Origin of the sequence: Paenibacillus prosopidis, assembly GCF_003337375.1 — a bacterium.
GTDB classification, from domain to species: domain Bacteria; phylum Bacillota; class Bacilli; order Paenibacillales; family Paenibacillaceae; genus Pristimantibacillus; species Pristimantibacillus prosopidis.
The window spans coordinates 57672-159433 of record NZ_QPJD01000017.1 but is presented as its reverse complement, the minus strand read 5'-3'; the positions used below and the strand labels follow the sequence as shown (position 1 = coordinate 159433).

Annotated in this window: 98 protein-coding genes and 3 pseudogenes (1 of these 101 only partly in view); 20 read left to right on the top strand and 81 right to left on the bottom strand. The window is 45.4% G+C overall.

Translation table 11 applies throughout. The annotated features are described in order from the left end of the window. Positions 1–207 (top strand): annotated as a pseudogene (locus tag DFP97_RS31225) (IS110 family transposase); the annotation flags it as partial. Between the two features lie 529 nt (positions 208–736). On the opposite strand, the gene DFP97_RS23955 reads toward DFP97_RS31225, so the two are convergent. From DFP97_RS23955 to DFP97_RS23945, 3 genes are all read right to left on the bottom strand, one after another. Beyond that, positions 737–931 (bottom strand): hypothetical protein, encoded by a 195-nt coding sequence (locus DFP97_RS23955; RefSeq protein ID WP_114383054.1) that lies wholly within the window; start codon positions 929–931, stop codon positions 737–739. A 101-nt stretch (positions 932–1032) separates the two neighbouring features. Then, positions 1033–1404, bottom strand: a complete 372-nt coding sequence (locus DFP97_RS23950; RefSeq protein WP_114383052.1) for a hypothetical protein — start codon at positions 1402–1404, stop codon at positions 1033–1035. Positions 1405–1708: 304 nt separating this feature from the next. Then, positions 1709–2488, bottom strand: coding sequence for a phosphotransferase (locus tag DFP97_RS23945; protein ID WP_114383050.1), 780 nt, complete (start codon positions 2486–2488; stop codon positions 1709–1711). A gap of 556 nt (positions 2489–3044) precedes the next feature. On the opposite strand from DFP97_RS23945, the gene DFP97_RS23940 reads away from it, so the two are divergent. Continuing rightward, positions 3045–4211, top strand: a complete 1167-nt coding sequence (locus DFP97_RS23940) for an L-dopachrome tautomerase-related protein (protein WP_181873654.1) — start codon at positions 3045–3047, stop codon at positions 4209–4211. A gap of 137 nt (positions 4212–4348) precedes the next feature. Here the strand turns inward: DFP97_RS23940 and DFP97_RS32355 are convergent, their stop codons facing one another. The 15 genes and pseudogenes from DFP97_RS32355 to DFP97_RS23855 all read right to left on the bottom strand — a co-directional run bounded on the left by DFP97_RS32355 (position 4349) and on the right by DFP97_RS23855 (position 19474). Continuing rightward, entirely contained in the window at positions 4349–4546 is a 198-nt protein-coding gene (locus tag DFP97_RS32355) for a M23 family metallopeptidase (RefSeq protein ID WP_114383090.1), read from the bottom strand. A gap of 846 nt (positions 4547–5392) precedes the next feature. Further along, positions 5393–5986 (bottom strand): annotated as a pseudogene (locus DFP97_RS23930) (IS110 family transposase); the annotation flags it as partial. 493 nt (positions 5987–6479) lie between these two features. After that, the gene (locus tag DFP97_RS23925) at positions 6480–7070 is read right to left on the bottom strand and encodes a TetR/AcrR family transcriptional regulator (RefSeq protein WP_114383046.1); all 591 of its coding nucleotides are present in this window, start codon (positions 7068–7070) and stop codon (positions 6480–6482) included. Between the two features lie 122 nt (positions 7071–7192). After that, positions 7193–8014 (bottom strand): SDR family oxidoreductase, encoded by an 822-nt coding sequence (locus tag DFP97_RS23920; protein WP_114383044.1) that lies wholly within the window; start codon positions 8012–8014, stop codon positions 7193–7195. Positions 8015–8384: 370 nt separating this feature from the next. After that, complete coding sequence (abc-f, locus tag DFP97_RS23915; protein ID WP_114383042.1) at positions 8385–9872, bottom strand: ribosomal protection-like ABC-F family protein; 1488 nt, start codon at positions 9870–9872, stop codon at positions 8385–8387. 614 nt (positions 9873–10486) lie between these two features. After that, positions 10487–11251: a hydroxypyruvate isomerase family protein gene (locus tag DFP97_RS23910; protein ID WP_114383040.1), complete on the bottom strand. Its 765-nt coding sequence runs from the start codon at positions 11249–11251 to the stop codon at positions 10487–10489. 970 nt (positions 11252–12221) lie between these two features. Continuing rightward, positions 12222–12641, bottom strand: a complete 420-nt coding sequence (locus DFP97_RS23900; protein WP_114383036.1) for a hypothetical protein — start codon at positions 12639–12641, stop codon at positions 12222–12224. Positions 12642–12881: 240 nt separating this feature from the next. Then, entirely contained in the window at positions 12882–13250 is a 369-nt protein-coding gene (locus tag DFP97_RS23895) for a DUF2185 domain-containing protein (protein ID WP_114383034.1), read from the bottom strand. Positions 13251–13555: 305 nt separating this feature from the next. Then, the gene (locus tag DFP97_RS23890) at positions 13556–13813 is read right to left on the bottom strand and encodes a GNAT family N-acetyltransferase (protein WP_245976569.1); all 258 of its coding nucleotides are present in this window, start codon (positions 13811–13813) and stop codon (positions 13556–13558) included. Then, entirely contained in the window at positions 13810–14019 is a 210-nt protein-coding gene (locus tag DFP97_RS23885; protein WP_114383030.1) for a hypothetical protein, read from the bottom strand. The genes DFP97_RS23890 and DFP97_RS23885 overlap by 4 nt, the downstream gene beginning before the upstream one ends. A gap of 86 nt (positions 14020–14105) precedes the next feature. Next, on the bottom strand, positions 14106–14303 hold the full coding sequence (locus DFP97_RS23880; RefSeq protein ID WP_114383028.1) for a hypothetical protein: 198 nt from the start codon (positions 14301–14303) through the stop codon (positions 14106–14108). A gap of 944 nt (positions 14304–15247) precedes the next feature. Continuing rightward, positions 15248–16888 (bottom strand): GMC oxidoreductase, encoded by a 1641-nt coding sequence (locus DFP97_RS23865; protein ID WP_245976568.1) that lies wholly within the window; start codon positions 16886–16888, stop codon positions 15248–15250. A gap of 149 nt (positions 16889–17037) precedes the next feature. Further along, positions 17038–17211: a hypothetical protein gene (locus DFP97_RS30935; RefSeq protein WP_181873652.1), complete on the bottom strand. Its 174-nt coding sequence runs from the start codon at positions 17209–17211 to the stop codon at positions 17038–17040. A gap of 153 nt (positions 17212–17364) precedes the next feature. Beyond that, positions 17365–19047 carry a GMC family oxidoreductase gene (locus DFP97_RS23860; protein ID WP_181873651.1) on the bottom strand — a complete coding sequence of 561 codons (1683 nt, stop codon included), beginning with the start codon at positions 19045–19047 and terminating at the stop codon, positions 17365–17367. Beyond that, positions 19031–19474, bottom strand: a complete 444-nt coding sequence (locus DFP97_RS23855) for a gluconate 2-dehydrogenase subunit 3 family protein (protein WP_114383019.1) — start codon at positions 19472–19474, stop codon at positions 19031–19033. The genes DFP97_RS23860 and DFP97_RS23855 overlap by 17 nt, the downstream gene beginning before the upstream one ends. An 83-nt stretch (positions 19475–19557) precedes the next feature. Between DFP97_RS23855 and DFP97_RS23850 the strand changes: the two genes are divergently transcribed. Beyond that, entirely contained in the window at positions 19558–19866 is a 309-nt protein-coding gene (locus DFP97_RS23850) for a hypothetical protein (RefSeq protein WP_114383018.1), read from the top strand. A gap of 127 nt (positions 19867–19993) precedes the next feature. Here the strand turns inward: DFP97_RS23850 and DFP97_RS23845 are convergent, their stop codons facing one another. The 3 genes from DFP97_RS23845 to DFP97_RS23835 form a co-directional block, all read right to left on the bottom strand. Next, a complete protein-coding gene (locus tag DFP97_RS23845; RefSeq protein ID WP_114383016.1) occupies positions 19994–20293 on the bottom strand; it encodes a hypothetical protein in 300 nt (99 codons plus the stop codon). 280 nt (positions 20294–20573) lie between these two features. Then, entirely contained in the window at positions 20574–21542 is a 969-nt protein-coding gene (locus DFP97_RS23840; protein ID WP_114383014.1) for a hypothetical protein, read from the bottom strand. A 522-nt stretch (positions 21543–22064) separates the two neighbouring features. Then, positions 22065–22337: a hypothetical protein gene (locus tag DFP97_RS23835; protein ID WP_114383012.1), complete on the bottom strand. Its 273-nt coding sequence runs from the start codon at positions 22335–22337 to the stop codon at positions 22065–22067. Positions 22338–22686: 349 nt separating this feature from the next. Here DFP97_RS23835 and DFP97_RS23830 point away from each other — a divergent pair, with 349 nt between their 5' ends. Further along, positions 22687–22914 carry a DUF1657 domain-containing protein gene (locus DFP97_RS23830; RefSeq protein ID WP_114383010.1) on the top strand — a complete coding sequence of 76 codons (228 nt, stop codon included), beginning with the start codon at positions 22687–22689 and terminating at the stop codon, positions 22912–22914. Positions 22915–23024: 110 nt separating this feature from the next. Next, positions 23025–23177, top strand: coding sequence for a hypothetical protein (locus DFP97_RS30930; RefSeq protein ID WP_181873649.1), 153 nt, complete (start codon positions 23025–23027; stop codon positions 23175–23177). A 408-nt stretch (positions 23178–23585) separates the two neighbouring features. Here DFP97_RS30930 and DFP97_RS23825 read toward each other — a convergent pair whose 3' ends face one another. The 13 genes from DFP97_RS23825 to DFP97_RS23765 form a co-directional block, all read right to left on the bottom strand. Further along, positions 23586–24047: a DUF2269 family protein gene (locus DFP97_RS23825; RefSeq protein ID WP_114383008.1), complete on the bottom strand. Its 462-nt coding sequence runs from the start codon at positions 24045–24047 to the stop codon at positions 23586–23588. A gap of 15 nt (positions 24048–24062) precedes the next feature. Next, positions 24063–24791: an NAD(P)-dependent oxidoreductase gene (locus tag DFP97_RS23820; protein ID WP_114383006.1), complete on the bottom strand. Its 729-nt coding sequence runs from the start codon at positions 24789–24791 to the stop codon at positions 24063–24065. A gap of 269 nt (positions 24792–25060) precedes the next feature. Next, positions 25061–25393 carry a winged helix-turn-helix transcriptional regulator gene (locus tag DFP97_RS23815; protein ID WP_114383004.1) on the bottom strand — a complete coding sequence of 111 codons (333 nt, stop codon included), beginning with the start codon at positions 25391–25393 and terminating at the stop codon, positions 25061–25063. 371 nt (positions 25394–25764) lie between these two features. Continuing rightward, positions 25765–26922 (bottom strand): sulfite reductase subunit alpha, encoded by a 1158-nt coding sequence (locus tag DFP97_RS23810; RefSeq protein ID WP_114383002.1) that lies wholly within the window; start codon positions 26920–26922, stop codon positions 25765–25767. A 49-nt stretch (positions 26923–26971) separates the two neighbouring features. Beyond that, entirely contained in the window at positions 26972–27217 is a 246-nt protein-coding gene (locus DFP97_RS23805; RefSeq protein ID WP_114383000.1) for a ferredoxin, read from the bottom strand. Positions 27218–27284: 67 nt separating this feature from the next. Further along, on the bottom strand, positions 27285–28067 hold the full coding sequence (locus DFP97_RS23800) for an SDR family oxidoreductase (protein WP_114382998.1): 783 nt from the start codon (positions 28065–28067) through the stop codon (positions 27285–27287). Between the two features lie 69 nt (positions 28068–28136). After that, the gene (locus DFP97_RS23795; RefSeq protein WP_114383088.1) at positions 28137–29465 is read right to left on the bottom strand and encodes an SCP2 sterol-binding domain-containing protein; all 1329 of its coding nucleotides are present in this window, start codon (positions 29463–29465) and stop codon (positions 28137–28139) included. Between the two features lie 61 nt (positions 29466–29526). Then, the gene (locus DFP97_RS23790; RefSeq protein ID WP_245976566.1) at positions 29527–30027 is read right to left on the bottom strand and encodes a MarR family winged helix-turn-helix transcriptional regulator; all 501 of its coding nucleotides are present in this window, start codon (positions 30025–30027) and stop codon (positions 29527–29529) included. Positions 30028–30632: 605 nt separating this feature from the next. Continuing rightward, a complete protein-coding gene (locus DFP97_RS23785) occupies positions 30633–31403 on the bottom strand; it encodes an ABC transporter permease (protein ID WP_114382996.1) in 771 nt (256 codons plus the stop codon). Continuing rightward, positions 31404–32165, bottom strand: a complete 762-nt coding sequence (locus DFP97_RS23780; protein WP_114382994.1) for an ABC transporter ATP-binding protein — start codon at positions 32163–32165, stop codon at positions 31404–31406. Continuing rightward, positions 32162–32515, bottom strand: a complete 354-nt coding sequence (locus tag DFP97_RS23775; RefSeq protein ID WP_114382992.1) for a DUF1048 domain-containing protein — start codon at positions 32513–32515, stop codon at positions 32162–32164. Before DFP97_RS23775 ends, DFP97_RS23780 begins: the two co-directional genes overlap by 4 nt. Before the next feature lie 2 nt (positions 32516–32517). Further along, a complete protein-coding gene (locus DFP97_RS23770; protein WP_114382990.1) occupies positions 32518–32889 on the bottom strand; it encodes a DUF1048 domain-containing protein in 372 nt (123 codons plus the stop codon). A 2-nt stretch (positions 32890–32891) separates the two neighbouring features. Further along, entirely contained in the window at positions 32892–33197 is a 306-nt protein-coding gene (locus DFP97_RS23765) for a PadR family transcriptional regulator (protein ID WP_281271010.1), read from the bottom strand. Positions 33198–33636: 439 nt separating this feature from the next. Here DFP97_RS23765 and DFP97_RS23760 point away from each other — a divergent pair, with 439 nt between their 5' ends. After that, positions 33637–34224, top strand: a complete 588-nt coding sequence (locus DFP97_RS23760) for a TetR/AcrR family transcriptional regulator (RefSeq protein ID WP_114382988.1) — start codon at positions 33637–33639, stop codon at positions 34222–34224. Between the two features lie 691 nt (positions 34225–34915). Further along, positions 34916–35827: an RCC1 domain-containing protein gene (locus tag DFP97_RS23755; protein ID WP_114382986.1), complete on the top strand. Its 912-nt coding sequence runs from the start codon at positions 34916–34918 to the stop codon at positions 35825–35827. A 201-nt stretch (positions 35828–36028) separates the two neighbouring features. On the opposite strand, the gene DFP97_RS23750 is transcribed toward DFP97_RS23755, so the two are convergent. Genes DFP97_RS23750 through DFP97_RS23740 form a run of 3 tightly spaced genes read right to left on the bottom strand, consistent with a single transcriptional unit; the run spans position 36029 to position 38495 of the window. Then, the gene (locus DFP97_RS23750; RefSeq protein WP_114382984.1) at positions 36029–36304 is read right to left on the bottom strand and encodes a hypothetical protein; all 276 of its coding nucleotides are present in this window, start codon (positions 36302–36304) and stop codon (positions 36029–36031) included. 51 nt (positions 36305–36355) lie between these two features. Beyond that, entirely contained in the window at positions 36356–36994 is a 639-nt protein-coding gene (locus tag DFP97_RS23745; RefSeq protein WP_114382982.1) for a copper amine oxidase N-terminal domain-containing protein, read from the bottom strand. Positions 36995–37028: 34 nt separating this feature from the next. Further along, on the bottom strand, positions 37029–38495 hold the full coding sequence (locus DFP97_RS23740; RefSeq protein ID WP_114382980.1) for a stalk domain-containing protein: 1467 nt from the start codon (positions 38493–38495) through the stop codon (positions 37029–37031). Positions 38496–38568: 73 nt separating this feature from the next. Between DFP97_RS23740 and DFP97_RS23735 the strand changes: the two genes are divergently transcribed. Next, on the top strand, positions 38569–38844 hold the full coding sequence (locus DFP97_RS23735; RefSeq protein ID WP_114382978.1) for a hypothetical protein: 276 nt from the start codon (positions 38569–38571) through the stop codon (positions 38842–38844). A gap of 193 nt (positions 38845–39037) precedes the next feature. Here the strand turns inward: DFP97_RS23735 and DFP97_RS23730 are convergent, their stop codons facing one another. The 7 genes from DFP97_RS23730 to DFP97_RS23685 form a co-directional block, all read right to left on the bottom strand. After that, positions 39038–41026 carry a YjhG/YagF family D-xylonate dehydratase gene (locus DFP97_RS23730; RefSeq protein WP_114383082.1) on the bottom strand — a complete coding sequence of 663 codons (1989 nt, stop codon included), beginning with the start codon at positions 41024–41026 and terminating at the stop codon, positions 39038–39040. Positions 41027–41058: 32 nt separating this feature from the next. Next, positions 41059–42516 (bottom strand): alpha-ketoglutaric semialdehyde dehydrogenase GucD, encoded by a 1458-nt coding sequence (gene gucD / locus DFP97_RS23725; protein ID WP_114382976.1) that lies wholly within the window; start codon positions 42514–42516, stop codon positions 41059–41061. A gap of 18 nt (positions 42517–42534) precedes the next feature. Then, positions 42535–43413 (bottom strand): fumarylacetoacetate hydrolase family protein, encoded by an 879-nt coding sequence (locus DFP97_RS23720; RefSeq protein ID WP_114382975.1) that lies wholly within the window; start codon positions 43411–43413, stop codon positions 42535–42537. A gap of 106 nt (positions 43414–43519) precedes the next feature. After that, positions 43520–44278 carry an IclR family transcriptional regulator gene (locus DFP97_RS23715; protein ID WP_114382973.1) on the bottom strand — a complete coding sequence of 253 codons (759 nt, stop codon included), beginning with the start codon at positions 44276–44278 and terminating at the stop codon, positions 43520–43522. 800 nt (positions 44279–45078) lie between these two features. Then, the gene (locus DFP97_RS23705) at positions 45079–46248 is read right to left on the bottom strand and encodes a rhamnogalacturonan acetylesterase (RefSeq protein ID WP_114382969.1); all 1170 of its coding nucleotides are present in this window, start codon (positions 46246–46248) and stop codon (positions 45079–45081) included. A 789-nt stretch (positions 46249–47037) separates the two neighbouring features. Next, complete coding sequence (locus DFP97_RS23695) at positions 47038–47484, bottom strand: hypothetical protein (protein ID WP_114382966.1); 447 nt, start codon at positions 47482–47484, stop codon at positions 47038–47040. A gap of 568 nt (positions 47485–48052) precedes the next feature. After that, positions 48053–50308 carry an ATP-binding cassette domain-containing protein gene (locus DFP97_RS23685; protein WP_114382964.1) on the bottom strand — a complete coding sequence of 752 codons (2256 nt, stop codon included), beginning with the start codon at positions 50306–50308 and terminating at the stop codon, positions 48053–48055. An 892-nt stretch (positions 50309–51200) separates the two neighbouring features. On the opposite strand from DFP97_RS23685, the gene DFP97_RS23680 reads away from it, so the two are divergent. Next, positions 51201–51518 carry a hypothetical protein gene (locus DFP97_RS23680; protein ID WP_220271189.1) on the top strand — a complete coding sequence of 106 codons (318 nt, stop codon included), beginning with the start codon at positions 51201–51203 and terminating at the stop codon, positions 51516–51518. Between the two features lie 273 nt (positions 51519–51791). Here the strand turns inward: DFP97_RS23680 and DFP97_RS23675 are convergent, their stop codons facing one another. The 9 genes from DFP97_RS23675 to DFP97_RS23630 form a co-directional block, all read right to left on the bottom strand. Then, positions 51792–52193, bottom strand: a complete 402-nt coding sequence (locus DFP97_RS23675) for a hypothetical protein (protein WP_114382962.1) — start codon at positions 52191–52193, stop codon at positions 51792–51794. Between the two features lie 389 nt (positions 52194–52582). After that, a complete protein-coding gene (locus DFP97_RS23670) occupies positions 52583–53113 on the bottom strand; it encodes a DinB family protein (RefSeq protein WP_114382960.1) in 531 nt (176 codons plus the stop codon). Positions 53114–53177: 64 nt separating this feature from the next. Beyond that, positions 53178–53960, bottom strand: coding sequence for a DUF817 domain-containing protein (locus DFP97_RS23665; protein ID WP_114382958.1), 783 nt, complete (start codon positions 53958–53960; stop codon positions 53178–53180). Between the two features lie 144 nt (positions 53961–54104). Further along, positions 54105–55100: a glycoside hydrolase family 43 protein gene (locus tag DFP97_RS23660; RefSeq protein WP_114382956.1), complete on the bottom strand. Its 996-nt coding sequence runs from the start codon at positions 55098–55100 to the stop codon at positions 54105–54107. After that, positions 55087–55458, bottom strand: coding sequence for an ABC transporter permease (locus DFP97_RS32350; RefSeq protein ID WP_425453556.1), 372 nt, complete (start codon positions 55456–55458; stop codon positions 55087–55089). Before DFP97_RS32350 ends, DFP97_RS23660 begins: the two co-directional genes overlap by 14 nt. Before the next feature lie 24 nt (positions 55459–55482). Then, positions 55483–57159, bottom strand: a complete 1677-nt coding sequence (locus tag DFP97_RS23650) for an ABC transporter ATP-binding protein (RefSeq protein ID WP_114382954.1) — start codon at positions 57157–57159, stop codon at positions 55483–55485. Positions 57160–57207: 48 nt separating this feature from the next. Then, a complete protein-coding gene (locus DFP97_RS23645; protein ID WP_147275087.1) occupies positions 57208–58902 on the bottom strand; it encodes an ABC transporter ATP-binding protein in 1695 nt (564 codons plus the stop codon). A gap of 539 nt (positions 58903–59441) precedes the next feature. Beyond that, complete coding sequence (locus tag DFP97_RS23635; protein ID WP_114382948.1) at positions 59442–59819, bottom strand: hypothetical protein; 378 nt, start codon at positions 59817–59819, stop codon at positions 59442–59444. A gap of 290 nt (positions 59820–60109) precedes the next feature. After that, entirely contained in the window at positions 60110–60892 is a 783-nt protein-coding gene (locus tag DFP97_RS23630) for a hypothetical protein (RefSeq protein ID WP_114382947.1), read from the bottom strand. A 451-nt stretch (positions 60893–61343) separates the two neighbouring features. On the opposite strand from DFP97_RS23630, the gene DFP97_RS31730 reads away from it, so the two are divergent. Together DFP97_RS31730 and DFP97_RS23620 are read left to right on the top strand one after the other, a co-directional pair. Further along, entirely contained in the window at positions 61344–61625 is a 282-nt protein-coding gene (locus tag DFP97_RS31730) for a hypothetical protein (RefSeq protein WP_245976565.1), read from the top strand. A 436-nt stretch (positions 61626–62061) separates the two neighbouring features. Beyond that, positions 62062–63357 carry an MFS transporter gene (locus tag DFP97_RS23620; protein ID WP_114382945.1) on the top strand — a complete coding sequence of 432 codons (1296 nt, stop codon included), beginning with the start codon at positions 62062–62064 and terminating at the stop codon, positions 63355–63357. Positions 63358–63634: 277 nt separating this feature from the next. Here the strand turns inward: DFP97_RS23620 and DFP97_RS23615 are convergent, their stop codons facing one another. The 4 genes from DFP97_RS23615 to DFP97_RS23600 form a co-directional block, all read right to left on the bottom strand. Continuing rightward, positions 63635–63877, bottom strand: a complete 243-nt coding sequence (locus tag DFP97_RS23615) for a hypothetical protein (RefSeq protein WP_114382943.1) — start codon at positions 63875–63877, stop codon at positions 63635–63637. 49 nt (positions 63878–63926) lie between these two features. Continuing rightward, positions 63927–64103, bottom strand: coding sequence for a YozQ family protein (locus DFP97_RS23610; RefSeq protein WP_114382941.1), 177 nt, complete (start codon positions 64101–64103; stop codon positions 63927–63929). 269 nt (positions 64104–64372) lie between these two features. Beyond that, on the bottom strand, positions 64373–64606 hold the full coding sequence (locus DFP97_RS23605) for a hypothetical protein (RefSeq protein ID WP_114382939.1): 234 nt from the start codon (positions 64604–64606) through the stop codon (positions 64373–64375). Beyond that, positions 64603–64905 carry a hypothetical protein gene (locus DFP97_RS23600; protein WP_114382937.1) on the bottom strand — a complete coding sequence of 101 codons (303 nt, stop codon included), beginning with the start codon at positions 64903–64905 and terminating at the stop codon, positions 64603–64605. The genes DFP97_RS23605 and DFP97_RS23600 overlap by 4 nt, the downstream gene beginning before the upstream one ends. Before the next feature lie 169 nt (positions 64906–65074). Here DFP97_RS23600 and DFP97_RS23595 point away from each other — a divergent pair, with 169 nt between their 5' ends. Further along, on the top strand, positions 65075–65272 hold the full coding sequence (locus tag DFP97_RS23595; RefSeq protein WP_114382935.1) for a hypothetical protein: 198 nt from the start codon (positions 65075–65077) through the stop codon (positions 65270–65272). Positions 65273–65661: 389 nt separating this feature from the next. Here DFP97_RS23595 and DFP97_RS23590 read toward each other — a convergent pair whose 3' ends face one another. The 4 genes from DFP97_RS23590 to DFP97_RS23575 all read right to left on the bottom strand — a co-directional run bounded on the left by DFP97_RS23590 (position 65662) and on the right by DFP97_RS23575 (position 71829). Beyond that, a complete protein-coding gene (locus tag DFP97_RS23590; RefSeq protein WP_114382933.1) occupies positions 65662–65844 on the bottom strand; it encodes a hypothetical protein in 183 nt (60 codons plus the stop codon). 118 nt (positions 65845–65962) lie between these two features. After that, the gene (locus DFP97_RS23585; protein ID WP_114382931.1) at positions 65963–66931 is read right to left on the bottom strand and encodes an NAD(P)-dependent alcohol dehydrogenase; all 969 of its coding nucleotides are present in this window, start codon (positions 66929–66931) and stop codon (positions 65963–65965) included. Further along, a complete protein-coding gene (locus tag DFP97_RS23580) occupies positions 66912–67661 on the bottom strand; it encodes a hypothetical protein (protein WP_220271188.1) in 750 nt (249 codons plus the stop codon). Before DFP97_RS23580 ends, DFP97_RS23585 begins: the two co-directional genes overlap by 20 nt. Before the next feature lie 382 nt (positions 67662–68043). After that, complete coding sequence (locus tag DFP97_RS23575) at positions 68044–71829, bottom strand: cohesin domain-containing protein (RefSeq protein WP_114382930.1); 3786 nt, start codon at positions 71827–71829, stop codon at positions 68044–68046. 267 nt (positions 71830–72096) lie between these two features. On the opposite strand from DFP97_RS23575, the gene DFP97_RS23570 reads away from it, so the two are divergent. Continuing rightward, complete coding sequence (locus DFP97_RS23570; protein WP_114382928.1) at positions 72097–72543, top strand: hypothetical protein; 447 nt, start codon at positions 72097–72099, stop codon at positions 72541–72543. Between the two features lie 51 nt (positions 72544–72594). Then, positions 72595–72726, top strand: a complete 132-nt coding sequence (locus DFP97_RS31980; protein ID WP_281271006.1) for a hypothetical protein — start codon at positions 72595–72597, stop codon at positions 72724–72726. A 112-nt stretch (positions 72727–72838) separates the two neighbouring features. Here DFP97_RS31980 and DFP97_RS23565 read toward each other — a convergent pair whose 3' ends face one another. Both DFP97_RS23565 and DFP97_RS23560 read right to left on the bottom strand, forming a co-directional pair. After that, entirely contained in the window at positions 72839–74338 is a 1500-nt protein-coding gene (locus DFP97_RS23565) for a malate:quinone oxidoreductase (RefSeq protein WP_114382926.1), read from the bottom strand. A 320-nt stretch (positions 74339–74658) separates the two neighbouring features. Continuing rightward, positions 74659–75489 (bottom strand): helix-turn-helix transcriptional regulator, encoded by an 831-nt coding sequence (locus DFP97_RS23560; RefSeq protein WP_114382924.1) that lies wholly within the window; start codon positions 75487–75489, stop codon positions 74659–74661. Positions 75490–75633: 144 nt separating this feature from the next. On the opposite strand from DFP97_RS23560, the gene DFP97_RS23555 reads away from it, so the two are divergent. Next, complete coding sequence (locus DFP97_RS23555; protein ID WP_245976564.1) at positions 75634–77703, top strand: beta-galactosidase; 2070 nt, start codon at positions 75634–75636, stop codon at positions 77701–77703. A gap of 152 nt (positions 77704–77855) precedes the next feature. Here the strand turns inward: DFP97_RS23555 and DFP97_RS23550 are convergent, their stop codons facing one another. From DFP97_RS23550 to DFP97_RS23540, 3 genes are read right to left on the bottom strand one after another with little or no spacing between them, the layout of a single operon-like run. Then, positions 77856–78728 (bottom strand): CocE/NonD family hydrolase, encoded by an 873-nt coding sequence (locus tag DFP97_RS23550; RefSeq protein WP_114382920.1) that lies wholly within the window; start codon positions 78726–78728, stop codon positions 77856–77858. Between the two features lie 23 nt (positions 78729–78751). Next, positions 78752–79648, bottom strand: coding sequence for a hydroxymethylglutaryl-CoA lyase (locus DFP97_RS23545; protein ID WP_114382919.1), 897 nt, complete (start codon positions 79646–79648; stop codon positions 78752–78754). Next, positions 79645–80889 carry a CaiB/BaiF CoA transferase family protein gene (locus tag DFP97_RS23540; RefSeq protein WP_114382917.1) on the bottom strand — a complete coding sequence of 415 codons (1245 nt, stop codon included), beginning with the start codon at positions 80887–80889 and terminating at the stop codon, positions 79645–79647. Before DFP97_RS23540 ends, DFP97_RS23545 begins: the two co-directional genes overlap by 4 nt. Positions 80890–81094: 205 nt before the next feature. Here DFP97_RS23540 and DFP97_RS23535 point away from each other — a divergent pair, with 205 nt between their 5' ends. Together DFP97_RS23535 and DFP97_RS23530 are read left to right on the top strand one after the other, a co-directional pair. Further along, a complete protein-coding gene (locus tag DFP97_RS23535; protein ID WP_114382915.1) occupies positions 81095–81994 on the top strand; it encodes a LysR family transcriptional regulator in 900 nt (299 codons plus the stop codon). Positions 81995–82575: 581 nt separating this feature from the next. After that, positions 82576–83049 carry a ribonuclease H-like YkuK family protein gene (locus tag DFP97_RS23530; RefSeq protein ID WP_114382913.1) on the top strand — a complete coding sequence of 158 codons (474 nt, stop codon included), beginning with the start codon at positions 82576–82578 and terminating at the stop codon, positions 83047–83049. 255 nt (positions 83050–83304) lie between these two features. On the opposite strand, the gene udk is transcribed toward DFP97_RS23530, so the two are convergent. Further along, complete coding sequence (udk, locus tag DFP97_RS23525; protein ID WP_114382911.1) at positions 83305–83937, bottom strand: uridine kinase; 633 nt, start codon at positions 83935–83937, stop codon at positions 83305–83307. 178 nt (positions 83938–84115) lie between these two features. Next, positions 84116–85672 (bottom strand): ABC-F family ATP-binding cassette domain-containing protein, encoded by a 1557-nt coding sequence (locus DFP97_RS23520; protein WP_114382909.1) that lies wholly within the window; start codon positions 85670–85672, stop codon positions 84116–84118. 467 nt (positions 85673–86139) lie between these two features. Between DFP97_RS23520 and DFP97_RS23515 the strand changes: the two genes are divergently transcribed. Together DFP97_RS23515 and ku are read left to right on the top strand one after the other, a co-directional pair. After that, entirely contained in the window at positions 86140–86775 is a 636-nt protein-coding gene (locus tag DFP97_RS23515; protein ID WP_114382907.1) for an FMN-dependent NADH-azoreductase, read from the top strand. A gap of 158 nt (positions 86776–86933) precedes the next feature. Next, complete coding sequence (ku, locus tag DFP97_RS23510; protein ID WP_114382905.1) at positions 86934–87773, top strand: non-homologous end joining protein Ku; 840 nt, start codon at positions 86934–86936, stop codon at positions 87771–87773. Between the two features lie 48 nt (positions 87774–87821). On the opposite strand, the gene DFP97_RS23505 is transcribed toward ku, so the two are convergent. The 3 genes from DFP97_RS23505 to DFP97_RS23495 all read right to left on the bottom strand — a co-directional run bounded on the left by DFP97_RS23505 (position 87822) and on the right by DFP97_RS23495 (position 91594). After that, the gene (locus DFP97_RS23505) at positions 87822–89444 is read right to left on the bottom strand and encodes a GMC oxidoreductase (RefSeq protein WP_245976563.1); all 1623 of its coding nucleotides are present in this window, start codon (positions 89442–89444) and stop codon (positions 87822–87824) included. A 302-nt stretch (positions 89445–89746) separates the two neighbouring features. After that, entirely contained in the window at positions 89747–90808 is a 1062-nt protein-coding gene (locus tag DFP97_RS23500; protein WP_114382903.1) for a glycoside hydrolase family 88/105 protein, read from the bottom strand. Between the two features lie 225 nt (positions 90809–91033). Then, complete coding sequence (locus DFP97_RS23495) at positions 91034–91594, bottom strand: YhcN/YlaJ family sporulation lipoprotein (protein WP_114382901.1); 561 nt, start codon at positions 91592–91594, stop codon at positions 91034–91036. Between the two features lie 192 nt (positions 91595–91786). On the opposite strand from DFP97_RS23495, the gene yjcZ reads away from it, so the two are divergent. Next, the gene (yjcZ, locus tag DFP97_RS31725) at positions 91787–91894 is read left to right on the top strand and encodes a sporulation protein YjcZ (protein ID WP_114382899.1); all 108 of its coding nucleotides are present in this window, start codon (positions 91787–91789) and stop codon (positions 91892–91894) included. 717 nt (positions 91895–92611) lie between these two features. On the opposite strand, the gene DFP97_RS23480 is transcribed toward yjcZ, so the two are convergent. From DFP97_RS23480 to DFP97_RS23440, 10 genes and pseudogenes are all read right to left on the bottom strand, one after another. Further along, on the bottom strand, positions 92612–93022 hold the full coding sequence (locus tag DFP97_RS23480; protein ID WP_114382894.1) for a tellurite resistance TerB family protein: 411 nt from the start codon (positions 93020–93022) through the stop codon (positions 92612–92614). Between the two features lie 93 nt (positions 93023–93115). Beyond that, complete coding sequence (locus DFP97_RS23475) at positions 93116–93625, bottom strand: hypothetical protein (protein WP_114382893.1); 510 nt, start codon at positions 93623–93625, stop codon at positions 93116–93118. A gap of 167 nt (positions 93626–93792) precedes the next feature. After that, on the bottom strand, positions 93793–94470 hold the full coding sequence (locus DFP97_RS31720; RefSeq protein ID WP_281271009.1) for a 2-oxo acid dehydrogenase subunit E2: 678 nt from the start codon (positions 94468–94470) through the stop codon (positions 93793–93795). A gap of 93 nt (positions 94471–94563) precedes the next feature. Then, positions 94564–95580: pseudogene (locus DFP97_RS31715) on the bottom strand (thiamine pyrophosphate-dependent dehydrogenase E1 component subunit alpha); the annotation flags it as partial. Positions 95581–95593: 13 nt separating this feature from the next. Continuing rightward, on the bottom strand, positions 95594–97036 hold the full coding sequence (locus DFP97_RS23465; protein WP_114382891.1) for a bifunctional 2-methylcitrate dehydratase/aconitate hydratase: 1443 nt from the start codon (positions 97034–97036) through the stop codon (positions 95594–95596). A 21-nt stretch (positions 97037–97057) separates the two neighbouring features. After that, the gene (gene prpC / locus DFP97_RS23460; protein WP_114382889.1) at positions 97058–98179 is read right to left on the bottom strand and encodes a bifunctional 2-methylcitrate synthase/citrate synthase; all 1122 of its coding nucleotides are present in this window, start codon (positions 98177–98179) and stop codon (positions 97058–97060) included. Then, positions 98180–99067, bottom strand: coding sequence for a methylisocitrate lyase (gene prpB / locus DFP97_RS23455; RefSeq protein ID WP_114382887.1), 888 nt, complete (start codon positions 99065–99067; stop codon positions 98180–98182). A 29-nt stretch (positions 99068–99096) separates the two neighbouring features. After that, positions 99097–100239, bottom strand: coding sequence for an acyl-CoA dehydrogenase family protein (locus tag DFP97_RS23450; protein WP_114382885.1), 1143 nt, complete (start codon positions 100237–100239; stop codon positions 99097–99099). A gap of 24 nt (positions 100240–100263) precedes the next feature. Continuing rightward, positions 100264–101124 carry a 3-hydroxybutyryl-CoA dehydrogenase gene (locus DFP97_RS23445; protein ID WP_114383074.1) on the bottom strand — a complete coding sequence of 287 codons (861 nt, stop codon included), beginning with the start codon at positions 101122–101124 and terminating at the stop codon, positions 100264–100266. A 16-nt stretch (positions 101125–101140) separates the two neighbouring features. After that, positions 101141–101762 carry the 3' portion of an acetyl-CoA C-acetyltransferase gene (locus DFP97_RS23440; RefSeq protein WP_114382883.1) on the bottom strand. It continues 548 nt past the right edge of the window, so the window shows 622 of its 1170 coding nt (coding positions 549–1170); its start codon lies off the right edge, out of view; it ends in the stop codon at positions 101141–101143.

Sequence of the window (101762 nt, the reverse complement as noted above, 5' to 3'; positions counted from 1 at the left end):
AAGCATTTGTACTTCTCGGTGTTTCACCTCTTATCTCACAATCGTGCATTCCAAGCCCTTCATGCACACAATATTAAAGTAAAACGAATGACGAAAATGCAATCCATGATGAAGTTGATTGGAAAATTGGCTCGAATGCTTGTAGCTATGGCCAGAGAAGGACAAACTTTCTCCGCGGATAAGGCTCAACCGCCACTAGCAGCTTAACAACTACATTCGCAACCCAGACACGTAGATTAGCTCGTTTCGCAGGATTTCACAAAGAAAGCACGGAGTACCGAGATTTTTAGGCTTTAGGGCATAGACCCGTTCCGTTAACGTTGATCGGACTCCACACCTTGGATAGATAGGACGAAGGAATGTGAGGGCATAGACCCGTTGAGATTTGGGAGAGTGAATCCCAAGGACCTTGTGGAGAGAGACGTGCAGTAAATCTTTCTGTGGAAGATGTTGTAAATAGACCAACACCTTCTATTCCCGCATGCCCTCAAACGGAACTGCCTAACCCATGTTATGTAATCCTTTAAACTCCTATTTAAACACGCATGTGAAATCCTGCGAATGAGCGAGCATTCGTGAGAAAAACCTTATTCTCTGAGGGAGCTTAATGATCATTTGTGGTCGTTAATACTCATCAACAATATACCTAAACAGACAACTATTATAAAAGTCAAAGAATGTGGGGTTTCCAGGGTGGCTTTGTATAATATAGCCTTGAACCAAAATCACAAACAAGCTATTTATCTTGTTCTAATTTTTTCAATCTTTTCTCTAGTTCTTTTATTCTTTGACTGGATTCTTTGACATCAAGAAACAATCCAATGATGAAAAAAGGAATTATTATTCGTATGTCAAATTGCCCTGTTATCCACTGCATTACGCCAAGAAAGGCTAGTAATCCAATAAAGCTCATTATTGCAGTCCATACCATCTATGATCACTTCCCTCATGTACTCGTTAATGTGGCGCGACTGCCAGTTAGCAAAAAAATGGCTGCCGAAGCAACTTCAACTCCCGCAACTTTACAAACCTTTATTTAACCTTTTCAATCTTTGTTAAATTACTCCACTTAATTTCTCCATCTTTAACTTGTTCAGTTTTAATCGTATAACTAATTTTGACTTTATCATCTTTAGTTAAGGTTTTGAAATCAGTATCCTTCATTTCATCTAATCTAAAAGTATTAAGTTTTCCATCAACAATTATTTCAACTGAGTTATTATCATTTTGTACTACATAGATTGCCTCAACATTTTCGATTGTTGTTGTAACAACTTTTGGGTCTACAACTCTTTGTACCTGCTGAGTTTCATTAATATTTTTCCGAGTAGTTTTCATATCATTTCCACAAGCAGTCAGCATAGCTACTAATAGAAATAAAACAATCATTTGGGTTTTTACCAATTTTCATAACCTCCATTAAACTGACACAAGAATTCATCCTCAAATGGTAACATAAATGTCTGATTAATGTTTCAGAATTATTTTCCAGTATACTACCCGTTATTTCAATGAAAAAAGAGGAGCTGCATCGCGGCATGCCCCTCCCACTATCCCGTTAGCCATCCATGCATCTCTTATGTTGCACCACAGAGCATGAAAGTTAATCCGTTCTTTCATGGTAGTTGAGCAAGGCCTTAGGCTGCCTTGTCATGGACTTCATTGGAAGCGTGAATGGTGTTATCTGATGGTTGGCACCTTCAGATACTTAAAAGAACTTATATATACCTTCTTGGAAATACCTATATTCTTCATCTGTTATCCTTAATCTACCATAGGATTCAAAGAATAATTCTTTATTCCCCTTTTCATCAAATACATCCTGCTTAGGTCTGATAGCCAACGCGATATCAAATCGTGGATCACCAAACGCAGCTCTCGGCCAATCGATAATACCAATTACATTATTGTAGTTAACCAATACATTATTAGTGTGAAAATCACCATGAATCAGAGTATTCTCAATCGGTTTAGGTCTATCATTTTTTAGTCGTATAAGTACTTCTTCAGTGCCTTCCACATTATAATTAGCAAAATTGTGACTTGCCCTCATGAGCATCGTATCTAACCAAGATTGATCATTCTTGCGCAATCCAACAGGGCATTGGCATTCATGGATTTGCTTTAAACATAAACCATAGTGAGATATAACTTTTTCTCTATCCCTAAGATTAGGTTTACCACTCAGGAAATGTCTCAAGCTAATTCCATCTATATAATCCATGAGTAGCCATCTTGATTTGTCCTGAATATGGAAAGCATATGCCTTTGGAACTGGTATTCCAGTAGTCGAAAGATATTGTAATGCTTTATATTCCTCTAATAACCATTCATTAAATAAACCATGTTCAGTCTTTTTAATAATGAACTGATGATCACGAGTTTCAATTCTAACAACTATAGAAGTATGCCCTTGTCGAGGGAATGAGATGTTTTGAATCGCACCTATTTGATCTACAAATTCAACAGGAATATCATGTATGTTCATTGTTCTCTCCTCTTCCGCCCTTCGTAGTTTTTCAATTCCACTGACATCGCTCTGACTTGTAATGTTTTAAGTTCTGGGTAGTTCTCTCCATACTAATTATACGATGATCTAATTTAATATACATCTAACTTAATGCCAGTGTAAAATATTGTCAAGATTTTTAGTATGGGCTGATCAGTCATCATGATTTAAACTATCCTGCCCATTACGAAAAGGCAGCCGATCGTCCGGCTGCCGTCGTTACTTTATTCAGCTATCGTTCCGTTAGTTCAATGACTTTCGGTACGGTCCCCGTGTTGTCTGTAGCGGCAAGTTCCAATATAAAGACATACATGAATGCTGTGCATGCTTGAACTTGAACCCGCACCATCTTCCGCTATAGGCATATATCTATAAGATCAGGTGATGATCATGATTGTTAACCTACACTGGGAGGCTATATATGATACAGAACCATAATGGGCAGATTCTTCGTCAGCAGTCCTCTTATCGACAACCGTTTCACAAGCTGCAGAATCCCGTTTCAAAAGAAGTCAATCCAATAGGACGCTATCAAATGATCTTCCATTGGAACCGATTGGATTGGAACTTTCCTGACTTAAGGATGAAGCAAGAATTTGAAGCCAATCAATATTGGAAAAAGGCGATGCCTGCCGGAGTAAAAGTCGATCAGCAAGGCCATTATTATGTTTCAGTGCCCCGCTGGGCCTATGGCATCCCTTCCACTATGAATCGGATCATTATCAAAGACGGAAAACCGCTCTTGGAGGCCTTCCCGAGTTGGGAATGGAATCAAGCGGGGAATGTTAATGTCCTTCAATCCGTTCTTGGTTATGAGATCGATGAATTTAACCGGATGTGGCTGTTGGATCAAGGGAAGATAGCCTACGCACCTTCTCCCGTAGGGTCACAGAAGCTGGTCGTCTGGGATTTGAATACCAACCGGATGATCGACTCTATAATCATCCCAAATGAGATTGCGCCGTACGGGACATCTTTTTTAAATGATTTGGTCGTGGACAATAAGAACGGTTTTGTCTATATTACCGATTCCGGTAGCGGTTGGCCGGATCACCCGCTTGACGGCGGAATCATTGTGTACAACATGAGGACGAGAACGCTCAGACGGGTGCTCGATCGCCATTACAGTACACAGGATCTTCCCGATTTTCATTTTCAAATTGACTATAAGCCGGTATTCAAGGATAAACCTCTTCGAATCGGAGCTGACGGCATCGCCTTATCCGCGGATCGTTCCACTTTGTATTACTGTCAGGTCACAGGGCGAAATCTATATGCACTTGATACTTCACTGTTACGAAACTTTAATACGCCATTAGAAGAAATCCGCAAGGCAGTAAGGGCTATTGGCAGCAAGCGCACGACCACCGATGGGATGCACGCGGATAATAAAGGAAATGTCTTCTACACCATGCTGGAAGGAAAGGGAATAGGCATCTATACACCTTCCTTCCATACATTCCATGATTTTGTTTCTGACGATCGAATGCTATGGGTCGACGGGGTCACTTTTGATCAAAAGGGCTCCATCCTTTTTAACAGCAACCGACTACACGAGATGTTTGGGGGCTACGAGATCGATTGGAGCTATCCCTATAACCTCATCATTTGGAAAGCATTTGTTGGTCATGATGTAAAGTCGTATTTGTATGCGATTGATAAAAATGAGCCCGACTTTTATCCTGCACAGACAACCGTATGAGTTTCCATTATTTGTATACGGTTCACCGCGTTGTCTGTAACGGCAAGTTTTGAAGAAAGACCATCCTGTGCAAAGGATGGTCTTTTCTTTGAAGCAAAAGTAAATACCTCTAAACTATCGTACCCGTTAGAAAATGCCTATAAATAATACATTTCTTCCCCCAAATTCTTTAATTGGCTTCCCATAGACTTTAAATCAAATCGTATTTGAAGGGGAATATTTCCCTTCCATGCTCCAACATGAATATGAGGATGTCTAGAATAACCGTTGTTTCCTACTTTTGCGACTATATCACCTGCTTTAACGTTATCGCCTTCCTTTACGCTCAAATCCATTACATGACCGAAAAACAAACCCTTACATCGTCATGTCCTAAAAATCGAATGCTCCTTGCTCTAGAGTGCTGAAAATTTCCTGGTGTATTAGTAACTGGGTTAATATAAATAGATTCTACAATTCCGTCAAAAGGAGCAAGAACGTCAGCACCCATCCGTACCAATCCTCATTATTGCGTCCATCATTCCTATACTTTCCCATCCATCCATCTACATATTTTTCAATTACACAATCACAACCTAATGCATCTCCTATATGAGTTAATTGACCATCTGGATGTTATGACACAGTAAATGCATGATTATAAATTGGATGAATAGTAACCAATTCGATTGAGGTCAAATTCATAAAGCCTCCTCCTCCTTATTCCTCGATTGCATAAACTTTTCTACAAACACTTGGTAATTTGGTATTAAGCGAATCTTCCAGTTATATTATAAAAGGGCTGCCAGGAGCCCTTCGGTGCTCAACTCCCTCAGTACGATACGTTTTTCTCACGAATGCTTGCTTATTCGCAGGATTTCGCCCGGTTGGTTAAGGATGAAAGACAATAAGGGGGACACCGTGTTAGACTTCGGCAACATGAAGGCGCACAGGAATAGAGGGGAATATATACTGCCCCATATAATTCCATTTACTGCACGCTTTCTCCACGCCGCCCTTTAGGTTCTCACTCCCATGTCTCAACGGGTCTACGCCCTCTCATTCCTTCGTTACGCCTGTCCAAGGGGTGGAGGCCGGTCTTGCTATCGTTACGGGTCGGTGACCTTTGGTTCAATGTATCCGGTACTCCGTGCTTTCTTTGAAATCCTGCGAATAAGCCAAAACTCGTACACGAAACGGTAAGTAATCCCTTTGACAGCAAGCATGGATTTCGCAAATGCAATGCGTTCCAAAACGGCAACAATCTCCGTTTCTACCGTTTTCAGTTGAAGGCAAGCAAGATCGTACTCATCGAGCAGCTGCTTCAGGTGGAGCTTATAGGCATGTGTGGCTTTCTTAGAGCCAACAGATCTGCAAGCCAATAAGATAAGAGCTCGAGCTTTTCGATCACCCGAATGTCGTTTCATCAGCGATTTCCAGCCTCGTAAGATATCTTAAGGCTGTAATTTACACAATTCTTCGGGCGTTGGGAAAAGCCGAAGTGTGGCCAATGAACCGATACACATGATGTTTTTGAAAACTTGTCGCAGCTCAGGAAATATAATGTCGACCCAGCGATGGATTTGGTTCTTCGCACTAACGAGTCTCGTTACGACAGAGTCGCGGTTTGAGAGAAAGACACGTAGTTCTTCAAATGCTTCTAGTGTGTTGCGTATGAACGAGTAGTAGCCGTTTTTGACCATGTCTGCGATAACGAGAGCATCCTTTTGGTCACTCTTGGAAGGCGTATTGTCGCGGTTTTCCTTGTTCTTTTTCACGAGATGTGGATTGACTAGAAAGGAAATTTAACGCTCTTCAGGAATGATATCGTACCCGTTTGTTCAATCCACTTTTATTTTCAAATGACTCTTAAGAACATCCTAGTTTTATAAATAAAGTCCTTACCAGTCCTCGTCAAATATGCTTCCTGGGCAAAGTCCACTGCACATGGCGCTGCTGCGTAAATCTTCCATCAGCTTAACCCCCTTGGCAGGTGTGACTTCGATTTCGTTATATCTTCTTCAATGAGCCTCGTCGGGAATGAGATAATGTTCTTGTCATTTGGTTTTGACAAGAACATTATCCCATTAAACAAAAAACCGCGATTTACGCGGCAATTAATGACATCATGTTCTTGTCACCCGACAAATAATGCTGAATTGTTCTTGACTCGCTTGAAGTTGACGAGAATAAGCCGTCCAATGGCGACTATGCCCCACCCATAAAAACAGAAGCCGCCCTCAAAGGTTGTTATCGAACTTCCTTTGAGGGCGGCTTTTAGCCATTTACCTACGTTATATCTCTAAGAGTAACAGCATTCCAACACGAACGGATTGCACCACTGACGCTCTCACTGCTTAACTCGAAGATTCCGTGAAGATGGGCCTTCAACATATAAACAAATGTGCCGTAATGCATCTGAACCATCATTTTCGGATTCATCGGGATAAACAGCTTCTCCCGAATGGCTTCTTGATATAACTCGTTCATTGGCCCACACCATCCGCCGGTATAGACTTCTAGCTTTACCTCTTCGTAAATGTACGGCGAGAACGAATACTGCTCAATAAATTGAAAGCCCTGAGGATATTGTTTCCCCAATTCGATAACCCGATTCCAACCTAATTCAAACTTTTCACGAATCGTTGTGCCCTTCAGCAAGCCTCCTCGCACTTGCTCTCCGTTAAACGTAACAATGGCTTTGTACAATTCGTTAACGATATCTTCTTTACTTTTGAAATAATGATAAATATTCCCGGTCGATACACCAGACTCCTTAGCGATAAGCGCCATTGAGGTTGCCTGTAATTCCTTTCGGATGATGATGTTAAGTGTTGTTTCAAGGACAGCCTGCTGCACCTTGTTATAGTTCTCAAACATTAGGTTATCCCGCTCCCACCATAAGATCGAATGATCATTCTAATCTAACATACACCTCATACAATCCGTAGTCAACATTGTCAGTTCGACCTGGCGTTATGACGAAGCCTTTCATAATTGGCTTACATATAATTCTTTGCGATCGTCTCCAAATATTCTTCAATGGACACAGAATTTCTAAGCGCCATCAGATCATTGCCTGCTGTTCCGATGACAGTGCGAAATTTATTGCTCTCTCCAGTCGCCAAAGCGGCTATGGCATCCACGATAATCTGAGGATCATCCAATGTAGAGCTGGATTCCGCATGATTCATTAAATTCAGCACTTTCGTCATCAAATTATCGTAATCATGTATGTTATCATCTTGGTTCCAAGTGATACTGTTCTTGAAATTATTTCCTGTAGAACCTCCCTGCTCAATCAATCTAAGCTCGATATTCAACGGCTTCAGTTCGTAATAAAGACCTTCCGTCAGTCCTTCCAAAGCAAATTTCGACATATTATAGAGAGATCCGAGCGGCACCGCTGTCGTGATTCCCATGAAAGAGCTAATATTGATGAACATGCCTCCGCCATTGGCTCTGAAATGTGGTATAAATTTACGAATGACATTGATCGGTCCTCGCGTATTAACGGCGAATTGCCAGTCGATCGCCTCCTCTTGGGCTAATTCCAACGGACCGTAAGTCCCCATACCTGCATTATTGATGACGACGTCGATCTTACCGAACGCGGCAATGGCTTGATCTACCGATGTTTGAACTTCATGTACATTGGTGACGTCCTGTTTGAAAATTTTGATATTATCGTAACCGGTAAGCTCCGTTTCTTTGTTGGATGTACGCATGGTTGCAGCTACATTCCAGCCCATTTCAGCAAACCGAATCGCCGTAAGTTTTCCCAAGCCTGAACTAGTTCCTGTAATAAAAACTGTTTTACTCATATTAATACCTCCAAATTATAAATTGAACGTTCATTCTAAACGATGTAAATGGTTTGGATCGAACGTTCATTCTATTATGATGCAGGATTCGTTTTCTGTCAAATACTTCAGTCGCAAGCCTTTTTCTCTGATAGCTTGGATAAATTCTTTTTATTAACAACCAGCTCCCGATGCAAATTTATGCTCATTAATGGTACCACATATTGGAACTACTCTGCCCGATAGTTGAGCAAGCTGCCGATGGTGACGGCAGCCTGTTGTCATGGAGCTATTGTACCCGTTAGTTAAATCTCCCCCTTTCATAAAAAAAGTTGTTTGTAAAGCTTTCTGCCGTTGAAATCATGTTTAACTCCTAGACACTTTACAAAATCTAACCCCCACCGAGTTCAATCGTTTTCGTGGCGACACGGTCATGAAATTCCCGATCATGCTCCACGAACACAATGGTCGGCGCGTACTCAAGCAGCAGCTCTTCAATCTGCATCCGGGAAATCACATCGACAAAGTTGAGCGGTTCGTCCCAAATATGCAGATGAGCCTCTTCGCATAGGCTTCTCGCGATCAGAACCTTCTTCTTCTGCCCGCCGCTAAACGCCGACATATCCTTCTCAAACTGGATGCGGGCGAAATCAAGCTTACGCAACAGAGCCTTAAATAAGCTTTCATCGATTCCGTGCTCTGCTGCATAATCGGAAAGTGATCCTCGCAGATGAGAGGTACTCTGGGATACATAGGAAACGCGAAGCTGCGGCTCCAGCCGAAACGTGCCTGTATAGTGAAGCGCCTCGCCGTTGAGCAGGCGGAGCAAGCTGGACTTGCCCGAACCGTTTGGACCTGAAATTGCGATCCGATCCCCTTGTTCGATCGTCAAACGAACGTTCTCGCAAACCGGTCTTTCCCCGTAGTAAATCGTGACGTCATCCAGCACGGCCAGTTCGGATTTGGGATATGCGAGCTGAGAGATCACAAGGCTTTCTGACTGTTCGATATTTCGGAGCAGTTTCGACTTCTCCTCTACAGCGGCGTTTTGCCGCTGCTCGATGGATTTCGCGCGTTTCATCATTTTTGCTGCTTTGTGACCTACGTATCCCTTGTCCAACTTGGAGCCGGAGTTTCGTGTGCCGTTTTTCGATTTTTCGATCTCGTGAGACCAGCCGCTCGTGCGTTTGACAGAAGTCGATAAACGCTGTATGTCTTTGTACAACTTTTCGTTTTGTGCCAATTCGAACGTATCCTGGCGATTTTTGTTCGTCCACCAGCTGGAGAAGCTGCCTTTTTGAATTTCGATATTCGATTTGTTGATCGATAGAATATGATCGACGCAGCGGTCGAGAAATGCCCGATCGTGTGAAACAAGAATAAAACCGCGTTTCGTATTCAGATAGTCGCCAACAAGCTTTCGTGCGTGAAAGTCGAGATGATTGGTCGGCTCATCGATGAGCAGAAATCGATTGTCCTGGATGAACAACACGGCCAGCAGTACCTTCGTCTGCTCGCCTTGGGACAGCGATTCGAATGGCCGGTACAACACGTCTTCCGAAACCTTAAGCAGGTTCAACTCGCGCATCAACTTCCAGCGCTCATAGCCTTGCACGATCTCTTCGATGACGTCGACGGTCAAATATTCCGGATGTTCGACGGGAAACGGAAAATAATCAAAAGAGACCGGTGCGGAGATCGTGCCGCTATATTCGTATTTCCCCTGCAGCAGGTTAAAGAACGTCGTTTTCCCCCGACCGTTTCGCCCTGTAAACCCCAGCTTCCAGTCTGTATCGATTTGAAAATGAACATTTTCGAATATAAGGTCATAGCTACCTGGATAGGCAAAAGTAAGATTGGATACCTGTATCGCGGGCATGGCCATCATCCTTTCGTATGGAAATAAAAAGAGCCGCAAGAAAGGTGCTTTCTTGCGGCTCTGATTCATACGAGGAAATCCGGCCCCATTCCAAGGGGCCGGATGACTGTCCGGATAGAGAGCGCAAACGAAATGCAGACCTTTCTTGCAGAGACGAAATAAACCAGCCACAGCCGATAGCTGAGTCCGTTCTTTTCGTGATCTCGCAGCAAGAAAGTTCTACATGTATTCGTTCAACTCCCGTCATCAAAATTATGTTCAGTTTATCACAATCGTAATTTAACTACAACCTGCGCCGTCCCGTTTAGGCTGAACCCTTGCGCAGCTCCGCCATACTCCTTCATTTGATTCCTGTTATTTCACTATCCTGCCCTTCAATAAACCAAAAGAAGAGCTACCACGAAGCAGTTCCCCCACTATCGTAACCGTTAGCGTAACAAAGTGTATCGAAATGTGAACCTTCACAAAGCTAGAGAGTTATTGATAAACAATAAAGGATATTCAAAAACTATGCTGTCCGTTTGCGGATGCATCGTTAGTCTAATACATTATTCTTCCGCAGATTTTCCTTTTCGCGACATAAAAAAGCCCGCCGCCACGGCAGGCCCACAGGCTTATAGCCATTCACTATACTCAGCAGCCATTCGCTGCAAACTTTCCACCGGATCTTCTGCCGTAAAATACTCCAGGCCTACATACCCTTGATACCCGGCTTCTGTCAACCGCTTAAAAATGTACGGGTAATGAAGCTCACCCTCACCGAGCTCACCTCGGCCCGGATTGCCCGCAGAATGAATATGCCCGACCCGCTCCAGCATACGGAGCAGATTTGTCGTCACATGCCCTTCGGTAATCTGTTGATGGTAAATATCGAAGAGCATTTGCACTTGCGGATGACGGACTTCCTGCAGAATATCCCAAGCCTCCTGGGAGTAGGACAAAAAATAGCCGGGATGATCGATAAGGGTATTCAGCGGTTCTACGGCCAGCGTCACACCGGTCCCCTCCAGCAGAGAAAGGCTCGCACGGAGTCCTTCTACTAAGCTCCGGCGCTGCTCCTCCCGGGGTACACCGGCTCGCTCATTGCCCACTGTCAAGATGAGCGTTCGGCACTGCAGTCGCTTCGCCACCTCCAGCGTTTCTTTCAATCCATCCAGATAAGCCGAACGGGCGGAGGGCTCTGTCAGATTCGCTTGCTTCACACAGAAGGCACTGAGCGATAAATCCAGTTCCTCTACCAGCTTCGTCATCAGACCTAAGTCCTTCTTCTCCCAGCCCCAGAACTCGAAGGCCCGGAAGCCCTCTGCCTTCACCTTACGAAGACTGTCTTCCAATCCTAGCCCGCGAAACACGGAATCGATACATACCGATAGCTTCACACGTTACAACCTCCCATACAGCACGGCTCCAGACTACTTTGTAAACCGGAACCAGCATAATCGAATTTGAGCCCGGCAGGAAGAGAAAGGTCACCTTTTAGCATCCCCGTGGGTCCAATGCAAAGGCTTGCTCCTCATATCCCTCGGTCCTTACGAGTTCGACCAATTGCTGTCGTTTTCCTTCCGGACTCGTGAAGCGAAGTTGAATCGTGTTCTTCTCAATCGGTGCTCTGCCGTAACGACAAGCTTCGAGGCACCTTCGCCCAACAGAATAGCTCCAAAAAAAACAGATGTTGCAAATATGAGTAGCTCACATTTATCTTTGTTTAAAATCGCCCGAATTGTAATTAAGAAAAACAACATAAATAAAAAGGATAATACGGCAAAGGCAATATCCAACTTGGTCCGCTCCGTTCTAATAATATGATTCTTAAATATCTTAGATTATTTTACTCAAATAAGCACTTGGATATATAAGTAATCTGCCAGTTAGCTTAATCAAGCATAGTCAATCTAAAACTTTATTTTGGAGAGTAATACCCTTATTGATTCAAAACATTAGGAATAGGGTAAACGTAGGATAAGTGGGAAGTGGTATTGAAAAACAGCGAAAACCGGAATTCAATTTTAGTTTCCGAAAGGTTGTTGATTCACCATGAAAAAAAGACGAAGAAGGATAAAAAGACCGAGATTTCTGCTTCGATACTTTTTGAGTAAGACTTAGCATTAGAAGTGCATTTTTGAAATAAACCGCTTCCCACTATAAGAGGACTCTGCGATATAATTCGCGGGGTCCTCGCTTTTATGATGCTGTCAATCAATTTCTCCTTTGTTATTACGCTGTCCTGCCCTTTAGCATAATAAAGACAAGAGCAGATGCCGCGGCAGCTGCTCCTTGTCTTGTTATTGCTATTGTTTCCCGTAAGCTCAACAGGGTACTTTGTAATTCAGGAGTACTCTCTTATTCCATCTATTTTCTTAATGCCTGTATCGCTTCATTAAGTTTGCCTTCAGGACCTTCAATACCATGAAGATGCATATAAATTAGTAATACATTTTTAGCTTCATAAAAGCTGGGTGAGAACACTGTATTAACCATCGCTGTTTGCTCTTTAACTTCTTTTAGACCTTGAATCCTGTCTCCTTCGTTCTCAAAAACATAAAAATAGATTTCCTCGCCATTCCCCAACCGTATCCCCTTTGAGAATTCGCTTGAATTCAGTAAATAATCTTTCATAATTTCTGAATCTTGAAAATTAATTTTTTGTTTTTTAAGTGCATCTTGAATATTGTTAATCGTAAGGAGGTTTTTACTGACCTCCTCAGTCCGCGAACATCCATTTGAAAAAACAATGATTAGTACTAAACAATAAATTAAAAATGCCTTCAAGTTACTCAACCACCTATATTTAATTAATATCATGCCACAGCTTAGCTACGTTTACATATTGTTCTTTACATTACCATACCTCATAGAATCTTGCATATTTTGACTGCTCTCGACCGTTTGATACTATTTAACTTTTAGATTTATATTTTGCAAAATAAGGGAAGCTAAGTATGATGGAAAAGAAGAAAATTAAACAAGCGATGGATCGGTTCCATCGCCGCGTTATCGGTTAGCTCAACATTAATCTTCGGGATTTTCCCATTCCTTATCTAGTACCAACTTGCCTGTTTCATCTCTAATAAAAGCAGTTCCTGGCGGTGCATCAAGCAATGGAATAATGTCCGAATCATAATTGCAAATAGTATTAACTTGGTAAATGGCATGATTATCAGGATTATTCATGTAGTCATCGTCCTCATCACCAGCCATAAAGCACCATCCGCTATCGGGATTATCGTTTTGATACGGCTCTTCTCTGTACATAAAACCAACTTTACAACCATCTACAGTTATCCTATCAGTTGCAATACAACCCTCATTAGAAGCAATCAGCTTTTGTATTCTATTAGCAGGTATTTTATATTTTTTCTCTTTTTTAAACCCAAACATGTATCTTCCTCCTCTTTCGTTAATCTGCCAGTTAGAGTTAATGCCATCGATAGTCTAAAACTTTATCACTCGCAGGCAAAACAAGAATTATCAAGACCTAAATTTATAAATTTCAGAAAGTACGTTTATAACTAAACTATACTGCCCGTTAATGTAATGGAGGCTGCCGGTCATCCCGCGGCAGCCTCGTGGTGGAATTGTTACGCTCTCGTGTCCCGTATATCTCAATGACATCCTTTATCTTTTTAATATAAATCTTGGTGGAACACCATAATCTTGTTCACTGAAGAAAACTGTCAGTTACTTCAATGAGCATTCGGCAACAGAAGAAAATGGCTTTCATTTTCTGAATTAAAATTGACCGAAAAACCAATAGAGCGATAAAATGTATCTGCAACAGGGTTATCAGTCTTGAGTACAAGCATTTTATAGTTTTTACTAGCTTCTGCAATAACCGAATCCATTAACATTCGCCCTATCCCAAATCGACGTACCCTTTGGGAAACATAAAGCCGCCGAACACGACCGACTTCTTTGCTATTCACATAGGGGTCTTGATTCAAACCACAGACTCCGACAACATCGCTGCTCTGATAAGCGATAAAGAGTGCTTCCCCATCTTTATCGTATCGAATTTATTAGCCCCTGTTTCAAAATCGTTTACTAATCGTTTAATGTGACGAAATCCTTCAACAGCGCTTTCTTCAACCAACAATTTTAATTTATAGGTGTCTAGTGGGTTAACTTTTAGAATAATATTTTCATTCACTTAACCCATCTCCCCCAAAATCTTCTCAAACCAAAATTCTTCAACTAGACTGGACTATCCTACCCAAAAGCTTAAACTTCAAGGAACTATTTCAACTGACGTTTAAGAATATATGCACTTTGGCTTTCTTTGACTACCAGTTCCCATCCTTGTTCTCCAAGAATATTTAAAACTCTTATGAGGGAGATATCGTTGTACTTTGGAAGGTGATCCCTCTCATCCAAAAAGTATTTAACACCATATATATCATCCTGCTTTCTCAAGACAGTATATTCAAACTTCATAACAACCACCTCTTATTCTTATTATTCTGATATATATTACCATAAGTTGATGATTGTAAGTTCGAATTACCCTGCCTGTTAGCATAATGAAATGAACAGACTACCGTAGCACCTGCTCATCAATGTGTAATCATTCAACTATTTTACCGTTTGCCATCCATGACGCACAAAGCGCGGCACCAAAAAGAATGAAAGTTAATCCGTTCTTTCATAGTAGTTCAATCATTTGGAGTCTCATGGCATAGGAGTTAGTAAGTTCTTCAACGTGCTCATCATCCAAAGATACATAATAACAAATACAATCGCACCTGAAAGGATCCCATTATATAGTTTGCGGAGTTTCATTATTCTTTCAATCAATTTATAAATGATCATAAAGAACATCACTGTGACCATGATAAAACCAATTAGAAATATGATGAGCATATTAGAGCACGTCCTAATCTCATTTAACTGATTAATTCAATACGTATTTATCTATACAAAGTTGCACTAACTGCCCTTTAGCTTAATGACGCTTCGTTAGTCTAATTCTTTATTTCTCAGTCTACATCTCTATTTTTACTACCGCTCCAAGTTCTTAGCAGACCCATTAAGCCGAGGTTCGGCTTCCTCTTGTCCCTCTTGCGAGGCCTTTTTGACGACGCGTCAGGATTCACTTGATGTTACGGCCTGGCATGTTGCTCGCCCCATCTCAGACAGATGCACGCGCCTAACAAAAACAGCTGGAGAAAATCACTCCAGCTGTCCTTTGTGAATAAAAAAAACCTTTTTATACGTGAGGTAGGAAATGGAGATGGCCTCCAAGCTGATGCTTACATTGCTAGTTTTCTGCGAAAACTTCTTCGCGCTGTGCAAGTTCGAGTCATTGCTCGGGTGGAAATTGGTAGAGTACCGAATTCGAGAAAGTCGTCTCGGTTTGAAGAAATAGATGATTTCTAATTCTAATGCATCCGAAAGATGTGATCCGCTGTTCGAATGGCAAGCGCAACGGTCGTCAATGTGGGATTTCCGGCCCCGAGGGAAGGGATGACACTGTTATCTGCGATATAAAGGTTGGAAAGCCCATGAACCTGGCCATACCCGTTCGTGACGGATGTGGAAGGGTCATCGCCCATCCGGCATGTCCCGGAACAATGCTGCAAGTCCCCACGGGGAACCTGGCAAAAGAAATTCTGTCCATTTATAGGACGGATCCCCGCTGCGACGGCAAGATGGCGTATTCCATTCATCATCTGCTGCATGACATCGCGATCCTTTTCCGTAAAAGAAAAATGGACTTGTACTTCGGGAACCCCATATTCGTCTTTTTTGTCCTGCTTCATCGTAATCCGGTTCTCATAGCGCCGTTCCAGCGCCCCGAAAGCCAGAATTTCAACTGCCAATTCCTCCGTTAATCGCCTTTGTTGATGAACGGAATACCAGAAACTATCCGGACCGTACAAACGAACCTGATAGGTCCTTTCCGTCGTTTGAGGGATATAAATTCCGAGCGTTCCAAGATGTTCGGAGAACTCCTTTCGGTCCACCATTCCTCTGGCCAACAGGAACGATTGATTCATCAAATAATGCCCGATCGCCCCGTTTTGAATGTTCGAATGAAGCAGCAGGCGTGGAGTTTCAAATGTGCTTGCCGACAACACGACCTTCTTTGCTTTAAGCGTAAAGGAACGTTTATCCGGAGACATCACCTTTACGCCGGTTACCTTCCCGTCATCGACGAGTATTTGGACGGCACGGGACTGGACAGCCAAGTCAAACGGCCTGGAATTCAATGCTTTCGCAAGGAAAGAGAGAGAGCTTGTTATAACGTCGGAATTAACCTCTCCATAAGAGGACGGCTTCAGATTGGCAGCCATAGGAAGCCTGACGGCCTCAGGAAAACCGCCCTCCTCAATACGATTTAGTAGAATCTCCGTAAATTGCGCGCCTTCGAAAAATTTGTCCGAAACCTTCAAGACCCGCTCGGCGATCTCGTAATACGATTCCAGCTCTCGGAAGGGTACCGGCCATTCCATTAACAAAGATGTTTGGAATCGAGTGGCGACGGCATCCCAAAACAATGTTCTTCCGCCCAAGGCGAAAACTTGTCTTGCCCCCAAGTAATCCGGATAGGACCCGGGCAATTCCTTTGAGATATTCAGAAAATAGTCCCATAATCGGGAAGGATTCAACGTCGGCAGGTTGCGGACATGCGTCGGGATTACCAGATCACCCCGGTCAATGATGGCAATTCGTTTATCGCTATTCATCCAGTGTTCGCATAACCGCCAAAGGACGGCTCCTCCTCCGGCGCCGGTACCGATGATGAGAACATCGTATTCATTGCTTTCCATTTGTTCTAATGGCGTCAGGGGAATCCATTGCTTCATTGGACCGGGCGTTTGTAGCGCGCAAAGGGGGGGAGTATCGGTTATTCGCTCTTGTCTCCCGAATTCGGAAGGAAAGTATACAGGTTTCCCTGCAATGTTCACATCGGGGTTCATGATATGACGATTGAGTGAAATGAGGTCTTCGATTCGCACACGATTTAGATGAGCGATGGTTCTAAGTGTCTCCCTCTGGTCAGCTATCCATATTTTCAATTCGTTCACTCCTTACTACTGTTCATATAATGTATTTTGGGTTTCTAATGTTGATTCCAGTTTACCAGCACGCCCTTTACGGGAAGAAAATAAAAAAACGCCCTACCTAGGGCGTTTAACAAGCATGAGTAAAAAGGCTGTTCCTTGAATTACACTGCTATTAATTTTTGAATTTCTTTGTAGACCTCTTCAGTTATTAATCCATCATAACTTGTGAAATTTAGTGTGAATTGCTGACCTCCATATTCATACTCAATAATAAACAATCCAGAGCCTATATCTCTGCCATGACCTAAAATCCCTACTACTTCTTCATAAGTCATTCTCGATGTAACTTTCTTGAGTTGTTCTTACGTCAGGGGTCATCTTTTACCTGCCGGATTTCTTTTGTCGTCTTGTGGAGGGGTGTACGATTCGATTTATTTTTCTCTTTTCTTCTGAGCGAACTAACATAAGCAGCCTTGTTCTCACTTATGTCAAATCAAATCTCCGTGGAAAACCCTTTTCTTGATATATTCCGCCTGCCAATATGCCAGCGCCCCGATCGTCTCGGTAGGATTGAAGGCAGACATCGTCGGAAATAACGAATTGCCCGCGACGAACAAATTGTGAATACCGTGAACCTTGCCATATCTGTCGGTTACCGATTCTTCCGGATTCTCCCCCATTCTCGTACCGCCACTGGGATGAGATAACTGCCAAGGTAACTGCACATCGCTTCCTCCCCAAATTTTCAAAGCGTTGCCTGCTTGTAAAACTTCGGTCATTTTCGGATAAAAGAAACGGTGCATTTTGGCAACCATCGGGCTCCAACTGAACGTAAGTCTAGGCAGCGGAAAACCTAATCCGTTTTTCGCATGGGGGTCTAGATCAATAAAGTTAGTTTTGAGCGGCGGATCTGTCAGCAGAGAGTTTATCATATAGTACCGGCTGAAGGTTTGCGCAACGAAAGCTTTAAATAAAGGTCCCCAGGCCGGTATGCCTTTCGGCAGTGGAATTGATTTTACAAATTCAATCGGCTGACCGGCCGCTCCGGCCGGATGAGCCCCAAAGAAAAAACCACCCATGATAAATTCTAACTCCTTATGATCGAACCGATTTTCCATAAAATCCGTAATCGCCATAACGGTATGAGAAGGACCTATATGGACATCCATTCGTTGATCAAAAAAACCGAAAACTCCGATACTCGGATGTTGGTGAAAGTACATCCCGACCTGTCCGTACTGATTGCCGATTCCTCCCGGTGCATACGGATTTCGCGAGAGGAGCAGCAGCCACACATTATAAAGTGTATTGGCGGCAACGATGATAATATTTGCGGTGAGTTCATGGACCGTTCCACTCGAATCCATGCAGACGACCCCATCAACGCGGTTCGATGAGCTCATTGTAATCTTGAAGACGTACCGGTCCGTAAGAAGCGTGAAATTCGGATTTTTCATCGCTTCCTTGATTTCCGTCACTCTGGTGTTTGATTTTGCATCCACCGTACATTCATAACCCATGCAAAAGCCGCAAAACCCCGTGCGTTTTCTTCCCTGGTAATCGCGTGTAAGAATGGCCGCCGGCATCGGAAACGGCCGATAGCCGAGCATTCTTGACGCTTCGGCAAAATGCTTCGACGCAAATCCCTGCTCCAGTGGCGGCAATGGAAACGGTCTCGACATCGGTGGTTCGTTCGGCATCTGTGAGGCGTCTCCAGAGACGCCAAATCTATACTCGAACTTGGTATAATAAGGCTCCAAATCCCCGTATGAAAGCGGCCAATTGGCAATGGCGCCATCCGGAATCTGTCCCCATACATCCAGTGCCTTAAATGTGGCCGGTTCGAAACGAAAGCATGCACCCCCCCAGTGATTCATGCTTCCGCCGGGCCCCCACCCGTCAAGCAGTGCAGGAATTCTAGGAAACACATGCTGCGTTGCTGCGCGCGAATGGGGTCGCCATGACATCCCCCCTACTCTTGGCGTAGCCCATAGAAGATTCTGGCGAATCGGAAAACGCAGTTCATCCATCGTTACGTCTTTTGTTTCGACCATAGGTCCTCGTTCCAGCACGCATACGGATAGTCCCGCATCGCTCAATTCTCTGCCCAGTATTCCCCCGGCCGCGCCTGCTCCGACAATGATGACGTCATAATCACTCTTTATCTTCATAGGCGATCCCTTCAAGCGAATAGTATAGCGATGGAAGCTTGACGTCATTGAGCGTTTCCGGCGGATGATAGGTTGGGCCCGCATACCCCAATAGCCGCCATCCGAGCGCCAAGTAATTGCCGCCATAAATTGGATCGCTAAACATTCCTTCCAATGTATGATCCCTTACATATTTAAAAAACTCGCTATTTTCGTTCATGGCCATAAGATCTGTCAGCTGACCTTGGTCTAGATACAGCAATTTCAAGCAGTGTAGTCGCCATGCTTCTTCATTCAGTCGTTTCAGCCCGTTACGATACATCTCCTCCAAAAATCGGTTGCTTATCATATCTCGATATATAAATTCATACACTTTTGCCTCGACTGCACCGGGAAAAATCGCTTCCGTTAATACCCGGATCATTTGATTTTCCTCATCAGAGAGCATGGTGCCATCTCACCTCCAAATAAATTAAAATGACCCTATATTATATTGATTCGACGGTCATATCATGTATTGAGGTGATTACGGTGTACCGAAATATTTTTCAGCAAGCCGCCGATTACGCGAAATTTCATGCTCCCAATAAGATGGATTTGTTGATTGCTTCCGCGGAGCTGCTGCCGGAAATCTGCAAGAATATACAGGCGGCACCTCAGCTTCCAGTCCTTTATGTTACGAGATTAGGGTATATTCCCAATGCCACAAAAACGGAGATTATACGGCGCGGAACAGCAAATTTATTTTTACTAGGAGGAGAAGAAAGCATCTCGGAATGGGTAGCATATGCGTTATCCACTTTTACCAAAGGAAAGGTATACCGAATACGGGCACATTAAATGTTAATAAACCACATTTTCGCAGCTTCTAATGTATTCGGTCAGCGATGTGTTTAAGGCAGCAAAAAATAATCGGCACTGAAAAAATGCGGCAGCCTTTATTGACTGCCGCAGCATCTAACCATCGTTATCGTAAGGGAAGTGTATTCATTGAGTAATCTTTACGTTTTTTCAAGGCAATGACTTTAATAACGTTTATTAATAATATAGCGACAAAACATACAGCATAAATACCCATTTGTCCAACCACGGCTAAACCATCTTGCGAAGTTAGCACAAAATAAACAATACCCAATAGCAGACAAACTATATTAATAACTGCTCCGACTGAAATTATTGTGAGACTTTTATGATTTTTATTAAACTTGAAAATATAAATCAGTGACAATACTAAAGAAATCACAACAGGTAAGATGAGCTCTAGCAATCGTAATTACTCCTTCCTAAGGATAGTATAATCAAACTATATAACGATTTAGTTTGCTTAAATAGTTCTATCTTTCTCTAGTACTAATTTAATACCATACTAAACTGCCCGTTCAATAAAACAAGGAGCAGCTGCCACGGGCAAACTGCTCCTTGTTCCGTTCATCGTTCCTCGTTAGCTTAAAAAGAAACTAAAAATATGGTAACTATATATTATACTTTTGCACGTATATCAGTACCCGAACTAGTTTTTTACATCGTCTTTCTTGAAGTGTGGTTTTTTATGGGTTTATTACAATCTTACTTGCATTTAACAAAAATTCTTTAATTGAGTTAATTGATATTCCACTATGAAACCTTCTAATTTCAAATAATGGCCATCCTTCAATATGTTTTATTTTTGCTAAATAAGTTCGGTTTCCTTTATTTTGTTCATTTAAAAAATCATTATATGCATCAACTTTCTCTGGTGGATCGCCTTTCATTATTTGTTTAATACCTTTTTCATAGAAAGTACTTGTCTTATCCGCCCATGAAATTAGTTCGCTTCGGGGTGTTGTTGCACACCGAATTTCATCTTTACCTTTATAATAAAAGGTGCTGTCACTTATATCATATTCAGACATAAACAAAAGATTTAATAAGATCCAAAAGTATTCTGCGTTATGTTTTATGTCCCATCCTGAACAATATTTCGGATGTAGTGTAACATGAGTAGAAATAAACCCTGCATAAAGTAAATTTAAGTCCTTAATTTTCTTAAAGGAATTGGGAATTAGATTTTTACTTCCTACAAAAGTAACAACTTCATCCGTAAGAATAATTTGTTTGATATCAGTGATTTTTTCTTTTTTAAGGTTAATGAATGTATCTGTCGAACAACTAAATTTATCTGTTATTAAAATCTCTCCGTTTAGATTTGGGTTTATTTGTTTGAAGTCTGTTAACAATTTACATACAACTTCCTCAAAAGTTTGAAAACCATCTATTACTTCATCAAAACTATCCAAGGTGTAAGGAGGAGAAGCGACTTCTATTAAGGCATTGGTATACTCAGGGTGTATTTCCCAGCCTTTGCTAAACAGATATCCCACTTTTTTCACTAGATGTTCAGGAATATCTGACTTAGACATTATTTTATCTATTATCTGTTGTGATGCTAATAAGTAACTTATGAAGTCACGTTCTTTATAAACTATTGCATATTCTTTTTCGATTCCAAACTCAAACTTGTCAGGAACAATTTTCATTGTTTTCCCCCTATCCCTCATTACACTATCCTGCCCGTTCAATCATTGGGTATCCTTTCCAGCTAGTTTTTAAGAAACATGTATTTTGCGAAGTGAAATTTGAGCGCCAAGGCTTTAAATCGCGACATTACGCGAAAAAAATACGCCCGAGCCTCCTCCGAATTGTTCGGGCGTGCTCAATTGATTGATAAGCCGTCAGCGCCATGCTTCCACATCAGCAAGTGCGGCCACACAAAAAATTCTGAGTGCACTCAATTCGATTCACCTCTTATGTATTTGCGTATTAACAGTATTCAGCTGCCATCCCCTACCTATGCCCAATTGAAGTGAGGCAAGCATCATACCCAACCATTTATGAATAGGTTAGATCATCAACCATGAATCGAGGCTAATTGAATGGCAATACAACCTTACATGTACCCTTACGGACAATACCCTCTGCAGTTATATCCATATGGCCAGTATCCTCAACAGCAATTGTATCCCTATCAATCTCTTTACCCTGGGTTTTATCCTCCGGGATCAGGTCATCACGGCCATGGGTTTAAAGTCAGCGGTCACCTTAGCGGATTTGGATCCGGCCTTCATGCAGGAGGTCATCTCGGCGGCGGTCATGGTGTTGGTGCTAATTTCGGCGGTCATCTTGGCAGTCATGGCGGCCAACTCGGTTTTCAACTCGGTGGTCGAGAAGAAGTTGGTCCCACTAGGACTGGATGGCGCGGTAAAAAGAAACTTTAAATATAGAGCAGCATGGAAGAAAGGATCATTATCCTTTCTTTTTTTATTCAACGGCATTCACGCTCAAAATCTCCCATGTATTTCTGTATTCATAATATTACATTGTAGTAGAATAAAAGACCTACCACGATTAATAACTAACAGAAGGATTAGAGAGGATAAACTCCCAACCTAAACATTAATCAAATTTCGAAAGAAAATAAAGTAATAGACTGAGGTATTGATTTTACGAGGTGTATGAGTTTGAAAAGAGTCAGCAATAAAAAAAAAAGTATTATCGTCTTTAGCACAATACTGCTAAAGCAAAAAATTATTTTCATAAATATTTGGGATATCGGAAAAATAGAAGGGTGTTTTAAACTCTAGCGGCCAAGGCCCTGAATAAATTTATGGAGGAATAAAACTTATGACTGTTGGTTCCGACTTGAAACCAGCTGTTGCTTCACTTAAAAGTGCCCAGGTTAGCTTTGAACAATTTGCATTAAACACTCAAAATCAACAGGCAGTTATCCATTCTGAGGATCAAAACGTAATGAATGGTGATGAAGAAGCGATAAGTTCGATTCAGGACGAACAGGACGGAAAGATCGGTACTCATGATAAGGTGAGAGAGATCCAATGGAACGAACATTAGAGGTTATGGAGAACATAGGAATCAAGATAAACAGTATTTGAGACAAGCTCATCGAAAATGTAACAAATAGGTCGCCGAACGTAACGATAGAAGCCGGGGGAGGATAACGATTGAAGAAAAAGGCGCTCTCAGAACTAATCAAGGTTTCTTGCTCGCAGAGAGTAACCGTATCAGCAATACAGCGGAAGATGCCAGTAAGCGTCACTTGCGCGGCACCGAGAAAACAGGTAGGCTTGCCAACGGTGGACCGGCCGGAGGAGTAAACCGTTCCAATACGGCTAAGGTTATAAGTTCGTATAATTGGCTTTCTCCGTTTTGAACTCTGATGTTTTATACATGAACCACGATGCCGGGGTGGAAGGCAGATTTAATACCGCTAAAGTCACTTCCATCCGAACGCATAAATTCAATTTCAGCTTCAAACATTTGAATTAATACGTTTTAATAATAGAACATGGGAACTTCGATTTGTTGCTATTACATTCGCAACGGCATTGATGCGGAAGTTTATATACGGAACAATAGGCTTCCACGCAGCAGCCCTTTCGTTATTGAACATCATTCCTCTTTAGTGGAACAAAGGGCTGCGCACGGCCACCTTTTCGATATCGATTATTCCCTTCCTTCCTGGTGCTACCCAGGGGCCGATTGTTAAAGGGTTGACGGCTTCTTTAGAATGGTTTAAGGATCATAAGTACGGTTATGGCAATCATAAGCAGCTGTGACACCGTCTCGATTGGTATGATCTTTTTCATCAATCGACCGAGCTCGGAAGGTACTTCATCCCCTTTGTTTTGACTAATAGATACAATCTCCATGATCTTTTTCATGCGCGGCCCGATCAATCCCTCGATCGTGGCGACCATGAGCAGCGATAAAAGGATCGATATATTTAGCCACATTTGGGACAACCCCATCTTCGTTATGATCATAAGCCAAACCCCGGTAATAATAAGTACGGCTCCGCCAATTTTAGGCAGGATGGCAAGCTTGTTCGTTACATCAAAAGCAAAGCGCAACTGGCCGACGGTTCTAGCGGACCTTCGAATGACGGGTACTACGAAAGCGGGACCGATTACCGCGATAGAAGCCAATATATGAAAAACGAGGAGCCATCCAAACAAACTGATCATCTCCCTTCTTTTTCCTTAGCTCACCGGAATATCGCTTTGATAGGCGAGACCGACCCTTTTTCTCTTAAAAGGCCCTCCGAGCTCGATATGGTGCAGCATGCATTTCACGACATCATCATAAGCAACATCCAGCTCTTGAAGCCGACTGAACAAGTAACCGGCTATATCGGCCTCGGATAATTCCTTGATCGTCTTCGGAATTGATATGGGCAAGGTTTCCGTTGTTACATGCAGATGAACCGACGCCGGAGGTTCTATCGAATCAATCATAGTTCCCGGACACATAATTGACCAATCAAGCTCAGACTGCAGCAGTCGTTCAAAATTCCGGTTGTGATTTTTATACGCAGGCGGGAATCCGGGCAGATTGTTGCCAATGAGATCAGTATATGGAATATCCAGCAGGCCGGCACCTCCCATTACCCATACCCTCCCGGAAAAAGCAGGGTGGATTTCACATTGGCTTATAATATTATCAACGAGACGAACGAACTCATCTCCTTGACCTGCATGGCCGGCAGCAATAATAGCGGCGTCTTGATGCGAGAGCGCCTCTCCGACGCTTACTGGGTTTATGATATCGTCCACGATCACCTTCACTTGTTTGGCGGAACGCTCTCCTTGCTGTTCATAAAACTTCTCGGAGTTTCGCACGAATGCGGTCATTTCATGTCCCATTTTACCCCCTTGCTCCAGCGCTCTTCTTCCCGTATTTCCTGTTGCTCCGAAAACAATAATTTTCATCATTTTTTCCTCCTTTTATAAATGACTTCCGATAGTTTATCTCTGGATTGACTTAAGCTTAGCACCGTTTAAAAATCTTGATAAGAACCCACTTTAATGTAGGGTCCTTACTTAAAAGTAAGTATTAAGCAGAAAGGGTTATCCATGTTGGTCCACGGCTGAAATCGCAAAGGAATATTGACTGTAAATAGCAAAAGCTGCCAGGGCAAATCCCGTGGCAGCTTTTGTTATTAGTCCTTGAATTAGTACGCACATGAATTGAAACAGCTTTAAGAAGCAGATTCTTCATATTTCCGCTTATTATGGTTTTCTCCCCAAGCACACATGACTTCTGCTACAGGAATCAATGTTTTACCATATTCACTAAGGGAATATTCTACTTTTGGAGGGACGGTGGGGTAGACTGTTCTATCGATTATGCCCTCCCGTTCCAAGTCCCGTAGATGTTGTGAAAGCATTTTTTGAGAAACATCAGGTATAAGCTTTTCCAGATCGTTGAATCGCTTATTGGATTGTATCAAATGCCATAAAATCATTGGTTTCCATTTGCCGCCTAGAACATGAAGGATTGTCTCCACCGGACATTCAAGCTGATGAATCATTGATAAATCATCCCCTTACCTTTAAGTAAGTTCATTACCTTAAAGTATACACTTAACAAAATTTTACAGGATGTTTGCATTCCGGTCAACCAAATAAAATTAATTCGAAGCATGGTGGTTTTTGTTATGGGCTTGGGGATGGATATTTTTTTCCTGCCAACATTCGTTCGTCGGTCGGATATTACTCATGACATGAATTCCCCTTGGGCCATACTGGTTATGGGCTTTCCGACTTGTTACAACTAAAGCTATCGAGCAACTGTTGGCCGGGATTCGAGGGAGTACAGGCAAAAAAAGAAAGACACCCTTTTCCATTTAATGTGGAAAGAATGTCACTCTTTTTGCCGTGGTGCCGTTAACACCTATTCATTTTAATACACATCACGTTGATAACGTCCTTGAGCTTGTATATCATTGAGATATACTTCCGCTGCTTCGCGGCTCATCGCACCTTCTTTTTCAATAATTTCAATAAGCGCGTTGTGGACATCTTTCGCCATATATTGCTTATCTCCGCAAACATAGAAGCAAGCTCCGTTTTCCAGCCATTCAAACAATTCCTTGCTGTTTTCAAGCATTTTATGCTGCACATATACTTTTTGTACCGTATCACGGGAGAACGCAGTTTCTATTCTTGTCAAGACCCCATCTTTTTGATATTGTTCCAACTCGTTCTGATAAAGGAAATCCGATGCCGCATGCTGGTCTCCAAAAAATAGCCATGCTCTGCCCGTTGCTTTAGTTACCGCACGTTCCTGGATAAAGGAACGGAACGGTGCAATGCCTGTCCCCGGACCAACCATAATAATATCTGTATCTTGAGACGCCGGCAAATGGAAGTGTTTATTAGGTTGAATAAATATGGGAAGCGTGTCTCCTTCATTAAGACGTTCGGCAACTAAAACCGAACAAACGCCTTTACGTTCACGTCCGTGAGCCGTGTAGCGCATAGCACCGATGGTTAGATTCACTTCCTCGGGATTAGCGGCAATGCTGCTTGCAATTGAATAGAGACGCGGCATCATTTTTCTTAAAAGAGACACCATTTCTTGAGCAGAAGCGTTCCATGGCCCGAAATCGCACAGCATATCAAGCAAGTCACGCCCGTAGATATATTCTTTCAGTTGGTTTGCATTTTCATTTAATACAAGCTTGCGCAACTCTTCATTCTCGGTAAATCCCACCGCTTGCTGTAAAATCTTTTTCGATAACAGTGTAATTTCAAAGTAGGTTGCCAGCGCTTCTTTTAACGGAAGTATATCATCTTCCTTATTAATTGTTACTAACGTTTCTTCGTTCCATTTCATTTCCTCAAGCAGAGAAGCCACCAGTTCCGGATCATTCTTGGGGATAATACCAAGAGCATCTCCTGGGACGTATGAAAGGTTTGATCCTTTTAACGATAACTCGAGATGTCTTGTTTCTTTATTGGAGTCAGCTCCATTTAAATTTACATTTTTCAGAACCTTCGCGTGAAATGGATTTTTTCTTGAGAATGTTGTTGCCGATTGATTTTCTGTGATTAGCATATTTCTCCCCCCAAAATACCTTCTCTTTCGTTTTTTGTTTTAACACTATTCAAGCTTTGATAATCTTACCTTCAAACGACTCTTCAGCTATTTTAATTGATTCAGTAGGACATCCATCAAAAGCATCTTGTAAGTCATCTTCGTATTCATCAGGTACGATGGCTGTTCCTTTATTATTATCTAAAATAACAAAAGCGAGCCCCTCATCATCGTAATCAAAAATAGATGGTGCAGTAGCCCCACATGCTCCACACGCAATACAAGTTTCTTTATCTACAATTGTATATTTTTTCATTATTAATTCCCTTCCTTTTGGATATTTTTTAAACGCAAATAGTTTAATATACAACTGTTCCGTATAGTTAACTTTTGGATTGAGTCAGCATATTGCCAACAGTTTTACTCATCTGATTTAACATAAACTGAGGTGCAAAACGACTCATGAACTTCAGTAAACTGCTCTGACCCGGCAGGATCTCAAAGCGATCCTTTTCCAAACCCTTGATTGCGTACTTAACCATCTTACCGGCATCCATTGGCTTTACGCCTTTGATCTCGTCGCCATCAAAAGCTTCTAGTAAAGGGGTCTGAACAGCTGGAGGCGCCAATTCAAACACTTTAATATTAGTATCTTTTAGCTGCATTCGCAGTGATTGTGTAAATGAATGAACACCGGCTTTCGTCGCACAATATACCGGCGATACCGGATAAGGAACAAATGCAAGTCCGGATGAAACATTCATAATCGCAGCGGACTTCTTCGCCTTTAAATGCGATAAGAATTGTTTCACCATACGGATCGAACCACTGAGGTTAATTACAATCTCGCTATTGATATCCTCTAAGTCAACCTCTTTGGTATGAAGATTTAATGCACGCATAACCCCAGCGTTATTGATCAGAAAATTCAGTTCTGGAAATTGACTGGTTACTTTTTCAAAAAGGTCGGAAATTTCCTTTGGATCGCTTACATCACACTGAAATGTGTGAACGTTTGGCAGTTTCCTTTTGGCTAAGTCCAGTTTAGACTGATCCCGCCCGGTAATAATTACCGTGTTTCCAAGCTGAAGGAGCTGAGTAGCAAGCTCGAATCCAATACCGGATGTTCCACCAGTTATAAGAATTGTGTTGGTATCCATTTTCATAAAAAACAATCCTTTCTCTATTGCAAGCTTATTGCCAAAACTGGGAATCTATCGAATATGCCACTCTTATTAAGCAAAACATTTCTCAAACTTCATCAACAATTTGGGGTTCCCTTTGATCCGCAGTTTTCTTGTCAACAATGCCGCAGCCACACTTTTTTCCTTCCCCACGATCTTAAGCCACGTTTTGCTATCCACCGTAATCCGAATATCCGGCTTGCCGTGAAAACCGTCCCTAATCTGGAGCTTATTATCACGAATGTCGATTGTCGTTTGTCTCGTTTCATCTCCGGTGAATGCAAAATGATAGGTGCAGTTTAAACCCGTTGCCTGCTTCGGCTGGAATGCATGAGGCATCAGGGTGACCAAAAGGCGGATCGTGTTCGGCCTGAGTCCATTCCCGACGCGTTTTACCGTTTTATGGGGAAAACGTTTCATGACATACGCTTCCGCATCGGAGCCTGGAGTTACATACACCGTCTCCTCTTTGGCCTGCAACGGCTTTAATATATCATTCATGAACCCTTTACGGTCTTTCAGAAACGGCCCGATCACATCATCGCCCGCCGGACAAACCGATAAGCAATAAGCCGCTTTGTAGTTAGCCCCGAAACTCAAACTTTGCCACCAGGAAGTCGTTTCGGTTATCGGCACTTCATTCCGGAACTCTTTGAAGTTCTTACTGTCCACGACCGTTTCCACAAAGTCGCTGAAACCGCCCATAAACTCACGATAATTGTGCGTAGCGCATGAAGAAAAATTAAATTGTCCGTCCGCACCGATCGCGCCCACAGGGCAGGCAGATACGCAAAGCTTGCATTCCAGACACGGGTTGTAGTCAATCGGCCGGTCTTCCTTGTTGACCCGGGCATCCATCATAACGGCGCCAAGCAGAATGAAGTTTCCAAATTTCGGATGAATCACGTTGCGATGGATGCCCATATGGCCTAACCCTGCTGCAACGGCAACAGGCTTGAGCGAAACGACCCAGGTCTTGCCGGGAAACTTATCCATCTCCATCGGGAAGCCCATGGCTGCATTTAAAGCCCGTATCCCTCGCGCTTCCAATGCAGACACGATGTGATGTGCTGTCTCCGCTACCTTATCGCCGGTATGATGAAATTCAATATTGGCAAGGGATCGTGCTGGTGTGCGGATCGGTTCTCGATTCATTCTGGCAACGAAACTGATCATCGTCTTAGCATGCGGAAATGCGGACAGAATGTCATCACGCTGATCATCCAATTCGGAGCGTTCCATGGATATAACCCCGACATCGTCAGCTCCGGCCTCAAGACACAATTCACGTATCCACTCATAATCAAGCGTTTCGTTGTCAAGAGTTGCGGATTCCGCAGAGGATTCGTAGTAACGCACAACTGTGGGATGTTTTTTCATATCGGCCACTTTCATCTATCCTTTCTTATTATGTGTATATACACCTTTTTAACGAAAAAAATTAATCTCGCCTGTTCAGCTTAACGATATCAGACAATTGACCAAGCAAACCTTTATAAGGGTCATCGCCCATATAGTCTCGAATACGGATTTGCGCCTGTTCCCATAACGGCAGCGCACGCTTAAGAAGGTTCCGGCCGTCGGGTGTCAGAGCAATAAATCGTTTCCTGCGATCCTCCCCTTCCGTGACCGACACCCATCCCTGTCTCTCAAGCGGCTTGAGATCCCGGGGCAATGTGGTCCTATCCATCAGAAGTATTTCGGATAGAGATGTAATAGTGACAGACCCGGCCTGTTCAAGTGCCATAAGGATAGATAATTGGGTTGCCCGAAGCCCGACTGGTCTTAAATATTCATCATATAAACTGGTAATGAACCGGGACGCTTTTCTTAAATTCAAGCAAGCGCACTCTGCTGTATAATCGGCCGTCCCTGAAAAATCTGAAGTTGAATTATGTTCTCTCATAAAAACGAGTATATACACATATTGTGTCGATGTCAATCTTTCTGTCCTCCACTCTTTTCCATCCAGGCGAAATCCTAAGAATAAGCGAGACTCGTAAGAAAACCATATTGTACCAAGGGAGTTTAAGGTGGGAAAAGAAATATTTGAACAGTTATCGTCTCTCCCTTACCAGATCGTCGTTATGATTTCGTAGCGGTGGTTATAGTCCCTAAGTAGTGATCCCTGATCCAAAATTTTTCTGAACGATCATTACTCATATCAGGTTTGTGGTAAGGGTTGTTACGAAGGCCGTCGTCGCTTGGAACACATGAAAACCTCCTATCCCAAAGCCGCCGCTGCTTTTGTAGAGAAAATGGATACACTTACCCTACCCTCCGCAATTTTAAAACGGCGGCTTAGATGTCATTTCAAAACCGCCGTAATCATTCAGGTATTACTGCGTTCAAAACAGCGGTTTTGTATTCGTTGTTAAGAATGTCAGCAATCATGTAGCTTGGGGAGTTATCATAAGAAAGAGGCGACAACTGTGATTTCACTCACGGTTACTGGCTCTGCGTCTTAGCGTCTGGCTCTTTGACAACTGAGACAAAATAGCAAAATAGCGGGAAGTTTTCAAGCAACGTATCAGCACGTATCTTACATTAAGCTGCTTTCCGTTTGTATGCGCGCATCGCAAACAGATATGCGACGATCAGTATCCCTAAGCACCACGCGAGCGCAACCCAAATATCATTTCCGACAGGTTGCCCCGACAGGAGCGCGCGGATGGCTTCCACTATTGAAGTCACTGGCTGGTTTTCGGCAAAGACGCGAACGACAGTCGGCATCGAATTGGTCGGCACAAACGCCGAGCTGATAAACGGCAGGAAGATAATCGGGTAGGAAAAGGCGCTTGCGCCATCCACCGTTTTTGCGGAGAGTCCGGCAATCGCCGCGACCCAAGTTAATGCCAGCGTAAACAACATGAGTATGCCGGTAACTGCAAGCCATGGCAGTATCCCTGCCGACGAACGAAAGCCCATAATCAACGCTACGAGAATGATGACGATAACCGATATGGCGTTGGACACCAGTGAGGTCAGCACGTGCCCCCACAGCACAGCGGAACGCGCAATCGGCATGGAGTGGAACCGCTCAATTATGCCCCGTTCCTTATCCAAAAACAGGCGGTAAGAAGTATAGGCTACACCGCTAGCAATAGCAATAAGCAGTATGCCAGGCAACAGGTAATTCACATAGTTATCCGTTCCGGTTTGGATTGCGCCGCCAAACACATAGACGAACAGCAGCATCATCGCAATCGGAGTGATGCAGACCGTGACGATGGTGTCCATGCTGCGGGAAATATGGCGCATGGAACGTCCAAGCATAACGCCCAAATCGCTAAAAAAGTGCTTCTTTGCCGTCTCCATTTACTTTGCCTCCTTTTTGCCAATGATTGCGAGGAAAATCTCCTCCAATGACGGCTGTTTCTCCACATACTCCACTTTTGCGGACGGGAACAGCTTTTTCAACTCCGCAAGCGTGCCGCTCGCGATAATCCTGCCCTCGTGCAGAATGGCAATTCGGTCGGCAAGCTGCTCAGCTTCCTCCAGGTACTGCGTGGTTAGGAGTACCGTCGTGCCGCCGTCGGCAAGCTCCTTGATAATCTTCCAAACCTCGATGCGCGCCTCGGGGTCGAGCCCAGTGGTCGGCTCGTCAAGGAAAATGATATGCGGTTTTCCCACAAGGCTCAAGGCAATGTCAAGCCTGCGGCGCATACCGCCCGAATAAGTAGACACCTTGCGTTCGGCGGCATCTGTCAGGCCGAAGCGTTTAAGCAAGTCGTCCGCAACCTGACGCGGATTTTTTAGGTATCGCAGCTTAGCAATCATGATCAGATTTTCCCGTCCGGTCAAAATTTCATCCACGGCGGCAAATTGCCCGGTCAGACTGATCGCCTGTCGCACATTGTCGGGTTTCGTCGCAACATCGAATCCGTTTACGGTTGCGGTTCCGCTGTCTTGTTTAAGCAGCGTGGTGAGTATTTTGACAACCGTTGTCTTGCCCGCCCCATTGGAGCCGAGCAGAGCGAAAATATTGCCCTTTTCCACCTCGAAATCGACGCCCTTGAGGACATGAAGTTGTTTGTAGGACTTTTGCAGTCCCTTCACTTGTATTGCGGTGTCTTTCATTTTGAATCGTTCCCCCTTTCGAATTTGTTCATCATGTCGCGATTTAATTTTTTACGAAAATTATCGGTCCACTTTTTCGTGTCGCGCAAAAACTCGTCGCAGAACCCGACAACATCTTCGCCTGTCACATCGAGAACGTGCTTGCCGTCCGCCGCGCCGGCTTCAAATAACTCTATCAATTCGTTCTGAGTTTTCAACATGTCAGAGCCGTCTCCCCCAGCGAAACCCCACATGTATCCATGGATTTTTTCAAATACAAACCTATAGTCTTCAGGCAGTGCTTCTACCCTTGCCAATTGCTGCCTATACTCTTTTTTATCCCCGATCATTTTTTTGATAAGTTCCAGCATCGTTATTTCTCCTCCTTGTTAAATTTTTCCATAACCTCTTTGTTTAGCTTTTCTCGCAGAGTTTCAGTATTGGTAACCGATGCGCGCATAAACTCATCACAAAACTTGCCGACGTCAATGCCTATGACATCAAGAACCTGTCTGCCCTCTGCCGCACTTGCTTCAAATAATTCCACTAAGTCCGTAAACATCGTCAAGTCCGTAAATATCGTCATGTCACCGCCAGGGGGTCCAACGCTAAACATATAATGTTGAATTTTGCGAAATGCATACCGATAATCTTTCGGCAGGGCGTCAACCCTCTTCATCATTTGTTTATAGGCCCGTTTATCTTCCATGTCGCCTATTATCAATTTTATAATAGAATCAAGCATTGTTACTGCTCCTCCTTTAATTGGTTGATTTTCGACGCAACAAATTCCCATTTTTCCCAGAACCTCCGCAGCTCCTCACGCCCCTCGTCGTTGAGCGCGAAAAACTTTCGCGGAGGCCCAATGTCGGAGGGCTTTTTCGTAATTTCCACCAGCTTGTTTTTCTCAAGCCGTACCAAGATGGTATAAACTGTCCCATCCACAACGTCCGAAAATCCGAGAGCGTTCAGCCGCCTTGTGATTTCGTAACCGTAGATTTCCTCGTGGCTGATGATTTCAAGGACACAGCCCTCCAGCACACCTTTCAGCATTTCGGTAAGGTTTTCCAGCACAATCACTCCTTGCTATTCTGTACGACTGATATTCTGTATTACTTACTACCGCTATAGAGTAACACAGAATAGTTGGTTTGTCAAAGCGGTTGTTCTGATAACCCAAATAAATCCGGGGTTCACCAGACCTAATATTTCCCACATATACAAATTCATCAAAACAATCATTTGAAGTCATCATTTTACTCGCACCCTCCCTTATCATCATATTTAAAATAAAAAATAAAAAACCTACTGCCTACTAAAGAGGAGATAGGTTTTTACCAAGCGCGGTATGTTAATTGGGCTCTCATACCCGTAGTAAGCTTCTTTTATTGCGAAACGGTTCCAATCCCCTCTCTATTGACATTTAGTTACATTTAATCTATAATTCAAACATTAATGAAAGCAAGCACTTGCATTAAATGAGGGGAGATTCATGAGCGCTAATCCAACTACAGGCGAAAAAATATTGCTGGCAACCATAAACCTCATGGCCGAAAAAGGATATGACAGTACAACTACCAAAGAAATCGCACTCGCTGCTGGAGTAAACGAAGTCACATTATTTCGGCATTTTGGAACGAAAGAAAAACTGCTTGAGGCCGCTTTCAACCGGTTTCACTATGGCAATGAGATGACAAAGCTTTTTAACGAAGGTCTTAAAGGAAATCTGCATGAGGATCTTCTTACACTCAGTCGAACGTACCATAACATTATGAACCGGAACAGAAAACTAATTTCAATCTCATTAAAAGGAAGTAGTACTCTTCCCGATGCAGTTCTTCAAGAGGCTTCCCGCAACCCTAAGCATTTGAAAAATCTGCTCACAGAATATCTAACTACCATGTCATCACAAGGCAAAGTTGTCACATCAAATCCTGAAATCCAAGCATTATCGTTCATGTGGATGAATTTTGGGGCTTTTATCAGTAGCCTAAATATGAAAGAATCGGTATCGGAAGAAACTCTGAACGAATTTATTGAAGAAAGCGTACGTTTATTTACTAAGGCTCTAAGTCCCTAATAATATTTATGTTACTCTTTGAGCAGCTCCGATCGGAGCTTTTCTTTAGCAACATTTGAAAGTATGTACTTGCATTCAAATTGAAAATGAAAGATGAGATTCTGTATGATTAGTGCTTCCGTCTTTTCCCTACGAAAAGAAGCGTCAACGGGGGTTTGGTTAGAGATGTCATTAGAATTTCAATTTGCAGCTTGAGCTATCTTTTCTCAGCTACAATTATTTTATTTTTGCCATGAGGTTAACAAATTCTGTAGTTTTGTTTACTTTTTCAAGTCCCGATGGGAATTTTGCGATAAATTCCAGAGGCTTTTTTAAAAAGATGTTGTCAGTATCATGTAGGTAACTACACAATCTAATAATCTTCTCTTTGGTGTACTTCGGTCTGCAACGTCCTGTAAGCTGTTCAAAGTATTATGGATATCGTGAGCAATACTATCTTCGTCTTTGTAGCTTAATCCATTGACAGGAAAAAAGCAGACAACGGCCACGCCGACGGCCCCTACCGAGGCGACATCACAGAGCCGTTCTGCTGGGATCGCTGGCGCGCCTACCTGAAGGAGCTGTTTCCGCTCATCCCCTACTGGTATCTAGATGAGCACCGAGATGCTGTGATTCAACCTTTACAATAATTCTGCAATTATTCGTTGTAACGTATATAATAATAAAGGTCTTGTTTTCAAGGAGGTAAAACATGGATTACATTTCACCGAAAGAAGCGGCTTTCAAGGTAAAAAGGTGGCCTAAAGATACCATAGCGGCGGGTTATCGTCATACCGTCGGGCTTAAATTGGACGGCACGGTGACAGCTGTGGGTGATAATAAATATGGCCAATGTGATGTAAGCGGCTGGAGTGATATTGTGGCGGTTGCGGCGGGTAATGCTCATACGGGGAATGCTCATACAATCGGGCTTAAATCGGACGGCACGGTGGCGGCTGTGGGTTGGAATAAACATGACCAATGCGATGTAAGCGGCTGGGGCGATATTGTGTCGGTTGCGGCGGGTTGGCGTCGTACCGTCGGGCTTAAATCGGATGGCACGGTGGTGGCTGCGGGTCGAAATAATGAAGGCCAATGCAATGTAAGCGACTGGCGTGATATGGTGGCGGTAGCGGCAGGTGATTGGCATACCGTCGGGCTTAAATCGGACGGCACGGCGACAATTGTGGGTAATAATCGGTATGGCCAATGCAATGTAAGCGGCTGGCGCGACATAGTAGCGGCAGCTGCGGGTTACCTTCATACCGTCGGGCTTAAATCGGACGGCACGGTGGCGGCTGTGGGTTGGAATAAGCGTGACCAATGCGATGTAAGCGGCTGGCGCGGTATTGTGGCGATAGCGGCGGGTAGTAATCATACCATTGGCCTTAAATCGGACGGCACGGTGGCGGCTGTGGGTTGGAATGAACATGGCCAATGCAATGTAAGTGGCTGGCGCGATATTGTGGCGGTTGCGGCGGGTTGCGCTCATACTCTCGGCCTTAAATCGGACGGCACGGTGGTTGCTGTGGGTGATAATGAATATGGCCAATGCGATGTAAGTGGCTGGCCCGGCATCCAACTGCCCATAGTGCCCGAACAGGGTCTCCTCTTCCTTGACTAGGATTGTTCGATTGAGAGGAGTCTCGATATTTCACATAATCCTGCAAGTTAGCCTAACGAAGGGCTGCCATGCGGCAGCCCTTTCGGTGTTCAACTCCCGTCCCTAGGTCTAACTAAGTTTACGGAAATGCTTAGGGTGGACCATCAGTCCTCTTCCCATTTTATCGCGATAGCTCCGCAGAACTCACTGTGCAGTTATGCCCTATTTCGCATCTATCCTCACTTCGCCTTCAATCGGCATGATAAGAACATTCTCAAACTCTTTATTCATATTGCGGTTAATGGTGGCCTGTTCCGTTCGTTTACCTGTGCTGTCTACCGTTCCGTAATGCAGCAAATCCGTCATTAGATTATTCATAAAATAAACGGATTCGCCAAATGCTTTCGGTTCTTGGCCCGTTTCTCCGTTTTTCCCTATTGTATCCTTTTGCCATCTTATTTCGGCAAGGCCATTTTCGTTGATTTCGACATAAGTCATTAATCCTCTATACTCTATAGAATAACGGAGCGCTTCCCCTCTTGGAAACGTTTATATGGTAGTAAAGCCTTCCCCGTAAGGTTGAATTTCTTTCCCGAAGTTTAGCTTTGGAAGGGCCAGTGCAGCCACACGCGCTTTATCAAGTTCGCCACTTCTGAGCGTTTGGAACTGCTCCTCGCCAGTCGGCGTGCGAACGATGACCTCCTTGCTTTTGCTGTCAAAAACAGCCGTGCCGCCCAGCGTTTCCGTTGCGAAGCGCACGGGTACATAGGTCCGTCCTCGCTTCACCGTAACCGGCGCGTCTAATGCGACTTTTTCGCCGTTGATGTCAGCTGTTTTCAAGCCATCCTTCAAGCGTATCGTTATTTTGTTAACCGGATTATTAATGATGATGGTCTTAGTAGACGATTCGTAGGCATAGCTGATTTTGGCAGGATCATGAAAAGCTTTCAATTGAACCATCGTTCGGCCGTTCACATTTAAAACATCGTCCTGGTAGACGCCGTTGATAAACAACTTGAGTGTTGCCGCAGGGAAAGGCGCAGCTATAACCGCAGAACCCGCATTTAGTACTCCCGCTATCGTTAGTGCAGCCGCAGCCGTTTTCATCCATTTTTTATCTTGAATTCCTCCTAAAATAGCGCATGTTATTGTGTTATGACTTAAGGTGATGGAGTAAGCTTTGTCCATAGAGCCCTTCCGTTAGTCTGTGCTTTATTTGGGGTTATTGTGTTATACGCACGGTATATGCGGCATCATCCCACTTAACATCAGCTCCAAGCGTCTCGCTGACCAGACGCAAAGGCACAAATATGCTATCGTTTACCAAAACCGGCCTACGGTCCGACGCAACGGTTTGCCCGTTAACTGTCGTTTGCCCGGTCACTGTATTCAGCACGATCGTAACCGATCCTTTCACTGCTATGGCCGATCTGATCTTGGTGTCCCAGCTCAGTGAAGCGCCCATATTTTCAAACACGCCCCTGAGCGGAACGTACGTTGCTCCTTGAATGAGCAGCGGTGGTGTCGCCATCGCAATCTCCTTGCCATCCAGATAAATGTCGATGGACTTACGTACCGGCTGTGGCGTCTCTATCCGGAAATCCGTTACCCCGAGACCGGCTTGACCGAACTCATTGGTTCCCCATGACAGCACTGTACCATCTTTCAGAAGCGCATAATAATTGCGGTTGCCCTCCGTAATCGCAACTGCGTCCCGGATTCCCTGCACCTGAATGACGTTCGCTTTACCGCTATCTGCATCAATCGTCCACTGCCAGACGGTTCCGTCCGCTTTCACACCGGCGCTACCTGAAATGGAAATGATATCGTTCAGCCCGGTAATCTGAAACGGCTCCAAAGTATCGAGCGCTGGAGTGGGCCATGCCTCGTTCTTCCACATCCAAACCGTTCCGTTGCCGCTGAGCGCCGTTCCATATTGCCTCCCGATCGATATGGCCCCGTATTCGCCGGTCCCTTTAAGCCGCATCGGTTTACGCACTATATTCCGTCCATTATCATCGACCTTGTCGAGCCCCCATATCCATACTTCTCCTCCGTTGCCAAGCGCCGCCGACTGGTATTGGCCGGCCGATACCGCTACGACCGAAGGCAGCCCGTTAACCCGGACCGGCTTCAAGCTATTTCTGCCTGGATCGCTACCCAGCTGACCGTTCTCGTTCCCACCCCATGCCCACACGGTTCCATCTTTCCGAAGCGCAAGGCTATGATCATCTCCGGCAGATACGGCGATCATATCCGCCAGATCCTGTACTTGTATGGGCTCCTTGACGAGATCCTGGGATTGCTTGCCGTTACCGAGCTGTCCGTGCTCATTGCCGCCAACTGCCCATACGGTGCCGTCGTCTTTAATTATGAGTGAGTGACGGTAGCCCCCTGAGATTTGCTTAACGTGATCGATATGCATCTGAACGGGGGTATATGATGGACGTTCCGAGCCATTGCCGAGCGATCCGTAATTGCCTCCCCAGGCCCATGTGCTTCCGTCCGCCTTGATGGCAAAGGCGCTCTGTGCGCCTGCATCAATCCGGACCACGTCTGTCAGCAACTTATTATTCGCGTTGTCCGGCTTTAGTGTTCCTGCAGCCGAAACAGACATGTCCGAGGCCGCGCTTGTCATGATCATTAATGTCAAAAACACGGTTTTTAGGATCCTATTTGACTTGTACATGAATACCACTCCAATTGAATATAATCGACCAAACGCTTATAACTTGAATTGTTTCCGTCACGAGCTTTAAGGTGTGAATCGTCTCCAGAAAACGCGGCACAGCCGTTACGGCGTCGTCCTTTCCGTAGTGGAATCGGATTCCGTATCGGGTCCCCTCATGCTCGAAGGAAATAAATCGGTTAAAATGGCGGGATTATCGCCGCCTTCCGGCTGTGAGCCAATGTATTCAGCAAACGGTACAAGCGCGATGGCAGTGAAAATAAGTATTAGCCACTTATGGTTGGATTTAATTATATCTTCTCCTCTCGAGCTTACAGACGAAGTGGAAATGGAAAATGTTACTCTATAATCTAAAACCTGTCATATGGAATAAGGCTCTTGACATCGACAAATGAAAGGAACCTTATTACATAAATGAAAAAAGCCGCAATTTACGCGACTTTTAATGTATCAATGTTTTTGATTATCAGACAAAATCGGCTAAGGATCATGTTCTTCTCACCCGATACTGGACGAAGGACAAGACAAATTCATCCTTTTCTTTATCGCTCACCTTTTTCACTTGTCAATGCATTCATACCAGCATTCAGAACCTGTATTATTTTTTGGACATCGTAGACGCAGCCCTTCCAGGTACCTCCGCTTGCAGCCTGGAGCGCGGCCCAGAGTTTTGTGTCATCAGGCAATTCCGGGTCCTCGGCCAAGCCGGGATGCGGGCTGCGGTTAGCCAATTCGGCATCGCCTTCCACAGGTGAAGTAGGCAATAGGCCGCTCCCTACCATATTGATTTGTCCTTCAAGCTTGGCAAGATCAATTCGCACATCAATCCAATCTCCGTTGCGAAGCTTTCCGACAGGTCCGCCAGCGAGAGCTTCAGGACCGATATGGCCGATGCAAGCGCCTGTCGACACGCCAGAGAACCGTGCATCAGTAAGAAGTGCTATATCCTTGCCGAAGGATAGATGTTTGAGAGCTGAGGTTAATTGATAAGTTTCCTCCATTCCGGTTCCCATTGGACCGCGCCCGATTAGAACCAGAACATCACCTGATTCAATACCTCCATCCTTTATCGCGCGCATCGCATCACGTTCTTTTGTGAACACTTTTGCCTTTCCCACATGTCTGTAAATGCCCGCTGCGTCAATCAACGAGGGATCAATAGCAGTCGATTTGATGACTGACCCTTCCGGAGCAATGTTCCCCGACGGGAATGTCACGGTCGAAGTCATGCCTGCAGCTTTGGCTTTCTCCGGACTGTAAATAACCGTATCCGGATCGATACCGTCAACCTCCATTAAATAACGTCTCATCCGGCTGCGCCGCTCGGATTCCGCCCACCAATCCAGCATGCCGCCGATCGTCTGTCCGGTTACCGTAAGAGCTTTCTCATCTAATAAGCCGAGCTTTCTCAAATGCAGCATTACCTCTGGGACACCTCCTGCGAGAAAAACCCGTATAGTCGGATGAAAGAGCGGTCCGTTTGGCAGAACGCTTACGAGTCTTGGCACGCTGCGGTTCGTTTTTGCCCAGTCCTGGGCCGTTGGAACGGTTAAGCCAGCCGCATGGGCAATGGCCGGGATATGTAGAAGTAAATTCGTTGAACCCCCAAAAGCAGCGTGAACGACCATAGCATTTCGAATTGCGGCATCGGTCATGATACTAGCCGAGGTCATACCGGTCTCCGCCATATATAAAGCCGCTCTTGCCGATTGGCGGGCCATTTCTGACCAGATCGGCTGACCCGATGGAGCGAGTGCCGCATGCGGGACAGTTAGACCCAGCGCCTCCGCTACAACCTGTGCGGTACCTGCCGTTCCAAGAAACTGGCATCCGCCGCCGGGCGTGGCGCATGCCCGGCAGCCTAAGTCGGCCGCTGCCTCCAGCGTAAGCTCACCGTTCGTATAACGTACTCCAATCGACTGAATCTTACCTGCGTCTTCCCCATTTATCGGCGGAAGCGTTACACCTCCGGGTACGATAACAACAGGAAGGTTTCTCATTGCAGTTAATGCAATCATCATAGCAGGCAACCCTTTATCGCATGTTCCGATTCCGAGAACGGCGGATCTTGTGGGCAGCGAGCGAATAAGCCGCCGGAGAACAATCGCCGCATCATTGCGATAAGGCAGTGAATCGAACATGCCCGGAGTGCCTTGGGATCGGCCATCGCAGGGGTCGCTTACGTAACCGGCAAACGGAATGCCTCCCGCTCGAGTAATTTCATCTGCCGCTTCCTTCATTAGAAGGCCGATTTCCCAGTGGCCGGTATGATAACCGAGTGCCGCCGCCGAGCCGTCTTCATTGCGGATTCCGCCCTGTGTTCCCAAAATAAGAACCTCTCGGCCAAGCAACCGGGAAGGGCTCCACCCCATTCCCACATTTTGTGACCAGCCGAACAAATCGCCGCTTGGCGCATTCTGAAGCCTGTCATGTGTAAGCGGAAGCGCGCCTTTAGGCCCCGATGCTTGTGTTTGTATGACAAAATCAGAATCCACGCTGTTTCCCATGATCTGTTTAAAGATCGGGTCCATGTCCATTCCATTTCCTCCTATCAAGGCTTAGGTTACGGTTTGATAAAAACTGTTTTGACAGAAGTGAAAAACTCAATAGCTGCTTGACCCTGCTCTCTTGAGTGAGAGCTGGACTGCTTCATCCCGCCGAACGGAGCCTGCAGTTCGACACCCGCGGTTTCCGCGTTGACCCTAATGAGTCCCGCTTCCATATTCTGAACAAACGATAAAACGTTCCCGATATTTTTAGTATATATGGATGCACTAAGTCCGTACGATGTATCGTTCGCCAACGTGATTGCGTCTTCGAAGTCCCTTGCTTCTATTAAAGCAAGCACGGGTCCAAAGATTTCCTCCTGAGCAATGGACATCCGGCTCTCAACACGGTCGAACACAGCGGGAGTGATATAAAACCCGTCAGATAGATCACTATCCTCAGGCTGTGTACCGCCATATAGAAGAACTGCTCCTTCTTCCTTTCCTTTTTGAATATACCTAAGCACGGTTTCCAGCTGTTTTTCGTTCGCACACGGCCCAAGCCATACAGAGGGATCCATTCCGTTACCAACCTTCAGCGTTGCTACCTTTTCGAGCAGCTTCGTTTTGAAGAGCTCGTAAATAGACCTTTCGACAATCACTCGACTAGTCGCTGTGCACTTCTGCCCCGTCGAGCGCAGCCCTCCGCTAATAACAGCGTCTACCGCTAAATCCAAATCGGCGTCGCCCGCGATGATGATCGGATTTTTACCGCCCATCTCCAATTGATATTTCGCCCCGCGAGCCAAAGCGGCCTGACCGACCTGCTTTCCGACAGAATTAGAGCCTGTGAAGGTGATGCCATGGATACCGGGATGATTAGCCATTCCATTCCCAACCACGGCACCGCTGCCTACGATCATGTTAACTGCACCCAGAGGAAAACCAGCATCATGAAAGCACTGCATGACTGCCGCCGCAGTTACCGCCGTTTCGACTGCCGGCTTCCAGACTACCGTATTACCGTATATTAATGCCGGGGCCATCTTCCAGATCGGGATCGCCACGGGAAAATTCCAAGGCGAGATAACGCCGATTACGCCCAGAGGCACACGTGTCGTAAATAGAAACGCCTCCGCATCGCTGGATGGTATCACATCGCCGATTTTACGCATGCCTTCTCCGGCGTAATAGCGTAAAATCGCTGCTCCTCGCGCTGTCTCTCCCCTTGCCTCGGCAAAGGTTTTCCCCATTTCCCTGCACATCGTCTCGCCAATCTCATCTAATCGGCTTTCCAGCAGCTCCGCGGTCCTGACAAGCAGCTGTCCGCGCTCTGCGCCTGTCTTCTTCCGCCACAGCAGCCTAGCCGTTTCTGCAGCATAAACCGCTTCATTAAGCTCAAAGTCGGTAGAATTCGCAACATACCCCATTACCTCCCGTTTGTTTGCCGGATTAATGCTTTCCAGGCGTTCCCGATTAGCCGGTGGCTTCCATTGCCCGCCGATATAATTGTCGATAATAATGGCATCCTTCATAAAAAATCATCTCCTTTTCTAGGCCGGAACGGCTGTATTCGTTAATGTGCCAATCCCCGTAATATCAATCTCGATTCGATCACCCTGCTCCAGTGTGAACTGACCTGGAGGCACGATGCAGGTTCCCGTAAGCAGCACAGTACCGTCAAACAGGACATTATCCTTGGCAAGATAGGCTACCAGATCTCCAAATCTTCGTTTGAGCTGTCCTGTACTGGCCGTTTCATCAACGACCTTCTGTCCATCGCGATAAATGCGACAGGTTATTTGAAGATCATACGGATCCTCAACGGTGTCGGCTAGCCTAATAGCAGGACCGATAGAGCAGGATTGACGCCAAATTTTGGCCTGCGGCAAATAAAGAGGATTCTCGCCTTCGATGTCTCGGCAGCTCATATCGTTCCCGATCGTATAGCCGAGAATATTCCCGTTCCTATCCAGCACCAATCCGAGTTCTGGTTCTGGAACCTGCCAACTTGAATCACTTCGCAGGCATACTTCGCCGCCCGGACCGATCGTCCGTGCCGCAGTCGATTTCATGAACAGCTCCGGCCGGTCGGCATCATACACTTTGTCATAAAAGGTAGGGCCTTCTCTGTCTCCGTCTGCCGCTTCATAATTGCGTGCTTCTTTACTCCGCATATAAGTTACGCCTGCTGCCCATACCTCTGGGGCTTCCAATGGAACGATCAGATCAAGCTGGTGAATCTCTTTTTTTAACGCTTGGGATGAATCGATTATCCGCTTCACCTTTTCTGAAACACTAATGCCATCCCGTTCTGCGCTTTGTACCAATGATATAAAATCATTAGAATCTTCCAAGGAAAAAATTTCATCAGCGTCTGTAAGCGCAGCCAATTTGAAGGAAGCATCTTCCTGATAACGAATAATGCGCATAAAATCACCTCATAGTTTTATAATATAAAACATAGTTCTATAATATAGACATAAAAAGAGCTTATGGATGTCATTCCATAACGTTTGATTGGAAACAGAAGCTCCTTTATGACCGATATCCCAATTGGGCGGAAATCCGTCTTGTTTCGTTCAACAACAACTTAACAAATTGCTGCAGCTGCGTCTCGTCGACATGCGAAACTAAGGTGGAAATACTCATAGCTGCGGCACAATGGCCGGTATGGTCGAAAATCGGGGCCGCAGCGCAGCGAACGCCGGGTTCATTTTCTTCACGGTCAAAAGCCACCCCGTCGTGTCTTACCCCTCTCAGTACCTCCAAGAAGGTATCCTTTCGGTCAATGGTTTGCGGGGTATGTATATGGAATACGTAATTATCGAGGATCCGGGCCAGTTCTCCCGGAGAGCGATAAGCAGCCAGCACTTTTCCGACTGCGCTGCTGTGAAGCGGAACCCGGCGTCCGATCCGCGAGTAGCGAATGGCCGCTTTTGCTCCTTCCACCTTATCGATATATACGCCCTCATGACCATCCATAATAACTAAGTGAACAGATTGACCGGTTAAGTCCGACAGCTCCTGAAGATGGGGTCTGGCTGCGCCTCGAATATCTAGACCTTGCAGCAGAAGCTGTCCCTTCTCGACTAGCGTCATCCCGAGCCTATATTTTCCTGTATGTCCCTCTTGATCGATATAGCCGTGCATTTGCAGCGTTTTGAGCAAAGAGTGAACGGTGCTTTTGTGTAAATTCATCTGTTGGCTGATATCGGTAATTTTTAATTCCTTATTTTGGTCATCAAACAAATTAAGAATGCGCAGAGCGCGGTCTAATGATTGAATGATCGGCATTGGCGTATCATCCTCTGTTTTATAATATAGAACGTTATAAATAGTTTTACCAAAGGGTTTCTTATTGGTCCAGCCATAGCCTTCCTATTCTTGAGAAAATCTAGTGGACTTCCGCCATTCCAGATGACGGAAGCCTGGATCTTTACCTGCGGATTTTGATTATGACTTCCATTTCTCGGCATATTCTTTTTGCATAATGGTGATAAACTCTTCACTCCGATATTCTTCAGCTCTTTTTGAAATTGATCCCAATCCCTCTCGATTTCACGGTTACCAACGATAAAATCAGCGTTAATTCGCTGACAATTTTGTTGACCTCGGTTTTCAATTTCTCCATCCATTTTGGAATCGGTTTATTAGTTGTTCTATATTATAGAACACTGTTTAACATTGATGAATTAGTGAGAATATAACATTGGAATATCTCCAAGTCAACTTATAAGATATGATAATTGCCGACAATAAAGGATTTTTATTGACATAAGCAAGAAATTGTAGATTTGAAATTCTTGTATGTCAAAAACCGCTCGAATAAAAACGGTTTCTTTATATCCTTAAAAATAAAAAAAGCCACCATTCACGTGGATTCTTAAGCATATATGTTCTTGTCCCCGATAGGAATTGCTAATATCGTTAAAAGACAAGAACATATATCGTATCCCACTTTCTTTTATGCTGTGGGTATTCGCCATTCATGCCGCTCACGCGACACCAAGATTATGAAAGTAATCGGTGCAATGACATAAATGCGACATGAACTGCTTTAAGACAGTTTCATGTCGCACTTCCGTTACAGAAACTTAAAAGCTTATCAAATAGTCAAAACCATCCATACCTTGTTTTTGTAAATCCTGCACCACAAGCTTAGCAAGGACAGTGGCGCCTTTGCGATTAAAGTGCAACCAATCACCAGTCTTATAAAGAAGTTCCGTCTCTGCCGGACCTATGGAAGTAAAGTAAGCTGAGCTTAGGACATTAAGATCCACAAGTTTGACATTTTGTTCTTTCGATAAAGCAATTATTGCGTGCCTATAGAAATCATCTTCGGCATAGTGCACCAGGCTCACCCCATCCGTAGTCCAGCTTATGGCCCGCCCTTGAGGGGTCACTAAGACGACTGTCGCCCCTTTTGCTTTCACCGCCTCGACAATTTGCCGCATATAGATTGTGAATTGACCTTCAGAATACGCTTTCTCATCATTGATACCCATTTCAAACAGGAAATAATCGCCTCTTTTAATGTATTTCAGGATTGTATCCAGCGATCCACCTTCCAAGAAGCCTTTCGCAATTTGTCCGGCGGAAGCCATATTTCTAACCTGAAAGATTTCCGGATTCACAAGCTCCGGTATGATTTGTCCCCAACCGACGAGTTCATCGGCATCCTTGGGATAATAGTTGGCTACTGTCGAATCTCCGCCGATCCATATCGTTCTGGGCATAACAGGATACTTCGACACTTTCGTAATAATGAGGGCGGACAGTGTATGGGCTTGGCCCTCTCTGCCTGCAGTTACAATGAGATTTAATTGTCCGTCTGTAATGGGAATCAGAAATGAATCTTCCGGATTGATTCCCGTCAAATTTAATAGCTGGTAGACGCCTTCCGCTGCTACGCTCGATCTCGATGTGTCCCCTAACATGACCTGAACCTGGTAAAGACCCTTATCTAAATCAACATTGAATGTGTTAGCACTAGTTACCCCGTACTTTACAAATTGAACGGCTGTGCTTCCCACACCTGTTCCGGATGCTGCTACATTAATTACGTCTTGAGGTGTATTAAAGCCATACCTTTTATCGGGAGTATATGCCTCGGAAGCGTTGACTTGAATATAACCACCCGGTACTTCTGATCCTGCGCCAAAATTAAATTTGTATACGGTTGGTGTTGATGCAGATACAGAACCGCCAATCATAAAGCTCAAACATAAGATAACAGTTAATACAGTCAGTAATACTTTTTTCATAAAAATCCTCCTCTTTTCAGATAAAATAGGTTTCGACCGAATAGCGTAACAAACTATTATTCATTACAATAGTTTGTTCACTATCATCAGATCCTCTGTGTCTGGGACGATTCGCAGAAAGTAATAATGTATGCGCTTACAAATAAAGTATAGTTGATTAACGCAAGGAAAAACGATTGAATTTACAGTCTTTTTTGTTAAAAATTCAGAGTAAAGTTGGTCGTAACCCTTCATCCACTTTGGCGCTTGCGAACCCTTCGCAAATGAACAGTGTTTTCCACTATGGAAACACCGTTCGAACAACTTCCCCCTCAGCACAGGAATATGATCCATCTCCACTTTAATTCCGAATATCCAATCCGTTCACGTTCCACTTTCGACGCCACTGCATTTCAACTATGGGAATCGCACACGGTATACGGTATGCAGACTTTCAAGGATAATAATAAATACTCCCGTTATGATGCCTGGTACCTCAGTTTGATCCGGCAATTAAATGAGATTAACGATTTTAAAGCGTATTGGAGCCGGAAAGTGACCGATTCCGAAAGTGATATATCGCAATCAAAGGTCGTGATGGCCCGGATGGGTGAAGGAACCGAATGGATGCCGATTCGTCTCAGGCAAATCCATATATCCGTCAGCAGTCGAATGTATCCTCGAATCGAAGCTTTTCTGCCCGAGGACGAGGCTGCTCGAAAATTGTTTACCTGGTTGGGATGTTCATTTGAAGGGATTCTTCAAGACAAGTTGAAAAGTTGCAACTGATAGCTCCTCTTCTAGTCAAGCTTACGGCCCACTTGAATGAGCAACTGCTATTAAAGTGGGTCTCCCCATCCGTGACCCGCAAGCGGTTATGGTCAAAAACTTCGCCTCACTGTGATAAAGTTCAGCATAAGGCCAAAGTAAAGGGTACCCGCGCGGGTACCCTTTACTTTGGCCTTCTATTACAAAATTTTCTATCGAATCAAGGATATGCAAAGGTACTTTCCCTTTCGCACTCTGTTCTAATCGAGTGATGATATCCGTTGTTTCTTGATAAAATGGCGGAGAGTGAATCATGCGAAAATGGATCTGAACCATTTTTTCCACTTGAGGTTCACCGTTTCCATCGATGGAATACGTAGGTGTAATGGTAAAAGATTCAATATGGAATGCCGCTTCTACGGTAACTCCGATTACATTTTTCAGACCGCTTTCTTGTGCCAACGGCACAGCCGCTACGGTAACATACACAGGGATTTCTTCCCCATAAAAGGTTAAGATAGAGATCAGGATCTCCTAAACAAATATTCCCGTAGGTCCTTTTTGTTATATAATTCCCAATACACATCGGCTATCCGGTCCGGATCGTAATACGTCCCCTTCTGTCTCGGCCATTGAAAGTGCAAGCGAGCGGATCGCGGCCTTGCCAATGGATAAAGAGGTATACAGTGGATTCGGAGTCAGCGCAATACCGCACCTTTGAAAAAGAGCGTCCCCTGTTTACGTTCGACCATATCCGGAATTACTTGTTGAGCGCTGGTCAACGTACCAACAGTGTTCACCTTAAAATTTGCGACGGGAATGGGATCTAGTTCTTGACTTCCGACATGTATTATTTGGTCATAAACGATATAGCTCCATTTTTCGAGGATAAATAATAAGACAGTTACCCTTCCCGTGTGAAATGAAAATAGCAGACTGCCGGCGCAATCTGCTTCACTCCACTATCGTTATCCGTCAGCGGAATACCAAATTCATTCATTGAGCCTGGATGATCTTATCAATGTGATCTGGATACCGCCTTCGTTCATTTGATGCATTACATCAAGTATCTTCCCGTGATCGACTGCTCCGCATGGATGATCTTCGGAGGTGTGCCCTCGAACACCACCTGGCCGCCCTTGCTGCCTCCGTCCGGTCCCATATCGATGATCCAATCCGCTTGGCTGATCACATCGAGGTTGTGCTCGATGACGATCACCGTATTGCCGGCATCCACGAGTCTGTTCATGATCCCCAGAAGAAGACCGATATCTGACATATGTAGGCCGGTCGTCGGCTCGTCCATCACGTAGATGCTGCCCTTCTTATGCAGCTCGCTTGCCAGCTTGATACGCTGGCATTCCCCGCCCGAGAGCGTGCTGAGCGGCTGGCCGAGTGTAATATAGTTCAGCCCTACATCACTCATCGCCTGGAGCTTGCGTACAACCTCTTTTAGCTGAAAATAATTCAATGCCTGCTCCACAGTCATTTCCAGCACTTCTGCAATTGATTTGCCGTTCAGCTTGTACGCGAGCACCTCTTCCTTGAACCTTCTACCTCCGCATACTTCGCATGGAAGCTTCACGATGTCGAGGAATGCAAGGTCTGTATACACAACACCCAGCCCTTGGCAGTTCTCGCAGGCCCCCTTGGAATTGAAGCTGAACAAGCCTTGGCCCACCTTGTTCGCGGAAGCAAACGCCTTGCGCACATCATCCATAATGCCCGTGTAGGTCGCGGGATTAGAACGTGTTGACACTCCTACCGCCGACTGGTCGATGACGATCGCATCCGGATACTGACTGAGGAATACTTCGTTAATCAGCGTACTCTTGCCCGAGCCGGCGACACCCGTAACTACTGTCAGCACTCCTGTTGGAATATCTACACTCACGTTCCGCAGGTTGTGGAGTGTAGCATCCTTGATGGAGAGCTTGCCGGACGGCTGCCTGCAATCGTGCTTCAGCTGGAGCGGCCGCTTCATATGGGTGCCTGTCAGCGTACCTGCCTCCAGCAGGCCTTGAAAGCTTCCTTCATACACGATGGTACCGCCGCGGCTGCCGGCGTGAGGCCCGACGTCGACGATATAATCCGCCAATTTGATCACATCGGGATCATGCTCGACGACAATCACGGTATTGCCCTTGTCGCGCAGCTTCTGAAGCAATTCATTTAACCGGTGTACATCACGGGGGTGTAAGCCAACGCTGGGCTCATCGAAGATGTAAGTGACATCCACCAGACTGCCGCTCAGGTGCTTCACCATCTTGACACGCTGCGACTCGCCGCCCGACAATGTATCGGTCTCACGGTTCAACGTCAAGTAGTCAAGTCCGATATCCACCAGATGCTGCAGCCGCTCCGTCAGCGACTTGACGACCGGTGCGGCGACAGGATTGTCAATCTCCCGAATGACGCGGATGAGCTGTCCGACCTCCATGGAGGACAGTTCCGCAATGTTGAGTCCATTGATCCTGCAGTTGAGCGCGGCCTGACTGAGTCTCGCGCCGCGGCAGCTGGAGCACGGACCCTCGGAGATGTACGGCGCAACAGCTCGTTGTGTGCGCTCGGACATCGTCTTCACATCCCGTTTGATGTACTTGTTGGTGAACTTTTCGATGATGCCTTCCACGGTAATATTCACTGCCTTCCCGGCGAACAGCATCTCCACTTTCCTCGCCTTGGCGTACAGCAGATGCTCCAGCTCCTCATCCGAATAATCGCTCAACTTCTTGTCGGGATCGAAGGAACCCGACTGCACGATCATCGACCAATCCATGCTGTTCACCGCATAGTCCGGCAGCATGATTGCCCCTTCATTCAACGACCTTGACTTGTCCAGCGCCTTGCTCATATCGACGCACAGCCTGCGACCGATCCCGTTGCACTCGGGACACATGCCTTGCGGATCGTTAAACGAGAACATGTATGCTTGTCCAACATAAGGCTGACCCACTCGGGAGAAGAGAAGACGGAGAATGGGAGAGATATCGGTAATCGTGCCCATCGTGGAATGGGAACCGCCCCCCAGCCGCTTCTGATCCACAATAACAGCCATGCTCAGGTTCTCGATCGCGTCCGTATCCGGCTGCGGATAGCGGGGCAGGAAATTTCGCACGAACAAGCTGAAGTTCTCATTCAGCAATCGCGTGGATTCTGCGGCGATCGTATCGAAGACGATCGATGACTTGCCGGATCCGGATACCCCGGTGAAGATCGTGATCTTTCGCTTGGGAATTCGCAAGGATACGTTCTTGAGATTGTTTTCCCTCGCACCCGAGATAACGATATACTCCTGATTAGATTCGCTCATGCTTAACATCCTCCCGATAGTGTTAACTTCTACTTATATTCATATAGTATCATTCAACGTGCATAGGCGTTTGGATTATTGTACTAGCTTTCTCCGTTAGCTTAACTCCAAATACGAACTTAAATTGATTCTCCATCTTTATATGTCTGATTCCATGCTTATGGTACACACGAAATAATGTTCTACTTCTGGGGTTTCAAGTTGCTTTTGGCTATCACGGGGCATTTCTAAAGTTTCAAATAATTCGTGGTATAATAAAAGCCTAGCTTCACTTATTTTTTCAAGTTTCACTTGTCTTTTCTATTAGCCTTTCACTATCCTCCAAAGCTTTCCTAAAGCTTAACATACAAAAATAGCTAAACAAGTCTTTCAATATACTGCACGTTAGCACTATAAAACTACCGTAATGGCGGCTCTTACATGTTATTAAACAAATGTGTTCCCCTTTGCTTGACTACGCAACTCACTTTATCCTTTCATAAACATAAAATAGTAACAAGACCACGGCCACTTTGACATACAAATTGAAAAGTGCACACACCTACTTCGACGAATACTAATAATTTAATGTTGCGTAATGAGGATCTCCAGCTGAGATATTCGCCCCTATTAATCCTAATTCTTATTTTCCAATTGTTTTACTGCCAGTTAGCTCAACTAGGCTGCCGTTCCATGCCGGCAGCCATTGCTTGGTTTAATGCCATCCGATCCAGTTAATTTCGGTGAGCGCGGGTATTTACACGTCCTTCTTTGAATTTTAGGGACATCCGGGCCTGCCCGACTAAAAAAAAGAGCTGGGAATGCAAATTTCATTAACGGAATCTCTTCAGGTCTTAACTTAACCAGTCCAATTTCCGACAAAGAATATAACAAGATATTAGGAGAGATAACTTTGTCACCAAATAAAAGAAAAAAACTATACAAGTCACGCGTGCTTCTGGCGATTATGGAGCGGATCTCATTATTTCTAAATCCGGAAAAGAAAACATTGTACAAACCAAACGCCGGCGGCCACATGTTCGTAATCATCGCGTTACTATTCGCGTGCATCTGCATATTCGCAGGCTCAGCGGCGGGTCTCTACGCAGTCCTCGAACTTTGGATCGGTCTTGGCATGACTTACGTGGAATGCTGCGTAATTACCGCAGTTTTATTCATAACAGCTGTAATCTTAATGTTTAAGGATGCGCGTGAACTTGAGGAGGATTAAACGCAATATAAGCGTCTGTATCCAGATTGAACAAGCTGGGGGATCAGAGTTTAACTGAGGTAAAGTTTTTGAAATGGTAAATTTAATTCATTTATTTGTTTAACTATAATATCATTATTATTCATCGGAACGATCCTTCCTTCGTTCAAGTCTTCCGTTTTAATCCTCAAACCAAAAAGAAACCCACTAATACTTTCAAGATGTAAATTAAACTATCTTGTCCGAAGTTTAATAAAAATAGCAGGCTGCGGTAGTGCCTGCTCAAGAAACTTATTACTTAATTATAATTTCTTCTGCGAAACAAATTCGTGGATTCGGTTCTAAACACTTATCAGAAAGGTTAGCCTTTAATTCAACTGCTGGTTTTAAGTCTTCATAACTTAAACTTTCTTGATTTTCATTAGAAATTTTAGTGTTTTCACCAACTGTAATCCACATTTGTTCTTCATTTTCTTGTGCCTTTTTTGTTAAGTTTAGTAATACCCTGTTACGTTCGTTATTTACTTCGCTGATAACCCCAGCAATGTCATAATTTTGGTTGGTTACTCTATTTGTGGTTTCTTCATGTGGTTTTGAAATATTATTGTCTTGATTCTCACCATCACTATTTTGTTGACAACCAAATAACCCAATTGATAAAAGAATTAAAGACAACATCAAACTAATTATTTTCAATATCCTCACTCCCCTCTATATAAACGAACTATTTTTGCTATTGTTACAATAATTTATTATGTAATTTCATTAGCTTTGATGCTAGGCGCTAAACATCTTAAAAAAGTTTTTAAACCCGAATAAAAAGAAACCACAAGCACTTGACCAAATAGGCTAATGCGTGTGAAATACACAGTAGCCTTAGCCAGAATAAGACACCTTTTTCGAGGGATCAATGGCTATTTCTGTTGAATAAAAAATAAGTGTGCTGCCGGATTGAGCTCTTCTTGAGCGCGTATGATTTGCTGTTCGTTAACCGATATGAAGTATAAAAAATAGCTGCCGACACGATCCTGACAGCTGAGTTCCAACGTAATGAAGAACCATTTCACTTTTGAACATTCGCCCCTTTAATTTAACAGAGAATTTTCACTATACCACTTTCGAAGCTGATTAATTTGAGCCTGATGATAGCGGCTATGGTCAGCCATATGCCATAGGCCCCAGCGTATGGTTGCTTGCTTTTCATTTTCATGTCCAAAAGTGACAACTTTATCCAGATCAGCATCTGTTAATTGTGTACATGTATCTTTCAACATTTTTATTACACCTTCATATTTAGACATAAGTGTGTTCAAAGACTTCCCTTTAACTATCGGAAGCCTATTATATGCATCGATCATGGGGCCATATTGCTCTTTTAAAGAATGAGGAAGTGGTTGTCCTTTCAATCTATAAACCCAATTAAGATCAACATACATGATATGTTTTATTAACTGAGCGGTACTATTAAATTTATTATTTGGACCCTTGTAATCTACTTCTTCTTGCGACATGCCATCAGTTATTAATTGTAGTCTTTGGCTATTCTCTTCCACAGCAGAATAGAATATTCCCACAATAGGTGACATATTTGCATCACCTTGTAAATCGTAAAGCATCCTAACTCTGCCTCCCTCGCTTTTATTTAATATTTTTAAAGCACTCTTTCATGGGAGCATATTCTTAGCTGGACCATGAATCTGTTTTCCGGCTCGCTTTAACATGTTTAAGCTGGGCAACAATAATGACGCTAATGATTACCAGAAGAAACCATGAACTGATCTTACTGAAGCTAACCAGTTGCCAGGCTTGGTACTGGTCAGGATATTTCCAAGCATTAAAAAATGTAGCTATATTTTCGGCTAACCAGATGAAAAAACCTACTAGGAAAAAAGCCAGGGTCAAAGGCATCCGATAAGTAATGGTCCGTACCCGATATATGATCCATGTTTTCCAAAAGACAATGAGCACAAGCGCCGTCAGCCACCAACGAAAATCAGGAATGAAATGATGAGTGAAAAAATTCAGATAGATGGCACCTCCTAGCAATCCCGCAGAAGTAAGCCCTGGCCAGCCGGTCATGCCCATCTTCAGTCTACGCCATACCTGACACATAAAGCTTGCGACACTTGCATACATAAATCCGCTATAGAGCGGTACACCGAGTAACTTCGTAAGCCCGGGCTCAGGGTATGACCATGATCCCATCCTTACCTTATATATTTCCAGCAACAAACCAATACAGTGAAATATAAAGATAACTTTTATTTCATCGCGTGTCTCTAATCCACTGCGGTACATGAGGTACTGCACTGTAAGCAGAATAAAAAGAATGGCGTCGTAACGGTAAATGAAAGGCACCTTTATTACGCTTGAAAGAGCTAAAGTCCCAAAGATCGCAATAGGAAATATGCAGCTCATCGCCTGATGATAGCCAAAATGCAGTAGTTGTATTATTGGTTTCAATGATATTATCTCCTTCCTATAAACGATGCCTTCCCAGTTCGTATACGTTTATTCCACAGCTAAATTACGTAGAACTCCCGAAAAAGTAATGAAGCTGCCCGATGCTGGCAGCTTCATATTATGATTTCTTGCGTTGTTCCACATCTATGCGCCTTGCAAATCTTCACGCGCCTTCACAATTTTGAAGCTAGCACCCGTATCTTCCATTTCGTACAGTTTGCACCTCGATTCAGGCATTTTGAACGGCTGATGGAGGATTAACATCCAGGTTCCTTCGAATGTTCGGAAAAGCATCCCGTGACCACTATCTTCTTTCACTAAAGGGGGGAGTTGTTCCCAAGGACCTTCCAGTTTTCCGGTTTTTGACCGCGCGATCGTCTGCACATAACTGCCTGACTGATAGCTCGACCAAAGCATGATCAGACTATCGCCCGAAGTTCGGTACAATTGGCATCCGTCCGTTACGTAAACACGAATGTTGTCGTCGGGTAGTACATCTTCGTTTTTCCAAGGTGCTTCTGAAGCATTGAATAGACGAATCGGGTCTCCGACCGCTTCTGATAAATCATCCTTTAATCGAACGCCTTCTATCGTGCCGTCAATCGTCTGGATCCACTCATGACAAAAAACCATCCACGGGGATCCGTCTTCCACATATAATGTCCCGTCTAGCGTCATCATCGTTTCCGGCAGAACATGCGCATCTTCTTTCAACAACCTGAAAGGTCCTTCCGGCGAATCGCTGACGGATATGACGGTTCCCCGCCAATGCTTAGAAAACCCATTTACGGGCTCACCTTCCAGTCGCCTGTCATTATTGTGCAACGTGACGAACAAGTAGTAGCACCCATTATACTCGTGGACTTCAGGAGCCCAAGCTCCATGCTGCGGATGGGCCCATACTCCGTCAGGGACGGTGAAAACAACATATGGCCCTTCCCACTCGGATAAATTCGTGCTTTTGTAAGTGATGACCCCGTAACGTTCCATTCCGTTCAACCTAGGTGCCCCTCCGGTATATAAGTAATAAACACCGGTACGGCTGTCTGTTAATACGAACGGGTCGTGTGCGGGAATATCGGCCAGACGGTGCCCCTTTTGCGGTTTATTTACATCGCAGGCGGCATTATAAACAGGCAACAGAAATCAACTCCTTATATGGTTCTCTACCTTGGCTTTGATCAAAGATATTTAATGTATTCTCTTCACAGGTTAATTTCCCTTCCATAATAGTGCGCGACCAGCCGTTCAAGAGCACGTTTCGCATCGCATCCGCGGCATAAGTAGTGGGGAAAATATAGGACAGCCACTGCAGCGGTGAGGGAAGCTGGTCAATCTCCACCATGACGGGCGAGAGGAAGGCGACGACCATCATAAGCGCTTGAACCAGCATGTTGGTCAACTGATGGTTCGGCGACCAGAAGCTGATCCAGCATCCGGCTTGCCTCCTGCTTCTCGATGAGATTATCTCTTTATAGTACCATCCAACATTATTCAAGTATTTATTTTCGTTTTTTAAAAATTAGAATGACAATAATTCTTTAAAAGATCCCTTGGCATTACGAAGTTGGGTTGCATTTCCTTCTTCGACGATCCGTCCGTTTTCCACGACGAGAATCTGATCTGCGTGCAAAATCCGTTCCAGTTTATGCGTGATCACAACCACTTTCCGTGTTTTCGAAACTTCTGAGATGGCCTTATGAATTAGCCCTTCCGATGTCGAATCCAGAGCGGATGTCGATTCATCTAGCACAAGTATCTTTGAATCACGGACCAAGGCCCGCGCTAATGCAATTCGCTGCTTTTGTCCGCCTGATAAATTGCCCCCGCCGTCAACTATCATTGTGGAATAACCGTCTTTCAGTTCGGTGATGAACGGGTGCGCGTTAGCCTCAATCGCCGCCCGTATAATCTCCCCTCGACTGGCATGCAAGTTGCCCAACCGAATATTTTCTTCGATTGTCCCTTCAAAGAGAAAAACCTTTTGCGGTACGTATGATATCAACTCAAGCCATTGATATCCGTAATAATGTTTCCCATTGATCAGGATTTGTCCATTTGTTGGAGCATGTACGCCTATTACCAACTTTGCAATTGTTGATTTTCCACTGCCGCTCTTGCCAACAATTGCTGTGATGCCGGTCCCTTCTAGATGGAAATTAAGCTCATCAAGCACTCGACGATCCTCACCGGGGAATTTAAAACTAACATGCTCGAAAGAGAGAGCGAACGGCGCCTGCTTCCCGTTTGATGGCAGCCAAGACTCATTGCCTCGCTTCTCGGATTGGCCAAACAATTCAGACAATCTTCTGAAGCCAGCCAAAGAGGTTTGTAGTTGTGCTATCGTTCCGCCGATCTGCGAGAAAGACGACGATACACTTATGCTTAATTGAACCAATGCCGTCAAAGTCCCTAGGCCAATCATGCCGTTTGTCAGCATAAACGCTCCTACGGCAAATGCGCCGCCGAAGTTAAAGAATGCAATCAGGTAGTTTACACTTTCCAACTTGGCTACCCTGTCGCCACGCGTGTTCTCCAGTTTTACTAATCCATCATTTACCCGATTGAATCTCCTAGTAATGACGGCATGGATATTCAGCATTTTAATTACCGTAATACCAGCGAGCACATCCAACAGTCGGGCCGTTCTAACGCCTAGTCTTCTTTGAATGATATCGCTGACGGAGCGAAGTGGTTTGGAAAATAAGCTGACCAAGATAGCGGAGAAAAACCCTACACCTACTAAAAACAAGCCGATTTTCCAATCGAGGTACATCATAGAAACTATTGAACCAAGACTAATGAAAATATGGAACAGAATATTTTTAATTTGTGAATCGAATATCGAACTAATCGTTCGAACGTCATTATTAAAGAGGGAGAGCAGATACCCGCTATGATTGCTCTCAAAAAAGCTTAGCGGCAAACGATTGATCTTTTTATATACAGCCAGCATAATAGCGTTCATTATTTTTTTCACAGCCATTTGATACACATAGTAGAAAATCGGCGAAGCGGTCACCAATAGAACGATCGGTATCAGAAAGAATAGAGAGCTTTTAATCAACAAATCACTATTAAGCTTAATGGACGCATCGAATAAATATTTCCAAGCGAAAGCTTGCATTACGATCAAGCTTGCGTGCACAGCACAATCACCGACCATCCCGATACCATAAGCGAATAGTTGAGGTCTCATGTACTTCCATAGATGATTTTTCGGTTTAATAACTACCACCTCTTCCAATCAGGTAAAGGAACCATACAACTGGTTATACAATCCGCAGTTATTTAGTAATTGTTCATGTGACCCCCGCGATACAATGGTGCCCTTATCCATAACTACAATTTCGTCCGCCTTAGTGATTGTAGGCAGTCTGTGGGCCACGATGATGATCGTCCGATGCCCCTTCATCTCAGCGATAGATTTCTGAAAGTACTCTTCAGAAATTTTATCCAGCGCCGAAGTAGGTTCATCCATGATTACGATTTGTGAATCCTTTATAAGCGCCCGGGCCAAGCCTAATCGTTGCTTTTGCCCACCGGACAGGTTTCCGCCATTCTCAGCTACCTTTGTGTCAAACCCGGATTTAAGCTCCCTGATAAATTCGGTGGCATATGCAGCCTCAGCAGCAGCCGCAATGTCAATTTTGCCTGAACGCATCTGTCCATATTGAATATTTTTGGAAATCGTTACAGGAAATAAATGCGTATCCTGCGATATGTACGAGATCTGCTCCCTAATCAACGGATAGCTTTCACGGTTGAATTCCCGACCAAGAACACTCACCGTCCCTTCAATCGGTTCGTAGAGCCCGCACATCAATTTGGCTAGAGTACTTTTTCCGCTGCCGCTCGGCCCTACTATTGCAACCATTTTGTTTTTCTCGATTTGTAACTGAAAGTCTTGAAGCACCGGCCTCCCGTCGTCATACTGAAACGTCACGCGATCTAAAGAAACGGCGCAGGAATCAGGTTGGTCGTAATTACCTGGAGACTGGTGGCTCCACTCTTCCGGGACATCGAGCAGTGCAAATACCCGGCCGGATGCCGCCGTTGCCTGTCTTAGGCTAGAAAGCAGCCACGGTAACGTCACAGGGGGACGGACCAAGTATTTCAGCAAATAAATGAAGACCAGCAGCTGACCCGGGGTTATTTCTTGACGAAGGGTTAAATACCCGCCGTACAAAATGGTTATGGCATAGGGAACAGCTTGTAAAACCATTCCTATTCCCGGTAAAAGGGAGCGGCGCCTTTCAATTTTCAGATATAAATCGAGTGATTCCGTTAGACGCTCTCGAAACGCTTCGGTCATATGACTATTGAGGTTGTACGCATGGATAACCTCGATCCCGTCAACCGTTTGCTTAACCGATGCGCTAATCTCACCCATATTCTGTTGGTATCTCTCCGTTGAGGTGCCGATATTTTTACTTATATAATTCGCTGCATACATGAACGTTGGAATAACGATCACGTTAACCAAGAGCATCTGCCAGTTGATGAATAACAGATAGACAAATGCCGCGACAAATACAAGTGGTTGATATAGCAAGTTGCTCAGACCGTTTTTCATGAAGTCTTCCAATAGACCAACGTCATTAGACAGCTTCGAAGCAATTTCCCCGGATTTTTGTTTTTCGGTATAGACTAAAGGCAGCTTTGAAATTTTTCCCACTATAACCTTCCTTATGTCCCTAATTGTGGAGGTTGTAAGACGAGTCGCCCCATAGCTGGTGATGTAGGTTGTCATGCCCCCAATAATTACCGTTCCGACAAGCGCAATAACAATACTGAAAAGCGAGCTTTTATCCGATGCTAGGGCACCATCAATTAGCCGATTCGTTAATTCGCCAACTATAATCTCAATGAGTACAGAAATAACCAGCGAAATTACAGTGAGGAGAAGCCACTTATAATGTGGTCTAATATAGCCGGACATTGCCTTCAAAAAATCTTTATTAACCAGGATATTTTCCCTCCCCTAATGTGTGAGCCCCAAAAAGGGCTTACTCTTTTCGAGATCGCGATCAACGGACTTCCTTTTTCACATCTAATGTGGGAGTTTGCTAGTCCATTAAATATGAAGACTTCAAAGTGACTATTAATCTATGAACCCCACCAGGATATTTTCATGATAACAGTATCATAAATTCATTATAACAGCAATATTAAATTTATATTAAACGCTGTATTATAAATGTTTTTTGACACTGTTACAGAATACTAAAAATACTATAACAGTCTGGAAACAGTACACATTTTGTCATTCGACAACACATGAATATTACATCAGCACTTTTCCGTTTATTTTAAGGTTATTTGCTCAATGCAAGATCTCTCCTAACTGTTTTAAAAATAAAAAACACAGGCTGGCTGCCTGTGTTCACGTAATCGATAAAAAGAATAGAGTGATCGCGTTACGAATACCTCGTCGACGAATCGAATACATGTCAAAACACAGACACATGTAACTTGACCTCAGCTTATAAACTCAGCTTGGTATGAATTGGATCCACAATGCACGGAAAGCAGAGTATTCGCATAACCTACCAGCCGGTTAACGATCTCTTCGCTAATCGCATACACGAGTGCATGGTGCTCAAGAAGGTGCAGCTGCGGATCATCTAATATAACGGTCGTATTAATAAAAACATCTTTGTTGCCTATTAGGTCGTAATGAACGATTGTTTTGCCGGCTGCTCCACCGCTATACGGGTCTTGATAGCCCGGTAAAAAGACGTACCATTCCTCAGCCGTGGCCGAACGAAAGTTTTTCGTGAATTTTATTCCATCAACCACCTTAGCGATATGTTCCTTTACTTTACGTGGTAAGGCCTCGACTACATTATGGTCCATTGTTTTATTTCTCCTTTTCGATGGCATAATAATTCTCAAGAGAGGAGGCGATCCTTTGACTAAAAAGAAAAGCAAGCCGCCTGAATTTGAGCTGCCGCATGATAATCCAGTGAAGGTTAAAATTAAACCTTCGTCCCGGAAATGAACTGATTCCAGCCATAGAAAGTAAAAGAGCCTCCTATAGGGGCTCTTTATTATTATGTATACAACCCCGGCGAACCGGGGCTGCTGATCAAATCTTTCGAAGATCTAATCTCAAGCCCAATCAGCCTTTATCCAAAGGAGAGTGGTTATCGTGTTGAACCGCCCATATGATTGGTCGTAGTTCCGGCATCAGTCATACCCGTACCTTGCCCGGCGGGGTTAACATGTTTCAATAGAAAGCTGAGGTCCCGTCCGATTTCGGTAGCCTTTGTACTTGGATTCATACTGTTCAAATTATATTGTAACCGGTTCAGAGCTTTAATGGCTCCTTTGTCCGTCACTTGCCATACCCGCCGGCTCGCGTTGCCCATTGCCTGATTCGACATGCCCGTTGTCCCGCCAAGGCCTTCGTTGCCGGTTGTTCCATTTGCAATGCCCGTTGTCCCGCCAAAGCCTCCATTGCCGGTTGTACCATTCGTAATGCCCGTTGTCCCGTCGGTGTCATTTGCCGTGCCCATTACCCCGCTGCGGCCCCTGTTGTCACTGCCGTCCCCGGCAACGATCAGTACGTCGCCGATTAACAATGCGTTTGCTGTACTTGTCATCGTTCCGGTGCGTCCGCCAATACCGGTACCTTCGTTTCCGTAAAGTCCCGTAGTTCCATTCACTCCATAGCCCGTAATATTGGAACGGTTCACTCCTCCGTTCCCTGTGTTCCCTGTGCCGCGCAAGTGGCGCATACGGGCATCTTCCGCCGTATTGCTGATACGGTCACGTTCTGCGAGTAAGAAGCCTTGATTCGTTCCACGGGTTGTAAACCCGTTATTGTTGCCGGGTGTGTTCCTGTTTGTGTCGGTTATGCCACAACCGGCCAGCAGCATTGTGGACAAGCCGATTGCACACGCAAGCGAGAGCGCCTTTTTCTTCAAATCGTTATCCTCCCTTATTTGCAAGTTCGGTTTCCCCGCTATTCGCCTTATGTTAGCCCTTCAGCGATAACAGCCAGTTGGCATGACAATCACTGCACAAGACCTCGAACCGTTCTTCGGTCCCATCTTTTCCATAAACGGTAAAAGTATGGACGGAATCGGAAGGCTGTTCACAGTGGTAACAACAGTACTTCATCAAACGTCACCTCGCCAGTTTTCCGGATCGCCACAGGGTCGGATCCAGTACGGATTTTTCAACCGCAACTCTAGAATCCCGCCACAAAATGCGGTTTATTCAGCTTAAGAAGGCGGATATTTACCAAAACAGTTAACGATTTCAGCATGAGCTCAACGCCTGATGTTATTTGCTAAACGTGTATTTGTCACAAATGCATTAAATACTTAATAGCAGGAAACAATTTCACATAAAAGGAAATTAGGGGTTATGAAAATGACTAAAGAACAGTACGATGCGTTAGAACAACTACGACATATAAAAAAATCTTTTTCAATCGAATCGTTTGATTATTGGATTAACTTTTCAAACGCAAGCACATGGCAGTTCTGGGTTAATATCGCTTTATTAGTGTTTCCTTTAATCACTTTGTATATTTGTATTGATAAAAGTAAGGCTTTTCATATCGGTTTTTTTGGATTTAACATCCATATATGGTTTACATACATTGACCAATTTGGTGTGCTTCATGGTCTTTGGCAATACCATACAAAGTAGTCCCATTTATGCCATTAAGTTTCGTATTAGATGTTTCTTTAGTTCCCGTTGTATACATGCTTGTTTATCAATGGACTGTTAATAACCATAAGAGTCCCTACCTTTATTTAACGTTACTTAGTGCTGTTTTTGCCTTCATTTTTAAGCCGATTCTGTCATGGCTTGATTTGTTCAAACTGTATGAAGGAGTGAACTTTGTAACTTTATTTTGTGGTTACTTGGTCCTTATGCTTGTTTCGATTTGGATTACCGCCTTCTTCTTACATCTCCAAAGATCTGTATCCAAACGAACAGAGATATAGCAGTTAACTCCTTTCTATTCCTAATGTTATTTTGCCTAAGCGGGATAATAAGAGCCTAAAATGGAATGATAAATGTTGCCCGTCAAAAGTCATCATGGTCTAAATATTACATTTGATTAGAAAGAGGAAAAAATATGGAGAAGGCTAAATCACGGAAGCTTAACATAACATTTAAAAGCGATATTGACCTAACGGAATTAAATGAATCAAAAGGAACGGAATCAAAGTCAGAAGGCGGTTCAAAAGGACGGATTTGGGAGTTTATTGCGATAGCCACTATCCCAATGGTGCTCGTATTTGGCAACTCGATGCTGGTTCCGGTACTCCCCGAAATGCAGAGGGAGCTTGAAATCAGCAAATTTCAAAGCAGCTTGATTATATCCATATTCTCCTTGGCCGCCGGGTTATTTATTCCGATAATCGGTTATTTATCGGACCGCTTCGGCCGAAAAGCCATTATCGTTCCGGCATTGATTATTTATGGAGGAGGCGGGGTCCTGGCCGGGTTTGGAGCCATTTGGAGTTCCTATTCAATCATTATTATTGCGAGGGCTATTCAAGGACTTGCAGCCGCAGGAACCGCACCAATCGCGATGGCGCTTGTAGGCGATTTATATAATGGAGGAACTGAAAGCAAGGCTCTTGGCTTGACCGAGGCTTCTAATGGGACGGGGAAAGTTCTAAGTCCGATTATCGGTTCCTTGCTTGCTTTAATCGTATGGTACGCCTCCTTTTTCGCATTTCCGGTGTTTTGTGCCTTGTCTCTACTTGCAGTCCTCTTTTTGATTAAAGAACCGAAGCATAATCAAAAGCAAGAATTAAAGGAGTATCTCAGAAAAATTAGACAGCAATTTAAGGAAAAGGGCCGGTGGTTGATTACTTCATTTTTTGCAGGTTCATTAGGTCTTTTCATTTTGTTCGGCGTTCTTTTTTATTTGTCAAACATTCTTGAAGAGGAACCTTATAACATCGATGGCGTCATAAAAGGCATGATATTGGCCATTCCACTCCTTGGTATGGTCATCACTTCTTATACGACAGGGAGTCTGATTAAAAAGAATGGTAAATTGATGCGTTGGCTTATGAATATCGGATTGATTGCCATGACCCTATCTCTCGCTTCCAGTATTTTCTCTTTTAAAAACATTTACTTATTTATTGGATTGTTAACGATTAGCAGTATCGGAACTGGGCTGCTTCTGCCATGCTTAAATACGATGATCACCGGTGCCGTTCAGAAAAGTGAACGTGGAATGATTACCTCTCTTTACAACAGTTTGCGATTTTTAGGCGTAGCAGCCGGGCCCCCTTTATTCGGTTGGATGATGGACAAGTCGGACCGGCTTGTTTTCATCACCGTATCATCTCTATCTTTGCTTACTTTAGGTTTGGTATTCTTCTTAATTAAGCCCCCTCCCAAGGTCAACTAAACAAAAATGTGATCAACGCGAAAGCCACGGGCGCTCAAAGCGGGCATTATTACCCTGCTTAAAGCCGGTCGGTTCGCTAGGGCGGACCGACTTTACGATCTGAGGGATCCCATTCAAAAAATAAAAAAACAAGCTTCTGCATGTTCCTTAAAAAGAAAACCTTGATGCATCAAGCAAGGTTTTTTTCGCTTGCCTTACAAGCCAAAAAATATGAGGAGGAACTCCTCCTCATATTTTCTCTATAGCCTTTCCTTGTTCCTATAGTCTTTAATTCAATTTAAGGTTCATAGTCCGGCGGAAATTCACGGGGTAATCCCTCATGTAAATTCTTATTTTCATAACCATATGGATTAGATACACGTTGATCTTGACGCCAAGGTGTACTCTTACCAATATCTTCTGATGGAATGCAGGAGCCATAAGGACCTTCAGGAAATTCTTCCGCTGTTAATTCATTTCTCCGTGATTCAACTGTAGCAAGTTCGGAATAGCTTGTGTTTTTTTCATGTTTATTTTTCATGGTCCTCTCCTCTAACTTTATAATTTGGGTTTATCATTTGTCATTTATTTTAATCAATTTTGTCTTCAATTCGTGCTGAAAAGGGTGTGTTTTTTATCTGGATCTTCTCGTCAGCAAGCTGGTGAATTCCGTCACTTGTTCCTGCTGCATAAACATCCGAAAACTGTTCATGGGTTAAAGCATTCCCTTCCAACTTCCGGTGATCAAGTTCATTATTATTTTCCATGGCCTTCACCTCCTATCTGAACATGGTTATTATGCCATGATTGGATTTCAGATAGTCACACGTCCTGATCAACCACATATACCCGATACAGGTTCCGACTTAGTCACTGAATGCGGAAAAAAACTTTCTGGTTCTCTCATAGATGCTTCACAGCTGGCTGTGACAGCAGAAGCGGATTGGGAAGCAGGGGCTAAGCTAGTAACGCTGGAGACGCGTATTAGCGAAGCAAAAAAGCACCGCCCTCAATAAAGAGTCGGTGCTTCCACATTTTAGCGGGGTGCCCATTCGTTCCACATTTCTTTCACCACTTGCAACTTTCCGACCTCAAGCAGGCCAATAACTTCTGTGTACTGCATATCAGTCCATCCAGATGTGATCGTACCGTCCTTCATCCGAGCCACATACGCAACAGATTCGATCTCATCCTCATCCTTAATGCAGGAAAGCAGATGTTCTAACAAATAAGTGGGAGATATGGTGTCTTCGGTGTCAGAGCCGTTCATTTGGTCTCCCCCTTTAGCCGAGAAACTACGCTTATAACTGTATCTAACGGACCTTGTTCTGAATTAGGGGCAAGCGCTGTTTTTTGTAATGCAAAGCCAATCTGGGTGCAAATCCATCGCCATAAAGTTTCTGTATCGCCCATTGTGCCCGAATGGTCCCTCACTCTAAACACGATGTCCGCCATCACCGCTTCCAAGGCCGCCTTAACGAACTCAATCTCTTCCATCGGTTCTCGTTCCGACTCCATTCGTACTCTGAACCAGTCATTATATCTTATTTCGTAAATCGTCTTCTCCATTATGTAGCGCCCTCCGTTCATAACTATTAATTTGGTTGTGTGAGAGATAAATTATGCGCAAGAAGTATGGTTCTGTTTAACGAACCAAATCCGGAATAGTTACCCTCAATTTTGGACAAAATTAATCAAGAAATTTATGCTATCAGATTAAAAAGGATGGGATCTCACCATGTTTAAAGGCATTCAGAGAAATCTAGAAAACCAAAATTCAGCTGCTACGGAAGAGATACCGTCTACCTCTTCCAAAGAAGGCAACGGGAACGATACCCAAATAAAATCTGAGCAAGTCACGATCAAAGAAAAAGACCAAATCGCATCGGAGAAACTGCGTTACGATAACGCCGATAGCATCTATCCTGGTACTTAACAGCTCAGTTCCCTGATGCCGCTGCTGTTAGTTTGTAACCAGAAGCCTATAGATGAATACCTTAGTTACAGCTGTAGGCACATCACCAATTTATCGGGAGGTTTATTAAGATAATGAATCATATTAATGAAATTGAAACGAACGGTAAACGAAGTAACTGACCCGGCCTTAAAACAGTTATATATACAAACCATCAATGCTACAATTTAGAACAATTATTAGCAAATGACATACAGAATGCTCAACTCGCATTAAATTTTTAATAATTTTCACCTAACTAAATAAAAAAAAAGGAAGTGATCATGTTGGACTGTAATGATCGCTTCCTCATAGCCCGCAGATAAATGACAAAGCCATATCGGAAAAGGATATATGGTTGTTGCTCTTGCTTAATAATCCCAAGCATCCACATCTATCTCAACTTCATGAGCGTTTCCGACTATCTCAATTAGTTTCCTTTTACCCTCTTCTAAATCCCTTGCAAAAACCTTTAATTCTGTAGATTCGTCACCAACTAACGTGAATGTGTACAACGTCCCAAGCCAAGTCTGAAGCTCCCATTTCATCTTCAAACACCGAAACCTCCCTATTCAATATGTTATTGCCTTGTTTTAATACTAAACAAAAAACTAAAAAACAATACCTATGCTCCTGTCAAAAGAAAATATAAACCTAAAAAGTATTATTACATCAACCTTGTCGAACGGTTAAAACCACGTTGCCTTTCTTATGGCCCTGCTCCGCATAGCGGTGTGCCTCCGCGGCTTGCTCCAGTGGATAACGGCGGTCGATGACCGAACGCAGCTCGCCACCCTCGATCAGTTCCTTCAAATAGGTCAAGTCTTCAGCGTTTTCCTTCATTGTTCCGCCGACCACCTTCTTGTCGCTCGTCAAGTTGATCCATAACCCGCGAAAGATTAGTACAGGACTCACATGGAACGCTCGCAGGTAGAAACCGTTCGGTGTGAGACGCTTGACACAAACCTTGAATGGACTCTTACCTACCGTATCGAAAATGATATCGTAGGCCGGACCACCATCTGCGAACTGCTCTTTCGTATAATCGATGACTCGGTCGGCACCCAGCGATCTCACCAACTCCACATTCGACGTGCTGCAAACTCCGGTCACTTCCGCACCGAAATGCTTTGCTAGCTGAACTGCATACGTCCCAACGCTGCCTGAAGCGCCATAAATCAGAACGCGCATGCCGCGCTGGATGCAGCCCTTCCGGAGAAATTGCAAGGCAGTATAGGCGCCGACCGGAACCGCAGCCGCCTCCTCGAACGTCATGTTCTCCGGCTTGAGCGCAACGCTGCCGGTCTCACTCAGGCATTTGTATTCGGCATACGCACCGAAACTGGTTCCACAGGCGGCATAGATGGCATCCCCTGGCTTGAAGCGAGTAACGCCGCTGCCCGTCGATTCAACTACGCCGGCCAGTTCGAATCCGAGAATCCTGACGCGTTTAGGTCTCCACAAACCGTTGAATAGCCGCGCCAGGAAAGGATCTGCCTTGCGTAAGCGCCAATCCCCCGCTGCAGCGGTTGCAGCATAGACCTTAATCAATATCTCGTCGTCTTTAGGTACAGGCTTGGCGACTTCCCGCAGCTGTAGTACATTCGGTGGCCCGTACCGCTCATATACGATCGCTTTCATCCCTTGCTCCTCCATTCACTTTCCTAATCTGTAAGGGTGTCGGGACTTTCTCTCGCCGTTCAGACCAAAGTGCATATCCCAACCAAGCCAGAGCTACCCCCATCGGTACCGCCAAAAACCGATCAAGCGGGTGTGGGAGCAGCGAAGACGCGAGGGTCGACATGGCAGCAAAAGCAAGCAGACCTGCCGCCCAGCGCGGCAGGATACCGGCACGGAACGTAGCCATGCCAAGTATCAGGCCGCCAAGAATATACATTCCCCCTGCTAGCGGCGCTGCCGAAGGGAGGGCTCCGAGGTTAACCTCGCTGGCGGACCCACTGAAGATCCCCAAGAAGCCCTCTATAAACTTCGGTGCGTCGGTCACCAATAGCGGCAAAATAAAGGCTTCGACGAATGTAAAAGCCGTCGTGGCTATCCAAAACAGGCTAAACAGTAGAAAGCCTGCCAAACCAAGCCAACCGGCCTCTTTCACTTGTCTGGCGTAGATCCCCGTAATACCGAGCAGGCCAAAAAGGGACATGGCGATCGTCAAATAGTGGACGATGGCCCATGTGCTGGTGGTGACTGACGCAAGATTTTCAGTTGGATGGATCGGTTGAATGACTATGAAAAGGATCCCTGCGAACATACCTGCTAAACCTGCCCAACGGATGAGATTCGAGGCTGTAATCTTCATTTTGCTCTCCTTATTGTTCCCTTTAATGACTGCGGTCTGGCGATTGGTGTTCATGTCGGCCCACCTTGCATCAAGGTGTCTCTTAAGGCGAATTTCGTACAGTTCAGGCTCGTGCTCCTGCCTACATTCCTTTCCTTAATCTAAAGATACACTTTCATATGGTGAGACGGCATCACCACATGTGGTGATTGATGTGGTGATTTGTGAATCGGGAGGTTGTCCGGGAGAAAAAAAAGCCCCGGCACTGGTTCACTAAACCTGCCAGGGCCGGGGGTGGTGGTTGCGGGCGCACTACAAATCCAGTTCCTCTGCCCTAACCAAAAAAGGAGAGTCTATTTACTGCTCATATTTGGCGAAAAGAAGAGCCTATCCGCAGCCGCAGATAGGCTCTTCATAAAAGTTCAATCCGCTAACACAGTATTCGGATTATCCTGTCTTATTTGTCCGAATTAACTAGTCTGCTGGAGGCGTATAACTCGATCTCCGCGACGTTCCCGTAACCGCCGTCCGGAGCGACATACCGCACCCAGCGATATGGAGTATCCGTTACAATTTCAACCGTATTCCAATCAACGACAGGGGTTGCTGTGATCTTGTACAAATCGACGAAACCGCTGTTCGGTCCTTCGTTCGACCCTTGAAAGATCCCGCCAACCATCCGGGATGCGAACGTTGACCGCGGGTAGTACCTTATTTGGGTAATGACGGCCTCATTGCCTTCGCCCAGATCAACCCCGGTTTTTCCGCCGTTCGCCTTGCTGTAATCATAATAGGTATTTACGCTGCCATCCCATGCTTTGTCAAATTCACCGCCGGGCGACCACGGAGGTCCTTCACCATATGGAGTGCCCGAAAGCCGGACTAGCTGGCCGGTAACATTGACGTATTGTTCCCCGATCACGCCGGAGCCGTCAGCCGCCTCGGCCGTCACTTTCACCAGTCCGTTTATACCTTGGCCGGAAGGTGAAAGCAATCCGTTTGCATCGATAGAGGCAATATCGGTATCCGTCCCATCCGGTGCGGAAACGGACCAGTGGACCGGCGTAAACGCGTTCGCTGGCTTTACCTCGGCCGACATTTGCAGCGTACCCCGATTCGTCTCGATCGCAGTCCTTCCCTCTTCCCCGCTAACTCCAATATCCGTCACATCGTCATAAAGACGGAGCTGAACGTTCGTACCGTTCAGCGCCTGCACTCCGCCATCTGCATCTGTAACGACAGTATCCGAGACGACGACGTCCGCGCTTAACCGTTCTGTTACGTTTGCCTCCAGCTTGAGTTTGAACAGCTCGCCCATCGGAATATCCGCCGCTTCTTCGCCGGTAATCGATACGTTAATTGTACCTGCATTTGTCTCTTCTGCAGTCACGACAATTCCCTCCATCGCGGCCGCTGCATCGATGTATGTCAAAAGCTCGGGATTGTACCCGACTGTCAGCATAACGCTTTTCGCTCCGTTCGGTAAACCGGAGAGGTTGTACGTCAAATTGACCGTTTCTCCTACTTTGACCGACGACCCGCCGGATAACGTTGCCACCGGTCCTTCAGCAGTAAGAGGAGCAACGTCTATCCTGTCAAAATTGGGGGCATATGTCTCATAAGAAGGCTCTTCTGTATCATTGTAGAAGCGTATCGTGTTTGCGCCCTCTTGAAGCTCTACTTCGAGCACGACCGAGCGAAACGACTCCCAGCTGTAGGTGCTGCGGAAATACAACTTCTCCGCTTCCGCACCGTTCACGCTTATCATTGCATGCCGCTCCACAACGTTGGCATTGTAGGAGTGATTGCCTACCTGCTCGTTGTTCGCGTAATGAACGACAAGCTTATAGGTGCCGCTCTTTGGAACGTTAATATCATTAAACTGTAAATAATTATCCGCCCCCATGCCCACCCAGCCGACATATTCGCCGCTCGATGCATAACCGCTGTTTACGGCTGCAGCAGTACCTGCAAGCGTGTTGCCTTCGTTCTCCGCTTCGATTGACGTAACATTTTCATCTGTAACATCCGGTGCTGCCGTTACATCGAGCGCATCCAGCTTCACGCTGGCCTTCGAACTTTCCACATCGACCAGATTGATGCCCGCTTTCAAAAAGACCGTTGCATACGCGGTTCGCCATCCGTCCGTCGAATCATTGCCTGAGAGCATCAGCTCCTGATTACGGTTCAGCGTCAACGCAAGCAAGGAGTTGGAATTCCCATTCGTCGCGTAACGAAACTTCAATTGGTAGTAGCCGTCCTGCCCGGCATTGATTACGAACCGGGCGGAAGATTTGCCGGCAGGAAGGCTTGCGTAACCGGTGCCTTCGTAACCGTCTGTCTTGACGTCGACAGACGATTTGCCGCTCAATTCCGCATATTCCGCCTCATAACGGTCCGTTACCCGTGCGATATTACCTTTATAACTTCCCGCAAGCGTCAAGTCGATGCGGTCAAGCAGTGCAACCCGTGTGGCTTGTCCGCTTACGGACACCGGCAAACCGGAGAACTTAAGCTGATGCTTGCCCGCTTTCAAGTCGACGTAAACCTTTTGGATACCGATAAATTTGAAGTCCAGATTAGCCGGATAAATAATCTCACCAGCATCTTCCCCGTCGATGGCGAAAGCATGTTTTGCCGTCACCCGCTTCGGCGCGACTTCGGTTCCCGGCCCTGTAGGTCCATTGCCGTAAAAGATGTCCATCGCATATTTGCCGTCTTCCGGTATGTTTACGGTGAATGTCACGCTGCTGTCTTTGCTGTCGATCGAGCCAACCTGTTTTCCGTTGGATGACGACCACTCGATATAAGAGCTGCTGCCAGCCAAATCAAATACCTTTGATAGTCCTTTGAGCTGAGCATTTTCCGCTTCATAGGTCGCTTTCCACGGCTGTTTCGAATAAACCGTATTCGCCGACGCTGGCGTGATGACCGCCTTGTAAGCCGACATTTCATTCATATCCGCAACGGGAATAACGACTTCACCATTCAGGACCGTATAGTCGCCTTCCTGCACGACGGTCGGCGTTCCAGCTGCCCCATCGTACCCGGTCCAGCCGCTTTCCCATACCGTCACATGAATCTTCTTGTCGAATATGCCGCTGGCCTTCAGCCCTTGAAGGACTAGGTCCGCTCCGCCGCTTACTCCGCCAAAGACAATGCGGGCCTGCTTCTTTTCTTCATCGACCGCAGCGATGCCGTCGAGCCCTTTGGCCTTTCCATTAGGAGGCGTTACCTGCACGGTCCGGCTGCCAACCATATCAGCCGTCCATTTGTACAGCCACCATGCGCCGTTTACGCGGTTGCTCTCCACGACGAGGTCGTTCAAATTGTCGGCCGCATGCCAATAAGGCAGCTCGGCGTATACTTTGCTTCTTTCAAAGCGGGATAAATATTGCACTAGCATCCCGGGAACCGACGGGTCGCGTGGACGGGCATATTCGTTAATGTGGATTTCGAGCGGCCCGATGCCAAGCGACTTCTCAATTGCTCGGTAATTCGCGTAGTTAGCATCCCAGCTGGTGAAGAAGCTGTCTGATAATTCGTGCCACGTCACGATGTCCGGAAGTACATCGTTTTCTTTCGCGAAAGTAAAGAAATCCGCAAAGACATTGTTGTTGTACGAAGCGAAATTCGGGCCGGCAATGAGTGGTCGGCCAAGGCCTTCCGTCTCATACAAGCCGCGGATTTTTTCGACCACCGCCTGCCAATCCGCGAAAAATTTCGCCTCTACCGCTTTGTCTCCGCCGATGTTCGAATACCAGATATAATCCGGCTCGTTAAACGGAACATATACAATTTTGTTCCGATTCGGATGTGCAAGCACCTTGCCGACGATTGTCTCCACCTTCGCCAGATAATCGTCCATGCCGGCGTACTCATACGGCCAGTTTTGATAGATATCCTGCATATAAACTTGAATCTGCTTTCCGCCCGCTTCGAAGAAATAATCCGATATTTTTAGCGCATCCCCGTTCGGATGCTGCAGCCCATCCGGCGCTTTCTGCACCGCTGTATGCGGCTTCAGCGGAATGAGGGTATTGATATCGGGCACGTTCGGCTCGCTCATTCCGTACAGAAATCCGGTACCGCCGTTCAGCATTTCGCCGGTATCGGCAGACATATCGACGACAAGCCGCTGGCCCCCCGATGCAGCATCAGCCTGTCGGGCCGCCGTAAACCCGAGGCCGGTAACGCCCACAATGAATGCGAGTATGCCAATAGCCAGACGTTTCTTCTTCATATATAATTTCCTCCTCTTTCCACATATGTATACGCTTCCAATTATAAAAGCCGTCAATCTTTTACGGTAGGTGACAATATTAAGATCATTGTTTAAAATGTTCCGGTTTCATGGATGCTAATAAATAAATGCGGGATCCAAAGGGATACCCGCTATTAGCAACGATCGACTTGTCTTCGTTGATTGGGACATACGGCGTTCATCCCAGAGCATCCGAATGTTCTTTATAAGTTGGGGTACGCTAATGATGGAGGTGTGAACAAGTAAATGAGAAAAATGTTGGTAGTGCTCTTGTTGTTCCCTTTGGTATTTGGAATTTTGACGACGGAAATTTACGGCGAGTCCTATGAAAAGCAAGGGGAATTGGAGCAGAAGGATACGATAAAGCCTTATAAACGCGGCGGGATTCGTTCGCCCAGACGAAGCTATAACCCCGGAATCGGCACGCCGGGGCGTGCTGCTCCGACGAGACCAGATGATGCGGCTCGCAATCCTACTCCTCCAAGAACGGCACCCGCGCCTCGAGCCGGTTTCGGTGGATTTTTCGGAGGGATGTTTGGAGGATTGGCACTGGGGACAATCCTGGGATCGCTGTTCAATCCGTTCGCTGGTTTTTCGCTCGGTTTTCCATTGCTTTCACTGCTTAGTTTCGTGTTATGGATCATTGTTATTTTTGTCGTCGTTCGGATGTTTCGCAGGCGTAAAGGATATTAATCTGAATTCTGCGTTGACAAATGCGTTTATGCGGTCAAGGCTATCTTGATTATGAACAACAGTGCATTCCCTTACCAAAAGGATCGGGATTTCTTGTCAAAGTTCCAAGCATTGTCCATGACACCGAAGGATTATCGAATGAAGCGGCTGGAATTCCCTTATCATGCCATTTATTATGAGTAAAGAGCATTCTAAGAAAACAGCGGTAGCCCGGGAATTAACTTTAATCCTCGGCTACCGCTGTTTATATTTATTTTTGGGCCAGATCTTCAATCTTGTTTCTACATCCAAAGAATTAACTATAGACTAGCTCTTTTTTGCTTAGACCAAGCGTCTCTGCTGTTGAAGTATGAATTTCTTGCAGAAGCTCCGGATTTTCCAAGAGTGACACGCCATAAGAAGGAATCATTTCTTTAATTTTCGGCTCCCAGTCTTTCATATGTTGCGGGAAGCATTTTTTAATGACCTCAAGCATAACGTGAACGGCAGTAGAAGCACCTGGAGAAGCACCTAGTAATGCTGCAATCGAGCCATCAGAGGCGCTAATAACTTCCGTACCAAATTGAAGTGTACCTTTGCCGCCAGCTTCAGTATCTTTGATAACTTGTACACGTTGGCCCGCTACTACTAGATCCCAATCCTCGCTTTTGGCGTTCGGGATAAACTCTCGTAACTCTTCCATGCGCTTTTCTTTCGATAACATAACTTGCTCGATCAGGTATTTTGTCAATGACATGTTTTTTGCACCTGCTGACAACATAGTTACGAGATTATCCGGTTTTACGGAAGTTACCAAATCAAACATTGAACCGGTTTTTAAAAACTTTGGTGAGAAGCCGGCAAACGGTCCAAAAAGCAACGATTTTTTATTGTCGATAAATCTTGTGTCAAGATGCGGAACAGACATTGGAGGAGCTCCAACCTTAGCTTTGCCGTATACTTTTGCATGATGCTGCGCTACAACATCCGGATTCTTACACACCATAAATATTCCGCTTACCGGGAAACCTCCAATATGTTTCCCTTCAGGAATACCGGATTTTTGCAGTAAATGCAGGCTTCCTCCCCCGCCTCCGATAAAGACGAATTTTGCAGTATGCCGTTCGACGTTACCGCTGTCGTTTCGTACTCTCAATTCCCACGAACCGTCGCTATTACGTTTCAAATTATCAACACTATGTTTATATTTGATATCGACGTTTTTAGTTTTTAAGTGGTCAAACAAAATACGCGTTAAAGCACCAAAGTTGACATCCGTTCCAGAATCGATTTTTGTGCACGCTATAGGTTCATTCGATGGACGATCTTGTATAATAAGCGGTATCCATTCCATCAGTTTTTCAGGGTCATCGGAAAATTCCATCCCTTGAAATAGAGGATTATTTGACATCGCTTCAAAACGTTTCTTTAGAAACGTTACATTTTGTTCCCCTAGCACCATACTCATATGAGGCAATGGCATGATAAAGTCCTGCGGATTACGTATCAGCTTGCTCTTTACAAGATAAGACCAAAACTGCATTGAAAGCTGAAACTGTTCATTAATCTTGATAGCTTTGCTAATATCTATTGATCCGTCCGGTTTTTCGTCCGTATAGTTAAGCTCGCACAGTGCCGCATGCCCTGTTCCTGCATTATTCCATTCGTTAGAGCTTTCTTCTCCTGCATTTTCGAGCTTCTCAAAAACTTTAATTTCCCATTCCGGTACTAATTCTTTCAGAAGTGTCACTAAAGTCGCACTCATAATTCCGGCACCAATTAAGATGACGTCTGTTTTAACTTCTCTGTTGCTCATTTTTACCATCCTTTTACCCTAAAATTTGCAGAAAGGATGTAGGCGCTCCTGCTTAGGCGTCACACCAAACCAAGGCGCGAACTAGTCACACACCTTTTCTGTTTCAATTATAACCCTATCATAGTCTTTTACAATTATTTATAGATGAAAATATCTACTATTATATGATAATTATAAGCGATTTAAAAGCTAGAAAAAGTGTGAAGTCCGGATGAGTCAGTAAAAAAAAACGCGAAGAACGGATTTAGCCGTTACATCTCGTGGTTATTTCTTCCGATCATGTTTGATAACGTGAAAATACTTCTAGGAGTGAAAATTGGTCACGGGTTGTACAAACGTCGATATTCCTGCGGTGTCAGTCCGGTATGTTCCCGGAAGCGTGCGATAAAGTAACTGCTTTGGGAAAAGCCGGAAGTCTCTGCTACTTGCTTAATCGTCCATCCGGTAGACATGAGCAGCTGTTTGGCTACAACAAGACGGCATTCAAACAGCCATTCCATTGGAGTACGCCCCATCACTTCGTGGAACATCCGGCTAAAATAATAGGTACTGAAGCTTGCCTGCTCGGCAATCTGAAGGAGCGTCAGCGGCTCTGTACAGTGGGTTCGGATGTATTCCGCAGCCTCTCTCATCCGAGCACGCTTATCCAACGTAGTCGCTGTTCCAAGACTCTCCGCACTTAGCACAAGCTCAGCAAGCAGTTCATAGAGCTTTACCGCCAATTGCACCTCGTTCCTTTCATAGGGGGAAGCCAGCTCGAGTAACCCCCCGGTTAGCCGTTTGAGCTTTAGCAAATCGCCATATGCAAACATCCAAACAGAAGAAGTTCCCCGGCCGTTCAACAGCCTGTCCACTCCCTCGCCTGCTATGTGCACCCAGAATACTTCCCAAGGCTCCTTCGGATCTGTACGATACTCCTGCTCTAGTCCCGGCCCGTAATAGAAGCCCTGTCCTGCTTCCAAACTGTATTCCTTTCCGTTATCTTTTACATATCCTTTTCCGTTTAACACCAGATGCAAATTCGCTTGTTGCAGCTGTCCCTTAGACCGCTGCTCCTGATGCTCGGGAAATTCGGAATACAGACCGATCATATCCGGGTACCCCGTGTAGTGCTTGTACATCGGTTCCGGCAACACATAATGGATTCTCATGGCCCCTCCAAAAACGCAAAAATCTAATATGATAAACAAAATGATGTTATTTACTATATAGTATAAAGCACTATAATTATTGTATACAGGCCTTTATACAACAAAAAATTATTATACCTATAGGATAAGGGGATGACTTTAATCGTGAACAAAACGATTGCGGGGGAGCAATTTCATCTGGGGGTGTGCTACTATCCCGAGCAGTGGCCGGAGCATATGTGGGCTGACGATTACAGCAGGATGAAAGAAATAGGCTTTACAACTGTGCGCATGGGTGAATTTGCATGGAATTTTTTCGAACCTGAGGAAGGGGTATTCGCTTTTGATTTGTTCGACCGTGCCATAGACCTTGCTTACAAGCACGGACTTCAGGTTATTCTCGGAACTCCGACGGCTACGCCGCCCGCCTGGATGACCTACAAGTACCCCGAAATTCTTAATGCTTCATTTGAAGGCAAGCAGTTCAATCACGGGATGAGACGGCACTACAATTACAGCAGCCCGGTGTATCGCGACTATTGCGCAAAAATTACCGAGGCTATGGCTAAGCATTATGCGAACCATCCCGGAATAGTAGGCTGGCAGATCGACAATGAGTTTAACTGCGAGGTTAATTCATTTTACTCCAATGCAGACCATGTGGCGTTTAGGACTTGGCTGCAGGAGAAATACGGCTCGCTCGACGCATTGAATCAGGCATGGGGAGCCGTCTTCTGGAACCAAAGCTACTCGGATTGGGAGCAGGTTCATTTGCCTCGCCCTACGCCGGGCGGCGCCCCTAACCCTCATCAAACTCTGGATGAAAAGCGGTTTATTTCGGATAACATCATTTCCTTTGCCCGCATACAGTCAGAGATATTGCGAAAACTAGCGCCGAAGCAGTGGATCACAACCAACGGCATGTTTGCTCATCTGGATAACCATACTATGACTGAAGAGCTTCTGGATTTTTATTCCTATGATTCGTACCCAAACTTCGCTACCCTTTGGAATGATGCCGATCGAGAGAATCCGCTCATGGACCGTATCTCTTCCAACCATCTGACCAAGGTTCGCTCGATCTCCCCCAATTTCTGCATCATGGAGCAGCAATCAGGCCCGGGCGGTTGGGTGAACAAACTGCAACAACCTTCGCCAAAGCCGGGACAAATGAGATTGTGGACCTTCCAATCTGTTGCTCACGGGGCGGATATGATCTTGTATTTCAGATGGAGAACGGCAACCTTCGGCACCGAGATTTACTGGCATGGGATCAACGACTACCATAACCAGCCTAACCGGAGGGTAGCAGAGGCAGAAACCGTTAGCCGTGAATTGGGACGAATCGGTGAAGCTATTGTCGGGTCTCGTTATGCTGCGGAAGTCGCCATCTTGCACGATTATGACAACGAATGGGACGGGGAATTCGACGTATGGCACGGCCCTCTCACGATTGAAAGCATATACGGGTGGAATAAGGCCCTCCAGCTCAGCCATATTCCATTCGATTATTTGAATTTGAAGGACAAGACTCGCCTGGATGACCTCGTTCATTACAAGGTTCTGGTCTACCCGCATCCAACAATTATGTCGGATGAAACGGCGGAGCTCCTGAAGCAGTATGCAGCGGGAGGCGGCAAGGTTATTTTCGGAGCCCGCACGGGTTACAAGGATAAGCGGGGACATTGCCGAATGACGCCATTCCCTGGTCCAGTCGCGGATCTATGCGGAGTGACGGTGGAAGACTTTACTCTTATTGTTGACAAGGCTGCTACACCGAACATTAGATGGGTCGATGGCGGGGAAGAAGCCGGGACGCCAGCAAGCCTGTTCAATGACATCCTCCGCCCGGTGAACGACAATGTGGAAACGCTAGCCTTGTTCGACGGAGACTACTATGCGGGAAAACCGGCTCTTACCCGAAATCCTTATGGTACCGGAGAAGCCTATTATTACGGGGCCGCATTCAGCCGCGAAGTAGCGGACGCTTTGATCCGTCGCCTTGGACTGAAGCCTGCTACAACAGGCTGGTCGGAACTGCCTCCTCAGGTCGAGGTTGCCATCCGGGTGAAACAAAATCGCCGCTATGCCTTTTTATTGAACTACTCCGACAAACCGGTCAAAGCCCTTCTTTTGCGGGAGACTGAAGATATGTTGGAAGGTAAACGCCTCGCCGCGGGGGATCTGAACATCGCTCCTTACGGTGTAAAGATCTTGTCGTTGGACCAAGCGTAAACGGCTTCGCCGTCCTTTGGAGGCGCTGCTTAAGGACAAAAGGAACCGGTCTTCAGGCCGGTTCCTTTCCGTTATTTCCGTTATTTTTGTGAAGCGCTCTTGTATTACTCCGCCTGTGTAGGCGTTTTTTGTGCTCATTCGCAATTTCCCGTTTACTTATCTAATGGCAGCCATGGGCCAATAAAGAACCGGCTTCTTCTCCTTGTTTCCTCCGGGAGTTTATGATAATCGCGAACCATACCGTCCAGATGCTGGTCGAACCATCCGTCTATCATCAAAATCGGCGTGTGGATGTTTTTCGGAATTTCTTTTAAATCAGACCAGAAACCGGCGCTCCAATAATCGTCAACGGGACTAACATTCGTAATCCAATCTCTATACCAAGCAAGCTTTTGACCAAATATCTGCTCATCCATCTCGATGTGAGGACGAATATGTACAGCTTGCTGGAAAAGTCCCTCCGTAGATATGTTTTTTACGCCGGAATTTTCGATTGCCCAGCCGGTATAGACGTCATGCCTGAACATTCCGTTCATATAATGCTGTCTGTATCGTTCGGTCGTGAACCCCGACAGTACCATCGCCTTCACTTCATTCGGCAGCCGGTCCGCCATCACCCATTGAACAGCGCTCAGGTAGGAATGGCCGTATGTGCCGATATTCCCATTCATCCAACTCTGCTTCATGATCCACTGAATCGTATCCAGACCGTCGTTTCTTTCGTTCAAAAATGGTGTCCAGTTACCGGCTGAATCCCCTGTACCCCGGCAGTCCTGTAAGACTACGGCATAACCGTATTGAGTCCATAGTGAGGCCGCCGCCGCCAATATTGGGAGGATGGCAGCATAGGGATTCCTGATAACAATAACGGGCCATGGTCCTGTTCCTGCTGGAAAATACATACTGGTCTTTAGCAGAACGCCATCTCTCATCTCGATCAGAAAGCTTTCTTCCCGGTTGAATTCATCCGTGGCGGATGGAAGCCCCTGTTGAAGCTGCTCCATGAATTTTTGGACGGGATTCATATGGATCTCCTTTGGGATGCCATTCATGTCTGGCAAGCCTGAAGCTTTCGGCTTGTGAGCTTCTTCCCTAATTTTTCTTGAATGAATCGTGCCGACGAGATCAGTTTAGGGGCATCAACGCCGGTATGAATATCCATGGCATGCAGCATATTTATCAAATCATCTGTAGCAACGTTTCCTGCAGCCCCCGGAGCATACGGGCATCCTCCAAGTCCCCCTACGGATGCATCGAATGTCTTAATCCCCATCTCTAACGCAACAAGAATATTCGCAAGAGCCATACCTCCGGTATCGTGAAAGTGAAGGGCAAGACTCTCGGATGGATATCGTTTCAGCAGGACGTCAAGGGTTTCTGCCACTTGCCTTGGGTTGGCGACTCCGATCGTATCTCCCAGCGAAACCTCGCTGATTCCGATTTCCAGTAACGACTCTATCACCCGAATCACCTCTTCAAGCTTTATGTTCCCTTCGAACGGGCAGCCGAATACGGTAGATACATAACCGCGTACTGTCTTTCCGGCAGTCTTCGCCCCGCTTGCCACATCGGCGAGCACTTGAAAGGTCTCGTCAATCGATTTATTGATGTTCTTGCGGTTGTGCGTCTCACTCGCGGATAAAAAGACGGAAACTTCGTCTACACTTGCTTCAAGTGCCCTTTCAAGCCCACGTTGATTAGGGACAAGCGCTGCATAAGTAACGCCTTGAACGTGATCGATCCCCTTTGCTACTGCTGCGGCATCGGCCAAGGCCGGAATCCATTTCGGGCTCACAAAGGCCGAAAATTCGATATAGGTTAACCCTGTCGATGACAATTGGTTGATCCAGGAAATTTTATGTTCCGTCGGAACAAGCAGCTTCTCATTCTGCAACCCGTCTCTTGGACCAACCTCTTTTATGACGACTTCTCCTGGCAGATTCATGGTTTTCCGCCCCCAGTTAGTCCCGAGACACGATGCCCTGCATGGATAGCAGTATGCGCATAGACAATCTTGTTCTTAGTCAGTTTTTCAATTACGTCATAGCCATAACCCAACTGCTGAAGAATATCAACTGTATGCTCCCCCAATAACGGGGGCGGACTTTGTACCTCCACCTCGCTCTGCGAGTATCGGATCGGTGTTCGCAACACTGGCAGAGTTCCAAAAACAGGATGTTCAACATTGACAATCATATGATGGTCCCGTATCAGATCGCTGTCCACAAGCTGTTCCACATTCCATATCGGACCGTGCAGAACGCTGTTCTCCGACAGAATGGAACACCATTCCTTCGTGGTTTTATTGGAGAAAATAAGATTCAATTGTTCACTGAGCCGCTCACGGTTCTTCAATCGAAGTTGATTGGACTGAAAATCTTCATGCTCCGCCAATTCGGGGCTGCCGATCGCTTTGCAAAAAACAAGCCATGCCTGATCGGATTGAGCCCCTGCCATCAGCCATCCGTCCTTTGTAGGAAAAGCTTGATAAGGTACAACCTCCGCATGCTGATTGCCCATCGGTAAGGGAGATTGTCCGGACGCGGTGTACTGTCCAAAGCGCGTTGACAAGTTAAATACCATGGAGTCGATGAGGTTCAGCAGCACTCTTTGTCCCGTTCCGCTCCTTTCCCGCTCCAGAAGAGCCGCGCAGATGGCGCCGAAAGCAAGATAGGCTGTCGATGTGTCGGCAACCGGGACTCCGACGAGCAGCGGGTCTCCTCCCGCTTCACCCGTTACACTCATCACTGCTCCCATTCCTTGCAGGATGGGGTCCATTCCAGGAAGATGCGCATATCCCTGCGTTTCTCCGAAAGCGGAGATGGAGCAGTAGATCACGTTCGGATTTATTTCTTTGATCTGTTCGTAACCGACACCTAATTTGTCGCAAGTACCCGGCCGGTAGTTCTCGACAATAACGTCTGCAGTACGGCATAAGTCATGAGCGATTATCAAGCCCTCCGGGTCTTTCAGATTCAAGGAAATAGAACGCTTTCCATGGTTATAAGCCGCAAACAAATAACTCTCCCCGTCCTTGAAGTAACTGCCCGAACTTCGAACCTGATCGCCGGACAACGGCTCAATTTTAATGACTTCCGCGCCCAAGTCAGACAACATATTTGTGCAATAAGGAGCTACCAGCCAATGTGCAATTTCAACAACCTTAATCCCTGAGAGCGGTCCCATCCAGCAACCCACCTTTTTGTTTTCCTCAAATTTGTCATAATCTATCGTCGGTATTTCGATCAATGATGCATGTATTTCTCCGAAGAATTGGAAGCGGTTTCTTTTTACATTTTTCATTTTACATATAGGATATTCTTATGTAAAATACGTGTTATGAATATAAATATAGTTATTTCCTATATAAAGTGAAGGAGATGGTCAGGCAGTGAGAACCGAGCAGCTGCAATATTTCGTGGAGGTCGCCAAATTCGGCTCTTTTTCATTAGCAGCTCAAAACCTTCATATCGCCCAGCCCAGTATCAGTCAAGCGATCAGCAATCTGGAGCATAATTTGAACGTTAAGCTATTCGAGCGATCCAGAACCGGTATTCGTTTAACTCCAATCGGCCATTCTTTCTACATAAAGGCCCAAAACATTCTCAATATTGTCGGTGAAATGTACGACGAAGTTCGCGCCGAGACCAATGTCATTAGCGGCAATCTCCAAATCGCTTCCATTCCGAGTATTTGTAATGCTTATCTAAGCGATGTGCTTTCTGCTTATAAGAAGAAATACCCCAATGTCCGGATCGAGGTCAACGAGGAAGGGACATCCCAAATCTTGCAGGAAGTTTTGTCGAACCGGGTGGACATCGGTCTCGTCTCGCGTCTCCCTAATGATATTTTGGATAAGAAAATTGAGTTTTTTCACTTGATAACAGGAACTTATATGGCCTATGTAGGGAAAAACTCTTCCCTGCCTTTACGTAATCCAATCTCATCTGAAGTGATCGCTAAACAACCTCTCATCACCCTTAAAGGTGGATCTAGACAAGAGGAATACCTCAAAAAAATGCTTCAAACGGATGAGTTAAACGTTCTGCTAACGCTCGGGTATACGGAAGCTGCCAAAAAAATAATTGCTGAAGGAGTCGCCGTCGGTTTTTATCCGGATTTCTCAGTCAAACAGGATCCTTTCGTCAAATCCGGCGACATCATCCCGCTGGAGATCGAGAACAATAGTCTCGTCCTTCAGTTCGGCTGGGTCCGTGCCAAAAACCAACGTTTCTCCGCAGCTGCGCAAGAATTCATTAAATTGTTAAAAGGCGTCATCAATGACAGGTAGGGTAAATGATTGACTTGAACAAAGGACAAAAACATATATCCATCTAAATGAAAAAGCCGCAGTTATGCGACTTATAATGGATATATGTTCTTGTCCTCCGATACCACAAAATTTTGTTGAAGTCCTAACTAATTACTACTTTGTATACCACTCCCCTGATACAATTGCACGCCACCAAGAAACAGCCAATCGTACCTTGGTTCTTCGTGTCATCCAAATATGCTTGTTGCATATACTTCAGCCGGTCGCTGTTCAGGTCGTTCCTTTCCATTGTTCAAAATTCTTCTTTCAAGAGAACAGCAAAAGTAAATATACTTCTGCGGAAATTCTTGTTTGCATAGCAATAATGATGAATGTTCAGACAAGAGCGCACCCTATTTGTTTTCAGAGTATTCGCTCACCTCTTGATAATCAAGGTAATATTCACTTTATATGTAACTTTACCCATTCTTATTATTCAATCGTTTCCTATGTCCGTATAGTTCTTATCGCATATATTAATAATAAGAAAATTAAAACAATTTCAAATTATCAGATATAATTATTATAAACGGTTAGAATTCCGTAAAGGATGTGATGAAATGAAATTCGTGAGCCCCACACAAGGGGTGTTGTCCTTGGAGGATGTCGTGCAGCAGTTAAAACTATTTGTGGAGCAATCCCCGGAATCCCAATATAAGATAGTAATCGGTACTGATTCCCATACGACCAGACAGTATACCATGATGGTATCTGCGCTTATCATTCATCGGACCGGCCGGGGGGCGAGATTTTTTTACCGGAAGTCCAAAATCCGGCCTCTCTTTGATCTGCGCCAGCGTATCTATCGGGAAACCGAACTGAGTCTGGAGCTGGTCGATTTATTAAACCGCATGGGGTTGTCCGATCTGACGGTCAAATGGCCGCTTGAAATTCACATTGATATCGGACAGCAAGGAGATACGAAAGTGCTTATCCATGAAATTAAAGGCTGGGTAACTTCAGTTGGATACGAAGCTAGGATCAAACCGTACTCATATGGTGCAAGCGCCGTAGCGGACCGGTTCACGGAGTAGGTTGCCGCATAGCGAACAGAGTCGCTGGCGTTGCACCGACAATAAAGGGCATCGTCAAAAGGTTGAAAACTATACCTTTGACGATGCCCTATTTGTTATTCAATCAGCAGCTCATTCGGAGTGACGGCGGTGCCTACTACTCGTGCATTGGCCGACAAAGTCAAACGGCCCTCCCGGCCGGCTTATCCGCGCAGTGGGACGATCCCGTAGTCAGAAAGCAGCTACATACGAAAACTCAGCACGGGCTAAGTTTCTTTAACCCATCCCAGATTGGTCTCCCGTTAAATATTTCTCAGTCAATATGGACAGCAGTTGTATGCCGACTTCATTATGCCCGCCTTCAGGGATGATCAGGTGAGCGTATTTTTTGGACGGCTCAATGAAAGCCTCGTGCATCGGCTTTACCGTATTCAAATATTGATCATGGATTGACTGAATGGTCCGGCCGCGTTCCTCGATATCCCGCAGCACCCTGCGGAGTATGCGCACATCGGGGTCGGTATCGACGAACACCTTAATGTCGAGAAGCTCCCGCAGCTTTTCGTCGGACAGCACATGCAGGCCTTCTAGAATGACGATATTGTTAGGTTTTAGCTCAACCGTTTTGTTAGTGGAACGGGCATGAACCGAGAAGTCATATACCGGAGCCTGCGCGATTTGGCCACCTTTTAGACATCCCAGATGCTCAATTAGCAGTTCGTTGTCAAAGGCAAGCGGATGATCATAGTTGATCGATTCGCGTTCAGCCTTGTTGAGATGTGAATGATCCTTGTAGTAGTTATCCTGGGATATGAACGTCACTTTGTCCGATCCCTGGCGGTCAATGACGGAACGGGCCACCGTTGTTTTGCCGGAGCCGGTGCCGCCTGCGATACCGATAATGAGCATGGTGATTAAATAAACCTCCCCAAATGATTGCCGATTCAATCCTAGTATTGTAGCACAGCGGAAGAATATTTTCATCTCGCGGGACAACTGCCTCCAACAGAAGCCTAAATCTCATACGTCACAAAAAAGAAGACCCGAAGGTCTTCTTTGTGTAAAGCATTATACGGTGGCTCCCAGTTTAAAATACCTTCGTTGTCCAGGATTCACAATTCCATGTATCCGTCACGACATCGCGATAAAATTCCGGTTCGTGGGAAATAAGCAAAATGCTGCCTTTATACGCCTTAAGGGCGCGCTTAAGCTCATCCTTAGCGTCCACATCCAAGTGGTTGGTCGGCTCATCAAGGACCAGCAGGTTCGTTTCACTGTTGATCAGCTTGCATAGGCGCACCTTTGCCTTCTCACCGCCGCTTAGCACGGCAATTTTGCTCTCAATATGTTTGGTCGTGAGCCCGCACTTGGCAAGCGCCGCACGCACCTCGAACTGCGAGAAGGATGGGAATTCCTTCCAAACTTCCTCGATGCACGTGTTGTAATTCGTCTCCTTCATCTCTTGCTGGAAATAACCGATGCTAAGGTTTTCTCCACGCTGCACAGTTCCGGAAATAGCCTGAATCTCTCCTAAAATACTCCGCAGCAGCGTCGTTTTACCGATCCCGTTCGCACCTACAAGCGCTATTTTCTGGCCCCGTTCCATACGGAGATCGAGTGGCCTGGATAAGGGGCTGTCATATCCAATAACGAGCTCCTTGGTCTCGAATATCAGCTTGCCGGAGGTTCTTCCATCCTTGAAATTGAACTGCGGCTTCGGTTTCTCTTTAGCCAGCTCGATGACATCCATCTTATCGAGCTTCTTTTGTCTTGACATCGCCATGTTTCGCGTCGCGACGCTCGCCTTGTTACGTGCTACGAAATCTTTTAAATCCGCAATTTCCTGCTGTTGGCGCTTATAGGCTGATTCAAGCTGCTGTTTTTTCATTTCGTGGACCTGCTGGAAGTATTCGTAATCTCCAACATAGCGGTTCAACTCTTGATTCTCCATATGGTAGATCAGATTAATAACGCTATTAAGAAAAGGGATGTCGTGTGAAATTAAAATAAATGCATTCTCATACTCCTGCAGATAGCGCTTCAACCACTCGATATGCTGCTCATCGAGATAGTTCGTAGGCTCGTCGAGGAGCAGAATGTCCGGCTTTTCGAGCAGCAGTTTTGCCAACAATACCTTCGTCCGCTGTCCGCCGCTAAGATCGTTAACGTCCTTATCCAGTCCAATATCGGTAAGCCCCAATCCGCGGGCGGTCTCTTCGATTTTGGCATCAATCAAGTAAAAATCTTGATTCGTCAAAGTATCCTGAATCGTTCCGACATCCTCAAGCAGCTGTTCAAGCTCCTCCGGAGTTACATCGCCCATCCTGCCATACATATCGTTCATCTCTTGTTCCATATCGAACAGGTATTGGAAGGCACCCTTCAGGACATCGCGGATCGTTAACCCTTTGCTCAGAACCGCATGCTGATCGAGGTAGCCGACGCGCATGCGTTTGGACCATTCGACCTTGCCGTCATCCGGCTGGAGCTTGCCTGTAATGATGTTCATGAAGGTGGACTTGCCCTCGCCGTTGGCGCCGATGAGTCCAATGTGCTCGCCTTTAAGCAGGCGGAAGGATACGTCGTTGAAGATCGCGCGGTCTCCAAAGCCGTGACTTAGTCGTTCTACGTTTAATATGCTCATGAATGACACCTTTTCTATAAATTATTCTCGTTATATTATAAGCGTTAAGAGGATACAACTCAATGTTGGATTCAGGCAAAAAAGCCGAAATGTCACAATGACACCTCGGCTCTTTACCCGCTTTCCACATAGCTCTCAAACAGACGTTGATGGTGCTGCTTATCCTGGAGCGCCAATGGCCATACTGATCGGATCCTCAAAACGATCGAGTATATATTGTGCACTTGAAGGAATCATGAGGCTGCGCTGAAAAACCGCTGAATAATTTATCAATAAAAGGTTAATATTCATTGAGGAAGATTAACCTAACAAGTTGGAGCTCCGATAGCTATTTATGATTACGACTTGTTCACAGGCGGAAAACTTTGATAATTAAAAGTAAGTAAATTAATATTTGAAATAAGCAATAAATAAGTTATAATGAATGTGCAACTAAAAATGTTAGATAAGAAGGGAAGTTTTTAAACATGTCAACTGTATTGTATATCACTGCTCATCCTCATGATCACCAGACTTCGTTTAGTATGGCTGTAGGGAAAGAATTTATTGAGGCGTACCGTGAAGCAAATCCGTCGGATGAAGTTATTCCCGTGGATTTGTATGCATCGGAAATCCCCCAAATTGATGCCGACGTATTCAGCGGTTGGGGAAAACTTAGATCAGGTTCTTCTTTCGATCAACTATCCGATTCTGAAAAGTCGAAAGTGGGTCGCTTGAATGAAATCGTGGAGCAATACGTGGCGGCTGACAAATACGTCTTTGTTTCTCCAATGTGGAACTTCTCTTTCCCTCCGGTTTTGAAGGCTTACATTGATGCCGTTTCTATTGCGGGTAAGACGTTCAAATACACCGAAAATGGTCCTGTAGGTTTGCTGCAAGGCAAAAAAGCCCTTCATATCCAAGCAAGCGGCGGAGTCTACTCCGAAGGTCCTGCTGCCGGTTTTGAAAGTGGACACAGCTATCTTGCGAAAATCATGCAATTCCATGGCGTTCCCTCCTTTGAAGGAATCTTTGTTGAAGGCATGGCCGCTGCTCCGGATAACGCAGACGCCATTAAAGCAAAAGCTATTGAGAAGGCAAAAGACGCTGCAAAAAAATTCTAATCAACCTACCCAAATGAAATACGTAAAAGCCGCTTAATCAGCAGTCACCCTCACCTTGCCTACAAAGGCAACGTGAGGGTGATCTTTTTTATGTGCTTATACAAAAGAATAATTTGATCTCTTACAGTAGAAATTAAACTAAAAAGGAGCGTGTGATGATGCATACCGTTTGGAAAGGTGCGATCAGCTTCGGGCTTGTCCATGTACCAGTGAAAATGTTTACGGCAACAGAAGACAAAGACGTCCACTTCCGGAGTATACACAAGGACTGTGGGACTCCTATTTCAAATAAACGTACTTGTTTACATTGTGACAAAGAAGTTGGTCTGGATGAAATAGCCAAAGGCTTTGAATATGAGAAAGGAAAGTTTGTTCTTTTTAATGAAGAAGAATTGGAAGCATTAAAACCGGAATCGGCAAGAGTCATACAGATTCTCGATTTTGTTGATTTAACGGATATCGATCCTTTGTATTATCAAAAAGCCTATTATTTATCGCCGGATATGGCCGGAGCCGGAGCCTACAGCCTGTTGCTTGAGGCTATCAAACAAACCGGGAAGATCGGTATTGCCAAAATATCTATTCGAAGTAAGAGCAGCCTGGCTGCCATTCGAGTTGTAGGTAATTGCCTTTGCATGGAGACGATGCATTATCCCGATGAAATTCGCTCCATAGCGCATGTACCTAATCTACCGGATCAAGTAAATGTAAATGAAAAAGAACTGCAAATGGCAAAGATGTTGATTGAGCAGCTATCCGAAACATTTGACCCTGAGAAATATACCGATGATTACCGCATTGCGATGCTTGAGGCAATCCAGCATAAAATTGCTGGCGAAAGTGTAGACATCATTGCAGCTCCTGCTGCTGGCCGTACTAATGTAATTGACCTTATGGCCGCTCTTCAAGCGAGCCTTGAAGCCGCTAAAACACCGCCTGCCGCTCCTAAAAGCAAACGTAAGAGTCCAGCTAAAAAACCGAAAGAAATCGTATCCTGATTGTTATGCAGCTCAAAATGAAGAGTCGTTCCCTATAGGATAGACTCTTCATAGTTTCGTGATAATGTAATCTGCAGTACGTATGGCAAGGGCTATCGTCGTTAATGTCGGATTGGAGGCTCCAATTGGAGGTAGAACACTATTATCGGCCACGAATAATCCGGCCATGCAAAATACCTCGCCATAGCGGTTCGTTCCCCCATCGCAGCTGTCATCGCTCATTCGGCAAGTTCCCGATACATGATTATCTTGGCCTGGAGGCATTAGACAGATCTCAGCCTTCCCCCCGTTTGAGATTAAAGGCGCTTTGATAATTTCGGATACTTGTTTTACCGTCTGCGCTACTTTTTGAATGATTTCTTTATCCTTCTCGCTATAGGAGAAATTGATTTGAATTTTCGGAACTCCGTATTCATTACGTAGATTCGGATTCAAATACACTTGATTTTCATAGCGCGATTCAACAATACCAAAACCTTCAAAACGTACACCCAATTCCTTATGCAATGGCTCTTCCTCATAACTGTACCAAAAATAATCTCCAGGTCCATAGAGTTGAATTTGTAGAGGCTGTGCATCCGTCTGAGGGATTAAAATGCCCAGAGTTCCTAAAAGCTCCGAAAAATCCGCTCTGTTCAATACTCCATGCGCCATTATAAAAGAATGATTGGTGAGAAAATGACCGATTGCTCCTCCTTGTATCCCGGAATTAAGCAAAATCTGCGGGGTTTCAAGAGCCCCTGCCGATACGACCACGTTCTTGGCTTTGAGAAAAAACGATTTCTTGTTCGGATTCATCACTTCTACGCCAACAACTCTCCCCTTTTCGTGGAGTACCTTTACTGCGCGGGCATTCACAGCCAAATCAAAGGAACTTTGATTTAAGGAATAAGCAAATAAATTCATGGCGCTGTAAAATACATTGGAATGGATTCGTCCATATTTTGTAGTCTCTAAATCAACCGCCATAGGTAAACCCGACGCTTCGGTAAAACCGCCTTCCCGAAGCCGCTTCACAAGAACTTCCGTGACCGATGAACCCTTGGTGTAATCCCGTGTAATGTTCATAATCTCTTCTGCGACATTATAGTAATAACTCATCTCTTTTAATGTGACTGGCCACTTCCTCAGCACGGATTCATGCATCCGGGGAGAGACGCCGGACCAAAACAACGTTCTTCCCCCAAGCGCGTGCAGCAGGGTTGCAGCAGGAAAGTCAGGAATCCGCTTGCCAATTGGTATCGAAATTTTTGGATTCGTAAATAATTGTCTAAATCGCTCTAAATCGAGCGTAGGGATGTTCTGTGCATGCATTGGCAACAACAGATCGCCCGCATCAATGATACCGATCCGTTTGCCGCTTGCGCCGAGCTGTTCGCATAGCCTCCAAAGGACGGCACTACCTCCTGCTCCGGTGCCGATGATCAGAACATCATACTCGGTCTGCTCCATCTGCTCTAACGGAGTAAGCGGAATCCATTGATCCAAATAGCCCGTTGGAGGATCAGGCGGACAAACGGGAGGAACAATCTTTGGTTTCATACCCGATTTGACTAAAGGCGGCAGCTTTAAGGGTATGCCTCCAATATTCTGATCAGGATCCTGAATGTTTGGATTCAGCGAAAGGAGTTCCGTGACATCGACCTGATTTTGTCCTGCTATATACCTCAAGGTATGACCATCATTTGCGATGTATATTCTTATGGTTATCACTTCCTTTCGAATTACCGCTGCGCAATCCGCAAAATAGTTCATATATATGTTGTATTTCGGTAACTATGCTACGAAAGAATGCTACTCAGAGCCATTATTAATGCAGCATATCCTGGGTGGTATACAGTGGACGGCAGGAATAAAGGGGGGAGATTGCGGGAAAAAGTATAGCTCTTGAACTTTCCTTACATATGAATAAAAAAGCTTGGCGGCAGCGCCAAGCTTTTTTTATTTCAACTATCTTGCCAGAGTTTCCATTCTTATGCTCCATTGGAACCGTCCCAAATCTCAGCCAGCAGCATGAGCACAAGACCCTGCCCGAAGAGTGACGGATGACAAGGTATCTCATTATAGGCCTCAATCGACGGCATGATCGGTGTGCCTCCAGAAACGCCGGTGACCTCACCGCCAGGCGTTACCTTCAGGATAACAGCGTCTACTGCCCTATACGCGGCTTCCAGGAAAGCTGTTTCCAGCAATCCTTGGCGTACAGCCTTCACGATGCCGCAAGCAATACCGGCACTACCCGACGTTTCCGCGTAAAACGTAGGCTGATCCAGCACGGTTGACCATAAACCGTCGGCTTGTTGGAATCGAGTGAGGCTTCGCATCAACGTTTGATAGCGATCGAGCGTTTCCTCCGGCACGGCAACTAATCCATCCAACTCTTTAACAATCATGGGGGTGGCTACTGCTATCCAAGCATTGGCCCGAGTCCAACGGGCAGCTGACAGATGGTTGCGGGCAGCGCTGTTCCATCCGTGAAAGAGTACCCCCGTTTCTTTATCCTGAAGCAAATCTAAATGAAGTTCTAATTGGCGGACGGCTTCCTTCGCATAGGAAACATTTCCGGTCAGTCGGGCGAGTCTCGCTAGAAACAGCACTGCCATAAAAATGGTGTCTGCCCAAACCTGCTCCGGGAATTGTACGTTCTCTGTAACCGTATGCTCGAATGCCCCCTCCCTGGTGCGAGGCGCTTCCGTTAGCATCCAGTTGCCAATGCTTTCAGCTGTTTCCAAATAAACAAAGTCATGCGAATGCTCATAGAGCGCAGGAAAAACAGCATATGGCGCCATCGCATTAATGACTTTAACTTTCTCCGCTTGGTAAAAATTTTTTCGTGTCCATCCAATCAGGTCATCCATCACTTTCGCTTCTCCGGTGCGTTCATAATAAGATAGCATAGCAATGATGCCAACGCCAGGCACCCAGTCCCAATGATTAATATCCATGCCCCAATTGCCTGTATGATCCTGCAGCATGTAGCGATAAATTTGGCCAGCTGTCCATTTGACGTTTTCTACTGATCTCAAAATACCCATGATACAGCACCTCCACAGCGAAATTATTGTATCTCTTCCTATACTCACGTAGGTGGCGACGCAGCCGTTTTTACGGAATGGACAGCTCTGTTAAATCGCCGTTGTCCGATGACAGCGGTTTTCTTATACATCTTAAAGATAATCAAATATTCGAAAAAAAAGAACCTTCCCAGACTCTCATCAGTCGGGCAAGGCTCTTTATCGGTGCTGGACAACCGTTTTTAATTATCTTGCATTAGGAAATATTCTAGCTGCGATCTCATTTAACTGCTCCATGAATCCTGTAACTGGTCTTCCTTCTTGAATGTCACCGACATACCCGTTAATACGTTCTACAAATTCCGGATTAGTGGATACATATACGTTTTGAATATTTGGATCCACTTTTCTCACCTGATTGGCAATCTGGTCTTCAATATTCTTCGTTAATTTTTGTTGATCGTTATCAAGGACAGCTGCAACATAAGCATTACGCCGGGTAACAAGCACGTTAGCCTGATTTACGCCTTTTAATTTTGTAATCGTTTCTGCAGCTTTGTCAGCAATTTCTATGCGATTGTCCAATGTCCCGACTCCGTCGCGACCAGGTCTCCGATTATCTGCACCCCCTACTCGGCCGTTATTCCAATCATCCCCATTGTTTTGATCACCCAGCATTTGAGGTCCGCGATTATTGTCCCTAACATTCTGTTGTCCCATCTGATTATTATTTGGGTTGTTCGCACATCCCGTTGCAACAATCAAAAGGATTGCAATCCATACAAATGTTTTTTTCATGGTGTCCATGATCACTCACTTTCTTGATTTTTGCTTATTATTCCGTATATCCCAATGTTCATACATCGGTACTCAGTTTCCCTTTTTATTCCAATTAGGCAAATGCCATTATTCAAATGTCTTTAAGACAAACACCCAATCATGTTACAACAGCCTTGCATAACATACAGTGTACTCCATATACAAGGAGGTGTAGTAATAATGTCCGGTTATGTTGGCGGGGCTTTCACGAACACGGGTACAATCCTGGTGCTCTTCATTTTATTGGTGATCATTGCTTGCAGTTGTATGGGCTTCGGGAGATATTAAAGGCCGAAATCTATCGGTGATCAATTGTATACGGCTTGCATGAATTCCTCCATAAAAACCTCCGCAAAAGGCCCATTCCATGGGTCTTTTGCGTTTTAATTCACGTCCTTGAAAAAAGGCATCTTACATATAACAATGTGGTATCTATCTGCATTTAATATAAAGAGACTTTTTTGAAAGTGAGGTGATAGATTTGGCTGGTTTTGGTATTCCGCTGCAACCGGATTTAGTATTAGTTTCTTGGATAAGAAACCCTCTTGAACCTGGCTCACCTCCGAGGATTACCGCCCTCCGCGTAATTGGAAGCGCTAAGCCTTGTGGAAGTAAATTAACTCCCAATGCGCTTCTTTTCCCGGCAATAAAGTGTCTTAAAAAGAATGGCTTCGTTGTTGTAGTAAGCAAGAAAACAACAGCTGTTTCAGGCTATTTGCTCTTGCAACGCGGATAATTTCCGTCTGGTTGAGATCTGAACACATTTAGATTCTCATATTAAAATTCCGTCATCCATCCAATCAAATCTATCAATTTTGAATAAAATAAACTAAGTAATAGAATAGGAGGTGATTGGAATGACTTTCAAAAAGAAATTGGTTGCTGTTGTAGTTAAAAAAATTTTTATCGTTAAAAAGAAGCGTAAAAACGACACCAACGGCTACTGGAAAAAACATTGCTAATTTAAAAGAAAGGAGCACCTATTAACTAGGTGCTCCTTACATCTTATGACGGGTCCAAAATAAGCTTTATACCCTCGATTTTAAGTTGATCCATACGAATGACCCAATTTTTTAGCGTTTCATAGGTTCTATCCGAAAATCCAAATATCCTTTTCAGATCTCTCGCGATTTGTTTCTCCTCATCATTATAATCGCCGTCGGCGAAAATCAACAGCAGGATTTCTGCAAAAAAGATGTTCTTAACCTGTTCGTCCTTCAGGTCACCGATAATAGCAGAGAGTTCCCTTTCTGAAGTAAACGTATAGTCCGATTCCTGCATCTCCATCTCATCCATATAAGACCTTAAATATCCGCTCTCCTTGCGGTTTACGAAGCCGTCAGCTTTCGCGACAACATACGCTAATTCCAAAAACGCTTCTTTATGTTCTTTCCTCTGCAGAAAATGCAAAAACAAAACTGCCACTCTCCTGTTTCACTAATTTGCTTGCCTATTTTTAACTTCGGCATCATTATAACATTTCGTTAATACAAATTTACACTAAGTAACCTAAGGAACATACTGCTGAACGATGCGAACAATTTCCCCGTCTTTCACCGTCAGGTGATAAGGGAAGTTTTTCAGCTGCAAGTCATCCTCCAGGTTTATAAGTTCAATAAACTTTTCGACGGTAATCTGCTCATCCCAAACAATATCTGCTTCAGCAATATTTCCCGTCCGGTTATAAATTTGCATAAGCACTACCGCATCGTCATCAATAGGCATGGTCTTCAATGTAGAGTCATCATTTATAACGTAATATCCGTCAGGAGGACCTTCCATCTCCGCATCGCCCTCCCTCTCGAGGAACATACGGGTCGCTTCCTCTCCTTCGTACCATTCAACTTGGTCTACGGATAACCTATATTGATGATCCCGTTGCTCGACACTTTCGATATAGACGGTTTGCAAGCCGGCCGTTTTGGCTACCGGTACATATTCACGTTCACCCGCCAGCGCAAAACTAAGAGCAGTTAAACAAGCTGTCAAAACAACGGCAGCTATTGTATATTTTTTCATCGCGCTAACGCTCCTTCTGAGTGGTGAATTTAATTAAGCTTACTAATAGATTATAACGTACGCAGAGATAAATAAGTTACAAAAATGATGCAAAATTTATGTGAATTCAGAAGGAATAACTCGCGGTTGCGCAAACCGCAATATTTTCACCGTCTAGTAATTTGTTCTCAATAAATGAGAGTTTCTAAATCATATTCTTCCACATTTGCCTTTATACATTTTAGAAATTTACTGCAGATCGTTTCATCTAAAATTCGTTGGTCATATGACAAGCAAAGGTTAATCATAGCGCGGTTCGCTAACATATCGTTTATCATTACGGGCTTTTGCATAATCGACTCAAAGGATAAGCTGGCTAATTGCGGCTGCTGAATCATGGGATAAGAGATGACTGAACCTGTAGCACCAGAGACTTTAACAGTAAATGTTCCATCGGGCTTATTTGAACGTAATGGATTAGCGCCAGTAGCTTTTTTTGCTATAGCCTCAAGCTCGAATGCAAATCCTGCGATGCTTTTGCTGTCAGCATGTTTAATTATCGATGTAAGGAATGAATCCCCCGAATTGACAGTAAGTGAAAGGTGTACTTCGTGTTTGATCATAATGTTATGCGATGCCCATAAGGCATTCATCATTGGGAACTCTTTGATGCTATTCACGACTGCTTTTAAGAAAAAAGGCACTAAAGTCAATTGGACGCTTTCAGATTGCCAAAATCCTTCCTTGAGCTTTTCATGCAATCTGACGAGATTGCTGACGTCTGCTTCAACCGCCATCCAGCCCTGCTGTACTCCAGGCTCAACTTGAGACATGTTGGCTTCAGAAATCGGTCTCTCGTCTTGAATAGGGATATCCTTTCCTGCTGCATAAGAGTGTAAGCGTACTTTCTTTTCCCGGTTTAAGTCGGCTTCATTCGGAATCTTATGATTAGATGGATGCCCCGTATGGCTGTCATAAACATGAAGCAGCGTATCTTCCGGCTCCGGATAATCAGCTTGTTCCGCATAGCTGGTCGATTCGTTCATTTGCAACATGATCTTCTCGTTTAACAAACGTTCCTTCTCTTCGCTTAGTAAGCCGCACTCGAACAAATATTGCCGATACTGCTTGATGCCGTCTTTTTTCTTATGCAATTCGACCTCTTCCTTGGACCGGTAAACCATATCATCATCAGCCGTGGAGTGCGGCGATATCCGGTACAGCATCGCTTCGATCAAGGTCGGTCCCTCGCCTCGAAGGGCGCGCTCCTTCGCCTCTTTAACAACTCGATAGACCTCAAGGGCGTCGTTACCATCCACGCGGATTCCGGGAAATCCATATCCGGCAGCACGGTCGGCAACTTTGCCGGCTACCTGTTTATGGGCAGGAATCGAAATGGCATATTGATTGTTCTCGCACATGAAAATAACCGGCAAACGATAAACACCGGCAAAATTAAACGCCTCGTGCACATCGCCTTGGTTGCTTGACCCTTCACCGAAGGTGACAAAAGCAATTCGATCCTGCTTTTTCATTTTAAAGGATAAGGCGAGCCCCACCGCGTGAGGCACCTGAGTAGCCACAGGGCTTGAACCCGTTACAATGTGGTGTTTTTTGGATCCGAAATGTGCGCTCATTTGCCTTCCCCCGCTGTTCGGGTCTTCCGCTTTGGAGAAGAGAGAAAGCATTAATTCTTTTGTTGTCATTCCGAGCGCTAATACGAATCCGTAGTCACGATAATAAGGCAAGAAGTAGTCATGCTGCTTCTTCATTGCAAAAGCGGCGGCTACCTGTGCGGTTTCCTGGCCGATTCCGGAGACATGAAAAACGATTTTCCCTGCGCGCTGCAGCAGGATGGCGCGTTCGTCAAACCTTCTGGCTAACAGCATGTACTCATACATCTCCAATGCCTGCTCATCCGTTAAACCTAGCTGATGATGCCTCGGGATTTTATGAATCGTCACGGTAATCCCCACCTTTGGCCGAAGCTTAAATGATAAACAGATCCACGAATTGATGAACCGAAGTCCGCTCCAGCACTTCCTGATCACGGCAAAGTTTCAATATGGCCTTCACTTGCTTATCTGGAAACCGGCTCCTAAGATTCGACTCGAATTTTTGTTCCAGAAGAGGAATGGCCTCATTGCGTCTTCTCCGATGCCCAATAGGATACTCGACTTCCACTTTATCCGTTACGGTCCCGTCCTTGAAAAACACTTGGATGCTATTTGCGATCGAACGTTTATTTTCATCGAGGTAGTCATGCGAATATCTATTCTCTTCAACGGCAATCATCCTTTGCCGCAAGTTATCGATCCGCGGATCCTGCGCGGCCGCATCTTCGTAATGATCGGCAGTCAGCGTGCCGAAGAGGAGTCCGATTGCCACCATGTATTGAAGACAGTGGTCACGATCGGCCGGATTATGAAGCGGCCCCGTCTTGTCGATGATACGTAAGGCGGACTCGTGCGTCGTGAGTACGATTTTATCGATATCGTCCAGCCTGTCTTTGATTCTAGGGTGAAGCAGCATCGCACATTCGACAGCCGTTTGGCCATGGAATTCCGCCGGATACGATATTTTAAACAGCACATTTTCCATGACATAGGCTTCTAAACGACGCTTGAAGATCAAAGGCTTGCCTTTAAATAAGACGTCATAAAACCCCCATGCCGGCGTCGTTAAAGCGGAAGGATAACCCATTTCCCCCCTTACCGCCATTAGTGAGAGCCGAACGGCACGGCTCGTCGCATCGCCTGCAGCCCATGACTTCCGCGAACCCGTATTAGGCGAATGCCGGTAGGTACGAAGCGGATGACCGTCAATCCAGGCATTGGATACGGCATGAATGATTTCTTCCTTTGTGCCGCCAAGCAATGCTGTTACAACTGCCGTTGAAGCGACCTTCACCAGAATGACATGATCGAGTCCTACACGATTAAAACTGTTTTCGAGCGCGATGACCCCTTGGATTTCATGTGCTTTGATCATGGCGGTCAACAAATCCCTCATTGTAAATGGCGATTTGCCTTCTTTGCTGTTTTTTCTGCTTATATAGTCAGCTGTAGCAAGAATACCTCCCAAATTGTCGGACGGATGTCCCCACTCTGAGGCAAGCCAAGTATCGTTATAATCAAGCCAGCGAATCATACAGCCTATATTGAAAGCTGCTGTTACCGGATCCGTCTGAAACGAAGTGCCGGGCACCCTTGCGCCGTCAGGAACAATCGTACCCGGCACGACCGGCCCGAGAAGCTTGGTGCATTCAGGATAGCGAAGCGCAAGCAGGCCGCAGCCCAGCGTATCCATCAAGCAGAACCTTGCCGTCTCATAAGCCTCCGGGCTCTCGATCGTATAATCCGCAACGTATTCGGATATATCTACAAGAACTTGGTCGGGATCCGGCCGGACGTTGCTGATGTGGGTGGACAATGTAACTACCTCCCTTCATTGTCAGGAACGGCTTCTGATTGCAGGCCAAGACTTTAGATCGGGACCGGAGTAATCGGCATTCGGCCGAATCAGCCGGTTGCCGGCACGCTGCTCGATGATATGCGCTGCCCACCCGCTTGTTCGTGAAATGACGAATATGGGCGTAAACAAAGGAGTCGGAATCCCCAGTAACCGATAGGCCGACGCACTGTAAAAATCCAAGTTCGCAAACAGCTTTTTCTCCCGCAGCATGATTTGCTCAATTCGCTCGGAAATGTCATAGAGCTTCATTTCGCCGGCTGCTTCAGAAAGTGTTCTCGACCACTTCTTAATGATGTCGGATCTCGGATCGGAAACCGAATAGACCCGATGGCCAAAGCCCATGATCAATTTTTTCTGTGCCAGCATTTGCAAAATCCCGTTCTCCGCTTCATTTGGACCTTCAAAAGCCTCGATCAGCTCCATAGCCGCTTCGTTCGCTCCGCCGTGCAGTGGTCCGCGCAGCGTGCCTATCCCGGTCGTAATGGCCGAATAAAAGTCGGAGAGCGTGGACGCCGTAACGCGGGCCGCAAACGTAGATGCATTGAACTCATGCTCCGCATATAAAATGAGGGAAACGTCAAGCGCCTTCTCATGAAGCCCGCTTGGCTTCCGCCCATGCAGCAGCTCCAGAAAATGTCCTGCAATACTTTCACTATCCGTCTCCGTATCTATCCTTGTTCCGCTCGTATGATAATGATGCCAGTACAATAAGATAGAGGCACAGCTTGCTAATAATCTATCGGCAATATCATATTGATCACGGTCTAAAGCTTCCGGTTCGAACGCAGAAAAGGCAGAAATGCCGGTACGCAAAATGTCCATCGGATGTGTACTTCCGGATAGCTGCTCCAGTATCGTCCGTAAGCCGTCCGGCAGCTTTCTTAAACCCGAAAGCTTTTGCTTATATTGGTTCAATTCTGTTTGACTCGGCAGTTTCCCGTATATGAGCAAATAAGCTGTTTCTTCGAAAGAACCGAATTGAGCCAGATCATCAATAGAGTAGCCGCGGTAAGTCAGGCCTTTGCCTTCCTTGCCTACCGTGGAAATCGCCGTTTGCCCGGCAATAACTTCGGCAAGCCCGCCGGTTTTTTTACCCGCCATTTACGAATCTCCCCCCTCTGCTCCGAACAGCTGATCAAGCTTTTGTTCATAGCCGTGATACTGAAGAAAATCATAAAGCTCCTCCCGGGTCTGCATGAGCCCGACAACGTTTTTTTGCGTTCCTTCCAGCCGGATCGTCTGGTAAACCTGCAAGGCAGCCGCACACATAGCCCGGAAAGCCGATAAAGGATAAAGCGCCAGGCTTACGTCCGCATTTCTGAGCTCCTCAAGCGTAAATAAAGGCGTTTTCCCGAATTCGGTTATGTTCGCCAGCACCGGTACATTCACCGCATCGGCAAATCTTCTGTAATCTTCGAGACTGGTTAAGGCTTCCGGAAAAATCATATCTGCACCCGCTTCAACGCAAGCGCATGCCCTTTCAATCGCAGCCTCCAAACCCTCGACTGCTAACGCATCGGTGCGGGCCATAATGACAAAATGAGAATCCTCCCTTGCGTCTGCCGCTGCTTTAATCCGATCAACCATTTCCCCTTTACTGACAATCGCTTTATTCGGCCGATGCCCGCATCTTTTGGCCATCACCTGATCCTCAATGTGAACGCCGGCTGCGCCTGCGCGGCTCATCTGCCTGATCATGCGCGCGATTTGAAAGGCTCCACCAAACCCCGTATCGGCATCAACGAGCAGCGGCAGCTCCGTCACGCCCGATATTCGGTGAACCTCCTCTAGACAATCGTTTAACGTTGTAATCCCGAGGTCAGGCAGTCCGAAGGAAGCATTCGCAACTCCGGCTCCTGATACGTACAAAGCGCGAAAGCCTACCCGCTCCGCCATCATGGCTGTATAAGCATTAATTGCACCCGCTACCTGCAGAGGCTTCTCGACTCTAAGCGCCTGACGCAGACGCCATCCGGGAGAATCAGCCATTCTGCCACCGCCTTTTATATTGGAATCACTTATTTGAGCAACTGGCTCCCAATCACAATCCGGTGAATTTCATTCGTTCCTTCATAAATTTGAGTTACCTTGGCATCGCGAAACAGCCGTTCTACCGAAAGCTCCTTCGTACACCCTTCCGTTCCGAACAAATGAACCGCTGCTCCGGCCACCTCAACCGCAGTATCGGACGCAAACATTTTTGCTATAGAAGCCTCCTTGGTACAGGGCAGACCTTCCTGCCGCAGAAAGGCGGCACGATAGACAAGCAGCCTCGCCGCTTCCACCCGGGAAGTCAATTCAGCAAGACGTGCGTGATGCGGCAGCAGCTTGCCGCGAAGTTTCAGGGTTCTGGCCGTACGCGGGTTCAATCGGCTTTCCAGCATATGCAGCGCTGCTTGAGCAATCCCGAGTGCTTGAGCCCCAATGCCGATTCGGCCGCCGTCTAGAGAACCTTTAGCAATCGAGAAGCCTTCGCCTTCTTCACCCAGTCTCTGCGTAACCGGAATTTTCAGCTGATCAAAACTCAATTCGCAAGTATTAGACCCATGAAGGCCCATTTTCTTTTCCTTTCTTCCGATTCGCAAACCCGGTGTATTACTTTCTATAATAAACGCGGTAATTCCGCCCGGTCCTCTTGTAGAGTCTGTAACAGCAAATGTGACATAGATATCTGCAGCTCCGGCATTCGTAATGAATATTTTCGACCCGTTCAATATATAGTGGTCCCCTTCGATTATGGCTGACGTTCGTAACGAGGCTGCATCCGATCCGGCATGAGGCTCCGTTAACGCGAAAGCGCCTAAACCTTCCCCTGCAGCCAGTTTGCGGACATATTTCATCCGCTGCTCGTCATTTCCATAGTACAGAATCGGAAAAGTGCCGACTGACGTGTGAACGGACAGGATAACCCCTACTGCGGCGCTGACTTTGGAGATCTCGTTAATGGCAATGATATAGGATATAAAATCGGCTCCAGCTCCGCCCCATTGTTTCGGTACGGGAATCCCCATCAGTCCCAGCTTCGCCATTCGCTTCACAATCGCAATCGGAAACTCGTCACTCCGTTCCATCTTGGGCACGATAGGGGCAATCTCCGTTTCCGCAAAATATCGAACCGCCTTCTGCAGCTCTTCTTGTTCCTTCGTATACCGGAGCTCCACCGTCAGGCACTCCTTTCCGGTAATCTACCCCCGTCCTTCATAAATATAAAAGCCCCGACCCGTCTTGCGCCCCAGCCAGCCGGCCTTTACATAGTTGCGTAATAACGGACAAGGCCGGTATTTCGAATCGCCGAAGCCTTGATGCAGCGTTTCCATTATCGCCAAACAAGTATCAAGTCCAATGAAATCTGCGAGGGCGAGCGGTCCCATCGGATGGTTCATCCCGAGCTTCATCACCTGATCCACCGCCTCCGGCACGGCAACCCCTTCATATACGGTGTATATCGCTTCATTAATCATCGGCATCAAGATGCGATTAGACACGAATCCCGGAAAATCCCGAACCTCTACCGGAGTTTTTCCAAGTGCTTGCGCCAGTGTCCTGATGCAGTCTGCCGTACCGTCCGAGGTCGCAAGGCCCCGAATGATCTCAACAAGCGGCATAACGGGCACAGGGTTCATAAAATGCATGCCGATTACTTGCTCTGGCCGGTTTGTCACCGCTGCTATTTCCGTTATAGACAGTGAGGAAGTGTTCGTCGCCATAATGGTTTGCGGCATGCAGATCCGCTCCAAAGCTTTAAATAATGTCTTCTTCGTTTCCATCTTTTCGGGTGCCGCTTCGATTACCAGATCCGAATCGCTGGCATTCTCCAAGTTCGTTGAAAGAGTGATGTTTTGTAAAACCAGCGATTTCTGTTCTTCAGTCATACGTCCCTTGTTTACGAGACGCGTAAGAGCTGTGCCGATAGCGGAAAATCCGCGATTAACAGCCTCTTGATCAATATCGTATAGCGTTACGGTAAAACCGCTTTGCAAGAACGTCTGGGCGATGCCGCTGCCCATTTGACCTGCACCCAGCACCGTGACTTTACGGATATCCATCGTTACCACCCCGGCTTCATCCATCCACTTGTATCAATAACGCATCTCCCTGAGCGCCCCCGCTGCAAATCGCAGCGATACCGAGCCCGCCGCCCCGGCGCAGCAATTCGCAGATCAACGATAGCACGATTCTTGCCCCGCTTGCCCCGATCGGATGACCTAACGCGATCGCCCCTCCGTTTACGTTGACCTTCTCCGCATCCCAGCCGAGAATTTTTCCGCAAGTGAGAATAACGGAAGCAAAGGCCTCATTCACCTCAAATAATTGGATGTTCTCAAGAGCAACTCCTGTTTTTTGTAAAAGCTTACGGATCGCATGTGCTGGCGACGTGGCCAGATAAGGTGCCTCGAGCCCAATCGAAGCGTGACCGATAATCCTTGCAAGCGGCTTATATCCGCCGCGACGCGCTTCTTCCTTCGACATTAGCACTAAAGCGGCGGCCCCGTCGTTCACACCGGGAGCATTTCCCGCGGTAATCGTTCCGTTTTTGTCAAAGATCGGGCTGAGAAGGGCCAGCTTACCGGCGTCCGTATCGGAGCGCGGTCCTTCATCAGTAGCGATAATAGTCCTCGCAGACGTATAGGAAACGATTTCTTCGGCAAATAGGCCCTGACGGCTTGCCGAAACCGCTCGTAAA

What these genes read in the sequence shown, in the direction of transcription:
- DFP97_RS23955 (WP_114383054.1), bottom strand. Translation starts at nt 931, where the DNA reads ATGGTATGGACTGCAATAATGAGCTTTATTGGATTACTAGCCTTTCTT.
- DFP97_RS23945 (WP_114383050.1), bottom strand. Translation starts at nt 2,488, where the DNA reads ATGAACATACATGATATTCCTGTTGAATTTGTAGATCAAATAGGTGCG.
- DFP97_RS23940 (WP_181873654.1), top strand. Translation starts at nt 3,045, where the DNA reads ATGATCTTCCATTGGAACCGATTGGATTGGAACTTTCCTGACTTAAGG.
- DFP97_RS32355 (WP_114383090.1), bottom strand. Translation starts at nt 4,546, where the DNA reads ATGGATTTGAGCGTAAAGGAAGGCGATAACGTTAAAGCAGGTGATATA.
- DFP97_RS23925 (WP_114383046.1), bottom strand. Translation starts at nt 7,070, where the DNA reads ATGTTTGAGAACTATAACAAGGTGCAGCAGGCTGTCCTTGAAACAACA.
- DFP97_RS23920 (WP_114383044.1), bottom strand. Translation starts at nt 8,014, where the DNA reads ATGAGTAAAACAGTTTTTATTACAGGAACTAGTTCAGGCTTGGGAAAA.
- abc-f (WP_114383042.1), bottom strand. Translation starts at nt 9,872, where the DNA reads ATGCCCGCGATACAGGTATCCAATCTTACTTTTGCCTATCCAGGTAGC.
- DFP97_RS23895 (WP_114383034.1), bottom strand. Translation starts at nt 13,250, where the DNA reads ATGTTTGGGTTTAAAAAAGAGAAAAAATATAAAATACCTGCTAATAGA.
- DFP97_RS23880 (WP_114383028.1), bottom strand. Translation starts at nt 14,303, where the DNA reads ATGAAGTTTGAATATACTGTCTTGAGAAAGCAGGATGATATATATGGT.
- DFP97_RS30935 (WP_181873652.1), bottom strand. Translation starts at nt 17,211, where the DNA reads ATGACTTATGAAGAAGTAGTAGGGATTTTAGGTCATGGCAGAGATATA.
- DFP97_RS23860 (WP_181873651.1), bottom strand. Translation starts at nt 19,047, where the DNA reads ATGAAGATAAAGAGTGATTATGACGTCATCATTGTCGGAGCAGGCGCG.
- DFP97_RS23855 (WP_114383019.1), bottom strand. Translation starts at nt 19,474, where the DNA reads ATGCTCTCTGATGAGGAAAATCAAATGATCCGGGTATTAACGGAAGCG.
- DFP97_RS23840 (WP_114383014.1), bottom strand. Translation starts at nt 21,542, where the DNA reads ATGAAAATTGTTCCTGACAAGTTTGAGTTTGGAATCGAAAAAGAATAT.
- DFP97_RS23835 (WP_114383012.1), bottom strand. Translation starts at nt 22,337, where the DNA reads ATGCCGTTGAATAAAAAAAGAAAGGATAATGATCCTTTCTTCCATGCT.
- DFP97_RS23830 (WP_114383010.1), top strand. Translation starts at nt 22,687, where the DNA reads ATGACTGTTGGTTCCGACTTGAAACCAGCTGTTGCTTCACTTAAAAGT.
- DFP97_RS23825 (WP_114383008.1), bottom strand. Translation starts at nt 24,047, where the DNA reads ATGATCAGTTTGTTTGGATGGCTCCTCGTTTTTCATATATTGGCTTCT.
- DFP97_RS23820 (WP_114383006.1), bottom strand. Translation starts at nt 24,791, where the DNA reads ATGAAAATTATTGTTTTCGGAGCAACAGGAAATACGGGAAGAAGAGCG.
- DFP97_RS23815 (WP_114383004.1), bottom strand. Translation starts at nt 25,393, where the DNA reads ATGATTCATCAGCTTGAATGTCCGGTGGAGACAATCCTTCATGTTCTA.
- DFP97_RS23810 (WP_114383002.1), bottom strand. Translation starts at nt 26,922, where the DNA reads ATGCTAATCACAGAAAATCAATCGGCAACAACATTCTCAAGAAAAAAT.
- DFP97_RS23805 (WP_114383000.1), bottom strand. Translation starts at nt 27,217, where the DNA reads ATGAAAAAATATACAATTGTAGATAAAGAAACTTGTATTGCGTGTGGA.
- DFP97_RS23800 (WP_114382998.1), bottom strand. Translation starts at nt 28,067, where the DNA reads ATGAAAATGGATACCAACACAATTCTTATAACTGGTGGAACATCCGGT.
- DFP97_RS23795 (WP_114383088.1), bottom strand. Translation starts at nt 29,465, where the DNA reads ATGAAAAAACATCCCACAGTTGTGCGTTACTACGAATCCTCTGCGGAA.
- DFP97_RS23785 (WP_114382996.1), bottom strand. Translation starts at nt 31,403, where the DNA reads ATGGAGACGGCAAAGAAGCACTTTTTTAGCGATTTGGGCGTTATGCTT.
- DFP97_RS23780 (WP_114382994.1), bottom strand. Translation starts at nt 32,165, where the DNA reads ATGAAAGACACCGCAATACAAGTGAAGGGACTGCAAAAGTCCTACAAA.
- DFP97_RS23775 (WP_114382992.1), bottom strand. Translation starts at nt 32,515, where the DNA reads ATGCTGGAACTTATCAAAAAAATGATCGGGGATAAAAAAGAGTATAGG.
- DFP97_RS23770 (WP_114382990.1), bottom strand. Translation starts at nt 32,889, where the DNA reads ATGCTTGATTCTATTATAAAATTGATAATAGGCGACATGGAAGATAAA.
- DFP97_RS23765 (WP_281271010.1), bottom strand. Translation starts at nt 33,197, where the DNA reads ATGCTGAAAGGTGTGCTGGAGGGCTGTGTCCTTGAAATCATCAGCCAC.
- DFP97_RS23760 (WP_114382988.1), top strand. Translation starts at nt 33,637, where the DNA reads ATGAGCGCTAATCCAACTACAGGCGAAAAAATATTGCTGGCAACCATA.
- DFP97_RS23755 (WP_114382986.1), top strand. Translation starts at nt 34,916, where the DNA reads ATGGATTACATTTCACCGAAAGAAGCGGCTTTCAAGGTAAAAAGGTGG.
- DFP97_RS23750 (WP_114382984.1), bottom strand. Translation starts at nt 36,304, where the DNA reads ATGACTTATGTCGAAATCAACGAAAATGGCCTTGCCGAAATAAGATGG.
- DFP97_RS23745 (WP_114382982.1), bottom strand. Translation starts at nt 36,994, where the DNA reads ATGGACAAAGCTTACTCCATCACCTTAAGTCATAACACAATAACATGC.
- DFP97_RS23740 (WP_114382980.1), bottom strand. Translation starts at nt 38,495, where the DNA reads ATGTACAAGTCAAATAGGATCCTAAAAACCGTGTTTTTGACATTAATG.
- DFP97_RS23730 (WP_114383082.1), bottom strand. Translation starts at nt 41,026, where the DNA reads ATGGACCCGATCTTTAAACAGATCATGGGAAACAGCGTGGATTCTGAT.
- gucD (WP_114382976.1), bottom strand. Translation starts at nt 42,516, where the DNA reads ATGAAGGATGCCATTATTATCGACAATTATATCGGCGGGCAATGGAAG.
- DFP97_RS23720 (WP_114382975.1), bottom strand. Translation starts at nt 43,413, where the DNA reads ATGCGCATTATTCGTTATCAGGAAGATGCTTCCTTCAAATTGGCTGCG.
- DFP97_RS23715 (WP_114382973.1), bottom strand. Translation starts at nt 44,278, where the DNA reads ATGCCGATCATTCAATCATTAGACCGCGCTCTGCGCATTCTTAATTTG.
- DFP97_RS23705 (WP_114382969.1), bottom strand. Translation starts at nt 46,248, where the DNA reads ATGAAAAAAGTATTACTGACTGTATTAACTGTTATCTTATGTTTGAGC.
- DFP97_RS23685 (WP_114382964.1), bottom strand. Translation starts at nt 50,308, where the DNA reads ATGAGCGAATCTAATCAGGAGTATATCGTTATCTCGGGTGCGAGGGAA.
- DFP97_RS23670 (WP_114382960.1), bottom strand. Translation starts at nt 53,113, where the DNA reads ATGCTTTACGATTTACAAGGTGATGCAAATATGTCACCTATTGTGGGA.
- DFP97_RS23650 (WP_114382954.1), bottom strand. Translation starts at nt 57,159, where the DNA reads ATGAGACCTCAACTATTCGCTTATGGTATCGGGATGGTCGGTGATTGT.
- DFP97_RS23645 (WP_147275087.1), bottom strand. Translation starts at nt 58,902, where the DNA reads ATGTCCGGCTATATTAGACCACATTATAAGTGGCTTCTCCTCACTGTA.
- DFP97_RS23635 (WP_114382948.1), bottom strand. Translation starts at nt 59,819, where the DNA reads ATGGACCATAATGTAGTCGAGGCCTTACCACGTAAAGTAAAGGAACAT.
- DFP97_RS31730 (WP_245976565.1), top strand. Translation starts at nt 61,344, where the DNA reads ATGACTAAAGAACAGTACGATGCGTTAGAACAACTACGACATATAAAA.
- DFP97_RS23620 (WP_114382945.1), top strand. Translation starts at nt 62,062, where the DNA reads ATGGAGAAGGCTAAATCACGGAAGCTTAACATAACATTTAAAAGCGAT.
- DFP97_RS23615 (WP_114382943.1), bottom strand. Translation starts at nt 63,877, where the DNA reads ATGAAAAATAAACATGAAAAAAACACAAGCTATTCCGAACTTGCTACA.
- DFP97_RS23610 (WP_114382941.1), bottom strand. Translation starts at nt 64,103, where the DNA reads ATGGAAAATAATAATGAACTTGATCACCGGAAGTTGGAAGGGAATGCT.
- DFP97_RS23605 (WP_114382939.1), bottom strand. Translation starts at nt 64,606, where the DNA reads ATGAACGGCTCTGACACCGAAGACACCATATCTCCCACTTATTTGTTA.
- DFP97_RS23600 (WP_114382937.1), bottom strand. Translation starts at nt 64,905, where the DNA reads ATGGAGAAGACGATTTACGAAATAAGATATAATGACTGGTTCAGAGTA.
- DFP97_RS23595 (WP_114382935.1), top strand. Translation starts at nt 65,075, where the DNA reads ATGTTTAAAGGCATTCAGAGAAATCTAGAAAACCAAAATTCAGCTGCT.
- DFP97_RS23585 (WP_114382931.1), bottom strand. Translation starts at nt 66,931, where the DNA reads ATGAAAGCGATCGTATATGAGCGGTACGGGCCACCGAATGTACTACAG.
- DFP97_RS23580 (WP_220271188.1), bottom strand. Translation starts at nt 67,661, where the DNA reads ATGAACACCAATCGCCAGACCGCAGTCATTAAAGGGAACAATAAGGAG.
- DFP97_RS23575 (WP_114382930.1), bottom strand. Translation starts at nt 71,829, where the DNA reads ATGAAGAAGAAACGTCTGGCTATTGGCATACTCGCATTCATTGTGGGC.
- DFP97_RS23570 (WP_114382928.1), top strand. Translation starts at nt 72,097, where the DNA reads ATGAGAAAAATGTTGGTAGTGCTCTTGTTGTTCCCTTTGGTATTTGGA.
- DFP97_RS31980 (WP_281271006.1), top strand. Translation starts at nt 72,595, where the DNA reads ATGAACAACAGTGCATTCCCTTACCAAAAGGATCGGGATTTCTTGTCA.
- DFP97_RS23565 (WP_114382926.1), bottom strand. Translation starts at nt 74,338, where the DNA reads ATGAGCAACAGAGAAGTTAAAACAGACGTCATCTTAATTGGTGCCGGA.
- DFP97_RS23560 (WP_114382924.1), bottom strand. Translation starts at nt 75,489, where the DNA reads ATGAGAATCCATTATGTGTTGCCGGAACCGATGTACAAGCACTACACG.
- DFP97_RS23550 (WP_114382920.1), bottom strand. Translation starts at nt 78,728, where the DNA reads ATGAATCCCGTCCAAAAATTCATGGAGCAGCTTCAACAGGGGCTTCCA.
- DFP97_RS23545 (WP_114382919.1), bottom strand. Translation starts at nt 79,648, where the DNA reads ATGAATCTGCCAGGAGAAGTCGTCATAAAAGAGGTTGGTCCAAGAGAC.
- DFP97_RS23540 (WP_114382917.1), bottom strand. Translation starts at nt 80,889, where the DNA reads ATGGGACCGCTCTCAGGGATTAAGGTTGTTGAAATTGCACATTGGCTG.
- DFP97_RS23530 (WP_114382913.1), top strand. Translation starts at nt 82,576, where the DNA reads ATGAAATTCGTGAGCCCCACACAAGGGGTGTTGTCCTTGGAGGATGTC.
- udk (WP_114382911.1), bottom strand. Translation starts at nt 83,937, where the DNA reads ATGCTCATTATCGGTATCGCAGGCGGCACCGGCTCCGGCAAAACAACG.
- DFP97_RS23520 (WP_114382909.1), bottom strand. Translation starts at nt 85,672, where the DNA reads ATGAGCATATTAAACGTAGAACGACTAAGTCACGGCTTTGGAGACCGC.
- DFP97_RS23515 (WP_114382907.1), top strand. Translation starts at nt 86,140, where the DNA reads ATGTCAACTGTATTGTATATCACTGCTCATCCTCATGATCACCAGACT.
- ku (WP_114382905.1), top strand. Translation starts at nt 86,934, where the DNA reads ATGCATACCGTTTGGAAAGGTGCGATCAGCTTCGGGCTTGTCCATGTA.
- DFP97_RS23500 (WP_114382903.1), bottom strand. Translation starts at nt 90,808, where the DNA reads ATGGGTATTTTGAGATCAGTAGAAAACGTCAAATGGACAGCTGGCCAA.
- DFP97_RS23495 (WP_114382901.1), bottom strand. Translation starts at nt 91,594, where the DNA reads ATGGACACCATGAAAAAAACATTTGTATGGATTGCAATCCTTTTGATT.
- yjcZ (WP_114382899.1), top strand. Translation starts at nt 91,787, where the DNA reads ATGTCCGGTTATGTTGGCGGGGCTTTCACGAACACGGGTACAATCCTG.
- DFP97_RS23475 (WP_114382893.1), bottom strand. Translation starts at nt 93,625, where the DNA reads ATGAAAAAATATACAATAGCTGCCGTTGTTTTGACAGCTTGTTTAACT.
- prpC (WP_114382889.1), bottom strand. Translation starts at nt 98,179, where the DNA reads ATGGCGGGTAAAAAAACCGGCGGGCTTGCCGAAGTTATTGCCGGGCAA.
- prpB (WP_114382887.1), bottom strand. Translation starts at nt 99,067, where the DNA reads ATGGCTGATTCTCCCGGATGGCGTCTGCGTCAGGCGCTTAGAGTCGAG.
- DFP97_RS23445 (WP_114383074.1), bottom strand. Translation starts at nt 101,124, where the DNA reads ATGGATATCCGTAAAGTCACGGTGCTGGGTGCAGGTCAAATGGGCAGC.